Raw genomic sequence first — 100,734 nt, forward strand, 5'->3', positions numbered from 1 at the left:
CTTATAGGTGTTGCAATTGGCAGCAAATTTGGTTCACGCTTCGAGCGCACCGCCACCATAGCCGGAGGCATTATCCTAATACTTATTGGCGTGAAAATACTGCTAGAACACTTAGGTTTGCTTGCGTAAAACCGGCAAGAAGCGCCATCGCAAATATCGCGAATGAACCACCTTGCCGGGTCTTCTTCTTTGGGCTCATCGCGCAAAATTGGGCTTCTGCGCGATGAACGGCATTCTCCTATTTTTCAGTTGTTTTCGCCGTTTTGCGCGACGATGCGACTGTTCTAATTTGACAGCATTCCTAGAGAATGTATATACTGTGCATATAGGGTATATACACTATTCCGCTTTATCCGACGGGGACGCCCCGACGATAAAGCGCCGAAGGACAAGGAGTAGCTTGGAAATTATCATTTCTAATTCGAGCGATCTGCCAATCTATGAGCAAATAGCGCGGCAAATCAAAGATGCAATTCTTGTGGGTACGTTGCGCGAAGGTCAATCGCTGCCATCAATTAGATCGCTTGCGAACGACCTAAGAGTAAGCGTAATAACCACAAAACGTGCATATGCAGAACTGGAGCAACTTGGTTTTATAGACACAGTACAGGGCAAGGGAAGTTTTGTATCCGGCGGAAATATGGAACTGCTGCGCGAAGAGCAATTGCGCAACATAGAGCAGTTACTGGAGAAAGTGTACGCCGAAGCAAAAACCGCCAACCTTAGCATCCAAGACATTCATGAAATGATAGATGTAATAGCCAGCGAAAACTGACAATTTACACAGTTGTCACCTTCACAACCAACTATAGAAACAAACTCGAACAACGCCCGAGAAAAGAAAGGTGCACCCAGATGCACGAAATTGTACATAACATGATTGAAGTAAGAGGGCTTACAAAGCACTACGACAACTTCACTTTAGACGGCGTAAATCTTAGCGTGGAGTCAGGCTGCGTAGTGGGACTAATAGGCGGCAACGGTGCCGGGAAAACCACCACCTTGAAAGCGCTGCTTGGAATTATCGACATAGATGCGGGCACAATTGAAGTGTTGGGGCACAAATTGCCGTTAAAAAGTTCGCAAAACACAAACATCAAAAGTCGCATCGGAGTAGTATTCGACACGTGCGCATTTCCTAAAGAAGGGCGCGTTAGTGACGTAGAGCTAATTGGGCGCATGGCGTACAGTAATTGGGACAGCAACAATTTCTGGGAGCTTTGCTCGCGCTTTCAACTTGATAAAAACAAGAAAGTGGACGATTTGTCGCGCGGTATGGGAATGAAATTAACGCTTGCGTTTGCCATGTCGCATAATCCGTCGCTGCTAATATTGGATGAAGCTACCGCCGGGCTAGACCCGATTGCACGAGCCGACGTGCTAGAAATTCTGCGCAAATACATGGAAAAGGGAGACAAAAGCATACTGCTATCTACTCATATAACTACCGATTTAGACAAAATAGCCGACAGAGTTGTATGCCTAGACAACGGGCGTGTCGTATTCGATGTGGATAAAGATGCAATTTGCGATATAGCAGGAATAGTTCGATGTCGCACCGCAGATTTTGAAGCAATAAAAAGTTCAGACGCGCTAAGCCCCGATGCACAACCAATACGCATAATGCGCAACCAATACGAAATTGACTTACTTGTGCCAGATCGCACAGCTTTCAAGCAAGCCTACCCAAATATAGTGTGCGACAAAGTAGATATAGAAACCTACATGACGCTTTTCTTGAAAGGAGAACGCATATGAAAGCAATGATTTTCTCCGACTTGATAACCATGAAAAATGCCTTCGTGCAAACGATTGTAATGATGCTGATTGTAGGCGTATTTATAATGATATCTACGCAGTCGGCAATTGTCGGCGTTGCTGCTATTTCAATGGGTATGTCGTGCATGTATTTCTACAGTATTGCAGCCTATGATGAAATGAATAATTGGGAACAATTCCGTCTTACGCTTCCAATAACACGCCATCAAGTAGCTTATGGCAGATATGCAAGCATAGCAATAGTGGCTCTGCTTAACTTTTTGCTAGCAATAATTATTGGATTTGCTTTTACGGGTGTGGCAGAAATGTTAGTTGGAAGCATAGAGGTTCCAGAGAAAATGCTTCTTACAAACACAGATCCGCTGTATGTAGTGGCAAGCGGCGGAGTATCTTTACTAATAATGCTGATAGCGGCTGCAATAGGGCTTCCTCTTATTATGCGTTTCGGAATGACAAAAGGGATAAGAATAGTGCCAGTTATTATTATAATGATACTGGCTATAGGAATGGTTTTCGTGGATGGTACGCCAATTATGGAAACGGTTGAAACTGCGCTTTTCAACACGTCTGCAGTAGCAATTTTATGGACGGTGGGAATTGTGGTTTCTGTAACTTTATATATTGCTAGCGCCGCACTTGCAGCAAAGTTGTACGAGGGTCGCAATTTGTAACACAGCTTGAGTCAAAAGCAAGTCCGGCAATTATTGGCAATACATACAGCGCAACATTGTCGTTTATAATTGGCAGCTACGGAAACGTCTGAAACGCTAGAGCGGCTGCTGGCGCAGGCTGTTGGTGCAGCAAGCACACTTCGATAAACCTTACTAAGAAAGTGGCAACCATGGCGTTTGATTTCAAGAAAGAATACAAGGACATATACCAACCATCGAAAAAGCCTTCCATAATTGAAATGCCTAGCATTACCTATGTTGCCGTCAGGGGTCAGGGCGACCCAAATGTCGAAGGGGGACAATATCAAAGGGCTATGCAGATGCTCTATGGAATTTCTTTCACTATAAAAATGTCGCCGAAAGCAGGGCACAATATAGACGGATACTTTCCCTATGTGGTGCCGCCACTGGAAGGTTTTTGGTCGCTAGATGAAAGTAACGGCGAATTCGACCCCGCCCGTAAATCGGAATTCAAATGGATAAGCTGCATAAGACTTCCAGATTTTGTAACGCCCGATGTATTTACGTGGGCAGCAGAAGAAGCCAGCAAAAAGAAAGGTGCCGACTTTTCTGCCGCCGAAATGCTAACCATAAACGAAGGCATGTGTGTGCAATGCATGCACATTGGTCCTTACGACGACGAACCGCCAACCATAGAAAGTATGCATAAATTTGCAGCCGAGCAGGGCTTTTGCGTGAACTTGACGGACGAGCGCCTGCACCATGAAATATATTTGTCCGATCCGCGTCGCTGCGCCCCAGAAAGGCTACGAACCGTAATTCGCCTGCCCATTGCAAGAATGTAAGCTGGGTACATCTCCCGTGCCCGCAGCTTCCAATTCGCGCTCTTTTTCCTCGTTGGCACGTATTTCTTCGCGAGAAAGTCCTTTCCAAGTAGGCTCAATACCACGCGCTTTGTCTTGCATCATTCCCACAACGCCCGGAATAATGTAAGCCAGCCAGCAAATAATAGCGCCCCAGAGATTAACACCTAGGAAATTCGCATACTTGCCAGCGCCTATATTCATAAACGAGAGCGATGCCGCATCAACAACATCCCAAATGCCCAAAACCATGCCAATCCAGAAGGCTAGGAAGAAACCTACTTTAGTCGGCTTCACTACGCCATGCATTAAGAAGATGGGACCTAAGCCCATTATCATGGTGCCGGAAATTGTGGTAGCTAGAATAATGTCGGCGCCCATAATCATAGGCAGGTTGCCCACAATTGCAAAAGCAATCATAAACAAAATGCCCGCACGGCGAACATGATCTAGATTCTTACCCAAAATGCCCGGCAAATCGCGCGCGGTCAGCTTCGAAAGCGCTGTAAAAGTTGAGTCCAGCGTAGAGCCAGCCGTCATTATCATTATGACTGCCATGCAGAAGAACGCCAGTATACCGAACGATTCCGCAACAACCACAGGCGCGTCTGAGCCACTAATGCTCATTCCCTCAAGATAGGCGTACACGCCGATGAACGAAAACAGCACAATAGCTACAAAACCCAGCAAGCCAGCCACGATAAATGCTTTCAGCATTTTCTTGGCTTCACATAGAAAGCCGCGGTCGGTTAGCACCGCATCGTGAAAACCGTAGCTTAAGCATTGCAAGCCAGCACCTATTATGAAGTCAACGCCGCCTTCCAGTGTCCATACGCCGGTTGACATGAATTCACCAACACCATGTGTGGGCACAACAAAGCACAACACTGCAATAAGCAACGCTGCGAATAGTATTGCTTGCACCATGTCGGTAATAAGAGAGCCGCGCATGCCCGAGCGACAACAATATGCCAGCGTAAGTAGAGTGAACAAAATTGCTGCAATAATAAACGGTGCAGTACCCGAATTGCCATAGTAGGCACCTACAACAGATGTGTTCGACCAAATTTCGTTAAACAGACGTACAAGAATAGCTGCCGAAAAACAAAATGCCGCTGCAACCCCATAATGCTCGGTTAGGAAGCTGACAAGCGACGTTGCGCGAAACTTCACGCGAAGCCTATAAAGCGCCCAACCGGTTAGCGGAATACACAGCCAATATACTGCGTATCCAACACCGCCTACAATACCGAAATTGGCGCCCATATTAGCCGCGTTTGTAACCGACTTCGCAAAAATCCATGCAATGAAGACGGACGCCATGACAAGCCAAGGATTGGCATCGCGTCCCTTGCGATCTTCACCTCTAAAGAAGCCGCCTACAGTCACAGTCTTCGGGGCTATGGCAAACATCACAATGCCATATACGATCATAAAGCCCCAGAAGAATATACCGGTGGTCATATCCATCGTCATGCCTTTCAACCTCCTTTTTGCGTGGGCATGATGTTAAACATAGTTTGTCTATGTCTAATATTGGACATTAACCAATATATATAATTTGTCAACTTTAGAATCGGCAGACGCACACATGTGCCACCCAAGCGCCCTATTCTAGCTGGCTTCGCCCTGCACTAATGTGCCACCGCAGCTAGACCCAAACCCAGCGGTACACGCATAACAATGGTTCCCAAACTTAATGCTGCGCTGAAGCGAACGAGCAGCATTGTTAGCGTAATCGGCAATGTTTATAGGTCCGTTTTCATCCTCGGCAGCAAGCCCCAATGCTAAATTGAAGTCGCAGTCATACACCGTGCCATCCCACCCTACGGAAAGCTGATGGCGGCACATCATGTTTTCGCATGTATCAGGGTTGAAACTGTCTATTAGCAAATCCATATAATTCTGGAATGCGCCGGAATCTATAAGACTTGCACCATATTTACCAATAGGGTTATTTGCGACAGCAAATAGATTATTAAAATCAATGCCTACCTGCCCCAAACGTCGCCTATACATCTGTTCAAGTTCATTCTGCTCTGGCGGCATAATTGGCTCTTGCGGGTTAAACACTAAATCTAATACACAAGAAGAATCGCGCCCATAACCTAAGTCGTTCAGCGATTTCAATATCTTTATCGACCTGTCATATGTTTTGTGCCCGCGCTGCATATCGGCCTGCGCACCAAACACATTAGGAAGCGACGCCGCAAGTTCTATACCCAAACGTGCATACACATCCAAAAGATGGGAATACTCAGGCAAATCTAGCACTGTCAAATTTGTACGCACCATTACATTAGACACAGCATTGGCAGCCTCGCGCAAAAACCACTCGAATTCCGGATGCATTTCAGGCGCGCCACCCGTTATGTCTATAGTCTGCATTTGTCTATCGCGCGCCACTTTCAAAATGGCTTCCAACGTTTCATGATTCATATGTTCGTCACGCTTAGGATTACAACCGTGATGGCAATGCGTGCAAGCCATATTGCATTTAGCCGTTAAATTCACTTGCAAAGTATTAGGAAACGGATCGGTTATCGTACACGATTCATCGTCTAACACATCTTCGAAGTACAACAGCTTGGCTAATTCCAAATTCACATCGCGCACTGTAGCCCGAGTGCCGCTTCTTCGAACGCCCGCAGCAGAAGGTCCACAACTAAACCCACCCAGCAAAGAGTCGATCAAATAGTCTTCCGGACCGTTAAGTATGCGGTCCCTGTACGATACAGCCGCAGGACTAGTTTCACTCCACAACGCATCAAACCACTTCACATACGCATTATGATCGTAGCGAACAGGCACAGCCTGAATGAACAAATCATCAAGCTGCGTGCCAAACGACCATTCTTCACTAGAATTGCACGCAATGCGAATGCATAACCCGAAATTCTCGCCCGCAAAATTCGGAAGGCCAGCGGCACCGTTATTTATAATGGCGCCACGCGCCAACGTTAGAGCCACAGGCGCGCACGTATGCGTTGTGACAAAAACATCAATGCTGTTTGCCGCCATGAAACCATCTAATTCGTCTTGCCGCATTATGTCTTGCAGGGTTTCGCGCGAGCAATCCCATCCACCTATCAGCTTCTCGTCGCCATGGGTTATTCCCACCTTAAAGCCAGCTACATCTACAGTAAGCGTAGCTGGACGCCCAACAAGACGCTGCTTTAATTCGGGATGCTTATCTACCGCTATAGACAGCATCTTATGTATTCTGTTCGAACGCGAAACCGCCTCGTCAGTCGTACATTCCGGATAGGCGCAGCCGCACCCCACCCCCACATCGGTCTGACGACGCAGTTCAGCTTCAACATTGCCTACCAGCGGCACATATTTCTGAATACGATCTTCAATAGCGGCGAAATTTTCGGCAGTTTTGTCAAACCAGTGCGCGTCGCCGTTAAATACCACAAGTGTTTTCTTGCTGCTGTCTTCCGCCTGAACCATAGCCTCTATAGCATCGAGCGCGAAAGGATTGCCGTACAAACCACCTACCACATACAAAACATCGCAACTTTCCTGCGGCGTACCGCTGAATGCATCTTTAGCAATCTTGTAGTCAATAGGACAAGCGCGCCCGGCATCTTTGAACAAACGGCGCTTCACGCTATGAGACTGGCAAGTTGACATACACCCCTCCGTTATTTAAGTGCATAAAACACATTGGATTATATCTAATACTAGATGCACGACTAGCGATTTTCGCTAAACAGAATTGCACGCATATCAACTTTTGCAGAAAAAATGGTCAAAACTTCCGGCTTTCCACGGTGGAAGTGCCATATAGCCCGCTTGAAATGTGGAGGACACTAGGCAAACAGTGTTCAATGGTGTCTCGGCGGGTGCTATTAGGTGTGTTTGAGTGTGGAAAGTCGGAAGTTTTGACCATTTTTCCGAATTAAAGTTCCCGCAATCCGTCAGACACCAAACTTGCCGCACCATTTTGCTGCATTATTGGAAATTTACTTTCGTCGGTGGTTATGCGCCCGGTTGTGCGCCGATTGTCGGTGTTGTTCCAGCACTCACACGCAGGCATTCCCGGAATTGACGACACATTAAACACAGGATTTACACCCGCTTTGCGCTGACGCGCGTAATCATCCAGACAACGAATAGCCCACTTCCCCAGCAGCAAAATGCCAACAAGATTAATGATGCACATAATGCCCATCAGAATATCGGCTATGTTCCATGCCAAATCGAAACTGCTTAAACAACCTGCAAAAATTACGACTAAACAAGCAATCCTAAACCAAAAAATGAGGCGTTTCTTTTCGCCGAAAATGAATTTCAAGTTTGACTCTGCGTAAAAGTAGTTGCCGATAAGACTGGTATAAGCAAATAGAAAAACAGCTACCGTAATGAAGGCTATGCCAATATTGCCCGCGAATTGATAGACAGCCATTTGTACCAACGGCATCCCGTTTAAGCCAGACGCAGCTTGAGGGTTTTGCACCATAAACACCAGCACCAACATAGCCGAGCAGGTGCAGATAAACATAGTGTCAATATAAACAGACAGCGTTTGCACCAATCCCTGCTTCACCGGATGCGACACCGATGCCGTTGCGGCGGCATTAGGCGCCGAACCCATGCCAGCCTCGTTAGAGAAAAGACCGCGCTTAATTCCCAGCATAACCGCTGAGCCGGCAAATCCGCCGAATATAGCCTGAAAATCGAAGGCGGAACTAAACATCAGAGAGAAAGCCTGCGGCAGCAGACCAACATTGCTTAAAGTTACCCAAATGCCAAGCGCGATATAAGCCAAAGCCATAATGGGCACAACTACGGAGTTGATAACTGAAATGCGCTTAGCGCCACCAAAAATAACAACCGCCGTTAGTGTAGTAAGTACAACGCCCATAATTACAGCCGCGCCGTTGGTGGAGTAATCAGGAATGTAGTATTCCAGTGCCGAAGCCGCATTATAAGCTTGAAGCTCATTAAAACCTATGGCATAGCAAGCTATAAGCGAGACAGCAAACATTACGCCCATCCATCTCTTGCCTAAACCTTGCTGCATATAGTACGCCGGACCGCCGCGAAATTCTCCATCGCCAACTTTGACTTTCCAGATTTGCGCAAGCGTAGACTCCACAAAAGCCGAAGCGGCACCAATAAGCGCCATTGCCCACATCCAAAACAACGCACCCGGACCACCTATAGCCAAAGCGGTCGCAATACCGGCTATATTGCCCGTGCCTACGCGCGACCCGGTTGATACCATCATAGCTTGAAACGACGAAATAGCTTTGCCGCCCGCGTCAACGCGCTTTTCGGAAAGCTGGGTAAGCATATCTTTAATGTATCGCAGCTGTACGAACCGCGTGCGAATGGTGAAATACACCCCGGTAAACACCAACAGGATTACCAAAATATAGGTGTACATAAAACTATTGATATCGCCCGTTAACGAAACAAGAAAGCTACTTACGCTTGCCGTATCCATTGCGACACTCCCTCTCTGTAAAGCTGCCGCCTTTCTGTCGCCTCCATAAGCGTTTAGTTGAAGATGGCTTCTCCAAAGTAAGAATGAGAATGTAAATTACATTCTCAAGCAGCCCAAATACAGCACAGCCAAGATTTCCTATTTGATAAAAAGCTGTTATTACCTTTTAACCAAGATGTTGGCAAAATTGCCCAAGAACGATAACGATGCCATAATGGCGCTTGCTTTTAATGAAAGTAATGAAAGCGCAAAATTCAGTGCGCCCTTTATTGTGTCATTTGTACTGTAGATGAATGCGAGATATGGAAATGCCGCAAACAAACAGAGTACGACGCGTACTTATTGTTGAAGATGATAAAGATTTAGCCAAGATAATAAAACGTTTCTTAGAAGCAAATGAATTTTGCGTACATGCGGCTGTAAGTGCCGAAGCAGCCTACGAACTGCTAGAAAGCAAAACGTTTGACTGTTTGGTAGTAGACGTGAATTTACCGGGCGACGATGGATTTACCCTATGCAGACAACTGCGCCGCAAAAGCGGTGTACCCTTGCTGTTCGTTTCGGCACGCATTGAAGCAGATGCCCGCATAAAAGCGTTAGAAGAAGGGGGAGATGTATACCTTCCAAAACCATTTAGCCTAAAAGAGTTATTAGCTCAGATAAAAGCGCTTATGAGGCGCAATAGCGGCACCATGACTGGAGGCAGCAGCCGAAATAGGTCTACCGAGCCAGAGGCGCCGATAACAATAGGTCCATTCACGCTTGATATTTCAAGTGGTCGGATACTTAAAAATGGCATTCAAGTTGAACTGTCGCCCAAAGAATTTGCGCTTGCCGCATTTTTGATGGGTAACTGCAATAAAGCCTTTTCAAAAGAAGCCCTGTTAAGCGAGATATGGGGAGCATTCTGCAGCGTAGAGGCACAAACTGTGGCGGTGCATATAAGCTGGCTGCGCGCCAAACTAGAAGACGATCCCGCCAACCCCGTTTTCTTTAAGACTGTCCGCGGAAAGGGCTATCTATTTGACGCACCAAAGGAAACAGATTCGCAATGACAAACGAGAGCAATAGAATACAAAAGCGACTTATTGCGTATACGACAATTGCGATTGCTGCCATAGTTGCAATCGCAATATGCGCTGCAGCGTTTTGTATAGGCGATTCCGGTTCAAATAAATTGCGCGAAGAAATTTTGCATTTGAACGAGGCGCGCACCAGCTTACTAGACACAAATGCCGCAGGAAATGATGCAGGTAAAAGCGAAGCGGGCGAAAGCGCAATAGCAAGTATCGAATTGGCTGACGATGCCCTTGCATCCACGCAAGATATCCTACGCAGCGCTGCCTCTGAACAAGATTTTCGCATACTCGCAGCAATTCTAACCTTATCCGCTGCATCAATTGTCGCCGTGTTAGTCCTGTCTTTATATATGTATTTCAGCGTTATTCGCCCTTTTATACGCTTGGAAGATTTCGCGGGGCAAGTAGCAAATGGAAATTTAGATGCGCCTCTTGCATATGAGCGCTCTAATCCGTTTGGACGCTTCGCGTGGGCGTTCGATCATCTACGTGCAGAATTGAAGCGCTCGCGCGAAAAGGAACAAGCTGCTGCACTTGCCTACAAAACAGCATTAGCATCGCTTTCGCACGATTTGCGCACCCCACTTGCATCGCTTCGTACTTATGCCGAAGCGCTAGAACTTCAGTTAGACCAAACTCCCGAAGAGCGCCTAGCCTACGAACGCATAATAATGTCAAAATGCGATGAAGCTGCAGAGCTTGTAGAAGATTTGTTGGTACACGCGCTAGCCGACATGGATCGCATAGATGTAACATGCACGGCAACACCCGTTGCTCCCATTCTGCACCAGTGCGCAAGCAACTTTGCCGAAGCCGTACACGTTACGTGCGTGCGTGCCGATCAAGCCACACTAAACATAGATTCCAAGCGACTAAAACAAGTAGTAGATAATTTACTAGTAAACGCTGCGAAATACGCCACCGGGTCTGCTGTGGAAATTTCCGGCATGCTTAGCGCTGACGCTTACCGCATAACAGTGCGCGATTTTGGCACCGGTGCTGCCGCTGAAGATATCCCATTCCTTGCGCAGCGTTTCTATCGCGGCGCAAACGCAAAAGACAAAACTGGAGCAGGATTAGGTTTATTCATAGCCAACTACCTTATGAACCGCATGAACGGCACGATGCAGATTCAAAACGCCAATCCCGGACTATGTATAGTTTTGGAACTTCCTCTTCCACACGCCGAATAATCTTGCACGCACTATTGGTAAAGTCGGAAAGGTTACGTTCAGAAGCTGCGCAACCCTCACTCCATCTTTCCGATTTCGCGTATAGGGCGCATACCTTAATGACTTCTTAATATTACATTTCGTAAAGTAGCTTTCAGCACGGTTTAGAGAATGGAAAAATACAATGAAACAAATTGCATTAGAAGCAGTTGACCTAGCCAAAAGCTACGTTGCCGACGGAGTGCAAACCCACGTATTAGGCAATATTAACCTGAAAATATATAAAGGCGATTTCACGTCTGTTATGGGACCAAGCGGCTCGGGAAAATCGACGCTTCTGTACTGTTTATCGGGCATGGATAAGCCTACCGCAGGAGATATGCTGTTTTGCGAAAAAAGTATTGTGCGCATGAAGGAACAAGAGCTTGCTAATTTGCGGGCACAGCACTTCGGGTTCGTTTTTCAGGCAGCAAATTTGGTCAGCAATTTAACGCTTTTTGAAAACATAGCTGTACCCGGATACTTAAAAGAAGGTCGCACACCTAAAAAGACGCTAGAAGCAGTTGAAAACCTTATAGAGCGCATGGGCTTACACGATGTGGCAAACCATCTTCCCAATCAGTCGTCGGGCGGACAGCAACAGCGATGCGCCGTGGCACGAGCGGTGGTAAACCAACCAGACATCGTATTTGCAGACGAACCCACAGGTGCACTGAATCGCGCCAATAGCTTGGAAGTGCTGGCGCTTTTAAGCGAAATAAACGCCACAGGTCAAACAATCGTTATGGTGACGCACGACATACGTAGCGCCATGCGCGGCAATCGCATACTTTACTTAGAAGATGGCGATGTGCGGGGCGAATTCAATCTGCCGCCATGGGATGCACAGCGCAGCAACGATATCTCGTATACGCGCGACCGCGAAGCGCAAGCAAACGCTTGGCTTTCGTCGCTTTCATGGTAAGGGCACAATATGGAACCTCTGCGTACACTGGTATTAGCCGGGCTAAAGCGAGACAAGAAAACATTCATTGGCTTGGGAATTTTAGTAATGCTGGCTTCTTTCGCCCTTACGTTTACATTATGTCTGTCCACCGACCTTACCACGCGGGAAACCGCCGCTCTACAAGAAGCGAATGCAGGAGACGCATTTGCCACAGACTTCCCTACCAACTTAAACAGCCAAGCCATAGACGACATTAAAGCGCTTCCCGAAGTGGAAAGTGTTTTAGAAACGCCTACATTCTCTGTTACGGTGAACTTTGAAAATGCGCAGGGCAAAACTGTAGCCAACACAACGCAATCGTCTGAAATCTTCGAAGCATGGGGCACCGGAATTTCCTACAAAATGCTTGAAGACAATTTCGACACATATAAAACAAACCCTACGCCTCCGCGCGCTGACGAAATTTATATCACCCCCGCCATACACATTCTTCAAAATGTGAATATAGGCGACTTCGCTGTGCTTACCATAGGCGATAAACAGGTGCGCCTTAAAATTGCCGGGTATTTCGAAGATCCGCAAATGGGAACACCGTTTATGGACACCAATCGCTATTTGCTAGCAACGGAAACCTTCAATGCGCTGCACGCAGAAGTCAGCGACATATTCAACAGCGCCACCATCCGTGGCGAAAGCAGTATATTCGCGCGGGCGCACACCGCTTTCCCCTTAACCGAAATAAACGTATATATGACACCCGCCGCACAAGCAAGCGGACTTACTAGTCAAGATTTAACGCGCATCATAGGCGAAAACACCACTTGGGGCGCCAGCGCAACAAACCTGTTCTCTAGCCAGACTTTGGCGGGATACGCGCTTATGGTAGTAAATGTAGCAACAGCCATCCTTGGCGTTTTTGCGTGCCTTTTGTTTGCGATAGCGCTTGTAATATGCGTGCATTCGGTGTCTGCATCTATACGCGAGGGCTATGTGGACTGGGGAATTATTAAGGCGCTAGGCGTGCCGGCAAAAACTCTGCGGCGCACACTTGCGCTTCAATACATGATAGCTGCCTTGGCAGGAATGGTTATAGGGTTCGTAGTAGGAATAGCAATTGAGCCTTTTACATGGTCGGCATTTATGCTGCTAACCGGGGTCCTTACCCAAAACGCCAGCTTCCCTAGCACCATCCTTATTTGTCTAGCAACTCTTATGGTGCTTATGATGGCTACCGTGTTTCTAAAAGCGCGCAAACTTTCGGTCATATCGCCGCTTTCTGCCCTGCGCAGCGGGCATGGAGATGTGCGATTTTCACCACGCGCTAATTGCGCAATTAACGGCTCGTGGCTTGAAGCTTCTTTGGCTTGGCGCGCTATTGTTGCGCAAAAACGCAGCTATATTGGTCTGGCGGCGTGTTCGCTTTTGCTGTGCGCATTCATCGCGCTAATATTTGGAATTGGCGGTGCCCTAAACACACAAGATGCCGTGTATAAAGCCTTTGGATTGTGGGAAAGCGATCTTTCTGTGTCGCTTGAAAACGACAATTTGTCTTTTGAAGATGTTAATTCAGCTATAGAAGAAGTTTGCCCGATAAAGCGTGTATGGGAAGAAGCTGTTACTATGATTAACATAAATGGTGAAAGCCGTACATTTGTAGGGCTAACAGACATGAGCATATTTTCCGATGCTACTGTTGTATCTGGACGCAAACCCACACAAACAAACGAGGCGCTTGTCGGAATGAGTCTTGCCTCAGATATGGGGCTTAGCGTGGGCGACAAACTGATGCTGCCCGACAGCACCGGCGCTGAAAAGGAATATCTAGTTTCGGGTATTCTTTCTGCCATGCTAAATGCAGGATATGGAACTATCCTTACATACGAAGGACTAGAGCAGCTGGTTAGTATCGAAAAAGCCAATCGCGGAGATTCGCGCCAATACCAATTAGTAGACCCAAACAAAACCGATGAAGTGCGCACCGCACTAGAAACGCGCTTTGGCGAAGATATAAGCTTAGAAGACACCGGTATTTTCAGAGGTTCCACAAATATGGTAGCCCTAATCAGAAACTTATTCATAACTATGGGTTATGCCATGGCGGCTTTCGCGGGAGTATTAGCATGCGTAGCCGTAGCGCTAATTAGCAACCGCATGTTTACAAGCGAGAGAGGCGACCTAGGAATTTATCGAGCTTTAGGGTTTCGCGTGCGCGCGCTTCGTATTTCTTTTGCGCTGCGATTCCTAAGCATTGCACTAGCAGGGTCTGCGCTGGGAACAGCTATAACGGCACTCGGAGGCAGCTGGTTAGTTAGTAAACTATTCGGTTTATTCGGCGTTGGGAATTTCGCAATTGCCCTTCCATGGTGGCAAGTCATACTTTTACCGCTTGCGCTTTCTCTGATTTTTACCATAAGTGCTTATGTATCAGGCAACGCCATACGCCAAGTAAACATCCGCAAATTGGTTGTCGAGTAATTTCATGGCACATATCATCGGGGTTGCACCTCTATAAAAGTTGCAACCCCGATGTAGAAGGATTAAATTTTCCTTCTGCATTTAAGTTGCACGCTTGGTAAAGATGCCCATAACGCCAAGAAACACCACAGAACCCAAAAGCGCCACTAAGAACGACCACAGGTTGAATCCGGTAAAGCCCTCGGCTCCTATGAAACTCATAATGAAACCGCCGACTAAAGCGCCAATAATTCCTACAATAATATTGCGCAACAGTCCGCCTTCGCTTTTCATAATAGCGCTTCCAGCCCAACCGGCTAAACCGCCGATGATAATCCAGACGATGATACTCATGATTCACTCCTTTCAATGTTCGCCAACAATACACTCAGCATAGAAGAGCAACGCTAGTTAAAGTTGCGCACAGCCCACCCGTAAACAGTCCGAAAGAAGCCTGTCATAGTTTCGTATTGCGTAGAAAGGCATTGCGCAGAAAGCGCAAAATTATTCCCATATCCAAAAAAGTTGACTCAAATGGTCAAAACTTCCGACTTTCCATGGTAGAAAGCGCTAAATCGCGTTGCGTAAGCCAAGGAATTCCCTGTTTGCCCAGTGTTCTCCACAATTCAGGTCAACCATGGGGCAGTTCAACCGTGGAAAGCTGGAAGTTTTGACCATTTTTCCAAATTTTTATGCCATTTCTTCCAAATAGAAGTGCTAGAACAATCTATACCCATTGGCAAAGTGCTACAGCACATGACTGTTAGAAAATACGCGCAACAATACGCAACAACACTTAAGATATAAGAGCGCAGTTGCAGGAATAAAGGAGGAGTTTTGCCCACTATCGTAGTTACCGATACCGATTTCGGCGATTCAGAATTTGAACGCCAAATGATAGAGGCCGCGGGCATAACTTTCCGCGCATACAATGAACCGGATGGGCGCCACCCTACCCAAATAATCGAGCATCTACGCAAAGCCGATGGAGCCATTACATCATACGGCGAATATTCCGCAGAGGTATTTGCCGCACTTCCGCAGCTGAAAGTTGTTAGCAAAACTGGCACCGGAATAGACAACATAGACGTTATTGCCGCCACTAAAAACGGCACGCGAGTGTGCAATGTTCCATGCTACGGCACCGAAGTGGTATCTGACCACGCAATAGCACTTGCCATGTGCGTGCTGCGTCGCATTAATGAAATAGATGCAGACATGCGCGCTGGCATATGGAATTTTCGTCGCCACCGCCCATTGGGGCAGGCGCATGGGCGCACATTCGGCGTGGTGGGCATGGGAAATATTGGACAAGCTGTAGCCCGCAAAGCACGCGGTCTTGGATTTAGCGTTATAGCGTGGGATAGATCGGGCACGCCCAATTGCACATCGCCCGATGGATTTACCTACACTACGTTTGAAAATTTACTGCGCGAAAGCGATGTAGTTAGCTTCCACACAGCGTTGGCACCGCAAACACGTCACATGCTGAACGCGCAAAACATTGGCATTATGAAACCAGATGCAGTGGTGATAAACACCTCGCGCGGGGCAGTAATAGATACCGATGCGTTGGCAGAGGCGCTCTTTAACGATAAGTTGTGGGGCGCAGGTATAGACGTGTTTGAAGACGAGCCAGTAGACCCCGCATCGCCAATATGTCAAGCGCCGCATACAGTATTAACTTCACATGCCGCTTATTGGTCGGAAGAATCTGCCGTAGAACTGCGGCGCCGCTGCACTCAGAATGCCATCGACGTAGTGCTAGGGCGCACTCCCGAAAACTGCGTGAACTAGGTAGCTAGGTAGCTAGGTAGCTAGCAAACCCTTTCGACGACGGCGATACTCAGCCATAGGCTCTACTAGCACCCCGCGCTTATTCGAACTTATAGCTAAGTTCCCCTGAATATTGGCAACATAGCCACTTTTTGGCTTGCCGTCGGAAAAAGCTGCCAATACTGCATCAACAGACGCAGTATCGATACGCTCGTCGGCACCCAACAACCGCTTCAGCAGCTTCACCACAACTCTGCGCTGAAGTGGCATGCGAACTTCGCCGAATACAGGCAACAACTTAAAAAACGCACCACCTTCAACCATATCTACACGCTCTGCAATAATTTCGTCTGCCATAGCATCTAGCATATCGTCTTCATCGGCAATTAAATCCATCGTGCGCGTAAGAGTTTGCGGCATACTAGCGCTCCACTCCTTGGCTTGCGGCACAATCTTGTGACGCACATATGCCCGAAATCGGTCAGTATGCGCATTGGTGGCATCTTCGCGCCAAAGCGCACCGGCGGCATCTTCCATAACATCAAGCCCAGCATCCTTGCGCGCGCAAATATAGTCGCGCAGCTGTTCGCGCGTGCAATTCAAAAGCGGACGCACAACCGGTCCGTTTTTGCGCTTCATACTTCGAAACCCACCGGGACCAGTGCCAACAATAGAGCGCATATAAAAATTCTCAATGCGATCATCTGCCGTATGCGCTGTTACAATGCGCCCCTCAGAAAGCGGAACGCATTCATGCAAACACATTGACGAAAGCGCCTCATTTGCAGCCGCATATCGCTCGCGCCGCGCCACAGCCTCTACGTTGTCGCCCGACCTAGCAGCCTCACCCGCCACGTCCACTTCGCACACAAATAGCGGAATATCCAAAAGCGCAGCCAGACCAGATACAAATTCCGCATCCTCATCTGAAGCACAACCGCGCAGTTTATGATTTACGTGCAGCATAGCCACAGGCCCTACCTTGCCCGCCGCACGCGCCGCCGCCATCAAATACGCCAGCGCCGTAGAATCGCTGCCGCCAGACACCATCAGCAAAACAGCAGAGTCGGCACAAAACAGCCCGTATTTCTCCGCAGTACCGCACATTGTATGCATCAATTCATTATTCATAATGCCTCCTAGGTGGTATTCTAATATGTAACACAACCAAGCGATCAAATAGAAGGGAATATCGAATGGATGCAAAAGTTTACGAACTAATTAACGACCAAATTAACAAAGAACTGTACTCGGCTTATCTGTACATGTCTTTTGCCGATTATTACGAAGATGCTGGACTGAACGGCTATGCGAACTTTTATATGGTTCAGGCTCAGGAAGAGCGCGACCATGCGCTTATTTTCCGCAAGTATTTGATAGAAAACGACCAAGTGCCGAAGCTGGGAGCCATCGCTCAGCCAGACAAAACTTTCACCGACTACATGGGTCCGCTAAAGGCAGCGCTTGAGCACGAGCAGTATGTCACCAGCCTTATTAATGACATTTATGCTGCAGCTGAAGAAGTAAAAGATTACCGCGCAATGCAGTTCTTGAAGTGGTTTATTGATGAGCAGATGGAAGAAGAAGACACCGCCCGCGATATGATTACCAAAATGGAACTATTCGGCGAAGATAAGCACTCGCTGTTCGAGCTGAACCAAGAGTATGCCGGTCGCGCATATAGCGTTCCCAGCCCTCTGGCTGCCGAGTAAATTATTAAACGTTGAATATATGAAGACCGTCTCTTGGCGGTCTTTTTTAATGCATAAAAGCAGTATTACGGTAGAATTACAACCTAAAAAACGCAATGCAACTGGCGCAACTACTGGTAGCTGAGCTTATTGCAAACCAAAATCGCTAGAATTCGATAGACGATTGATCTAGGCTCTTTCGAATGCAACCACAAACGCCAGCTCGGTACCAAAGTACGAAAGGCTTTTATGCTTCAACTTAAGAATATCCGCAAGTCCTACACCACAGGTGATTTCACACAAGTAGCACTAGATAATGTATCAATCAATTTCCGCGATAATGAATTCGCTGCCATACTTGGACCAAGCGGTTCGGGCAAAACAACTTTACTGAACATAATTGGTGGACTAGACCACTACGACTCTGGCGATCTGATAATAGATGGTATATCCACAAAGAACTATAAAGATCGCGATTGGGACACTTTCCGCAACAACCGCATCGGTTTCGTATTCCAAAGTTACAACCTTATTCCGCACCAAACCGTGCTTGCAAATGTGGAACTGGCACTGACTCTTTCCGGCGTAGGTCGCGAAGAGCGACGCAATCGCGCAATAGATGCACTGAAGCGCGTAGGATTAGGCGACCACGTTCACAAAAAGCCAAGTCAGCTATCCGGCGGTCAAATGCAACGTGTCGCCATAGCGCGCGCACTAATAAACGATCCGGAAATATTGCTAGCCGACGAACCTACCGGTGCGCTAGACAGCAAAACCAGCATCCAGATTATGGATTTGCTAACAGAAATAGCGAATGACCGCCTAGTAATTATGGTTACGCATAATCCGGAATTGGCTGACACATACGCAACGCGCATCGTTAATTTAGCCGACGGGCACATTCTTGCCGATACCGACCCATACGCCCCAACAACAGATGAACTAGCCAGCCTAGCCGCGAAGAAGCCGCGCCGCACATCTATGAGTTTCTTAACGGCACTTTCGCTTTCTTTCAACAACCTTATGACCAAAAAGGGCCGCACAATAATGACGGCTTTCGCGGGAAGCATTGGCATTATTGGAATTGCTGCCATTCTTGCATTGGCGAACGGCGTAAACAACTACATAACCAGCGTAGAGGAAGAAACCTTGTCATCTTATCCGTTGCAAATTACAAGCACCGGTTTCGATATGACATCAATGATGGTATCTAGCATGGGTATGGTCAACGAAGAGACGAATGAAGATTCTAAAAGCACAAATGGCGACGATACGGTGGTGCACGAAGCCAACGTAATGAACAGAATGTTTGAAAGTGTAGGATCGAACGATCTGGCATCGCTAAAAGAATTTCTAGACAGCGGCGAAAGCAACATATATGAATTTGCCAACGATGTGGAATACAAGTACAACGTAACACCACAAATCTATTTGGCAGATACCGAAAATGGCGTACAGCAGGTTAACCCTGACACTACATTCTCTTCAATGGGCATGGGCTCTAGCATGTATACAAATAACATGATGTCAACCATGATGAGCACCGATATGTTTGCTCAAATGATGGGCACTATGGATATGGCTAAAGAAAGCTATGACGTAAAGGCTGGTCATTGGCCCGAAAAATACAATGAATGCGTGCTTGTGCTTACCGAAAACGGCAGCGTAAGCGACTTTTTGCTGTACATACTGGGTCTGCGCGATCATGCCGTGCTAGACGAGATGGTGCGCGCATTCATGAACGAAGAAGAAGTTGTGACCGAGGTAAACGACAATGCCGTATTTACCTATAGCGACTTCCTGAACTTGAAATTAAAGCTAGTTTGCTCAGCCGACTACTATCAGTATGACGAAGAATTTGGTGTCTGGATAGACAAATCAGACGATGACGAATATGTAAAAGGCCTTATAGAAAACGGCGAAAATTTGGTTATATCGGGCATTGTGCAACCTAAAAATGGTGCCACTTCAGCCATGCTAAACTCTGGCGGAATTTACTACACACCAGATTTAACTAAGCATTTGATAGAACAAGCTGGTGAAACGCAGATAGTAAAAGACCAATTGGCAGAGCCAAATACCGATGTGTTTAACGGCAAATTGTTTACGGAAGAAGACGAAAAAAGTTCCGATTTCGATATGAGCAATTTATTCAAGGTGAACACAGGTGCGCTGCAAGCGGCATTCAAGTTTGATGAAAGCAAGATGAAGCTAGATTTGAGCGACCTTGATGTTAATTTTGATTCGTCCAGCTTGCCGCAACCTAATATTGACTTTAGCCAGATGGGTTCGCAGATGCCCGGCGATAGCGGCGGCGACAGCGGTAGCGGCGGCGGCAGCAGTAATGGCGGCAGTAATGGCGAAAACGCTGACATGGATATGTCGGGGATGCAAATTAACCAAGAAGTTGCTGCAAAAATGGTTAGCGATCTTATGGCAGACTTCCAAAACCAACTAACCACACTACCCGGCACCACCATGCCAGAAAAAGTGCAGGCATATATGGCAAGCGACAGCGCTAAAGTCATAATTTCTGACGCGATGGCAAATGGTCTAATTGACACCAGCGCCATGCAGCAGCAACAGCTTGAACAGCAAGCCGCCATGCAAGAGTATCTTAATAATTACATGACACAGTACATGACCGAAGTTATGAGTGCGCTTTCCGCGCAAATGCGTACAGCGATGACCACCGCTATGACCCGAGCAATGAACCAGCTGTCCGAGGGAATGTCGCAGGCTATGAGCATAGATGCTGAAGCTTTCAAAGACGCCTTCGAATTCAACATGACCGACGAAGAACTTACAGAACTAATAACGTCGATGATGAGCGGCACCGAAGCTTCATTCGATAATAATTTGGCAAAATTGAACTACGCACAAATTGATAATCCTTACGAAATAGACATTTTTGCCAAAGATTTCGAAGCTAAGCAGGGCATTATAGACATACTAGATTCTTATAACGATCGCATGAATGAAAGCGGTCAGGAATCGAAAGCAATAACCTATACCGACATTGTGGGCGCATTAATGAGCTCGGTAACTACCATCATAGATATGATTAGCTATGTGCTTATAGCGTTTGTGTCTATCAGTCTTATTGTTAGCTCAATAATGATAGGAGTTATAACCTACATAAGCGTGCTTGAGCGCAAAAAAGAAATTGGTATACTGCGCGCAATTGGCGCAAGCAAAGGCAACATAAGCCAAGTATTCAATGCCGAAACTGTTATAGAGGGGCTTATTGCGGGCGTGCTTGGAGTGGGTATAACTGCGCTTTGTTGTATACCGATAAGCGCCCTTGTGTATACGCTATTTGATGTTCCAAATGTAGCCAGCCTACCATGGCAAGCCGCTTTCATTTTGGTAATAATAAGCGTTGCGCTTACATTTATAGCAGGTCTAATTCCTGCCAGCAGCGCCAGTCGGAAAGACCCGGTAGAGGCGCTGCGTTCGGAATAAAGTTGGCGCGATAGTGGCGCGATAGTGGTGCGATAGTGGTGCGATCAGTGTCGATCGATGACGCGATCGGCATTTGGTGCGATTCTTTGGCACGCTGCTCTTTAGTACGATTGGCTACAGGCTTGGACTACAGGCCTTGGGAAGTTTTTTGCAGAAAAATGGTCAAAACTTCCGACTTTCCACGGTCGGATTGCCATGAAGGCAGCTTGAATTGTGGAGAACACTGGGCAAACAGCATTTGGTAGTGCATCTCTAGGGGCTATTTTGTGCTTTTCACAGTGGAAAGCTGGAAGTTTTGACCATTTTTGTAACTTTTTTGAACTAGGAAGCTTCAACCTACTTTGCATTTGTATTTCTGCGGCGGTAAGGGGGCAGTTACTTTGAGAAGTTGCCAAAATCGGGCGACAAGTAACTTCTCAGTAACTTCTCGACTAACAAAAGCTGCAAAGTTTGTATAGTAGATAACTCCCGACACATTTCTGCAAGATTTGCACTCATTAAAAGTTGCAACTATGGGGATTTGAGATATCAATAGGTGTTGCAAACAGTTGGTTTTGACATGAAATCTGTATGTCACTTGATATCGCATTTTTGATACACAGATATAAGGTTTGCAATCTAGTCTTGATTAGAAGATTTATAAGTCTTCTAGAGAAAGAAAAGACAAACATGGATGAGCAAGCTACTGTTTCTATTACTAATCAATTTATGTTCAATCGCGTAATGATTCAAAAAGATATATGTAAAGACTTTCTAGAGTGTGTATTAGGTAAGCAAATTGATGACCTAATCTATAAAAACGCAGAACAAGCAATAGAACCTAGACTAGATTTTAAGAGTGTTCGACTTGATTTGTTTGCTAAAACAAAAAATGAAGTTTTTGATATAGAACTACAGATTCAACAAAGAGCAGATATCGCTAGGAGATATAGATATTATCAAGCATCTATTGATACTACATCGCTTGATAAAGGAGCAGACTACGATAAGCTACCCACAAGCTATATTATCTTTGTTTGCAATCATGACCCTTTCAAAGCAGGACTTCCTGTATATACGATAGAGAGAGTATGTATTGAGAATAATAGTATTCCTATAAAAGATGATTCTCACTGGATTGCGCTTAACTGTAAGGATTATAAGAAGATAAAAGATAAGCATCTACTTTCTTTTATGGAGTATGTCTTCACTGGTAAAATAGATAAACAAGACAAACTAGTTAAATCTATTGCTAGTGCAGTAGATAGAGCCAATGAAGATAGAGAGTGGGTGAATAAGGTGTTTTCTGTAAGTACAATAGGAGAAGATTGGGAGCGAGAAGTACGTATAGCCCGCAGAGCTGCTCTAAAAGAGGGAGAAGAACGAGGGCTAGAGCGTGGGCTGGAACGCGGAATCTTGCAAGGACGAGTTGAAGGCTTACAACAAGGGCGTGCGGAAGCCGCACGCTACGACTCTCTTATCAAACACCTATTTGCCGCTGGACGCGAAGCTGACGTTCTTAAAGCCTCTAAAGACCCAGCCTATCGCGAGCAGCTTTTTGCTGAGTTCGGCATTTAATATACAACTAAAAGCAATTCGTAAATTCAGGCTTTAGTGCCTATTCTTTTGAAAACTCCATCCCGGATATAGCGTGTCAAAGAGTGTGCCATTAGGTGCAATCCTTTGGCACGCTGCTCTTTAGTACGATTGTCTACAGACTTGGACTACAGACCTTGGGAAGTTTTTTGCAGAAAAATGGTCAAAACTTCCAGCTTTCCATGGTCATAGCGCCACATAGCCAGCTTGAATTGTGGAGAACACTGGGCAAACAGAAAATTCGACACCTTTTTGATGCCTTAGTAGGCACAATCTCGCATTCAGAACCATGGAAAGTCGGAAGTTTTGACCACTTTTCTAACTTTTTTGAACTAGGACGCTTCAACCTACTTTGCATTTGTATTTCTGCGGCGGTAAAGCAAAACTGCAGTAGCGCTTGCAAGTGCAGCTATACCAACTAGACCTGTAGCAATAGGCGCATTTAGATCTCCTGTTTTGGCAAGAGACTGCAGGCGGTGAACCCCTCTTGGTGCTTTAGAGCTTACAGGTCCAAAGGTTATAACTACGTCGTGGTTTTTATCAATGTTAGATATGGTGTATGAACTACCTGTTGTAACAGGTATATTTACTCCGTTGTCTTCAATAGATACAACTCTATATCCTGTCTCTATTGTGTAGTTTACAGAGTAGCTAGCACCCGCTTTTACTTGTACAGATAGCGTTTCATCTGTATTGGACGTACCTGATATCATGCCACCTTTTCCTTTAGCTTTAGCGGTTATAGTGTATGTATCGTTTGTAGGGTGTGCAGGGTTTGGGCTAGCACCCTTAGGAGCAAACTTTACATCCACCTCTATTAGGTCTGTTGCACGAGACTTTAAGTAATCGGATGTAATTACATATACTTTGTCGTCTGCTCCTGCCCGAGATGCAGCATATGCTTTTTCTATACCAAGAAGGCTAGATAAACTACGCTTGCTATTTATAGCTTGCGACCGCATCTTATAAGAAGCATCTCTTTGCTTGGTGTTTCTGTTTTGCACTTCTTCAGCAGCCGCTATATCTGCATCAGTTGCCGCCTTTAACGTACTAATGTCTATTTCTTGCCCGTCAATTTTCAAAGATACAAGTTTACTTCCGCTTTCCGGTTGTATGACTATAGGCAAATCGTTCTTTTGCTTCCATTGGAACTTGCCACTTGGAACAACTGTACCTTTACCCTCTAAGCTTGTTTCTGTATCAATGTCTGTCTCAACTTTGATGTCCATATCTTTTGCGGGAGTAAACTCACCGGATATGGTATGTGTATCTTGCGGACTATGAAAGACAATCGAGCCTGTAATTGGATCTAGCGTAAAGCTATCACCGGGCATGCCTGTGTCTTTGTCTATAAATGCGTACTCCCCTGTAGTTGCATCGTATGTAATGCCTGCTTGCGCCATTGCCGCCGGGTCATCTTTTATCTCGTATTCATCATCTAGAATAACTGTGCCATCAACTACAACTTTATCTAGCACTTCATGTGCGTCCCCCGAATCGAAGTAGCTGTTTTCATCTTTGTTGCTGGGCTTTACAGTAGCTGTCTCATCAGGACCAATTGGCTTTGCGTCATCTGGAGGTGTTGGCTTGCCTGGCTTTTTGAACGCGAAGCTAACGATTGTGTCTTTTTGTACATTTGTAATGGTAAGGGTGTTTTCCTTAGTTACCCAACTAGTTACATCTGTTTGAGGCGTACCGGCACCATAAGAAAGAATGGCGCTATCTAGCACATAGTCGTCCTTAGGCTCTATAACAAGCACTACCTCGTTTCCTTTAGCAACATGTACTGAAGATACCCACTGTGTGTTTGTTTGCCCAAAACCAACACGGGCATGCTCTGTATTGTAGCTAGCAGATACTGTGAAGTATTTTGTAGGCTCGCCTGAACCAAATGCAAAGCTAACCGCTATTGTCATGTCTTTGTTAAAAGAGGGAATAGTGTAGGTGTCACCTTCTACCTTAAACTCTTCATTGTTTATGGTGACACAATCAACCTTACAGCCCTGTGCCGGCGCAAAGTACAGTGTTAGGGGCTTGTTTTCCTCTAAAGTGTATGAACCGTATTGTTTGCCAACCTCAAATACAAGCGTTTTTCCTGCCTCTACCCTAGTTGCAGGAATCTTTTCTCCTACATAAGTATCTCCATGAGGAACATCTCCTAAAGCTGCACCTGACGTAAGTGTTAGCGTGGAAGCCTCTCCTGTATCTGCTTGTTTAAACTCAACACTAAATACAACTCTAGATGCCCTGCCATCCTCGTTGAAGTTGCTTGGGAAAGTATATGAATTGCCACTATATGTGCCATATGGGGCAGGAGCATCTGTATCACTTGCATGCGGAATTACATACTCTGTGCCGCTCACGATTAGCGACACTTTGTCCACTGCATATCCAGAATATGCCTCAAATAAAAACTCTGGACAAGAACCATATGCAAAAGTTGCACCCTCTGTATCAATTTGTCCGCCTGCACTTGCACGCGTCTCTACACTAAATGCACGCTTTTCATCTTCTGGGGGAAGCACTTTGGAAAGTGCGAAAGAGCCTATCTCGCCTGTAGTGTTTGTGCCTGTAAGTTTGAATGTAATTCCCTCTTCTGTAATTGATACATCTGTAATGCCTAGGCTTGCTGCTGTATCTTTGTCAGCTAGAGTTATAACATTCCACTTGCCCTTAGCATCTAGCGCCATCAATCGATAATCAGCAACAGAAGCTGCATCAAAGCCCGCAAGAGATGAAGTGTTTAGCTTAACTAGTATGTCTTGTTTGTAGGCATCGTGTCCCGCATCGATTCCTGTAAGTGCTACCTGCCATACGCCCTCTATGCTAAGTTTTCCGTTTGCTGCACTTTCAAATGCAGCATATACAGGAGATGTTTTATCCATAGTGCTGCTAGCTAGTACAGCTCCCCTATAGATTGCACCTGTAACACCTGTGTCTGTGTCCACCCCATCAATTTCAGCTGTTGGACCACCCGCTACCATCCAAGTGTAGTTTTTGCCTTCAATATCGTCATAGAAAGGACCTACTCTATAGCCTTCCTCGCGCACAACAATAAAGGGCTTATCTTCGTTTTGTTTTGCAATGTTTCCAGAGCTGTCTTTTACCTCTAGCCAATACCAATAGGTTTTGCCTTCCTCTAAGTTGTCGTTTTGAGGAAAGTGTTTGCATGTGGCAGTGTTTGTGTCGCTATTAAATGTGATGGTGTCACTAGATGAAGATACAACTTTGCTTGTCGCATAAGCAGCGCTATAGTCTGCACTTTCTAGTGCTTGCGCCACCCTCCAAGTTGCACTTAAACCACTTGCATCTTCACTACTTATACCCACCACATACATCTCAATTGCACTGCCTGATGTATATTCTTTCTCAAACATAGAAAACTGTGGGTCTGCTATAGAAAAGCCATCTTTTTGCCCTATTAGATAGATACTGCTTTCGAATTGTCCGGAAGTGTCAAAGTCTTTGTCTTCATAGTGTATTTTTGTATCCGCAAAGGCTGATGCAAAAGACAGCGACACAATAAGAGCTACTGCCAAAAGACATGCAATTAGCTTATCTATATATGTGCGAATAGTGCTTCCCATGGCTTAATCCTTTATCCCTTTATGTGCCCTTAATTTAGAACCTTTATGTTTACTTTTGCTCCAGCTTGCCCTATTTCTTCTTCTGTTTCTGGATCAAGTGCGTGGAATAGTGCTGTGCAATCGTAGGTACCTGCAGGAAGGTCGACATCTAAGGTATCGTTTTGAATGTGATGATTTGGCTCTATAATGCCCGATTTGTATATGACTTCCCCTGTATCATCGCGCGTAATATCTACCTGCATTAGATATCTGTTTCCCGGAACATTTTCTATTCGAAGCGGTCCCTCAGATGCGCCGTCTTTAAACTCAGTTTCACTAGCGATAGATATGTTGAACATGCCCTCTTCTACTTTGCGGTCAAGCTCGGCTCGTATCTCTTCTTCCGACTTGCCTTCAATCTGCCCTATGAGTGCATTTGTATCACGCGTACTAGGCTGTTGGTCGCTCCACCAGAAATATCCAAACACACATGCTGCAACAATAGCTAGTACTGCTATAACAATAGCGATATAGAAAGCAGCTCCGCGTTTGCGCTTGTTTTTAGACGCGGAATTGTTTGCAGGATTTGCCTGCGCACTTGTTTGCGGGTTTGTATAAGAGCCATTGTCTATACCGCTATTGATATGCATTTGTGCATTGTTTTGTGTATTTGGGTTATCCTGTGTCATGTCTGTCCTTTTTAGGGTAGATGGGTGGAGCCGCCGCTCCATCAAGGTTTGGCGGCTCCCCGAGGTATAAGACGTTACGTCTTATTAGTTGCTTTTTGGTACCTACGCCCGATTAAGCATTATCGATGATCGATATGGTGTAAGTTAGGGTTACTGCATGTGTTGAGTTGACAGCGTCAAAACCTTTTTTATTAGTGCCGTCATAGAGTTCCTGGCTAGGTACTGCTACGCCAGACATATTAAGATTCAAAGTTTCCCCAGCAGCAATATCGAAAAGACCCTCAGTAAGAGTAACTGTAGGATCTTTCAAAGTGATAGATGTGCTCATAGCATCAGTCTTCATAGCCAGATATATCTGAGAATTAGTCTCGGGGTATTTTGAAGGAGTCGCAGGAACAGTCAGGGTGTTATCAGCTAGCTCAAACTTAGCGGCTGCTACTGGCGCAACAGATTCAATCTTTACCGCCGCTGTTCCGCTATTTGTGATGGCATATTTAGAAGCGCTAGGAGCAATCAAATTGCCACCTTTTTGTGCTACAGAAAGCGGAAGGTCTACAGGAACCGTAACACTAATCTGACCTTCAGTTGTTGGTGCAGCGATACCATTTACAAGAACCTTTGTATTAGCATTATTGATAGTGTTCGTACCTTCATAGTCTGGCGGTGTTACTGCAGCGAACGCAGGCATAGCACAACCCAGCGCCAGCGTGGTAGACAGTGCAACTGCTCCAAATAACTTACTTGTCTTCATGGTCTTTCCTCCTTGTTTTGTTCATGACCATTTCTTAACTTTTTTATATCCAAGGGCTCCCATGCCCTTTGATACCTTGATGTCCGTTAAGGGAGATGCCGGAATGCTCAGTCGCTCTGCAGTCTTCGCTCGGCAGAAATGTTCACAGAACATTTCTATTCGCTGCCAAACTCGCTTTGTGAGCAAACCGATATCTCCCTTAACTACCTTGCCTTTCTTGCTGTTCTTAAAAATGTTTCACGTGAAACATTTTTTGCATGAGTGGTTCCTAGTTCAGTACGTTCAGTGTTACTTTTGCTGCAGCTTGTCCCACTTCTTCTAAAGTGTCTTGATCTATCGCGTGGAAAGTTGCTGTAGCTTGGTAAGTTCCTGCATCTAAATCTTTAGAAAGCGCTATATCTTTGATGTAGGAATCGGGCTTTAGTCCACCTGATTCATAGACTTTCTCGCCAGTGTCATCTAGCGTTATGTCTACCTGCATCACATATGGGTTGCCGGGCACGTTTTCAATGTACGCAGTACCGGGTGCCGCGCCGTCTTCAAACTCAATCACAGAAGCAATGGAAATGTTGAACATGCCCTCTTCTACTTTGCGGTTAAGCTCTTCTTGTATTTCTTCTTCTGTTTTGTATGGGGCTTGACCAATTATGGAATTAGCATCGTAGAAGTTATCTTTGCTGCAAAACGCTAAACAAAGAGCAACTATTATTCCTATTGCAACCACAAGCGCAACCAAAACAATAACAATTGTTTTGCCAGTGTTAGATTTCTTTTGCTGCTGTACTGGCATTTGCATGTTTGGCTTTTTAGCTTGCTGCTTAGGCGGCTTCATATGAACTTTGTTGTCTTGCATCGTTTGCCTTTCTTTTCTCTTGCGTTCCCGATAACTTCTTTATTCAGAAGGTGCCACGCACCAGCGAATTGTTGCTAATGGTTTATCGCCTGTGTTGTAAGTGCCATCTGTTGGTTCGCCAAACTCAGCCTTCCATGCATCAGCGCCCTGCCAGCTAGCTCCGTTAGACATAAGCGACAGCGACCAATACTTCGTAGCGTCTTTTCCAAGAGATCCAACTAATAATTTGTAGTTGGGTGTGGAAGGTTCGTTATACAGAAGCGGCAATGCACTTTTTACTCCAGAGTCGTTAAAGCTGAAATATGCTTTGTCGCGATTAGCTTCATCATTGAACAACCACGAACCCGTTTCCCCAGCTAGAGCATAGGCGCTAAAGTCAATGGGCACTACAGTTTCTGATTTAACCTCTAGCGATACAGGAATCGAATTGCCTGTTTCTATATTGAAGGCAAGAGACTTATCTGTTGGAATTGTGCACTTCAGGCGAAGTGTCCAGACCGCATAAAGGGAAACTTCTGCGCCTTCTTGGTCGGCTAGGGCACCTACTGTGGCTCCTGCACCATATTCTGCTGTGGTAGCGCCTTTAGTCTTAGACCAGCCAGCAAGAATATAGCCTTCCTTTTTGCAGTTTTCGTTCTCTTCGTTATAAAGCGTTACTTGACCTGCGCCACTTGTTACCGTCTGAGTAGTAAGCTGCGTGTCCCCATCAAAGTATTTGATTGTGTATGTGTAGCCATTTGGCTCGTAGTAAAGGTTAAATACGTTTTGTGTCGCATCTACTCCAATAGTTAGTGTTTCAGGAGTACCGCTAACAAAGTTGTATCCATCTATTTCTGCCTTAACACTGTCAAGGGTAATAGTCGTGCCATACTCTGCCGATTCGGTTTTAGATTCTTTGACAGATGTAAGCGGATTGCTGTCTATTAAGTAGTAATTAACCGTGTAGTTATAGCTTGCTTTTGCACAAGTTGCCGTAATGGTAATGTCTTCTGTTGTGCCTGTAGGAATTGTGGCTGTATAAGTATTGTTTTCGCCTTTGGCAATTCTCACGTTATTGTTCGTGCAAGACCAAGTTACTTTAGTAATATCGTATCCCGTGCTAGCCTCAACCGTTAAAGTAACTGATTGCGAATCGTTTTCACTGTAGGTATAGCTAGTAGGGTTAGCTGTAAGTGTTTGTACGCCTTCCCCGGCTTTTATATTAACGGTGTATGTGTTGGCGCGCCATTCAGCTGTAAATGTATTAGTTGAAGAGTCGCACGTCCATTTGGAAAGCGTATATCCAGTGCGTGTAGGTTCGGGAAGCGTAACGTTTGCTCTAACAACCATCGTGTAGTTTTCGCCAGATTTTGTCCAACCCGCGGGGGCGGATGCAAACGATCCGCCAGCAAGAGCCATGGTGATTGTTGTTCCAGTATCAACTGCAACAGTTTGTGTGCCAACATCGCCTGACTTATAAGTTACGTTGAATTGCTGCACCCACTGAGCAGTAAATGTAGTGTTTGATAGTGCCCAACCACCAAACCTGTAACCTATACGAGTAGGTGTTGGCATCTCAATTGAGCCGTCCGTTACATGGCGTGTGTAATTAGAGCCAGATTGAGTCCAGCCAGTAGTTATGGCTGTGCCACCTTCTAGCTTCATGGTTATCTCTGTGTTGTAATCAAATGTGGCAGATGTGGTATTGCCCGACGTGTCAACATACGAAACGCTATATTTATTGATAGTCCAGTGAGCATAGTAGGTTGTATTTGTAGGTGGCAAAGGTTCACTGTTGTTGTTTACCTTATAACCACTAGTGTCTTTAGTAGTCCACCAACCATCAAAAGTGTAGCCAGTCTTTGTTGGGTTCGGCGTTGGGCAGAACACACTAGATGTAGATGAATAAGTTTGCGTTGTATTGCCTACAGTGGTTCCACCTTGAGAATCCCATGTTAAGGTTATGGTGTTGGCTGTCCAGTGAGCATACAGGGTTTGGTTTGAGGTAATAGTTACTTTCGTTGAACTAGTTACTTGCGTGCCACCAGAAGCGTCCGTGTACCAACCTGCAAATGTGTAGCCCGCGCGAGTTGGAGTTGGAAGATCCTCATAAGTTGAATCGTATGTAACAGTTTTCGTTGTAGGGCTAACACTACCGCCATTAGCATTGAATGTAACGGTATATGTGTTGGCATCATATTGGGCATACCAAGTTGTATTTGCACTTACTGCTGTAAGAGGTGGAAGTATACCTGATGCTGCCTTTTGAGTGCCAGCGGTAGCTGCATCATACCAACCCTTAAATGAATATCCTGTAGCAGCAGTTGCCTTCGGGAAAGTTGAGGCGGTGTATTTCGTACCTGTGCAAGCCGCATCAGAATACCAACCTTTTCCACTCCATAGATATACCTTAGTCGGACTAACAGATGAACCACCATTGTCTGCATTGGCATTTAGTGTGACTGTATAGACTACCTTGTCATATTGGGCATACCAAGTTGTATTTGCACTTACTGCTGTAAGAGGTGGAAGTATACCTGATGCTGCCTTTTGAGTGCCAGCGGTAGCTGCATCATACCAACCCTTAAATGAATATCCTGTAGCAGCAGTTGCCTTCGGGAAAGTTGAGGCGGTGTATTTCGTACCTGTGCAAGCCGCATCAGAATACCAACCTTTTCCACTCCATAGATATACCTTAGTCGGACTAACAGATGAACCACCATTGTCTGCATTGGCATTTAGTGTGACTGTATAGACTACCTTTGCCCAAATTGCATAATAAGTAGCATTTGTTGTGCCAACGTTTATAGATGTTGAACCTGAAGTGGCGTTTTTATTCGTGCTCCAGCCTACAAACTTATAACCTGTCTGAGCCGTTGGGACAGTTGAGCCGTTATAACCTGTTACTGCTGCATCCCATGCATGACTAGATGTTTTTGCTGCTTTGTCTGTTGTGGTGCTACCCCAGTAGCCTCCGTTAGGATCCCATGTTACTGTCACTTTTGAGCCATCGGTTACACGGATGCCGAGAGTTGTTGTAGCCGTAGTAGACGTTGTTGCAGAAGGATTGCTAGTGGTGTTATTCATATCCTTCTGACCATCGGTTATGCGAATACCAAGTGTTGTTGAGGCAGTAGTAGACGTTGTAGCAGACGGATTACTAGCAGTATTGTTCATGTCCTTTTGTCCGTCTGTTACGCGAATGCCAAGTATTGTTGTAGCGGTACTGCCCGTAACAGGATTGGCGGCATAGGCGCTCTGCGGCACAACAGCCGATATGGCAGATACAAGAAGCGTGCATGCAAGAGTTATGGCAAGAATCAAAGCAAGCCAAATGCGTGTATGCGTGCTTTTTCTATTTAGCTTATCTTGCATTGTGAAAAACGCTCCTTATATATAACGGCTGTCTAGTTGCCACACAATTTAATTATCTAAAATTCAAATAAATAGCTCGATACGAACAGAAGTACTAGAAATATCAATTAAATGCTGCGCAGAATTAAACGAAGCATTCAGCCCCTCAAAAAAATGGTAGACCCAAAGATCATAAGCAGAAACAAGGAGCTACGCCGTAGAGAGTGCTAGCGCTAAGTTGAGTGCTTGGATTACCATACGTATAAACACCGCTAAAACAATATCCCCCGAACCGACTAACCGAACGGAAATACCACGCACAAGCACTCTCATTAAAGTTTTTTACAAGATACGATTTTTGAAGCTCAGCCCGATCGGTAGTGTCAGAAGAACCCAAATCATAATCAAACAAAAGATTGCTATAATATTCATATTGATAGCCTTCATTGTAAACCCAAAGTCTAGGATTAGAATCAGTATAGTAGTCCGTCGATGATACTTCATTTGAACTAACAAGAAAAAATTTATCTTGAGAAATTGCAACATATGGACTATTGGAACTATAAGTCGGTCCATATTCTTTATTAACAGTAGCAACAACTTTTTTGATATCCGCTGGAGCATAGCCGTATATCGCTCCACTATTCATGCTTGCTCTAAGCGGCATTGCGCCCCAACCATTAGAACAATCACTAGAACTGTTCATTTTAGCTTTTGCAACTAATGCGTCTGATTGGAAAGTCAGACCTGCTTTGCCTGAGCCATCTGATAGGTTGTCATGCAATATACCTATAATGTTAGTCTTGATTGCTTTATTAGTTAGGGCATTAGCACCTGTTTCAGTATTGTTCCAATATGTTTTACATTCATAGCCTCGATATCTATACACAAAACCTGCATACATGCCATAGTAGAGAGAGTTCTTACCATTTTTGGATATGTCTTGTGCATGACCTTTTACATCATCGGCATTGTAAACTTGCCCTGTTACAGAATCCTTGAGATAGAAGCCGTTAGTGGCATTGAGAGTAGGCACAGTTGTGCCATAACTGCCAGCGGGTGCATAAGTGGTAATTGTGTAAGTAACTCTAGATAGAGGATATACAGTCTGACCTTTGTCAGCTTTAGCGGGTTTTACTTTTGCATTGGCATTAGGAACGTCATAGCTATTGGTTAAATTTAAGCGATAGGTGCAATCAAGAGTACTATCGGCACCTATAGTAAAAGTGTCGCCAAAGACTCTATAACTAGCATTAAATAATCCGCCATCATAACTCCCGTCCTTGTATTTCATATTGAGAGCCTTTTCGGGCTGTCCTGTGGGATAGAGACTATAGAGGGTTTGATTCTCAAGAGTAGTATTGTTTCCGGACAAAGAACTGCCTGCTTCTGTTAACACTTCTTTTACTTTGCCTGATGCGTATTCAGCAGTAGTTATCTTAGTTATCATTACAGCACTTTTGCCAGCATTTCTGAAAGATGTAGGAGCTTCTATGCAGGGAAGAGGGTTTGATACATCATAGCCTGATGCGCCACCAAAGGTTACAACAATAGGCACTGTAAGACTGATAGAAGTATTTGCTGCCATCGTTTGTATTCTGTCTTCTGTATCTTCGCCTTCCATTAGGCTTTCACCACATGCAGGACATACGAACTTTACTTCGTATACATTTTCATCATCAGCTGATACTTCATTTCCTTCTTCATCAAGATATTTGCATGCATCATTTATCTGACATGCAAAGAAAGACTCACCGCAGCTTTTGCATGTAGTTAGGTCTTGTTCGCTGTTGCCATCTGTACCATCACAGCTGTCTGTATGATGCGGGTTAGCATTGTTGTTTTCCGCTACATCTACAGTTCCGTTAGCTTTGCTGATTGGAAGCTCTTCTGCAAATGCCATACCCGGACCCATGGTAAGTGCAAGTGCAAACGCAAGAAATATCGATGTGATTTTTGTCCTTTTCCTAATCGTTGTCATGGTCGTGTCCTCTTTCCCCCTGCTAGGTGGTATTGCCTATATATCTATTTGGTTTTGCTTTGCTTGATTGTGTGATTTAGCTAAGGTGTGCTGTTCCGCTTATTACTCCTGCAGCTGCACTTTCATCAATTGGCAGCGTTATAGTTACCTCTACCTTTGATGAGCCGGGTTGTTTACATATAACAGTGTTTGTGGATGTATCTATACTTATGGCTGAGCCATACGAATATGTTGCTTTCGATTTACCGGGAGTAAGCAGGTAGCCATCTTCTCCATATAGGTTGGCTTCATCTCCTACTTGTAGGTTTGCTACATCGGCTGATAGCTTTACACCGTATGGAAGTAGGTGGTTGTTAGCTACAGGTGTTCCTATGTTCCACTTGTAGTTTTCACTTTCGATGTATGGAGTATAGATTTCTGTATTAGTTGTACCAACTAGTGCATCAGGGCTTATGTCTTGTACATCTCCCATTGCTACTATGGTTGTGTTGTTTAGGTTAGCTAGAGCACCTGATGCAATTGCTTGTATGCTTTTTGGAAGCACGAGGATGGTTGATGCTGTGCCTTTAAATGCAGCCTCATCTATTGTTGTTGTGCCTTCACTTATACCTATTGAGTTTAGATTGGTGCAGTTTTCAAAAGCATGCTTGCCTATTGTTGTAACGCTTTCAGGAATGCTTATGGCTACTAGGTTTTCACTGTTTGCAAAGCCTTCATCTGCTATGGCAGATACACTGTATTCTGTGCCATCCAGTGCCGCGCTTGCAGGAATGCTTATAGCTGCTGGCATACCTTCGCCTGTCCACCCAACAGATAGCGTATTGTCGGGCAAAAGGGTGTATGCAAATTCGCCTGTTGGCTGCTGATTGACGCTATCTTGCGGTTTTGCAGGGCTTACCGGGATTGTTGGGCTTACCGGGCTTTCAGTACTAGTAATAACACCCGGCGCTGCTACAATGGTTGTAAGGTCTGCCGTATATATGCAATTGTTCCGCACGGCAAAAGAATCGTTTTCGGTGCTCCCTTGAAAAGAAATGACAGAAAGCTTGGTGCATCGGGAAAGTACGCAAGCAGGGACAGATGTCAAAGATTCAGGGAGCACCATCGATTCCTTACCCTGCGGGACCAAGATAAGGCTAGTTTTGTCGGCGCTGTAAATTGCGCCATCGTAGCTGGCGTAAGTTGCGTTGTTTGGCGCAATGTTTACTGCCTTTGCATTTGGGAAAAGCTGAAAAAATGTTGGATCTATTTGCGCGACCGTTGCCGGAATGGTTATGGTTTCCACATTTGCGGCTAGGTTTTCTTCGCTAAACAGATTTTCTGTATAAGGGTTGCAGTTTTCGGGTTTATTAGGGACGTTAATTTCAGTTACTGTATATAGCTTGCCGCCGTTGGCAACTTGTTCGGGTATTTCAATGCTGAGCGCAGGCTTGTTGGGCACAGGCTTGCTTTCGGGAGTGCCTGTGGCAATGTCTGCGGCAACATTTGTGGCAGCGCCAGTAGCAATGCCTGCAGCGATATCTGCTGTAACACCTATAAGCGACACGGCTGCTTCATCTTCCGCATTAATTGCGTATACAAGCCCATTGCTTTCTATAGTGCCTTCTGTAGGCATAGCCGTGGCACTTTCGTTGCCACCTAACGATGCGGTGCTTTTGTCGGCAGCGCTGCTAGGTGCGTTCAGGCGCACATCTTCGCTGACATGATTAGCACTTGAGGCGTTTTCCGCTAAAGCGGACGACTGATTTTCGCCGTTTTCCGCAGCATAAGCCAGCCCAGCTGACGGGCACATAGCTACAGCCAATGTAAGCGACAAGAAAGCAGACACCGATTTGGTGGGAAATTTTGATAAGCCCACAGCCTTCGGGCTTGCGCCCGGCTTGGTGCGTGTGGCTGTTTCGCACACAAAGTTCTGCAATGCTGTTTGCATCCCTATGCCCCTGTTCGACTTTGGTGCGACAACTTAAGTCGAATGCGGAACACGAATGCAACAACTAAAGAGCGATTCATAATGAAGGGCATCCAACTTCAGTTGTCACACCAAAAGCAGCCACTTATTGTTAAGCTAAATAGTCACAATCAGGGCAAAGGATGCCCTTCACAATAACTATTAAACCTAACAATAATTACTGAGGAAACGTAAGAGACGTGCCCCGGCTGCTTATTGCTTTTGATGTGACGAGGTCACTATAACACGCCGTTTCATTTGCGGAAAGGCTTCCACATAAATTCAACAAACGCAATTTTTTGAGGGGTGAGATACGTCGCAACTCAACGGTTGATTGGTTTGCGGTTGATTGCAAAATCCAAGGAAATGCCCACGTCCCTGAATTGACGAATTGCTTTTAATTGTGCATTAAATGCCAAACTCAGCAAAAAGCTGTTCGCGATAGGTTGGGTCTTCGGATGCCTTGAATAGGTCGTTTTCACGCTTTTTAGAGAGAAGTAACTTTGTGAGTTCTGCATAACGCATTTCAGCTTCAGCTCGCCCACGTTCTAGTCCTCGTTCTTCTCCCTCTTTTAGAGCAGCTTTGCGGGCTATACGTACTTCTCGCTCCCAATCTTCTCCTATTGTACTTACAGAAAACACCTTATTCACCCACTCTCTATCTTTATTGGCTTTATCTACTGCACTAGCAATAGATTTAACTAGTTTGTCTTGTTTATCTATTTTACCAGTGAAGACATACTCCATAAAAGAAAGTAGATGCTTATCTTTTGTCTTTGCATAGTCTTTGCAGTTAAGAGCAATCCAGTGAGAATCATCTTTTATAGGAATACTATTATTCTCAATACATACTCTCTCTATCGTATATACAGGAAGTCCTGCTTTGAAAGGGTCATGATTGCAAACAAAGATAATATAGCTTGTGGGTAGATCTTCGTATTCATCACCCTTGTTAAGAGAAGCTGTATCAATAGATGCTTGATAGTATCTATATCTCCTAGCGATATCTGCTCTTTGTTGAATTTGTAGCTCTATATCAAAAACTTCATGTTTTGTTTTAGCAAATAGATCAAGTCGAACACTCTTAAAATCTAGTCTAGGTTCTATTGCTTGTTCAGCGTTTTTATAGATTAGGTCATCAATTTGTTTACCTAATACACACTCTAGAAAGTCCTTACATATATCTTTTTGAATCATTACGCGATTGAACATAAATTGATTAGTAATAGAAACAGTAGCTTGCTCATCCATGTTTGTCTATTCTTTCTCTAGAAGACTTATAAATCTTCTAATCAAGACTAGATAGCAAACCTTATATCTGTGTATCAAAAATGCGATATCAAGTGACATACAAACCTTGGCACAAAACCAACTGTTTGCAACACCTATTGACATCACAAATCCCCATAGTTGCAACTTTTAATGAGTGTAAATCTTGCAGAAATGTGTCGGGAGTTATCTACTATACAAACTTTGCAGTGTTGCGAGTTGGGAAGTTGCGTGTCGTCCGGTTTTGGTAACTTCTCGACTTAACTGCAACCCTTACCGCCGCAGAAATACAAATGCAAAGTAGGTTGAAGCTTCCTAGTTCAAAAAAGTTACAAAAATGGTCAAAACTTCCAGCTTTCCACTGTGAAAAGCACAAAATAGCCCCTAGAGATGCACTACCAAATGCTGTTTGCCCAGTGTTCTCCACAATTCAAGCCAGCCATACGACAATCCGACCATGGAAAGCTGGAAGTTTTGACCATTTTTGTAAGTTTATTTCTCTCGCCACGTATTTGAAACTCTGCAACTTAACGAGATTGATTGCAGTCGCAATATGGACATACACAGTCTTAATATGGGCGGGTGTTCAGGGGGTATGAAAGGATGAAAGGCACCTCGGTATGACATACACAATCTTAATCTGAACGGGTGCTCAGGGTCAGTGTTGCTGGTTTTATTTCTTTGTAGGACATACACAATCTTGGTCTGGACGAATGTTCAGGGGTGTTCAGATTAAGAATTCAATTAACATACTGAAGAGCGGAGTGAAGGCTGCGCAGTTTCCAAACGTAGCTCTTCAGTATTGGCGAAATCGGAATAAAGGCTGCACAGCTGCAAAATCGCGAAATCAGAATAAAAACTACACAGCTGCAAAATCGGGAAAGCGGAGTGAGGGCTGCGAAGCTCCCGAACGTAGCTTTCCCGATTTTGAACGAACTCTACTCAATAGGGCTAGTGGCGTTTTTGCTGCCTTCTACGCGACCCTCTAAATATGCCCAGTACGCATCTACATCGGCTTTCATTTCTTCCAAAATGTGAGCATTCTCGGGCTTGAATAAATGCTTAAAGCGACCCTGAGGCTTCAAGAAATCTTCCAGAGGCTTTACGTTCTTCTCCTTTACAGGAGTCAGCTTCCACACGCCATTCTCAACCTCAAATAAGGGCCAGAATTTCGTATCAACAGCCAAGCGGCAAATTATAGCCGTCTGATCGCTGCCAATACGCCATCCGCGCGGACACGGCGAAAGAATATTCAAAAATGCCGGTCCATCAACCGAAAACGCCTTCTCTGCCTTCGCCACCAAGTCTTTCCAGTGACCTACAGTTGACTGTCCAACATAAGGTACACCATGTGCGGCTATTACAGAAGTAAGGTCTTTGCGAACCTGCGGCTTGCCCTGCCCTACTTTGCCAACCTCAGATGTGGTTGCCCAAGCACCTTTCGGCGTAGCAGAGCTGCGCTGAATACCGGTATTCATATATGCGCCATTGTCGTAGCAAACATATACCATGTCATGACCGCGCTCCATAGCACCCGACAGGCTTTGTAAACCGATATCGTAAGTGCCACCGTCGCCGCCAAACGCTACAAACTTAAACTTCTTATCAGCAGGTATCTTTCCGGCGCGCTGCATACCCTTAAACGCAGCCTCTACGCCAGAAACGGTAGCGGCAGCATTTTCAAAAGCGTTGTGCACAAACGGCACTTCCCACGCATCGTAAGGATAAATTGTTGTAGAAACTTCCAAACAACCGGTAGCACAGCCTACAACCGGCTGGCAATCGTCCGGCACACCCATAAGTACCTGACGCACAGCCATCGAAGCACCGCAACCGCCGCACAAACGATGACCCGGAGCCAAGCTTTCTGGCTTATGCGTTAATTCCTTTATGCTAGCCATTAGTTCTGCGCTCCTTCCGCATTCTGCATGCCTAAGTAGCTAAGACCACCTGTCGCAAGCGTGCCCGCAGCCAGTTTTTCCAGATCGGCGAATACTTCGCCAACCAGTTCGTTGGTTAAGTCGTTTCCGCCCAAACCGAAGATGTAATTGTGCATAGCCACGTTGCAGCCAGCCGTATAAAGAGCACTCATAACATCAACTGCAAGCGGTCCATACTGTCCGCCAATAGAATCTGAACGGTCCATTATTGCTACAGCCTTAGCGCCCTTGCACGCTTCTACTATCTGCTTCGCCGGGAACGGACGATAAACGCGCGGGCGAACAACGCCCACTTTTTTGCCTTCGGCGCGAAGTTGGCGCGCTATGTGGCGCACATTGCCAGCAGCACTACCGAGAACAACAACAACATACTCGGCATCTTCGCATTCCCAAGCGTCTACCAAATCGAACGGGCGACCGCACTTGTCAGCCCATGCCTTGCCCACGCGCTCGATAATAGGCAGCGAAGCCTGATTTGCACGACGCAGCATTAAGCGGCTTTTCATGTACGAATCGCCATTGGCAAACATGCCAGCACCAATTGGATCGACGCTTGTAAGAAGCCCGTTTGCAGGCTGATAATTCCCCACAAATTCCGCCACAGTTTCATCGTCTTCCATAACGCAACGCTCCATAGCGTGACTGGTTATGAAGCCGTCTAGCGTAGTCATAACTGGCAGCTGCACATCTGGATTTTCCGCAATGGGGAAACTTATAACTGTGTTGTCGTAAGCTTCCTGAGCAGTTTCGGCGAAAAGAAGAATCCAGCCTGTGTCGCGCGCGCCCATAACGTCGGAATGATCGCCGTGAATGTTGATGGGAGCAGAAAGCGCGCGGTTCGCATTTGCCATAACGATAGGCAAGCGCATGCCCGCAGCAATGAACAGTTCTTCCCACATAAGCGCTAAGCCTTGGCTGGCAGTAGCGGTAGCTACACGCGCACCAGCGGCAGCCGCGCCTACGCAAGCGCTCATAGCGGAGTGTTCGCTTTCCACAGTAACAAACTCGGTATTAACCATTCCGTTTGCTACGTACTTCGCGTAATTTTCCACTATGGTTGTCTGTGGAGTGATGGGATATGCCGCCATTACATCCGGGTCAGCCTGACGCATAGCCTCAGCAACCATCTGATTGCCAGTGGCTGAAAACGGCTTAGTAGTAGTCATTTATGCCACCTCCGCTTCGTCTTCGCGTATAAATTCCAGCGCACCGAAGCGGCATTCATGCACGCAAACACCGCATCCCTTGCAATGGTCGTAATCGATGCCGGTCATTTTCTCATCTTTCACCACAATAGATGAATCGGGGCAAACCACCCAACACATCATGCAGTTAGTACACGCATTTTCATCCCACACGGGGCGCATTGAACGCCAACCGCCCGTGATGTATTCCTTCGATGTTCCGGCTTGGCAGATATAGCCCTTGGGGAAATCCTCGGGTGCCCAGTCTTCAAACGTTGCTAAATCTGGCATTTTCATGCGGAGTGCACCTCCTCATATGCACGATCAACCGATGACAGATTCGCATCGATCATTTCCTGCGAGAATTTCTTGCCAAAAGTTTCCTTCAGGCGCTCTTTGACTAAATCAACTGGAACAACGCCTGTAACCTTCGACAATGCACCCACGATGGGTGTATTCGGAATATCACGCTTTATTGTGTCTATAGCAATACCGGAGGCATCTACTACCGCCACGCTTACGCTTGGAGCTACACCCAACTTTGCACGCGCATCCGCAGCGCTCATTTCGGTATTTAGAATAACCGAACCGTTTTCCTTGATGCCTTCCACAACATCCACCGCATCAAGCAGGGTGTCGTCAAGCACCACTACTATATCGGGGTTAACTATTGTGTTGTGTACTTCAATAGGCGCATCGCTTACACGTGTGTACGCCTTCAGTGGAGCACCTGTACGCTCGGGACCATATTCCGGCATTGCCTGAATGTAGGCTCCCTGCAGCAATGCCGTGTCAGCCACCAGCTTCGCAGCCGTTACCGCACCTTGACCGGCTCGCGCATGCCACCGAATTTCAGTAAGTTCTGACATTCCACTCCTCTCAGTCGGGATGTCCTAATAATGAGTCGATAATAGCAAGCAGCCAGCCACCCGTAGCTTAGCTGCTGTGCAGGCGATTTGGAAAATTGGTAAGCGGAAAGCAACAAGCCACTCCCCGCCCGTGAACGGCTTTTAGTGCGACGAATGATTATGAAAATACATGTGCTGTTTTTTATTGGATTAAGTCTATTAGTTGCGGAATGTTTATTCTGAAAATAGATTGTTTGGTACCAAATTGAAACCTATTTATCAACATTTTGGTCGCATTTTCACCGATAATACTTGTTAATTGCGGTTACATTCGGAATTGTGCCGCAGTCGGGGAATCTTTTCCCTGCAGACCAAAAGGAGCAAACCTATGGAACAGCCCAAACTGACACGCCGTGGATTCCTTGCTGGCACCGCCGCTACGGGCGCAGTTGCCGCACTTGCAATGAGCGGCTGCAGCAGCCCAAGCAGTTCATCCAGCGCAGGATCGGCATCTAGTACCGCAGCTTCAACAATTTACGCTGCACCTGCATACACGTCTACAAACGTGAACCCTATCGGCAATAGCTCGGCTTTAATGCTTGCTGCCACTTGGCATGTTTTTGAAGGTCTTTACGATCTAGACCTGCATGACTACACCACACACGCCGCCTTGGCTGATGGCGATCCCGTAAAGGTTTCTGATACGGAATACGAAGTAACACTTCGCGCCGGTGCTAAGTACTCTGACGGCACCGATGTAGTTGCAGCCGACGTTGTAAATGCTTTTGAGCAGAACATGGCAAACGACACATATGGCGCCTTCCTTTCATTTATTGACGGCGTTGCCGCTAAGGATGACAAAACCGTCACCTTTACTTTGAAGTACCCCTTCGAAACTCTGTTGAAGGGCCGTCTCGCAGTAGTTAAGGTCTTCCCGGCAAGCCTGACCGAGAACGATTTGAAGACTATGCCTATCGGCTCTGGTCCTTGGAAGTATGAAAGTGTTGACGGCAACGAGGGTGGTCATATCATCTTCAAGCCCAACGAAAACTACAATGGTCAATATCCTGCCACCTGCGAAGAGATGGACTGGAACGTATTGGTAGACAATACCTCTCGTACCACCGCTCTGACCGACGGAAGCGTTCAGGTTATTGAAAGCGTACCGGCTGCCAATGCTGACCAAGTTGTAGGCGCTGGCGCTACTGTTGATGATGTTCCCGGCTTTGCGCTGGCATTCCTCATGTTCAATACCAAGAAGGCACCGTTCAACGACAAGCGCGTTCGTCAGGCTTTCTTCTATGCAATCGATATGGACAAGCTAATCGCCAACCAGTTAGCAGGTCATGCTGCACCGGCTACCAGCTTCCTACCCGAAAGCTATGCTAACTACCATCGCGCAAGCACCGTATTTACATACGACACCAACAAGGCAAAGAGCCTGTTGGCAGAAGCTGGCGCTGAGGGCCTAAGCGTAGAGCTGCTAACGAACACCAACTGGGTGTATGACTTAGCTCCGCAAATCAAGGAAGACTTGGAAGCCGCTGGTGTAAGCGTAACCATCAAAGACTTCACTAACGACTGGGCAAGCCTTGCTCCGTCCGCATCAGAGCTTCCTTACGACGTAATGCTAACTCCGGGCGATCCGTCTTGCTTCGGCAACGACCCCGACCTACTAATGACTTGGTGGTATGGCGACAACGTATGGACCGAAGGTCGCAGCTGCTGGAAAGGCACCGAAGGCTGGACACAGCTTCAAGATCTTATGCAGCAGGCTCGCGAAGAGGCTGACGCAACCAAGCAGCAAGAGATTTGGAACCAATGCTTCGATCTTATCGCTGACGAAGCTCCAATCTACCCGCTGTTCCACAAAGAGGTTAGCACCGGTTACTATGCTGAAAAGCTGGAGGACTTTGCTCCTATCAGCACCACCGGTTTGGTGTTCTTGGGCACCACCCCGCTTCAGTAAGCAAACCTTACACAGCAAAAAAGAAAGCTCGCTTCGGCGGGCTTTCTTTTTATTTCATCACATTAATAAGTTATCGAATAATGAAGTCGGAAAGGCTACGTTCAGAAGCTGCGCAGCCTTCACTCCGCCTTTCCGACTTCATGTTATCAAGAGGCTTCATTGATGCCACAGGTCGTTCGTAAAGCTGTGACAGCCGTGAAGGCTGCCGCAACAAACTAATCCCAAGCTTGGCGCATTAAAGAGTTTTTAGGTATTACCCCGTTTGCGCGCAGTACACGCACAATAGCGCGCACATCGTCTCCTTGAAGTGCAGCTACCGGTTCGCGCATCTGATTCGTTTCAAAAACACCCATCTGCCAAAGTGCAGTCTTAAAAGCGCCCACACCAGCGCCAAAACCAACCGTAGCCTTAACCTTGCGCGTCATCATCATAAGGCGCGCCAAATGGTCTTGCAGTTCGGAAACGCGGTTCCAATCTCCCGCTTTAGCCGCATTCCACATTTCTACATAACCTGAAGGATCTATATTCGCCAGTCCGGGCACACTTCCATCGGCACCGCCCAAAAGAGCACCATCAACACACACCTCGTGCCCAGTAAGCAACTGCAACGGATGCCCAGCGTCTTCATTTTCTATCATCAGCCAACGGAATTGCACATCGTTGCCAGAAGAATCTTTTACGCCCTGTATAACCCCATCGTTTCCAAGACGCATCAGCATATCGGGGTCAAGTTTCGTATGTACACTTACCGGCAAGTCGTAAGCAAACAAAGGTAGGTCTGTGTGCTCGCGTATAGCGCGGAAGTGGCGCTCAGTTTCAATAGGACCACCCAGCGCATAGAACGGTGCTGTAGCTACCAGCGCATCCACACCTTTATGTTGAGACACATGCTTCGCCTGATCGATAACGCGCATGGTTTCCATGTCAATTATGCCAACCAATACCGGCACGCGACCATCTACAATAGACAAAGCCACTTGCAAAACATGGTCGCGCTCTTCATTTGTCAAAAACGCAACCTCGCCGCTAGAGCCCAAGAAGAATAAACCGTGAACCCCAGCATCTATCATGCGGTTTATGCTTTTCTCAAACGAGACTACATCAACCGTTCGGTCGCCTTTCAGCGGAATTATGACTGGAGGTATAACACCACTGAATTTCGAGAGATCTTCCATCATTGCCCTTTCATGTTAGATAGCACAAATAATGCGTGAAGCATTATAAGCATATTCAGGAAAGCCCCCTAAAGGGGGCTTCCTAATTTAATTATTTTCCTAAGTCTGGATGCAAAAGTGAGGGTGCGGCTCCCAAAAGCAATCGCGTGTAATCGTCTTGCGGATTATTAAATACCTGCTCTGCCGTTCCTTCTTCTACCGCACGTCCGGCATTCATAACTATTATTCTGTCGGATATATAGCGAACTGTTTGAATGTCGTGGCTAATGAAAACCATAGCCAAATTCAGTTCCTTTTTCAAATCCATCAACAGATTCAAAATTTGCGCACGAACCGACACGTCAAGCGCACTAGTGGGTTCATCAGCAATAATGGCGTCCGGCTTCAAAGATAGAGCACGCGCAATAGCCACACGCTGGCGCTGACCACCAGACAATTGCCCGGGCAGCGCATCAAGTGCACTTTCCGGCAGACCCACCATGCCGATAAGTTCATGCACACGGCGCTCACGCTCTTCCGTCGTGCCAACCTTATGAACAATCATGGGATCCATAAGTTGGTCGTGAACACTCATGCGGGCATTCAACGCAGTAGCAGGGTCTTGGAATACAACAGATATAACTCGCCCGATAATACGACGATCAGCTGCGGTGCGGTGCGTTACATCCTTGCCTTTGAAATAAACTTTGCCAGATGTGGGCGATTGTAAACCACACATAACATTCGCAGTTGTAGATTTCCCGCAACCAGATTCGCCTACAATACCTATGGTTTCACCGGGCCATAGCTTCAGTGTAAGACCGCGCACAGCCTGCACCATATTCGGATGCAACAAACTACCAGTGCGCGTCTTAAAAGTTACCTTGATATCGTCTAGGAAAATAATCGGATCTGTACCCGCGAATTTTTTCTCTAGCGCTTCTTCAGCCGCCAAACTTTCAGGCGTTTCACATGTAGAGTCGCTATCTACGCCACATGCTTCAGCTTCTTCAGCTAAAGCCGTCTCAACATGCTCAACATCTTTACGCACAACAGCTTTCTCAAATGCCAGTGCACCCGAGCCCGACTCTACTCTTACATCTACCGGAGTTTTCTGATCGCTCATACTATCGGCCCTCCTGGAACATACGGTTCTATGCCAAGCCTATTAAGTTCGCTGTCGGGCAGCTCAGCGTAGTAATGATCGGTATCTTTGTATCTCTTAAGCATCGGACGTATAGGCGATACTTTGTCCGGATGGCTAGAGCGCGGCGTGAAGCGGTCGCCAACAGGGAAGTCTTTCGGACTAGGCACGCTGCCGGGCACTTGATGCAGCCTGTCTCCACCGGCTTCAATTGAAAGAACACTACCAAGCAAACCACGAGTGTATTCATGGATTGGGTTGGTAAGAATGTCAACAACCGGACCCTGCTCTACAACTTGACCTGCGTACATAACAGTAATGGAGTTTGCAACCTCTGCAACAAGCGCTAAATCGTGGCTTACAAACACCATAGCAAAGCCAAGTTCTTTCTGAAGTCTGTTCAGAAGATCGACTACCTGTTTTTGCACTGTAACGTCTAGTGCAGTAGTTGGCTCGTCGGCAATAATTACTTTCGGATCGCGCGTTAGCGCCATAGCAATTAGAACGCGCTGGCGCTGACCACCGGAAAGTTCGTGCGGATACGAATCGAGTGTACGTTTCGGATCTAAACCTACAAGTTCTAACAAATCTTCAGCGGTTCTGGTGCCACCGCGCTTGGTTAGCTGCTTCATTTGCGACTTAATAAGCATGCTAGGATTCAGAGATGACAATGCATCCTGATAAATCATGGCAATTTCACGACCGCGCAACTGATTCATCTCGCGGTCATTAAGCGCAAGCAAATTCTGACCGTTATACAAAATCTCGCCTGTAATTTGAGCGCGCGTATCAAGCAATCCCATAATTGCCAGACTGGTAATAGATTTGCCGCAACCAGATTCACCCACAAGACCCATGGTCTGACGCGGACGAACAACAAAACTAATGTTGTCTACAACATTCACATCACCATGGCGTGGGAATCGAATACAAAGATTCTTAACCTCAAGAATAGGCGGAACATCGGTCTTTGCTGTAAAGCGATCGGTGCGCTTGCCTTCAATTGCACGCAACTCGGAAAGTCTAGCCTCCAGCATTTCAGCCTGAGCAGCGTAAGCCAGTTTAGGATCGGCAACCATGCGGTCAGCTTCGCGGTTAGCGCTAAGCTTGTCATCGCCAGCAGCCACAGGCGCCTTCGCAGGCGCAGCCATAGCATCGGTAATACCTTCGCTGAATATATTCAAGCAAAGTACGGTAATCATAATTGCCAAGCCCGGGAACAACGCTTGCCACCAGCGCCCAGCCAAAACACCATCGCGCGCATCAGCCAAAATGTTACCCCACGTAGGAGTAGGTTCAGGAATGCCCGCACTGATAAACGACAGCGATGCCTCAAACACAATGGCATCTGCCACCAAAACAATTGTAAATACCAAAACCGGTGCAATACAGTTACGTATAACGTGCTTTACTAAAATCCAATTGGCACGTGCACCCGACACTATTACCGCACGTACATAATCTTGATTGTATTCACTCATCACATTCGCACGCACAATTCTGGCAATTTGTGGAATGTAGAGAAAACCTATAGCGAATATAAGCGATGGCACCGAATTACCGAACACGATAACAAAAGTAGCTGCCAATGCGATACCCGGAAAGCTCATAACGATATCGAGAATACGCATGATAAGATTCGAAAGCCAGCCGCGCACAACAGCTGCAAGCGAACCAATTATGCTGCCGAATATCAGCGCAAATGCCGTAGCGCCAAGACCGATAACCAATGAATAGCGTCCGCCATACATCATACGAGACAAAACGTCGCGCCCTTTATCATCGGTGCCGAACAAGTGCGCGGCATCGGGTGCCTGACGTGCAACTGTTATCTCGTATGGACTATACGGAGCTAAGAAATTAGCGAACACGGCAATTAGAACAATAAGAATAAGTATTACAAGAGCGATACGCGAAGATACAGGCATATTCTTCCAGCGGCGGAAGCGCACCTTACCTTCCAATTTCTCTGTAGTTTTTTCGCGAAGCTTAGGTGGCTTCACATCTAAAGCAGGACTGCTACCTGTTGGCGTTATGCCGGTCATATCGGTCCCGCTACCGGGGGTTTTCAGATTTTTTTCATCAGTCATGATCTACACCGTCCTTATGCGCGGGTCAATCAGGATGTAGAGCATGTCAACAATAATGTTGATTATGATGAAGGCCACAGCAACCGTAAGCACAACACCCTGTACTAAATATAGATAATTCGACTGAATACCGGACACAATAGCCATACCCATGCCCGGCAGGTTAAAAATAACCTCGATGATAACTGCGCCACCGATAAGATAACCAATGCGCAAACCTAGAACCGTAACAGGTGTTATAAGTGCGTTGCGAAGCACGTTGCGCGCCACAACAACACTCTTAGGTATGCCAGCGCCAAGAGCTGTACGCACATAGTCTTTATCAAGTTCTTCAACCATAGATGTTCTTACAACGCGCGTAAGTTGACCTGCAACAGGCACGCCAAGAGAAATGGCTGGCAAAAGCATTCGCGTGAACCACCCACTTGGGTCGGTAAATAAATCTGGCAGACGACCGGATGCAGGAAGTATGCCTTGGAATGCCAAAATAAGCAGTACGGCTAACCAGAAAGACGGCGTAGCAATACATGCAATAGATAAAACACGGATGATTTGATCGGGCCATTTGTCGCGATATAGCGCCGAAACAACGCCTAGGATAACGGCAACAACAACGCCAAAAATCAAGCCCATAAAAGTAAGCTGCAACGTAACAGGCAAAGCTTCCATTACACGGTCGGTGACTGACATGCGCGATGCACCATAAGTTCCAAGATCGCCATGCAAAAGACCTATCAGGAAATTGCCATATTGCACAATGATTGGATCGTTCAGACCCATTTCCTCGCGATAAGCTTCTGCTTGCGCCACCGTGGCATTCTCGCCTAGAACCGAATAAGCTGGATCAATGGGTGACAGCGACATAATGAAAAACACGAGGATAGTAACGCCCAAGATCATAATAGGTAACCAAAGAAGGCGATTTCCTATTAAACGAAGAAGGTTGTTCACATCAGTCCCCTAACCTTCGATTTGCCTATAGAGTTAAGTGTAACCTATTTGAAACATTCACAGGACGCTAACCTGATTCAAAGCTATGCATTTTTCTGAGAAATGCTCAAATAGGCAAGCATAATTACATCAATTGCAATTTTGCTTGCCCATGCATAACTACAGCGCAGAAGCGGCAGCTTTATCTAGCACTATCGTGCAATTAGGATGCAGTTGCAGCACAGAAGCTGGAACCTGCGGACGAACAGGACCGCTGAATGCAAGCGCCACAGTTTCCGCCTTATCTTCGCCACTTACCACCACAAGCACCTCGCGCGCACCCATTATGGTGCCAATACCCATTGTGTATGCTTGGCGCGGAACTTGATCGGCATTGTCAAACAGACGGCTGTTAGCTTGAATGGTTGTTTCTGTTAAATCTACTATATGCGTACCTACGGGAAATTCATCGGCGGGCTCGTTAAAACCAATGTGACCGTTATGACCAAGCCCCAACAATTGCAGTTCTATTCCGCCAGCGCTTGCAATGGCTTCATCGTAAGGCTTGCATACCGCCGCAGCATCCGGATTCGAACCGTCGGGAACGTGGGTACGCGCTTTGTCAATATTCACATGGTCAAATAAATTTGTATTCATAAAGTAACGATAGCTTTGATCGTTTTCGGGCTGAAGCCCAACATATTCATCTAAGTTAAAAGTGGTTACATCTGAGAAATCTACTTTGCCTGCCTTGCAGTCGGCTACAAGGTTTTCATAGGTGCCAATAGGAGTAGAACCAGTAGCCAGTCCAAGTACGCATTTTGGCTGCTTGCGCACTTTCTCGGCGATAATGTCCGCAGCTATACGGCTCATCTTTTCGTAATCGTCTGCAATAATAATGTTCATTTGGCACCTCCGATGTGCTGATCTATAAGACGCCCGCCAACCCGCCGACTCGCTAAATGTTAGGTCCAGAACAAAAACGTCTCTAATAATTCTTGGTACGCCCAAGGATACACATCAGAATACCATCCGGTTTCGGGCACAAAGCACAGCAGTAAGCTATATGTGACACTAATAGCCGCCAACGCCAACAAAACGCACGTTATAATGCTGCGCATTTTAACGCCACCAATAGGAGCTGTGGGCAGTTGCTCGGCGCCTATAGATTTCGGATATAAACGGCTAGGCAGCGGATTGTCGGTAATATTCTCATTCACGATAAAGACCAGCAGCACTACAGCAGCTAAAAGCATGAAACTAAAATCGGCATAATAGCGCTGCAGAATACCAGCCATTTGCGCATCGACCAGCGCTATAACTACAGCCGACACTAGCAAAGTTATTATGACCCCTGTAATGGTGTTGGTAGAGCGCTGGGCATTTCGCAGGCGCACAATTGGCGCGGCAAAAAACAGCATCCACAGCACAGGCAGGCAGGCAAACACGCCGCCAAATGTAACTTCTTTAATGGTTTGCCCCATGTAAGTGGTGGCGAATTCTGCCGGCTGAATAAAGGGGAATACACCGCAAACATTCGGCGGTTGTAAGAAATAGCTGAAGAACGCCGGAGCAAAACGACCAAGTACCCAACCGCGTTTCGTCATATCGTTCATGGTTAGGTTGTAGTTCGCACCAAAATCGGTGAAGCTGCCGAAGCGTGCGTAGTTGTACCACATAATTCCAGCTGCCACCACAACATAGGGAAGCAGCAAGCACGCCACTTCGCGCATTCCATCGCGCGTAAGAATGCGACGCTGGCGAATATAGATGCGCCAAAACAGCGGAATAGCCAAAAGCGACAGCAATAAAAATTGCGGACGGCATCCGGCTACAAGTGCCATACATAAAGACCCAATTGCGAAATTCAAACAGCGCCGGCTGGATTCGCGCGCACGAATCCAGAAGTATAGGCCCCACACTGAAAACGCCATAGCGCATGCTATTGGCAGCGAATAGAAAGTGGGGAATTTCACCAAATAAAGTATTCCGCAACAAAATACAAGCGGTATTTGTACAAGCAGGTAAATGCCTAAACTTACGCGCTTGAAGTGGTAGCGCGCGAAGCGATCTAACATGGCAGAGCAACCCAGCACAAACGCCACAACAGCAATTAGTACACCAATTGCTGTTGGAAAACTTTGCCCAGTTAAAACATAGAACGGCAAGTAGAAAAGCAGCGCCGGCACCACGCCGAAATACACGTAGTAATGCCCCTCGTAATAAGCCACGTCAAACAGATACGGATCGCCCGTTTCCTTCTGCGCTTCGTCGCGTGCGCCTTTATCATACGGGTCTTCCATATCTTGCAACCACTGAGGCGGCTCTTCCTCTAAGTAGAGTTTGCCCTGCGTAAAGCTTTTCGCCAGCTCTGAATATTGCTGGGCGTTATCGCCGCCCACCTCGTATGTGTTTACAATTGAATGACCATCCCATTCACCTTGGTTGTAATTCGCAGTAGCAATACCCACTAAATTAGAACCATAGAATAAAAGGGCAGTAATTATTGCTGCCTCTATCACATTGGCCGCAATGATGCCTGCCTTCGAGCGCCTCGGATGCTCAACTATTCGCAGCCGATATATAGCGCTTTTCGGTCTGAACATAAATGCAAGTAGAAGAACCCCTAAAACGATGATGAAGCGTACACCATTAAATATAAACGGATGATGCGCGTTCAGCACAACAGTGTTCAAGCGCAGCGGATACTGCACGTCTTCGCCAACAATTTCTATTTTTAAGTTGTCTACAAGACCATTCGTGCTTAGGTTTATATATTTGCTTTGCAGCGAATTTGTAGCCACATTAACCACAGGCACACCCACCGTGTATTCCGTGCTGTCAAAATACGTTATGTGCGCTGTGTCGGTAAATTGAATTTTCAACGGCACATTTTGAGCAGGCTGCCAACTTGCAAAGTCGATAAAAATGTTATGTATCTCGGTGTTGAGGTTTGTAAATTCCAGCTGATTGTTGGCGGCAGTAATGCGGAAAGTTTCGTCGGCAGTTTCGGTTAACTGTATGCGCGACTTTAGGTTAATCGGCGAATAGCCCGCCGACGCAAAGTAGTTGAAATTGAAGACGAAAACTTCCAGCGCTAAGGCTATGCATACTAATATGCCAACCCACTTGGCAATATGGGTAATAACACGTTTATTCGGCGTAATTGTACGCCGGAAGAAATACGCGATATTCTCCCAAATTGACGGCATGCAATGATTATATAAGAGAAAAGCTGACTAGAGCATTGCGGTCGGCGTATGAAGATACAAGTTGCCCCTCTAGTGTCTTGAGTGCAGCCGCAATAAACATATTTGGGAAGCAATCAAGCAACTAGAGGGGCTATGTGTACTCTAATTTACGCTAACAATGCCAGCAGAATTTACTTCAAAACAGATTTCACGTCGACGAACACCACTTCAGGATCGCGATCGCCATCTATTGTCACCAGTAAATCGCAGCCACGATAGTAATCGATCAGAGGGCTTGTAGATTTCTCGTAAACTTCCAAGCGGTTACGTACTGTGGTTTCGTTATCGTCGTCACGCTGGTACATTTCGCCACCGCACTTCTTGCAAGTGTCGCCATCGGCAGCGGTGCCAATAGCGCCGCATTCGCGACACATACGGCGGCTAGTAAGCCGACCAACTATAATTTCCGGGTCAACATCTATAAGCAGCGCAGCATCAAGCGGACGACCCAGTTCTGAAAGCATGGTATCAAGCGCAACGGCTTGCGTAGTAGTGCGGGGGAAACCGTCTAGGATAACTCCCTTTGCAGTATCGGGCTGCTGAATGCGTTCGCGCATCAGGTCGATTATTAGTTCATCGGGAACCAGATCGCCTGCATCCATGAACGCCTTGGCCTTCATGCCGAGTTCAGTTTGGTCCTTCACGGCTTGACGCAAAATATCGCCGGTAGAGATATGGCAAAGCCCTTCTTCAGATACAAGCTTAGCCGCCTGAGTTCCCTTTCCAGCCCCCGGCGCCCCCAGAAGCACTATATTCATCTTACAAGTCCTTTCACATACGGAAAACGTACCTAATCATTCTAACAAAGCCACATGCTTATAAACCGTATTCGTTACATGAAAACCAAATGCAGCCCATCGTTGGCAAATTTTGGCGAAGTTTGGCATTGGCATTTAGCGAAGGTCTACAGATGTTTGTTTGAAATTCTGTAAGTTATGAAAGTGTCCAACGCAATTCAACCGACACGCTGCGCTTCAACCGATTAAAATATAAATTAGCTAGTAAAAATCTTTATAGACCCGGCGCTCAAGGAGAAATATTGGGACACGCTCCTACACCTTCGCATCCCCTACCGCGCACAAGCGGAATAACGCTGCAAATGATTTTAGACGGTCTGAAACGGTGCGGTTATCAGATAGAATTTTCCCCGGCACAAAACCGCAGAGGAATAACACGCATTGCGGCATATGCTGGTCCGTCGCACGAAGTGCACTTCGTGCCGCCTTTTGCCACCGAAGCAAATTCGGTGCTGCGAATATTTACGCTTGAAGAAGCAATGTCGCATAAAGATTTATGTGAGGCGCCTTCTATCGTATTTTTGGAAAACGACGAATGCGTGCCTTCCGGTTCGCTAGCTAATGCAGCCTTTGTGAAAAGCGTCAACCGCGCAGGCGCATCATTCAACACACTAGTTGTAGATATTTCAAATTACCTGTTCTCTATTGGCGAGTTTATATCAAGTATGTCAGAAGTGGTTCGCGCCGCCGGATCGTTCCAAGAGTTAGTAGATATAGCTGAAAACTTTTTTGGATATTTCGCAAATGTAACCGACGCAAACAACGTATTGATAGCCCACACAAAAAATATTGCCCCTAACGATTTATGGAAAGAATCGTATCAACTGGAGGATTGCTAGCCCGCTGTAAGAAATGTTCGAATTATCGCACCCTAACTGTCATTTCCGACAGTAGACCCGAAAGGAAAAAGCGAAGCGATGCCCGCATAGCCAGCAAGGCTACAAAACGCCTCTTTCTGATATTACATCACGCAATAAAGTTACCAAGTCCATCATCACATCCGATTCCGCACGGCGCTTCCAAACCGCCACAACATCGAAATGTTTTGGCGCTTCCTCTAATCTCAAAAAGGCAAAACGCTGATCAAAATCGGAATAATTACGCACATGGTCAAATAAGACAGTAACGTAACGCCCGCTGCTTATAAGCATAAACAAACTCCAAATATCATTGGCGGACTGCACCAACGTTATTTTGTCGCGAATAGGCGCTATTAAGTTTTCTATTATGGGTGCTTCGCGAATCATAAACGACGGTGACGAAAAGATAATTTTCTCGCCTATCAAATCTTTCAAATGTACGCTTTCGCGCGAAGCCAACCTGTGATCTTTCGGCACTATTACAGCAATATGGTCGCGGTAGAGTTTTTCCACATGATATATCGTAGTGGGAAATTTGATGTATTCAGTTGTAATAACCATGTCTAGGCTATCGTCTTCCAGCCCAGAAAATGTACCGTCTATTTCTTGCGTATGGAACTCCAAATTAATGCAGCTATGAGATTCCATAAAACGGCTAACTACTTCAGGCAAAAATGCCGACACAGCACCCGCTAGATACCCTACTGTAATATTGCGATTTATGCCAGCATTGAATCGATTTAGAGCTACTATACCCTCGTTATAGTCGTTTACTACACGTTGAGCATACTCTATGAATATAGAACCTGCATCGGTTAGTTCCACATTGTTTCTATCGCGCAGAAACAACGCCACACCAAGATCTTGTTCCAGCGCTGATATATGCTTACTGATAGCAGATTGAGTCGTGTATAGCTGAATCGCAGTTTGTGTAAAACTGTGATTTTGCGCCAACACTATCATTTCTCTAAGATGGGAAATCTGCATGGATAGATTATATATCTATTTTAAAGGGCTGACTGCTTATCCGAACTAGAAACTTGAATAGGCTTAGGTAATTCAAGACCGCATTGTGAACATTTATCAGCACCTTCTTCATTTTGAAAGCCACAGCGGAAGCATACCGGTGTTATTTCTAACTTGCGGGGCTCTCCGCGGCATTTTCCACACCCAACACAAGCGTACCCACACGACATAGCACATCCTTTCTTGTATTTGCGTCCATGCTCGCAAGTTGCCGCCTTCAGGAAAGGGCTAGGGAATGCACACCTACAAGCTAGATGCAATAAGGTGGTCAGCAGCTATACCGCTGACCACCTTAGCCCGCATGGCGCTGCAATCTCAAAAACAGCAACACCCATAGAAGCTCGGGTTAACCTTGATTATGGAATAGCACCTGCTTCTTTTTAGCAGACAGCTTCGATTGCAACTCCTCAATAGGACCCACTTCCAAACAACGCGCTTGGCAGTGATGCATGCATGTAGGCAATTTCCCCTGCGCTATGCGCTCTACGCAAAAGTTGCATTGATCGGTAGGAATTGGCATGTTTATAAGCACCCATTTCCTATCGCCATATTGATAAGGCCCCACTTCTGTAACTTTTATTCCAAACTGGTCGGGCGGCAAATTGTGCTCCATCTGGCATGCAGTTTCGCATGTATGGCAGCCGGTACACCAGTCATAATCTATCAACATTCCGTAATCAGCCATGGCTAGTTTTCCTCCTGCACCTTGTATACCTTACACAGCATCGATTTATAGTTTGCGCCGAATCCAGATTTGCCGGGAAGGTAGGAATTGAGCAGTTTGTTCACATTTAGGTCAAGCATGCCGAATAAACCATCTTTTTCCTCGCCCGGGGCTTCAGGGAACCACCAGCCATGGTCTGACATCAGCACTCTTTCATCTATTATGTTTGTAGTTTCAACTACACGCTTACACCTGCCGCGATCGTTCTCTAACCAAACCCATTCGCCATTTTTGATGCCCAATTTATCGGCAGCTTTGGGGTTCATCTGCACGATAGGCCATGGACGCTTAGCACGCAGATGCGGCACTTGCCTGTGCTCAGAGTGGAACATGAACCAATTGCGTGCGCCGGTAGTAAGCACAAACGGATACTTCTCATAAAGATCTGGTGTAGAAACGGGGCTTTCAGTTGGCTCTTCAAAATAAGGTACAGGACTTAAACCAGCTTTGTTATAGAAAGTGGACCATAATTCCAAACGCCCTGTAGTGGTATTGAAACCGACCTGCCCGTCTGAACGAAGCATACCTTTTTCATAGCGCTTGTACTCGAATGGAATGTAGGCTGGCGCAACTTCCTGCAATTCTTCAAATGTATAGCCTGTGCACTCTATAACATAAGAGAACATTTCATCCACATCAGCCCACGGCCATGCCTCTGGATTAAAACGCTTGCCCAACTCTAGGTTAATCTGCATGTCAGATTTTGCCTCGCCCACTTGGCAAACTTTATTGATAGTTTCACCGCGCTGAGCACCGTCGCCCACGCGAATGCCATCGCGTTCAGCATAAGTACAAGCCGGTAGGAATACATCGGCTAGCGCCATAGCAGTAGGCGTCATAAACATATCAACCACTACAATGAAATCTAGTGTGCGCCATGCTTTTATTGAACGCTCGGGGTCGGGTGCGGTACAAGTTAGGAAATTAGTGGTTTGCAACCATGCGCCATGTAACTTATACGGCTGCCCAGTTTCTAGCGTTTTCATAACCTCGTCGGAAGAAGCCACTTGGAAGCCAAAACGCAGTAGCGCATACTTATCCAAACCGATGCGGTGCTCATTCATTTCATCAGTTACCAGCTCGCCTCCGAAACCACCAGAGTACGCGAGTATTTCAGGGGGAACTATCATGCAGCCGGGCTTATCGCAGTAGCCACATATTTGCCACAATGCGCCGATTGCCTGCGCGGCAGGTAGCGATTCTTTGGTGGTATCAACGGCAAGACCCCACTGCATTATGCCGCTGTTAGCGTTAGCCCACGCACGAGCAGCATCGCGAATTATGTCAGATGCAATCCATGTTATTTCAGATGCACGATCGAGCGGATATTCGGCAGCGGCAGCAGCCAATTCATCAAAGCCATAACACCAGCGCTCAACAAATTCGTGGTCGTACAAATCTTCACTAATAATTACATTTAGCATACCTAGCGCCAGCGCCGCATCGGTGCCGGGGCGTATCTGCAGCCAATATTCAGCCTTGTACGCAAGCCATGTAAGGCGCGGATCAACCACAATTAGCTTGGCGCCGCGCTTCATAACGTCAACCATCCAATGTCCGTAAAAACCATCAGAATTCGCTATCAGAGGATTATTGCCCCATACCATTATGTAGTCAGGGCACTCCCAATTAGGATTATCGTAGCGATCGGGGAATTGCTGAGCGAAATCGCCCACCCAGAAGTTACCAGTGGTAGCAGCGCACCCTGCTACGCGCGGCAAATAGCACGCCATACCCGACATGTTAAACATGTAGTTCGGAGAACCAAACGACCACGCCAAGCGCGTTATCCATGCAGCAATGTCGCGTCCAGTTCCCTGCACGAACGGTATAGCCCATGGACCGTACTTTTCCTTAATTTCAGTAAACTTTTCATATATCAGATCGTAAGCTTCATCCCAGCTTATTTCTGTCCAAGCATCCTTACCACGATCTTCGGGATTGCGTTTCATGGGCTTCAAAATACGGCTAGGGTTATAAACCACTTCGGTTAGCGCCAAGCAGCGATTACATAAACGCCCTTGGTTATACGGATTCTCTGGGTCGCCTTCTACCTTCACTAGTTTGCCTTCGTCATCGGTATACAGCAGTACGCCGCAACCGATATGACAACCCGGTCCAGACCACGCACTACCACGTGTTACATGCAGACCGTTTTCGTCATACCGATAAGGCTTTTCATGAGGTACCAGATGATACTTAGGTTTATCCATCCTATTCTCTCCCTCTCTCTTTGCTTGCCTTTTGATACTTCAAAATACAGAGACGCTTGCTTGTCTCTGCAAACACCGCAGTTAGATGCCCGCCAAGAGATGCAATGCCTCGTCAGATGCTGGTGCCGCACTCCAACAACTAAATAAACTAATTATCAGTTCAGGAAATGGATGTAGCTTTTGCATTAAGAGCATGAAAGATGATGAAAAAATTAATGCAAGATTCCAAATTAGAATAATGCCTTTTCGGCATATAGGCAGAAAAGGGTGTAAAAATTCATGCTGTTTTCCCTGTTCAGATACCAAATAGATGCCTCTGAAGTCGATGCCACTCGACTTTCATATAGGCAAAAAGTGCGCCTAATTCTCACTTGATATGCCTGTCCATAACTGACTTTTTCCAAGAAAAAGTCAGTTATGGACAGGGGTGAGCTGTGTTTACTAGAAAATGTGCAATCTGTGGCGGCAAGATGAAGAAAAAAGGATTTACAAGCCGGAAGGCAGAGGTGGAGATGTAGCTTATGCGGAGGCTCTAGTGTTAGGAAAAACGACACCTCCGCAAGATGGCTTAAAGTGTTTGTTGGATGGCTTTTGGGTAAACTCTCAACACCCCGGACGCTAGATTACGATTCAACTCATCCGTATACTAGTTCAAAAAAGTTAGAAAAATGGTCAAAACTTCCAGCTTTCCATGGTCATAGTGCCACATAGCTAACTTGAATTGTGGAGGACACTGGGCAAACAGGGTTCTTCAATTCTATTTTGATTCGTAATTGGCGTAATTTGGCATTATAGACTGTGGAAAGTCGGAAGTTTTGACCATTTTTCGCCTAAAAAGTGACGAAGGCAACACACGGTCTGGTTTGGTCAGAGTTCCACAACAGCACTTCTTCCCCCCTTTGCGATGGATTGAGCATTACACACTTTTCTGCCTATATGCCTGAATTTGGCTATGCACTTCCCGCTATCGGGCGTACTAGGGACTTTCACCCATTAGAAACGTGCGCATGCTCGGCACACCAAGAAAAAGGCACCCTTTGCGGGGTGCCCTTCAAAAAACCGCTATTTAACTTCGGATTAGCTAGCGAAAATTGATATCTCATCGCCTTCAGCAAGTGTAACCATAGCCTTCTTCCATGTGCGAGTTAAACCCGTCTGATAGCGCACGCGCTTCGGCTTTGGCTTCACATTCAAAGTATTTACCTTTGTCACCTTAACATCAAAGATAGCCTCTACAGCATTGCGAATCTCTATCTTGTTAGCATCTTTCGCCACTTCGAACGTATAAACGTTATTTTCTATAACGTCATAGCTGTGCTCCGAGATGATAGGACGAATGATGATCTCTCTAGGATCACGTTGCATTATGCAAGCACCTCCTCGATGTATTTCAGGCAGCTGTCCACGATAACCAGCTTCTTGTTATCTAGGATTTCATACGTATTAATGTCGTTTACCGGCAGAATGTCTACCGAAGAAATGTTGCGGAAAGACAGGAACGTTTCCACATCTTCATTTTCAATAACAAGCGTAATGCGCTGATTATCAATACCTAGCGCTTTCAGAGCCGCTATGGCATCTTTTGTGCGCGGCTTTTCAAAATCGAAAGGCTTAACAAGAATTATCTCGCCGTCTGCCAACTTCGCAGAAAGTGCACTACGCATTGCTAGCTTGATTTCTTTCTTGTTCACCTTCTGATGATAGCTACGGCTGTGCGGACCAAAGACCACGCCGCCACCGCGCCATTGAGGTGCGCGAATAGTACCTTGACGCGCGCGACCAGTACCCTTTTGGCGCCACGGCTTCTTGCCGCCACCGCTAACATATCTACGAGTCTTAGTGTTAGCCGTACCCTGTCGCCAATCGGCTTGTTGCGCCTTTACGGTGCGATGCATAACGTGCATGTTGGGCTGAATGCCGAATATGGCATCGCTAAGATCGGCTTTGCCAGCCGCCTTGCCCTGTGCATCCTTTATCTCAAGTGTTGCCATTTTTGCTCCTTACAGATTTAGCGACTTGGCGACGCGCACGCGTACAATGCCGTTTTTGCCGCCGGGAACCGCGCCCTTCACCAAAATCAGATTCTGGTCCTCATCGATACGCATAACGTCTAGGTTTAATACAGTAACCGTGTCGCAACCCATGTGTCCCGGAAGACGCACGCCTTTAAACACACGCGAAGGCGTTGCGCACTGACCAACAGAACCGGGAGCGCGATGGAAGTGTGCACCGTGACCGCCCGGGCCGCCGCCAAAACCGTAACGCTTAATAACGCCCGCGAAACCTTTACCCTTGCTAGTGCCGGTAACATCAACTTTCTCAATTTCATTGAAAGCTGCTACTGTCTGCTCGTCTCCTACCTTGTAGTCGGCAGCATTTTCTACGCGAATTTCACGCAGATAGCGCTTAGGCTCGGCACCTTGCTTTTCAAAGTGACCCTTCATGGGCTTGTTCACCTTCTGCGGCTTTATATAGCCAAAGCCCACCTGTACGGCGTTATAACCGTCAGTTTCAGGGGTCTTCACCTGACATACCGTGTTAGGCTCAGCTTTAATAACTGTAACGGGCACCAGCACGTCGTCTTCGGTGTAAATCTGGGTCATACCCAGCTTCTTGCCGTAAATTTCTTTCATAGTCATGCTGCGCCTCCTACAGCTTTATCTCGATGTCGACGCCAGCCGGAAGATCGAGACGCATCAGCGAGTCCACAGTGTTCGGGGTGGGCTCCAAGATGTCGATCAGACGCTTATGAGTGCGCATTTCGAACTGCTCACGCGAATCCTTATCCACATGAGGCGAGCGAATAACGCAATACATATTACGCTCAGTCGGCAGCGGAATTGGTCCGGAAATCTTTGCACCGGTCTTCTGGGCCGTATCCACGATTAGTTTCGTGGACTGGTCTACGATTTCATGATCGTAGCCCTTCAGGCGGATGCGAATCTTTTGATTAGCCACTTGATATTCTCCTTCCAGCTGCCTTAGGCGTTGCCGCCGGCCTTGCTGATTATTTCTGTTGCAACGTTCTTTGGAACCGGCTCGTAAGAGTCGAATTGCATGGTGTAAACCGCGCGACCCTGTGTACCGGAGCGCAAGTCGGTCGCATAGCCAAACATCTGCGACAGCGGAACTTTCGCGCTGATAACAGTTGCGTTTCCGCGCTGTTCTTGACCCTGAATGATGCCACGACGGCTAGGAATATCGCCCATAACGAAGCCGGTGTATTCCTCGGGCGTTTCGACTTCTACAGCCATGACAGGCTCTAGAATTACAGGGTCAGATTTCTTCAAAGCATCTTTGATAGCCATACTACCTGCTACCTTAAATGCCGCTTCAGACGAGTCAACTTCATGGAAGCTGCCGTCAATAAGCTCAACCTTTATATCTTCCACAGGATATCCAGCTAAAACGCCAGAATTCAGCGCCTCTTGAATACCCTTGTCAACCGCAGGAATGAATTCTTTCGGAATAACGCCGCCAACAATCTTGTTCTCGAATTCATAGCCCTTGCCAGCCTCTTGCGGATACATGTTGATAATCGCATGACCGTACTGACCATGACCACCAGACTGACGAACAAACTTGCCTTCTGCGTTCATTACCTCGTGTCCCGGGCGCTCGCGATAAGCAACCTGAGGCTTGCCAACATTTGCCTCTACCTTGAATTCGCGCAGCAGGCGGTCGATGATGATTTCCAAATGCAACTCGCCCATGCCGGCAATAATGGTCTGCCCAGTTTCGTGGTTAGTAGACACGCGGAATGTCGGGTCTTCCTCAGCCAGCTTCTGAAGCGCAATAGCCATCTTGTCTTGCTCGGCTTTTGTCTTCGGCTCAACCGCAATATCAATTACCGGATCGGCAAATTCCATGCTCTCAAGAATAATCGGATGAGCTTCATCGCAAAGGGTGTCGCCCGTAGAAGTATCCTTCAAACCAACTACAGCCACAATGTCGCCCGCAGAGCACTTATCAACATCAATCTGCTGGTTGGAGTGCATTTGAAGCAAACGACCGATGCGCTCTTTCTTGTCTTTGACGGCATTGAGCACATAGCTGCCCTTGTCAAGCGAACCAGAATAGCAGCGCAGATAAGTTAGTTTGCCCACATAGGGGTCGGTCATAATCTTAAACGCTAAGCTGCTAAACGGTGCTTTCGGATCAGCCGGACGATCTTCCTCGGCATCGGTCTTCGGATTTACACCGGTAATAGCAGGAATATCAACAGGGCTAGGCAGGTAATCAACTACAGCGTCGAGCATTTCCTGAACGCCCTTGTTCTTATAAGCGCTACCCACAAATACGGGGTTCAACTTACAAGCAATAACGCCCTTACGAATTGCCGCCTTGAATTCCTCGACCGTGATCTCTTCTTCCATCAGAACTTTTTCCATCAGGTCGTCGTCGCAATCGGCGGCAGCCTCAAGAAGTTCTTGGCGATACAGCTCGGCATCTTCCTTGAATTCAGCGGGAATTTCGTCCATTGCCTCAGGATATGTCATGCCTTTATCGTCTGCCTTGAAGTCCCAAGCAGTCATGGTAACTAAGTCCACAACGCCCCAGAACTGGTCTTCAGCACCCATAGGCAGCTGAGCTGCATATGCCGGCGCATCTAAACGATCGCGCATTGTCTGAATGGCGTGGAAATAATCGGCACCAACGCGGTCATACTTGTTGATGAAAGCGATGCGAGGCACACCATAACGCTCAGCCTGTCGCCAAACAGTTTCAGACTGCGGTTGTACACCAGCCACAGCGTCAAACACAGCAACAGTTCCGTCAAGCACGCGCAGCGAACGCTCTACTTCGGCAGTAAAGTCAACGTGGCCTGGCGTGTCTATAATTTGGAAACGATATTCCTTGCCATCCTCTTCACCGCGAGGATATTTCCAATAGCAAGTAGTTGCAGCAGAAGTAATGGTAACGCCGCGCTCCTGCTCTTGAACCATCCAGTCCATAGTGGCGGCACCATCGTGCACTTCGCCAATCTTGTGGGTTTTACCCGTGTAATAAAGAATACGCTCGGTAGTGGTAGTCTTGCCCGCATCAATGTGAGCCATAATACCGAAGTTGCGCGTATCTTTTAGTTCCAATTTAGCCATATGAGTTCCCCTGACTAGAATCGGTAATGCGAGAAGGCGCGGTTCGCCTCAGCCATCTTATACATGTCTTCGCGCTTCTTCACGGCAGCGCCGGTGTTGTTAGAAGCGTCAATAATCTCGCTTGCTAGGCGCTCTTTCATGGTGTGCTCTTTACGAGAGCGCGAGTAATCTACAATCCAGCGAATGGCTAGCGTAGTAGCACGCCTAGAGTTCACTTCCATTGGCACCTGATAGGTTGCGCCACCAACACGCTTCGGCTTGCACTCAAGTGTTGGACGTACATTGTCCATAGCTTTCTTGAAGACAGACAGCGGATCTTCGCCAGTCTTTTCCTCTACCAAATCGAAAGCACCATAAACAATGCGCTCAGCAAGAGACTTCTTGCCGTCAAGCATTATTTTGTTGGTAAGTTGCGTAACCAAACGATTGTTAAATTTTGGATCCGGCTGAATTTCGCGCCGGGATGCTGCTGCACGACGTGGCATGCGTTTCTCCTTTTCTTCTGCGCGCTTCGGGCGAGTTATCTTGTCCTCGCCATTAGGCTTGTAAGCCCGCGCGACTTAACGACTTGTTATTTGGGGCGCTTAGCGCCATAGCGGCTGCGAGCCTGCATACGGTTGTCCACCGGAGCGCAGTCGAGCGCGGCACGAATGACCTTGTAACGCACACCGGGCAGGTCTTTAACACGACCGCCGCGGATAAGTACCATTGAGTGCTCTTGCAGGTTATGACCAATACCGGGAATATAGGCCGTCACCTCCATGCCGTTAACTAGACGCACACGGCAAACCTTACGCAACGCAGAATTCGGCTTTTTGGGGGTAGTGGTGAACACACGGGTGCACACCCCACGCTTCTGCGGATTGCTCTGGAGAGCAGGGGTCTTCTTCTTGTCTACCTGCTTTTTGCGGCCCTTACGGACTAGCTGATTAATTGTTGGCAATTTTATCTTCCTTTTCTGCCTTAAAGGTTTTACTAATTTATTTCCGCATTGATATGCGAAAAATATGCGCCTTATTCAGGCGCGACGTTGCATATTAGACATATATTCCCAGTGTGTCAAACGCCACGGAGCCGGGAGTGTCTATGTTCTCAATCAGGTATCATTTGAATGCGGAAGATGATAGCGAAACTTCTACTCAACTGCCTCTTTAATAAGCGCTTCCACTAAACGAGCCGAGTCTTCCAAATCTTGAACGTAAATGTATTCATCCACAGAATGAAAGTTTGTCATACCTATACCAAGCGTTATGGCGCAAGCGCCGCATCGCCCAAGTATATTCGCATCAGCGCCACCACCTGTACGATGCATATTAGGCTGCAAGCCGCACGAATGCATGGCGCGCTTCAGCATATCTATAATAGGATCAGTTTCCGCAAAAACTATTTCGGGATAATCTAGTGTCCAGTCAACTTCTGCGCTGCCGCCGTGACGCGCAGCAGCTTCCATCAAAGCGGCTTCCATAGCGTTGCGCAAAGTTTCGGCACGCTCTGGGAAAATAGAGCGACATTCGCCCTCTACAATACATGTATCGGGAACTATATTCACAGCTACGCCACCCTTAACAACGCCGACGTTTGCTGTAGTAGCGTCATCTAACCGTCCAAGCGGCATCTGCGCTATAGCTTCAGCTGCTATGCGAATAGCCGACACTCCTGCCTCAGGCTCTACGCCAGCATGCGCCGCCTTACCGCTTATGCGAGCACGCATTGTGTAATGGTTCGGCGCTTCGGCAATTATTGTGCCCGGAGCACCGTCGGCATCTAACACAAAGCATGGCACATTGTTGCTAAATACATCTGTTGCTAAAGCAGATGCGCCCACCAAGCTCTGCTCTTCGCAAGTGGTAAGCAATATTGTTATGTCAGGTCTGGGATCAGCCGCTTCTATAGATGAACGCACACCTTCCAAAATGGCTGCCACGCCCGCCTTGTCATCGGCTGACAAAATAGTTTCACCAGCCGATCTGTAAATGTCGCCCTTTTCGTCTGATTCTCGCACAACTTCTATACCAGCGCAGGGCAGCACGGTATCCATGTGGGCGCAAAATGCCACATGCCCGCGCGCCGTACCCGGCAAATGTGCAATTAAATTGCCTGTATCAGACCCGGTTTGCTCAGCAGAACCATCAATTTCCACCTGAAAACCGCAGTCGCGCAGCTTGCTTGCACATAATGCCGCCATTTTCGCCTCATGGTATGACGGGCTTTCCACCCCAACCAACTCTAAAAACGTACTATGCAGTCTATCTACGTTCATCGTCTGCCTTCGAATTGATAGATCTGAGCTTAGTTCAAAATGCGCGCAGCAACCTGCTTTTTACGCGAAAGAATACCCGGCATCCAATTGCCGCCTTCACTTTCACATTCTATACCGAAGGCACGCTCGGCAATACGAGTGTTGCCCTCAACAAGGAACTGACTACCTTCTGCCATTATGTCAGTCACCATTAACAGCACCATCGTATACGCACGATCGTCAATTAATTTGCGCATGTATTCGCGCATTTCAGCTTCGCGCTCCATAACTCCCGACAAATTCACCGTTTCATGCTGCGCGATTAGTAACGTATCGTCGCCCATTTGGAACTCTTTGCTATCGGTGCAAACCAAGTCTTCCACCGGCATATCATCTTCGCCACCGCGCTGACGGAACACCTCTAACCCAAATTCCACAGGGTCGCACCCAATTATGTTGGCTAAGAAATCTACCTGTTCGCGATCAATATCGGTTGCTGTGGGCGACTTCAATATTACAGTGTCGGTCATTATTGCCGACAAAAGCACTTCAGCTATGGCGGGCGGAATTGCAATACCATGCTGGCGGAATTGCATAGTAACTATTGTTGCGGTGCTGCCAAGTGGTAAGTTGATGAACTGAATTGGATTCGCCGTAGATACATCTGCTATACGATGATGATCCACTACCTCCATCACGTCGGCATCTTCAATACCGGGTGCCGCTTGCAGCGTTTCGTTGTGATCTACCAAAATAACGCGACGCTTCGCTGCGCCAGCCACATCGCTGCGCGTCATTATGCCAATTGCGCTGCCGGCATCATCTAAAATTATGCCTTCGCGAAGTTCGCTTGCCATCAAGTCTTCCGTGGCTTCTTTCAAAAGCCCCTCTTCATCAAGCTCTAATACATTTGTTGCCATCAATTCGCCCACGCGCTGATTCAAAGAATCGATTAGCGACGAGGCAACAGCCATACTGGATGAGGGGTCATCATCTTGCAAAGCATCGGTAGCCGAAATATAACGCTCGGCAATAGCGCGAGTAGAAATAAGCCCCATGAATTTACCCGCGTCGTCCGTTACGGCAAGCGATCGTATATTGTACTTTTTCAGCAAGCGCCCTGCTTCTAGCATAGGCGCATCAACCGATATGGTTATAGGATCGCGCGTCATAACATCGCTCACACGCAGATACACATGCGTTATTACGCGCGGCGCTTCCAAGCCATTCTTTGCCAGTACCCACTCGCTTTCGGGCGGCATTTGCCCCAACCGTGCCGGAATATATTCCACATCGGTTTGCCCATTGCGTTTTGCCAGTTCATTTTTTAGGTAAGCATACGCTACAGCAGAGCTTATTGAATCGTTATCGGGGTTGCGATGCCCTACTACGATGATAGATTTCACCATTGTTCCTCCAAACATACACAGCAGCCATTATATAAACTATCAAACATCATGAATGCATCCATCGGCTGAGCGGCAAACACTTATAAGTAGCGAATACCTACATTTCATATGAAGTGCATACTACAAGGGCTAATTGATGCGCGATAATAGGGACGCTTTAAGAAACGTTGAAAGGAAGCACTAAAATGACAGCGCCTATTCTTTACTATTGGGCTCCGTGTTCCACATGTTCGGTAGTAACCGCTTTTGCCGACGAACATCAAATAGAACTAGATAAGCGCGATGTAGAGCAAGAAATTCCCTACCAAGAATTATTGGCTTTGGGTGGAGATGCAAACCTGATTCCTTATTTATACGACAACGAACAGCTTATCCAAGGAAACGACGCAGTAATAGATTATTTAACTCAGAATTACCTGAATAAATAGGCGCACCGACACCAAGTGTGATTATTTAAAATAATCGAATATCTTTCAGGCGTAACTAATCAATACCCAGATACACACACTTCTAATTTATACACAACTGTGCATAAATTAGAAGTGCCCGCGGCTAGATTCCTTTAATACAGCTGTCGCGAGCGCACTTACTTATCTTTGCGAACACACCCAGGAGCCGCAGGCAGATCAAACCCACACTTTATACACGCCGAAGCATCTTTGGCATTTTTAGTCTTACAGTTAGGGCATATACCCTCTTCAAGAAACGGCTTCGACTTCCCAATACACTTGCCGCACTTTACGCAAAACATACACATTTTCAAGCCTTTTCAACTCATGCCAAGTATTTTGGAACCTTTTTTTACAGCATCTACACGCTTATGAACACCCATTTTTCTATATATAGAATTCACATGGCTTTTTGCTGTACTAAGAGATATTCCTAATTTATTAGCAATATCTGGGGTCGACATTGACTCGCACAACATTTTCAATACTTCCATTTCACGCAAACTTAACGAATTGTCGACGCAAGCATCTGGCTGACACCAATATGGGATTTCCTCAACGTCATCCCATACCTTATGACCCAAAACTACTAAATTCTTCACATATCCACTTAGTTCATCCGGCAACAAATCGGTTGATTCTTCAACAAGAGCAAGCAACCACGGACCCCAGTCAATGACACTTCTAGCAAATCCCGCCCTCTCAGCCTTAACAAGCGCATTCAACATATTGATATAGGCTTGCTTGCTATCTCCAATACGCGCATAAGCCCACGCCTTCAATAAAAAGAAATCTATCCTAAAAACAGGAAGATTTAAGACCCTGTCATCAGGCAAATATTTATATAAATAATCCAATAGCTGACGAGGTTTATCATGCGCTAAAAACACAAAAGTTTTCGGAATTAACATAAGCTTATCAGACAGAAGGTTTCCGCGACTGCTTTTAAGAGCTTGCGCTTCCGACCAAGCATCTAGCATATCTATCTGACCAATAAAAAGCCAATGCTTTGCCCGAGAATACGACACTTGCTCTGACAAGAACGGAACCTCTAAATGACTGCGCAATAAATCTTTCGTTATCTTGTAACAAATAGATGCCATATCGTTGCAGCCTTCAGCTTTATAGCAATTAGATAATTCTAGAAAAAAGTCAGGTGCCTGAAGCCATCCCGTAAAATTCTCCATTTGCTGTGCTATAAAATTTTGGCGATCATCAAATACATTGTCGCTGCCTTCCAAAATACCCCACTCGCGACGTAAAAACATCAGGGAGAATTCCAGAAATATAACCCCATCCCCCGGCGAATGAACACTGTCGGCATATCTTAAGCCGTCTAACAAAACCCTCTCCGCCTCGTATATACAGCCAATATTCGCCAAAGTTCTAGCTAATTCATTCGTAGAAGCAAGCCTTTCTTCAACCATATGAAATCTTTGCGCCTTATTCAGCGACTCACGAAGCCAAAATATGGCCTCATCACTGCGACCTAAAGCCATATTGCAGCGTGCAGACAATATCATCAAGAACCCATCTATATCATTGCGTGATCCCTCTCCTATGCTGATGGCGCTCTCGAATTCAAAAATAGCAATTTCGTATTCCTTATTATCGTAAGCAAAAAGACACCGAATTATATGTTCGTATTTTTCATCCCAATCAGATAGCACATCTTGACTAGAAAAGAACTGTTCAACATCGCCAATATCTTTAATTAGCCTATCGAGCTCATCGCTTCCACCTAAATGAAACAAAATAATTATAAGAAGAGTGAGCGCTTTAGGATGCTTGTATAGATGCAGACGAGGAATGCTGATTAAAGGATCAACTAATTCAGACGAAAAAGAAGCCCTTATGTCACTTATACAATATTTTTCCTCGACAATATCAAGATATTTATCGTACATCTCCGCTGCAAATAAATGTGGAAGTGCCAAAGCGCCATATCCGTTACTTTCAAACCAATCGGCAGCCCTAGCATGAATGCGCTGCGATTTCTCACGTGAGTGATTTGTGTCAGCGAATCTTTTGCGCAGATAATCTCGGAAAAGGGGATGTATCCTAAACCATCCGCCAACTGTATTTATGCTATATACAAATAGTTCCTTATTCTCCAATTTGTATAGAATATCTGCACTGTCACTACGTTCTAACACGTAATCACAAAGCTCTGCTCTTATCTCGGTTAAAAGCGAAATTTCTGTAAGAAATTCCCACATCGGAGTTTCCATTTCACCCATGACTTCATCTTCGAGAAATTGAAATATTGAAGAATTGTCAATCATAGTTACATCTATAGATCTGGCTATATTGCCTATGCTGTCTTCACTCGACATTCCCAATACCTTGACAGCAGTAACCCATCCATGAGTGATCTGTTGAATACTCCATACTTTTCCAGTTAAAATCTCTGGTCCGCTTTGTACCTTCAGTAATTCGCTAGTTTCCGCATAGTTAAAAGCAAGATCGTCTTTATCGATAACCAGCGCTTCGCCGCGCATAAGCATATGAGAAATTGAAAAGGGGATTCTCTCTCTAGTTGCTATAACAAGGCGCATTCCAGCAGGCATGTAGTCAAATAGCTGTCTAAGCATTGAGTGTATCGTATGGTTTTTTATCACATGTAAGTTATCTAGAAATATAGTAAACGGATCTTTTATGAATGCCATCTGATTTATAAGAGGAACTAACCAACCAAATTGAGAGCTTTCATCAAATTCTTCATCTTTCCAATGCGGCTTATCTAGCCATGAAAAATCTTGTGTTGGGTCTATACGCTTCAGCGCTTCAACAAAGCAGAACCAGAAATTGAATCCGTTATCATATTCATCAAGATGTATCCAGACTGTCTTATGACTCATTTCCTGTAATGTTAAATATGCTTCTGTCATTAAAACTGTTTTGCCATATCCAGCAGGAGCTACAATTGAAACAACGCGAATGTCTAGGTCTACAACCTTTTTTATTAGCCTTGTTCTTTCTACAATATTAGATGATGCCTTAGGAGGAAACAGTTTGAGAGATACTATGGGGCGGCTCTCGCTAGAATCAAAACCAGAAAAGTTATCCGTCTCTTGCATATGACCTCGAATCAGTTAAAAATGATATAAACCGCGATTCTTTTAGGGATGCTATGGACAATACACAACGATACGATAGCTATATGTTACCTTCAACAAAAGTGCAAAAACAACCAAAAACTGCTTTTTCACTTACACGTAATGCACAGATATCTTCAGTTGTGTCTGCACTAAAAAGTAAATCACATTTCGTACTGATACAAGCATGTATCGGATCTGGCAAAAGCACTCTTTTAAATCAGATAGATGAAACCTTAACACGTAAGAATCTCAACATATCTTGGCTTCGTCTCGATCCGTACGATTCTTCTAACTCGTTGCGTATGTATCTGAATTCTTTACCCGCAAAAACCATACTTATTATTGACGACATACATTCCTTAAGCTCAAAGTCATTTGAAACATGCATTGAGCCATTCATGAATAGTCCAATGCGTCCTGCACTAGTTGTAACAGCTCAAACCAATTGCCAATTTACGCAAGCATATGCTAATCGTTGTTCAATGCACCTAGACGATAGTGACCTATTTTTCTCAAAAGACGAGATTCGTAAACTAGAAGCTAAATATCTAAAATATCCAAGACAAGACATTTCCGATATTCTTTTCGATTTATTCTACGGTTGGCCGCTTCCTACATGCATGATTTTCAGAACAATAGCAAATTCCACTCATCCATCTAAACTTGCACACGACTTAGCAAACACATTCATTGCTCTTAATAACTTTTTACTCAAAGATAGCATGCAAACATCCAATTATCTTCACCCTTATGCAGCTTCAGCTTTACGCTCTATAAACAGCATTGCCACTAAAGTAAAATATGGAGCTATACCATGCCCCATAGCACTTTTAACTATGTCCTCTTTCTCTACACAACCCTTAGAAGAGCTTATTTCACCATCTAGCAACCATACTTTCAAAACCACCGAAGTTGTATTAAGCCAAAAAGAATTGGAAGTACTACGCCACGCATCAAATGCAATGAGTGTTAAACAAATAGCCTCCGTCATGTTCGTATCCGAACAAACAGTTCGCACTCATCTTAAAAACAGCTATCACAAACTTAATGCACATAGCAAAAAAGAAGCTATAGAGCAGGCTATAATACGTAACCTGCTCTAAGGCATTTAACTTTCATTACAAAACAATCAATGCAAATCAAGAGTCTTTATCTAAGAAATACAGACTTCATTAATTAACTTCAGTGTCATTAGCGGCAGATATAGTTTTGTCGCTATTTTTTGGCTTCAAGAAACATGCGAGCACTATAGCTATCACACACATCGGAATAAGCAAGAAGTAGTTCGCATTAACCCAACCAACACTATCAAGCACTGCACCATATACAGGAGATCCAACAGCAGATCCCAAGTTTTGCATAAACTGCAATAATGCCATCGCCATCGTAGCGCCTAACGCTGTATTAGGGACAAGAGACGGAGCATATGGTCTTAACGATCCTGCGCCAAAACCATTAGCTATACCCATAACTATAATGAAAATCCACACTCCTACCATCATATCGTTGCCCGATCCAAAGGCAAACAGAAGTGCGATAATCCATAGCACATAGGTGAGTATCATCAGCTTATTCTTATGTTTATACGGAACGCGATCGAATATAACTCCACCCAAAGGAAGCGAAATAATACCTATAGCTGTCATGACACTAGTTATACCGTTTGCAGCTTGAGGATCAAGCCCGCCCACCGATGAAAGAAATTGGTTATAAAACGAATTAACAACGCCCAACTGAATAAAGTTATAGATGAAAAATACAACAGCCAATATCCATAGCTTACTATTCTTCAAATACTTCCAACCATCTTTCAAGCTAGCTTCTTCAGGGGGCGTATCGCTAGAGTATTCAGGCATCTTAAATACAAGCAGAAACAAAATCAGTGCAACAATATCGCAAACTATGCAGAACCAGTAAACACCTTGCCAGTCAGCTACAGTAGCTATCATTGGAGCAATATTGAACATAACAGTTATGCCAAGCGGAAACCATGATGCCCATATTCCCAACGCTGTCCCCCGTGTTTTTTCTGGAAACCATATAGAGACGCATGCCGGAGCAACCACACCAACTAATCCAATACCCACGCCCTCTATCATGCGCCCAACAAGAACCATCCAATAATTATCACCAACAACACACACCAGCGTTCCAAGCATTAATGCTGCAACAGATATAACCATTGAAGCCTTCATACCAAATTTGCGAGTTATTATCGCTGCTGGAAAAGCTAAAATTACGCCGATTATAGCCAACGCACTCATCATTATGCCAAAGTAAAGACTGATATTTTCCGGTCCAAACTGCGGAATAATCAATTCGGGTATTATCCAGTTTTCAAGTGCAGGAACTTTGAATTGTGCCATGGGAGCCATAAAACTGGCTATGTATACAACAACCAAAACCGCCCACGCACGTGCAGGTGTTTTCTGATTGGCGGATACAACTGCATCATTAGTCATAATATATCCTTATATCGAGACGAATATATTTTTCGGCGAGATCATTTCCTTTAATGATCTCGCCTTCAATTCAGACAAGATTTATCACCCTATACACGCTAAAGTTATTCAATCGTGTAGCAGACAACTTTCGTTTTTTCTTGCATGCTAGCTGCCAGTTCATCTATGTCGCCAAATTTCATAACATTAGCCTGACAGCTTTGTACGCAAATAGGCAATTTACCCATTTCGCGCCTTTCCGCACATCCACAACACTGGTCGGTTGGAATGGGAACATATGAATATTGCCAATGATTATCGCCGGGAACTATTTCCCAAGGACCTACTTCGCTTACAACAATTCCAAATTGGTCTTGCGGAAGATTATGTTCCATCCTACACGCCACAACACAGGTTTTACATCCAGTGCAATATTCATAGTCAATGAATAGTCCTTTTCTTCCCATGCTATTCACCATCCTTTACCTTATATATCTTGCAGAACTGCGATTTGAAGTTGGTGCCGAACCCAGACTTGCCAGGTATGTTGGGTAGCAGATTATTGACATTGATACGCCAGATACCGTAGTTGTTCGGGCTTTCGCCATCTTCTTCTGGGAACCACCAACCATGGTCTGCCATAACCATATGCTCAGCAACAACAGGTGTTACTTTCGCTTTGTGCTGGCATTTACCATATTGATTTTCTAGCCATACCCAGTCGCCGTTTTCTATTCCATATTTCTCGGCAGTCTTCGGATTGATTTCAACTTCAGGATCCTTTTTCAGATTGCGTAGTGTTGGAATCTGCCTGTGTTCTGAATGGAATGACATGTAATCACGAGCGCCAGTTCCAAGAATAAGTGGATATTTTTCAAACAGTTCTGGATCGTTAATTGGACTAGGCACCGGCTCTTCGTAGTAAGGCAAAGGATCTAGACCACATGCTTGCAATGCAAGGCTATAAAGTTCTATACGACCCGTTTGTGTATTGAAACCGGGCTGACCATCGGAACGAATTAAACCCTTTTCATACTTCTTATAGGTTTGCTTCTTGAAAATAGGTGCTTCTTGTCTTAGCTCATCTACAGTTATATTTCCCATAAAAGAGTCGGCTAACAGCGCATTGTGCATTTCGTCAACTGTCTCCCACGGCCATGCCTCCGGATTCCAACGATGACCAAACATTAACTCAATTTCCGGATCGCCCTTCGCTTCGCCTATCTGTGTCACCTTGTTAATAGTGGCACCATATTGGCACCCATCGCATGTACGTAAACCATCGCGCTCTGCAAATGTAGATGCCGGAAGAACATAGTCGGCAACAGCCATAGCTGTTGGAGTCATAAACAAATCAACCACTACATTGCATTCCATATTCAAGAAACTCTTGAGTTGATTTTCTGGTTCACCAGTTGTGCAAGCAAGAGGATTGGACGTCTGTATCCATGTTGCACGTACCGGATAAGGATCGTCGGTGCGCATAGCTTCGAGAACCATATCGGGCTGCGAGAAATTGTAGCCATTAGCAACAAACGGATACTTCTCAACACCAATACGCTGTGCATGCTCTTCAGGAGTCAGCAGGTCGTATCCCCAACCAAAGCCTGTATTTAGAATGTAATAAGGCATAAGCATGCCACCCGGCACGTCATAATTGCCCGTTATAGCTATCATATTTACTATGGCTTGAATTGCAGGTATTGCCTCTGCATTAGACATATCTAGAGCAAGACCCATTTGTACAGCAGTATTGTTGCCAGCTGCAAATTTTCTAGCTGCCTCAACAAGCTGCTCTTCGGGAATCCAGCAAACCTCTGCCATTTTATCTGGCGGATATTCCTGAACACGCTCTTTTAGCTGATCGAATCCATAGCACCACTTATCCACAAAGTCATGATCGTACAGATCCTCATTAATAATTACATTCAGCATACCTAATGCCAATGCACCGTCGGTGCCGCTACGCAACCGTATATGTAAATCAGATCTGGAAGCAAGCCATGTCATACGGGGATCAATAGTAATTAGCTTTGTTCCGCGACGCATTAAATCGACAACCCAGTGTCCAAAAAAGCCATCAGCATTTGCCTGCAGTGGATTATTGCCCCAAATAAACATGTATTCTGGAATTTGATAGTTAGGATCGTCATAGCGCTCGGGCGTAGCTTGTCCGCAGTCGGCTATCCAAAAAGAGCCCGTCTCGCTATATAAAGACGCGATACGAGGTAGATAGCAAGAAGATCCTGCCAATAAGTAACCCGGATTAGGCGATCCAAACGACCATGCCAAACGCAGAATATAGGTGGAAATATCACGCCCAGTGCCCTGCAAAAATTGCACCGACTTCGCGCCCCACTTTTCTTTTATTTCGTTGAATTTCTCCGTTATCTCATCTAAAGCTTCATCCCATGTTATACGCTGCCACTTGTCTTTGCCTCTATCTTCCTTAGCGCGCTTCATAGGATACATAAGCCTATCCGGATGATTCACGACTTCAGGCAAAGCAAGACATCTGGCACATATACGCCCCTCGTTATAGGGGCTTTCAGGGTCGCCTTCAACCTTAACAAGTTTGCCATTCTCGTCTGTATAAAGCAGTACGAAGCATCCGTTATGACATCCAGGACCAGTTCTTGCAGTAGTTCTTGTTACTGTCAGGTTCCCCTCTTTCCAAGAGACAGGGCGATCAGTACCAAGAGCGGTCCACTCAGTATCACCATTGATAACGTCACGTGCTAACTCCATGGTCTACTCCTTCCTCTTATTGCAATTTTTCTATCGCAATACAGATAGAAATCCTCTGCATATAAGAGTGAGATTAAGTAGACCATCAAACAATCGAGCAAAGTATTGAAAAAATGGGGTAATTTCGCTTGTCACACAAGATAAGCGCTACTTCGTAGAACGATATTTTATTGTGTAGCCAAGACTACCCTATTTTCACTATGGGTGCATAATCTTTCAATAGCTTTTTGGTCTGACCTGTTTTTGCGAACTTTATGTGCAAGGTGTCGCCATCTACCTTCATAACTTTTCCGCGCCCAAATGTCTTATGGTCAACCGTATCGCCAACAGCAAACGTCATTTTAGCGGCAGCTTTTTTGCCTGCATTTGGGTTGATGCCGGCACCAAACGAACGACTGCGCCCACCTGCACCCGATGCGCTAGACTGCCCGAACACACGCCCCTCGCCCGCCTCTGACCCGCTGCCAGAAATACCGCGGCGGCTTCCACGTTTTTCCCAACCAGTACCGCTGAATCCCGATGAACCTAGCCCAGTTGTATGGCGCAATTCTGACGGTATTTCGTGAATGAAGCGCGACGTAGGATTAGCGCTAGTTTGCCCGAATAGCTGACGGCTTTGAGCGCACGTCAGCCAAAGCCGTTTGCGTGCTCTGGTAATGGCTACATACGCAAGCCTGCGCTCTTCCTCAACCGACATGGGATCGCCAACAGAATTCATATGCGGAAACACGAACTCTTCCATGCCCGCCACAAAAACACAATCGAATTCCAAGCCTTTTGCGGAATGAACTGTCATAAGCGTTACTGCACGCCCGTCTTCACTAACAGTGTCTAAGTCGGTACGCAAGCGCACCCATTCAATAAAATCAGCCAACGAATCTCCGCGCAACACACGCGGCGGCGCTTCGCCTTCTGGCGCATCTTCTGTTGGAGGCGCAAATTCCGCATCGTCTTCCTCGTGGGTTTCGCTAAATTCCTGCACTACGCCCATGAATTCTTGAATATTCTCTATACGGCCCTGCGCTTCATCGCTGCCTTCAGCCCGCAAAGCCTCAATTAGACCGGTGCGATCAATTATCGCCTCCACAACTTTACGCAAATCTCCCGAGTACGACTGCGCATCTTTCATAACTTGAATAAACTCACCAAGCGCACTGCGTGTAGATGCGCGCACATCGGTATCTATCAGAAGCATTTCGGCGGCTGTAAGCATAGGCACACCCAGCTCGCGCGCGTGCTGCGCTATGCGATCCATGCTGGTCTTGCCCACACCGCGCTTCGGCACATTTACAATGCGCGTAAATGCCATATCGTCCGCCGGATTTACCACAAGCGTCAGATACGCCATAACATCGCGTATTTCTTTGCGGTCAAAAAACTTCGTGCCACCCACTATGCGATACGGCACACCAGCGCGCAATAACATATCTTCAAGCACACGGCTTTGTGCGTTTGTGCGATAGAACAAAGCTATCTCGTCGTAGTTCACGTTGTCGGCATGCAGTTTCTCAATTTCGCCAGCTATCCAGCGCCCTTCGTCGCGTTCGTCGGTAGCCATGAACACATTTATCTTCTCGCCAGCGCCCGCAGCAGTAAACAATCGCTTCGATTTACGATGCTCGTTGTTGCTTATAACCGCATTAGCTGCATCCAAAATATTGCCCATACTGCGATAATTCTGCTCTAGCTTTACCACAGTGGCGTTCGGATAATCCTCTTCAAAATCTAGAATGTTGCGAATGTCGGCACCACGCCAAGAATAAATAGACTGATCGTCGTCACCCACCACCATAATGTTTTTATGCGCAGCCGCCAGCAATTTAGTTATGGCGTACTGCGCATGGTTTGTGTCCTGATACTCGTCCACCATTATGTAGCGAAAGCGATCTTGATAGGCGGCTAACACCTGCTCGTGATTCTTCAACAAAAGCCACGTATACATCAGCAAGTCGTCAAAATCCATCGAATTCGCCTGCCGAAGTCGTTCTTGATAAGCAGCATACACACGCGCCGCCATTTTTTGCACAGGATCAGCCGCTTCATCAGCCATCTGACCGGGCACTTTTAGTTCGTTTTTCGCCTGCGATACGCGCGCCATCAGCGCATTCACGGGAAAGCGACGCGGATCTATATCCATTTCCATCATTATGGTTTTGAACAGGCGCTTCTGATCGTCGGCATCGTATATGGTGAAATTTTTTCCAAAACCCAGCAAATCGGCATCGGCGCGAAGAATGCGCACGCACATGCTATGGAAAGTTGAAACCCACATGCCGCGCGCCGCAGGTCCGACCAGTCTGCCCAAACGTTCGCGCATTTCCGCAGCGGCCTTATTTGTAAACGTAATTGCCAACACACGCCAAGGTGCCACCCCGCAGTCTTCCAAAAGATGCGCTATACGATACGTAAGCACACGTGTTTTTCCAGACCCAGCGCCCGCAAGCACCAACAGCGGTCCTTCTGTACAAAGCACCGCTTGTGCTTGCGGTTCATTTAGTGTGTCTATATCTATAGGCATGCCAAGCCCTTCAGTCAGTTGTTTTGAACAGAAAAGCTATATTCTACCGCGAAACCATCAATCCAAGCTGGCAACCAGCGAACCGCCGCAGCTAGATCCAAAACCTGCCGAGCAGCTATAGCAAACTGGGTGCGTGCATATATTGCGCGCACGTAATGTGCCTGAAGCCAAATCAGCCAGCGTAGCGTCGCGCATAGAATCATCTTCGCCGATACGAATAGGTAAACCTAGCACATGATTAACTTCGCAGTCATACAAACGTCCATCAACATCCACGTTTACCTGATCGCGGCACATCATACGCTGTACGGCAAGTGCATTAAAATTATCAACGAGCAGTTTTAGATATTCATCGAACATATTTGCATCTAACAAATCTTGCCCGAAACGCCCCAACGGATAATTATTAAAAGCGAACAAATTGTCGAACACAATTCCTTCGCGCCGCTCTAATTCATCGTGGTAAAGATCGGCTAGCATATCTTGCGGTGGCGGAAGAAATGGTCCCGACACGTTATAAACCAAATCTAGCTGCAGCTCGCCTTCAAATGTACGATTTCCGCCCTTCAATTCCGCAACGCCATATCCAAGCTTGTTAAGCTTGCGTATTGCCTGCATAGCAGATTCAAAAGCACCACGACCGCGCTGAGAATCCATTGTCTCTGGATCAAAATATGGTATCGATGCTGTAACATGCGCACCAGCATCAGCAAATTCTTGCATAAAATGCGCGTATTCCGGTTTATTCAAAAGCGTCAAATTACTGCGCACAATAACATATCCACCAACCCGCTTAGCCCGCTTCGCGCCTTCTGCCAAAAACCAACTAAAATCGGGGTGAAGTTCAGGGCTTCCACCTGTAATATCAAGTACTTTGAAGTTGCCAGAATCAAATGAATCCAGCACAAGTTGCATATCTTGCCGGCTCATGTACTCCTGCGACTTAGGCGAACATTCCAAATAGCAATGCCTACATGCTAGGTTACACGCATAGGTTATGTTTACCTGCAGTATAGACAACTGACCCTCTTCTGGTGCAGTTAACACCAAAGGCGCATTAACACGCTTAGAAAATGATGGTTCACCAATGCGATCAAGAGCTGCATTCAGATAACCGAGATCTACCGTTTTTCTACCGCGTCGCGCTGCTACCGCATCTTGCGCCCGTTTAAAATCAAACGCGCCTCTGTGCTGCCCGCGAGGCTGTATTGCAAAATGCTTTCCATAACGCGACTGCTCAAGCATTGCTGCCATGTTCCCGCTTACAGCCACATCGCGCCCTTTTATTAAGCGAATCTGATCAGTAAGATCAAAATAGCGCGGAGTTTCAGGGATGGTACCCAAATATCGCACCGTCTGTCCAAAGTTTTCGTGTGCATCTTCAAGACCGAGCGCCTTTATTGCACGCACTGTACGTGACGTAAAGCCAGTAAAACCAATTTTGGTTTCCATAGCCAAATCGCTTATATGTATATCGTCTATCGACGTATAGAGAAAGCTAGACCAACCAACACGATGCATCATTCGCCGAAAATCATCTATATATATGGCACCACCAAGACATTCACCTCGCAATACCGGATCGCTGCGCAACTCCTCCGGCATGCGCCTATCGCAAAACACATCGCTGAAATACAATTCCCCGCCGGGTTTAAGCACGCGATACACTTCGCGAAGGACTTGCTCTTTGAACGGTGTTAGGTTTATTACACAATTCGATATAACCAAATCTACCGATTCATCTTCTATGCCTAATTCGACAAGGTCTTCTATGTAGCCGCATCGAAACTCAACGTTTGGTTTGGAATATCCAAAACGGCGCGTATGCTCATCTAAATACTTACTCGCCACATCTAACTGAGCCTGTGTCATATCAACGCCAATTACGCGCCCAGTTTGACCAACTAATTTAGACAAAGCATATACATCGCGACCCGACCCGCAACCAAGATCGACCACTGTACAACCCTCAAGTGCGGGCGGAATCGGACTACCACAGCCATAAAACTGCGCGATTACATCATCTGACACCTCGCGCAATGCATCAATTACGTACTTTGGCGGTGCTTCCTCAGTACAGCAACATGCATTCGTTTTAAGGTCGTCCGACCCCGCTAAAATGCTACCGTAGTATTCCCGTATTTGGTCATGTATTGAGGCGTTCGCATTAGGAATCTGCGACGCGTCCAACGAGGGTTGCAGTTGTGCCCGCGCTTTATCTCCGCTTATAGCCATTAGCGACCCTCATCAGCCATGCCAAAGCATTCAGTGAAGAACACTTGACAATCAAGTTCATACTTATCGCATACTGCGTCTACAGCATCATCTACAATGCGCGCCATAGGACGGCTTTCGCATACAGCTCTAGCATTAACAATCATGCGCATATTTTTGTGAGGACGCAGAAATTCTTGCTCGTATTCCACATCGTAATCGACACCTATTAGCGATGCTTTGTTGAAATCGCCGTTTCCAGAAGTGGCAAATGTCTTTAAATGCGGAACGTTGCGCTTGCGCTCTATCAGACCCATTCGTATTTCTTCAATCAGATCATCTACAACTGCGTTCATGTCAATTTTATCGCCAGATAGCGTCTTGAAAAACATACGGCGGTTATACCATGTTAGTTTCGCTTCGGCTTGCTCAAATTCATGATTGTTGCGAACGCTGAAATTTTTCAGCTGTGTAGTGTTCTTTGTAACATATTGAGCCAATTCTTCTATACCTGTACGTTCGCGTGCAGATATGCAAAGCACGGGAATATCGGGCACCGCTGTTTTCAGAAAGTCTACGTAGCGCTGAATGTCAGCTTCGCTAAGCAGATCGCATTTATTTAGAACCACTAAGTCGGCTTCTTCCAGCTGTAACTGCAACAAATACACCAACTCTTCGGGCAAATTGATATCTGCCTTCTCGGGCATAATCATACGAAGCCGTTCGGGGTCAACAATAACAGTAAATGGTGAAAGCAAGAATTCGTCTGAATAATCATTAGCCAACGTATGGTATACATGATCAAGCGCCCCAACCCCGCATCCCGGGATATCGCTCATCACGAATACTGCGCCGTCTTTGTCGCGCAGACGACGCAGCTGATCCACTACGTTGTCCATCTGATAGCAAATGCAGCCATTAGCTATTTCAGCCACCACGCAGCCGCTGGTCTGGGTAAGATTGGTATCCACTAAATTGGCGCCCAAATCGTTTGCGATTATGGCGGTTTCGCCATAATGCTCTTTCAGGTATTCACCAAGCGCAATCATTGTTGTAGTTTTGCCAGCACCCAAAAAACCGCTGACTACCATAAAACGTATCTGGCCCATCCTTCGTCCCTAACAACAAGAAGCCTGAATAGGCTGGTCATCTTCATCGTGCACACCCTCAAAGTTGGGTGCGGTTTTAATTATATGATCTCCGTGGATATCGCCAAAATGACGGCTGCGATCGCCCTTAACTGAAATTACCTTCTTGTAGCGCGTACCCAACCCCAGAACTGATACGTTGTCGCAAACATGCATAGACTGATTGGCTGGGAACTTGATATCTTTATCGAACAGGAAGAATTCAGGATAATCAGGCAAAGAACCGTCGTATATTATCTCTTCGCCATAATCCTCGCAGTGGTCGCTGGTTAATTCCGAGTTAATAAGACGACTGGTAATAGTCGCGAAAGCTATTTCAGGATAATTGGCAGCCTCTTCTTCAGTAAGCGGCGTTTGCCATGTAAGTAGATAACGCGGATCGTGGAATCCGGCATTTTGAGCCATACGGCGGAAATCCTCAATGAACATCGCTCCGCCTAGGCGCTCTGCCACACGCTGCACTTGCTCGGCGGTTTCCTGCGGAATGCGGCGATCGGTAAATACATCGGTAAAATACCATTCGCCACCATCCTTCAACACGCGCTTTACCTCGGCAATATAAGCGCCTTTATCGGGTGACATATTGAATGTGCAGTTGCTTATAACTACATCGACCGAATCGCTAGAAATTGCGCTTAAATCTTCGGGTACACCATGAATGAGTTCTACATTGCAGCTTTCGTAACCAAATTGCTTTATCTCTTTATCCAGATATTTTTGAGCAATTGCCAAGCGCGCGGCATTCGGCTCTACACCTATCACCTTGCCATTAGGTCCAACCAACTGAGCGGCAAGATATGTATCTCGCCCGCTGCCACAGCACAGATCCAGCACAGTGCATCCTTCTAGCAAAGGCGGCAGCGCGGCACCGAATTCATGGAAGGTATTCTTTATTTCAGCCGACACATTGAATAATTTGTCTCGCGCTTCATCAGGCATCGTACCCTCCGCATCGCGCGTGCGCGCCGTCAACTGCGGGTCGGCTGCTTGCGCGAGCGCTAGCGCATCATAATATGCCTGATAGTCATCATTAGCCCTGCGATAATATTCCTCGTAATTCATGCTTTTCCTTCCTATTCCTAGACACAATGCATACGACAACTAGGTTTTGATGACATAAATCTGCCTCTTTCAGAGATAATGTCATCCCCTTTGTCAAAATTATATATAAGTGTATCTCTATATATAGATATAATCTAATAATGGACTTGTTTTAATATATGAAAGGAAGCAAAAATGGAAACTTACTATGACCCTGCTGGACTTTCCGACTTCTCTCCTGCTGGCGTAGGATCGCTATCGCCGGAACTCTGGGATAAATACATGGCATATTACGGATCCGTTTTTCAAGACGGCGCACTAACGTCCCGCGAAAAGTCGCTAATCGCACTAGCTGTTGCCGCGGCTGTACAGTGCCCGTACTGCATCGATTCCTACACCAACACCTGCCTGCAAAAAGGTTGCAGCGAAGAGGAAATCGGAGAAGTTTTCCACGTAACAAATGCTATTAGAGGCGGTGCAGCACTGGCTCATGGCGTACAGGCACTAAAGATAATCAAAGACCAAGCAATATAAAGCTACGAGTCTCTAAAAGACGCAATAGTAGCAAGCGAAAGAGAAGACAATGGATAAAACTGTTGAAAATGTAATGGAGGAATTTCCTTCTTTTATTGACATGGTGCCGGAATGTGACCGAAGCACAAACGAGCAGTTAACCACAATGCAAGTAAACGTGGGGTACAAATGCAACTTAGCATGTCGCCATTGTCATTTAGCATGCGGTCCGCAGCGCACAGAATGTATGGATCGCAGCGTTATGCAAGCATGCCTAGACGCATATGAAAAAGGTGGGTTTTCTGCTGTTGATATAACCGGCGGTGCGCCAGAAATGCATCCCGATCTAGAATGGTTTTTGCGGCAATGGCAAGCCCGCGGTGTTCGCCCTATCGTGCGCACAAATTTGTGCATATTAACAGATCCTGAATATTCGCATTTTGCGCAGCTGTACGCCGATGTAGATGCAACACTTTTCGCATCTCTTCCGTATTACAGCGCTAGAAATGTAGACAAGATTCGCGGTGATGGCACATTTGTAGCCAGCATAGAAGGTCTGCGCAAGTTAAATGAAGTTGGGTATGGCGAAGGCGGGCGCCCGATCACATTAGTGTATAACCCACCTACAGCTACGTTGCCTCCCGATCAGGCATCTATGGAGGCAGAATACCGCCGCAGACTAACAGCCGACTTTGGAGTAAGCTTCACCAACCTTGTAGCTATAACCAATAACCCTTCAGGGCGCTTCGCCGAAGCTCTTAATAAGAAGGGAAACTTGGAATCGTATATGAAACGGCTTATTGGCGCATTTAACCCTGCCACAACCGCATCAATGATGTGCAGAGATCAGATTAGCGTAGACTGGCAGGGCAACCTATACGATTGCGACTTCAATCAAGCATTAGGCATAAAGACAGCAGATGGCAAAACTATTTTCGACTTAGCAAAAGAGCGCCCAAGCACACGACCGATACAATTTGCAAACCATTGTTATGGCTGCACAGCAGGTGCCGGGTCAAGTTGCGGAGGAGAAACTGCTTAGCGCTTAATAGCTTAATAGCTTTCGTAAGTAAAAGGTCGAGCGCGCGTTCGACCTTTTACTTGTTGCCATTTTGTGTATCGACATTCAAACGCTGTTACACAATCTTCTTTCCCAAAGCTGCCGCCACTACACGTAACTCGACTACCAGCTGCTCGAATTGCGCTGGGGTTAGCTGCTGCGGACCATCGCTTAGTGCAGCTGGCGGGTTCGGATGCACTTCTATCATTATGCTATCGGCACCAGCCGCGACGGCTGCCAATGCAAGCGCAGGCACCAAGTCGCGCTGCCCTGCAGGATGCGACACATCTATGCATACCGGATAAAGCGACTGCTTATGAATTACCGGCACAGCCGCAATATCAAGCGTAAAGCGCGTAGCTGTTTCAAACGTGCGAATACCGCGTTCGCACAGCACTACGTTAGTGTTGCCTTTGTCGGTTATATAGTCGGTCGCCGCCATCCATTCGGCAATAGTGCCCGCAAAACCGCGCTTGTACAGCACCATTTGATGCGTATTGGCAGTAACTTCGCCTATTTTCTTCAGAAGACTAAAGTTTTGGAAATTGCGCGCACCCACCTGCAAACCATCAACATAGTCACTAACCATTTGACAATGCGCGCTATCCATAACTTCTGTAAGCGTAAGCAGACCATACTTTTCGCCCGCCGCTTTCATAATCTTTAGCGCTTCTTCACCTAGCCCCTGAAAGCTATGCGGATTTGTTCTGGGCTTAAACGCGCCTCCGCGAATCCACTTTAGCCCCAAGCCTTTTATACACTGCGCCACTTCATCGAACTGCTCAGCCGATTCCACCGAACACGGACCTGCATATATAGTTACCTCGTCCGTGCGCTGACCCAAGTACGGTATGCCCTCTATCTTCGACTCTCTCATACCGACGGCGTCTCCTTGCTCACCTTCAAAATGGTGGCATAGATTTCGCGCAGATACTCGTTGTACAGCGGTCCTTCGTTATAGCTTGCCACTTTTTCGAAGATTTCTTCCTCGCGCTTCGCATCGTAGAGCCCCATTTGCGCTTCTGGTTTAAGACCCCGAATAACCAGCGAATGTCCCGCACGTTTATTCAGAAGCGCCACTAATTCGCGATCAATTTCATCAATCTGTTCGCGATGCTTCTGAATTTCGGCTAAGGCTGCATTGTCCTCAGTCACAACTATTCCTTTCATAAATCTATAACGGGGAAGTTGCCCGTGTGCGAACATGATAACAATAAATCAACCTGCCCTATGTTAATCTTGCGCACATAAACATAAGGAAAGGCGAAAAGACAGAGCGGACAGCGCGAAGATTGCAAAATTCCGGCGATACGAAAGAGCTACAAAAACAGCTTCACACCAAAGTAGGCTAGCACCACTATGCCAACGATTATGCGATAAATTCCAAATGCTGTGAAATCGTTTTTCTTAATATAGCCCATAAGGAATTTTATCGAGATAACCGACACAACAAACGCAGTTACTATGCCCACTACAAGAACGACAATTTCAGTGACCGACATGGCAATACCTGCTGCTAAAAACTTTACCGCCTTCACAAGCCCCCAGCCAAACATTACAGGTATCGCAAGGAAAAATGTGAATTCAGCCGCAGCCGTGCGAGAACAGCCGCAAAGCATGCCGCCGATTATTGTGGCACCGCTGCGCGAAGTGCCGGGTATTATGGCTAACACTTGGAACAGACCAATTTTTAGCGCTGTTTTCCAATCGATCTGATCGACCGTGCTTACCTTAAATAACGCCTGTTCTACTTGTTGCGCCGCATCAACGCTAGGTGCGCTTGATGCAACTTGCGGCATGCGGGCATGTTTGCCACGAGGCTTAGCAGAATCTTTGCTTGCGTAATCCGCCGCAGACACATCGCTTAAATAGGCAGCTTCGCGCTTGCGATTGCGCCGCTCCATCACAATAAAAATAACGCCATAAAGTATTAGCATGGCTGCCACAGTCCACGCATTATAGAAATGTTCGTTTACCCAATCATCCAAAGCAAAGCCGATTACGGCTGCCGGTATACACCCTATAACCACCATGCCCCAAAGCCGCCATGTACCGCGACGCTGTTCGGAAGTTTTTTTGGGCGAAAATGGATTTAGCTTATGGAAATACAGAATGATAACCGCCAATATGGCACCAATCTGTATGACCACTAAAAACAGACTTAAGAACTCGGGCGACACATTCAGCTTTACGAATTCGTCAACCAATATCATGTGACCAGTAGAAGATATGGGCAACCATTCAGTAATGCCTTCTACAATGCCAATGATAAGCGCTTTTATTGCTTCGATTAAAGTATCCATGGCTTCATTATAAAAGACAATATAGTTAACGCGCGCAAAACAAGTTGGAATAGATGCCAACATACTGAAAATAGGTGCTATTGTTACAGATGACAAAGTTGAGCGGAGGTGCAAATGACATTGCTCTTCGATATGCATTGCCATCTAGATTTCGCAAGCAACGCGAAAAGCATAGCAGCCGAACTGGAAAACATCAGCTTAACCGCGCTATGCGCTACCGTAGTTCCCTCAAGCTATGTAGCAGCTGTTGAAGAATTCAAACCTTGGCGCAACATCTTTGTTGCCTTAGGGATGCATCCATGGTGGATAGCCAACGAACGCATAAGCAAAGTAGATTTAACCCGATTTGAAAATTTGCTACCCACTACGCCATTCATCGGCGAAATTGGGCTAGATTTCTACGGGAAACGCAAAGCTACAAAAATACAGCAGCAAAAAATTCTCGACCAACTGCTGGGTTTGCTAAGCAAAACTTCCGACCGAAAAATTATCTTTCTACACAGCGTGCATTCAAATAGCGAACTCTTGAGCGCCTTGGAAAGCCACAAAACCCCCGAGCAACACATATGCGTGTTTCACTGGTTTCAAGGTACGCCGGAAGATTTTGCCCGCGCTCTGGAAAAAGATTGCTGGTTTTCGGTGGGCAAGCGCATGTTAGCAACCGAGTCTGGACGCAAGTTCGCAAAAGCTGTACCGCAAATGCGTCTACTCGTCGAAACTGACAGCCCACCGCATGAAGGGATGGAATGGTCAACTAAGCTTTGGACTGACGAGCTAAACGACACCATAGCCACTTTGGCGAAAGTACGCGAGCAAAACATAGACGAGTTGCAGACTTCCCTGCGCAAAAATAGCGAGTTGCTACTAAGCGCACAACAGCCATCCTAACGCACTGTGCGGTGCTAGTTTGCGCCAAAGTTCATTTGGGAGATATGCGATATATATTAACTTGAACAAACCGAGTCAGAAGAAACCGAGTGATGGAGTTCGCTAAAAGTACCATGCAATGTAACCCTTTGGCACCGAGCATTACACTCAAAAAGCTTTTCGTAGAACTCACGCTTGAAAAGCAGAGTAATCGCCTTTGAAGTGATAGTTTCATGTTTTAGGTTCAGCGCAACAGCATGATTACCACAAAATTACAGACTTGTGGAAAGCTGTTTACGCAAAAATGGTCAAAACTTCCGACTTTCCATGGTCAGATTGTCACATAGTTGGCTTGAATTGTGGAGGACACTGGGCAAACGGTGGTTGTGTGCCGAAACCTCAGACTCGGTGTCCATCACGAAATGGACAAGTTCTATCAGAACAAAACGAAAATCGGAGATTATGGAGAAAAAAGCACTATACAGTCTCTCGATAAAATGAAATTATGTAAATACATCTGCGAACTAGATGATAAGGAACTCGAACGCAGCATAAAAGCCGTTTATTCGACAAGCAAGAAATCCTCAAAATCAGACCAAGTGCGCCATGTATAGTGGCAAAAAGACACGATCGCCCTCCACGCTTAAGGTCTTGGGATGCAGCACAAATTGGGTGCCCACCCGCTTTCCGAATTTCGTCTTAAACTTGTCGAGCGACGACAAGCCATAGCGGTTCGAGCTCTTCACCTCAATAGGACTTACACGTGCCTTCCCCCCGGCATCACTGTATTCGCGCGCTACTAAGAAGTCGATCTCCATGCGGTCGGATGCCACGGATGCATAGCTGCTGTAGAAGCGCAACCGATGCCCCGATGCGACAAGCTGCTGAGCAACAACGTTCTCCGTAATCATACCCTCGTTGATCGACAGTTTCCCCGTAAGTACATCCTCGTATATTTTGTTGCTTGTTGTTGCACGATCGGCGAGAGCATGAGTCACAAGCAGCCCCGTATCCACCATGTAGCACTTAAAGGCGCCATCGTCTTCATAGAGAGCCAATCCGACACATGGATCAGTCACCGACCAACACATATTCGTCACACAAGCCTCCGACATCCACTCGAATGCAACTTGGTAGTCACGAATGCGCGCATGATGCCCCATAGCCGACACAGTGAACTTCTTTTCGTGTTTGGATAACTGACTAGGAATAGCATCGAAAGCCCTACGAACCTTACCCTCGTAACCCGCGGCAAAGCGAGTGATGTCTTTACGATATAAATCCAGAATCGCACGCTTGACGTCGTCTGCCTCTTGGAATGAATTCCTAGCAAGAAACGCCTCAACAGATTGCGGCATCCCTCCGACAAGCAGGTACTCCCGAAAAGTGCGCATCAGATCACGATGTGACCCATCCGGCAAAGGCTCCTTGGTCGCAAAAGACTCTCGGATAAATTGCGTCGCAACATCGTTGCCACACGCCCAGAGGAACTCTTCAAAATCAAGAGGGCAGAGCCGAGCGGAAACCTCCTCAGAGGGAATAGGCGCACCTGACACATTCTGTTTTATAGAAAGTAGCGACCCAGTCTCGATGTAATGATAGCGCCCATCGGCTACAAGCTGCTTAACAGCACTTCGTGCAGTAGGATGCAACTGCACCTCGTCAAGCACAATAAGAGAATCATGCTCGTAAAGACGCGTGGCGTAGTGAAGTTGAAGAAAGCGAAACAGAGCATCTAGGTTATTAAGATTCTGAGAAAACGCATCCTTCACCTCCTGAGACGCTTCCCAAAAGTCGACAACAATATAGGAGCGATACTCGTTAGCTCCAAAGGCTTTAGCAAGAGTACTCTTCCCGACACGACGCGCGCCCTCAATAAGTAGAGCAGTCTTGTCGGCTTGATTCGCTTTCCATACAAGAAGCTTGTCGTAGAGCTTACGCTTGAAAATCATAACAATGACCTCTGAAGTAGTAGTTTCACGTTTTTAGGGTCACATTGTACTCCATTTTTCACGTTTTTAAGGTCGAGTGATACTCTATTCTTCACGTTTTTAAGGTATTAGTGAAATTTTTGCCCCTCATTTTGCATTTGAAACCATGCGATATAAATTAACTCGTATAAAACCGAGTCAGAAGAAACCGAGTGATGGAGTTCGCTAAAAGTACCATGCAATGTAACCCTTTGGCACCGAGCCTTCCACTCAAAAAGCTTTTCGTAGAACTCACGCTTGAAAAGCAAAGTAATCGCCCTTGAAGTGATAGTTTCACGTTTTAGGGTTTCGGCACAACGGCATGATTGACACAAAATTACAGAGTTGCGGAAAGTTGTTTACGCAAAAATGGTCAAAACTTCCGACTTTCCATGGTTGTAATAGGCAAACAGCACTCATTAATGGGTCGTCAAGTACTGTTTGCCCAGTGTCCTCCACAATTCAAGCCAACTATGTGTCAGTCCGACCGTGGAAAGTCGGAAGTTTTGACCATTTTTGCGTAATTATTTCACCCGAACGTGGAATCCTTGATACCGAGCTCTTCGAACAGATTCTTCACGACGATATTGCCGGATAGCACCTTCTTCGCTGCCGCGGTTTGGAGCTGCTTGTCATTCTATTTCTTCTTTGAATTCGCGCCCCCATAACCCCAGACACAGCCACACAACATGGCTTGCCCCGATGCATCGCCGCTACTCACTATCTTCTACAAACTCCATAAAAGTATCCTGCAGTTCTGACTCTGTATCAACACCATCAATTTGGATGCTGCATTCCATGTTGCCGCCGGTTAAAGCAGTGGAACCGTCAAAAACGCCAAATACGCCTGAAATCGTATCAATTATTGTCTGCCTGAGAATGTCATAGAAGATATCCTTTTGCGAATCATCAAAACCCTGAAAGAGACAGATTGCTCTTTTCCAGTATTCAATTGTTTGATCTGTTATTGCCGTCTTTTCAAATAGCGTTTTATATTCCTCACAGCCTTCTGACACCAGCGTGTCATAAATTCTACGTACAAATTCTTCGTTCATGATTATTTACTAATCTCCTTATACATGCGCTTATTTGTACCAATCAGTTCTTTCAGTGCTGAAATAGCTCTTTCTTTCACCAGTTCTCTTTTCGACGTCTTGAAGAACGATCCAAACTCCGGCACGCGAACTACCTTTTCTCTCTATAGCACCCTCATCTTTCAGTTCTGCAACAATGCGCTCTGCGCTCCTTTTTGAACATCCAAGATGTTCTGCCAACTGAGTAATGTTTCCATTTGGGTGTTCAACAAAGAACGCAAGTGTTCGAGCTTTTGTCAGACTCCGTTCGCTTCCCGGTTTTGCAAATGGAAGCGCCGCATCCCTAATTGCCTCGAGGATAAATTCAACGAACGGTTCACTAGATCCAATCGCTTCAGATTTGGCTAACATCGTATAGTATTCGGATTGACGCTGCCTAATAACCCTTTCAACAGGAAGCCAAGCAAGCACAGGTCGCCATCTGGAAAGAAGCAACGTGTGCCAAAGCCGACCCGTCCTACCGTTTCCATCCGCGAAAGGATGGCAGAATTCGAACTCGAAGTGGAAAATGCAGGAGGCGAGAAGCGGATGCAGACTTGTGGTCTTTAACCATTCAAAAATATCGCACATAACATCGGGAACATATGTAGCTGGTGTTCCCGCATGAATAAGCACATCACCGTCAAAGACACCAACATTGCTCGAACGAAAACGCCCTGCCTCAGAAACAAGACCCTCCATCATCGTTCGGTGAGCTTTGAGAAGATCGTCTATAGAATAGGGATCGAGAATTGGAATGAGATCGTATGCTCGTCTAGCGTTTTCTACCTCAAGAATATCGCGGCTGTCACCCAATACATGCTTGCCATCAATAATTGCAGTGACGGCGTTTTCGTCGAGTTTATTTCCCTCAATAAGCAGCGAAGAGTGAATGGTTTTTATTCTAAGCTCACGATGAAGCTTTGGGCTCTTCGCCAAAGGGGTTTCCGGAGAGAGCATGCCAACCAACTCTGCGATCTCCATACAAAGAGCGTCAATTTTGGCGGTACGCACAAATGGCGGTTCATAAGACATGATTCAGCCTTTCTTTACCGCCAATATTATACCGCCAATGGCGGTATAATATCACGACCTTAGTTTCCGGAGATGCAATCTACTCATCCAAAATCGACTTCGGTTTGGTTTCGCGAAACCTTACGGAGTAAGCAAAAAGATTAAAACTATGATCAAAATTATTATTACCGGAATGGCAATTTTTACAAACAACGGAATTCCTGTATTGCTGGCGGCAGCGAAGTTACGCTTGTTGCCCATAGAGCCGCCCTGTAAACCTATTTGGTTCGGTCGTGCGTTGCGTCTCTTGCCACCCGACACGGGCATGCGATCGTAGCCCCCAAAATTCCCATCGTGCGAACGCCAACGCGATTTAGAATCGTTAATATCAACCATAGGGTCGTGCCTATCGCGTTCGTCTATCGTGTAACCAACTAATTCATTTTTCTCATTAAGCGCGCGCGAATCTATACTGCCGCGCCCATCTATGATTTCTCGATTTGTATTCCTGCCATGCTGCGCATTGCGTATGGCGCGCTGCGCTTCCCAATCGAGACGGCGACTGTCTTGATCTATATCATTGCTTGCACGAACTTGCATGCGCATTCGGGCATTTCGTGCACGAGCTGCATCTTTAGCAGCATAGGATTGCACGATCCGATCAACGGATCCATTACCAGAATTTACATTCCGAAATTCAGGATAATCTTCGTTGAAAGTGCTCATTAAATCGGCCTCTTCCAGCACAGCGCATTCGTATACACACCTACATAAAATTATACAGCTCTTCCCAGTATAAACCACAGACCCTACGCATAAAGGCGATGCGCCCAGCGAACCGGGCGCATCAACAAAAGGAGAGGGGTTATTTGCAACTAAAAAGCATCGTTGCCTTGTGGAGTATACATGCCACCAGAATTACTGTTAGAAGAGTTTGAATTATTGGAATTTGCACTTTCGCTCATTCCTAAAGTTACCTGCACTTCTTTCTCTTCGCTACCGCGCATGAATTTCAAAGTAACCTTATCGCCGGGATTCTTGGTACGAACGTCCAGCATAAGATCGCTTGCGCTTTCTACATCCTGTCCGTCAAATTTGGTAATAATGTCACCAATCTGAATGCCAGCCTGCTCAGCACCACTACCGGGCACTACAGCCGAAACATATGCGCCCTCATCAACCGAGAAGCCATAACGCTTAGCAATAGTTTCATTCACCGTGGTAAGACTTACGCCTAGCTGCGCATGCGTAGGCTCCTTGCCGTCGATAATATCTTTCGCCAAACTAATGGCGTAGTTCGCAGGAATAGCAAATCCAACGCCGGAGTAATTCCCAGAGTACGAAGTGATTAGCGTGTTAATTCCGATTAGTTTGCCCTGCGCGTCAACCAAAGCGCCGCCCGAGTTGCCCGGATTAATAGCAGCATCTGTCTGAATCATGTTGGGATAAATTGTGGCTTCACCAGTGCTGTTGCCAAACATATCGCCCGATGCTTCCATTATCTGGGAACGGCTTGTTGCCGACACAATGCCAGTAGCGACCGACTGCTCTAGACCAAACGGGCTGCCTATAGACATAACCCATTCGCCTATTTTAATGTCGTCAGAGTCGCCCAATTCAATAGGCGAAAAACCATTGCCGTCAAGTTTCAACACAGCAACATCAGAAGATGCATCGTCACCAACTAATTCGGCATTGTAAGTTTCGCCATCAACCGTAACTTCGAATTTACTTCCACCTTGAACCACATGATAATTCGTTACTGCATAGCCATCTTCGGACAACATTACGCACGAACCCATACCGCTTTGGGTAAGCGAATCTTCGCGATCTTGTGTATAGCCATAACCATACAGATAGTCATATATGCTTCCCGACTGCGCAGACTGTGCGGAATATACCGTGACCGACCCGACCGACGGCATGCATTTTGAAGCCACAGCTTCAGCAAGTGAAGCCTCTTCCGATGCCGCTTCAACCGATGTGGAGTCAACCGCTCCAAGCTGAATACGGCTGCCGCCCATGCCGAACATATTGGTAACAGCGCCTATGCCAAACATTAGCACGCACGCCACAAGCGCGCCCGCGAAAGCTAGCAAAAACGTCTTAGCGCCGGAGCTCTTCTTTGTTGCCGCAGGCACCGATGCAGCAGACGCATAGTGATTATTGCCTGCCGTATTCTGCGCATGCACTCCATGACCATCAGCAGAATAGGCAGCCCAATAAGCTGATTGCGCTTCGTGCTGACCTACATGCGTCTGCTGACCTTGCGGAATTTGATTATTGCCATTGTTTTCCATTGGAACCTCCTTTGTTGTTTGCAATTTATCATCTGTTAGAAAAATTCAAGCCCTAATTCACGCATCTTTGCCTATTTGTCACTTAAATACACCAAATGGTGTACTGCCCGTGGTATACTCCATCTGCTTTATTACAGTAGAGTGATAATGTAATGTAGTCGAAAGTGCATTATCGAAAGCGCACTTTCAGCAAGGAGGAAGAATGAAGAAAAAGATAGTGGCTGTAGCTGCCGCATGCGCCTTAGCTATTAGCGCATTTGCACTGGCAGGCTGCTCTAACTCGGGCGGTTCTAGCAGCTCATCCGCTTCGTCAAGCGCAGCCGAAAGCACCCTAGATTTGGGCGAGGGCTTCAAACTTACCGTAGGCTTTGATAACAGCTATCCGCCGTATGGCTTCATTGGCGAACAGGGCGAATACACCGGTCTTGACCTTGATTTAGCTGCCGCTGTAGCAGAAATGAATGGTTGGGAATTTGTAGCCGAGCCAATCGATTGGGATGCAAAAGATGCTCTGCTAGAGCAGGGAAACATCAACTGCATATGGAACGGCTTTACCATGGAAGGTCGCGAAGATAAATACACCTTCAGCGATCCGTATATGCTCAACGAGCAGGTTATAGTTGTAAAAGCCGATTCTGGCATAAACAACTTTGAGAGCCTAGCCGGTAAAGTAGTTATAACGCAAATTGACTCCGCCGCACTTGATGTGCTGGAAGGCGATCAGGCTAGCTTGGCAGGCACTTTCAATCGCCTAGACACAATTAGCGACTACAACAATGCATTCATGCAACTGCAAGCAGGCAATGTAGATGCAGTTGCTTGCGATCTTTCTATAGCCGCCTATCAGATAGCTGCAAACCCAGACGCATACGTGCAGCTTGACGAACCGCTAAGCAGCGAACACTACGCCGTGGGCTTTAGCAAGTCTGCCGACGGAGAGCAGTTAGCCAAAAAAGTTAACGAATCGCTAGCAGCTCTTGTAGCATCAGGTCAAGCTAGGGAAATCTGTGAAAAATACGCAGAGTACGGTGTTGACTACGACGCGAATTGGGTGCTGAAGTAAATGGAATTTAGTGTGATGATAGGGCTTCTGGCCGACGGCCTTGCGCTAACGGCGCAGATCTTTGTAGTCACGCTTATTGGAGCGCTACCTCTTGGCATAGTGGTAGCGCTCTGCCGCATGAGCAGATTCAAAGTAATTTCCACCATTGCGCGCTTCTACATATCCATTTTGCGCGGCACACCATTGATGCTGCAATTAATGGCTATCATGTTTGGACCTTACGCCCTATTCGGTCTACAGATGGGCAGCGATTGGAAGTTCTGGGCATGCGACATAGGTTTCATATTGAATTACGCAGCCTACTTTGGAGAAATATATCGCAGCGGCATTCAGTCTATTCCGCGCGGGCAATATGAGGCTGCAAGCGTGCTTGGATACTCGCGGACGCAAACCTTTATGAAGATAGTGCTTCCGCAAGTGATCAAACACATTTTACCCGCTATGGGCAACGAAATAATAACGCTAGTGAAAGATACATCGTTGGCATTCGTGCTTGGCATAGCCGAAATGTTTAGCCAAGCTAAAGCGTTAGCGGCGCGCGAGGTTTCTATGATCCCCTACGCATTAGCCGCACTTATATACTGGGTTTTCTGCCTACTTATAGAGTTCATCTTAAATCGTGTGGAGAAGAAGCTTGACTACTACCATAACTAACAAAGTTGTATCGTTAACAGGCGCTAAAAAAAGCTTCGGCGAAGTTGAAGTTTTGAAAGACATATCGCTTGAAGTAGAAAAAGGCGATGTGCTTGCAATTATAGGTCCGTCTGGCGGGGGAAAATCTACTCTACTTCGCTGCTTAACTATGCTAGAAACGCTAGATTCCGGTCGCTTGGCATACGGAGACTTAATTGTTGCAGAAAATGGACCCAGCGGACACGCCGTATACGGGTCGAAAAATGTGCTCGCCGAAGCCAAAACCCGTTATGGATTGGTATTCCAAAACTTCAACCTTTTTCCGCATTTTACAGTCTTGAAAAACATAATAGACCCGCTGATTTGCGTGCAGAAAATTCCACGCGAAGAAGCCGAGCAACGCGGTCGTGAGCTGCTTGCAAAAATGGGACTTTCGGGCAAAGAAAATATGGTTCCGTGCGAACTTTCGGGCGGACAGCAACAACGCGTAGCAATTGCGCGAGCGTTGGCAATGAACCCGGATGTGCTGTACTTCGATGAACCTACAAGTGCACTAGACCCTGAACTTACGCGCGAAGTGCTGCGTGTTATCCGTGAGTTGGCACTAGAACACACCACAATGGTCATAGTTACTCATGAAATGTCGTTTGCGCGCGACGTAGCCGACAAGCTAATTTTCATGGACGGCGGAACCGTAGTTGAACGCGGACGCGCCACAGATGTAATTAACAACCCACAACACGAACGCACGCGCCTGTTCCTAGCAAATTACCAAGAGAACTAAATAGAGCCACAACCAATATAGTCGGGGAAGCGGAGTGAGAGCTGCGAAGCTTCTGAACGTAGCTTCCCCGACTATATCTTGACCGGCTGTCAATTACGACATTGGGAATCTCGGGAAGGCGGAGTGAAGGCTGCGCAGCTTCTGAACGTAGCCTTCCCGAGATTATATAGTTCCCTACAATATTGCATAACTTCCTACGAAGGCTTAATTTCTCCGCGTTCGCAGCGATTACCCCACGCATCTATTAAATCGCGATCGCGATATACGCAGATTATTTCACAGTGATTAGCGCACTTCTGACACTCTACCTCGCGCGTTGTAAACGAGAAATCTTCCACCGCATCAAAATCTAAACAACCAGAAACGAAAGGTCCTGTTGCCGCGGGCGCAGCATATGCCCCATCAATGCTAACAGGTCCCGCATCAGCCGCTAATAGAGCCGCACCAAATGCGCCCATAAGATGCCCATCGGGATCAACCGCAACAGGCATTCCCAGCTGTTCTTCAAAAGCGTGCACAACGCCCACATTCTTCGACACACCACCCTGAAACACAACTGGTGCCTCTATCTTCTTACCCTTGCCCACATTGTTTAGATAATTGCTAGCCACGGCACTACAAAGACCTGCAATTATATCTTCGCGCGCATAACCAACTTGTATTTTGTGAACCAAGTCGCTTTCCGCAAAAACAGTGCAGCGCGCAGCAATGTTAGCCGGCTTCTTGCTTGTTAGCGCTATGGGACCAAACTCTTCCACTTCCACGCCTAAACGATGTGCTTGGCTGGAAAGAAAGGAACCTGTACCGGCGGCACATAGCGTGTTCATTGCGTAATCGACAGCTATGCCACCATCCACGCAAATAATTTTGCTGTCCTGACCGCCTATTTCAAGAATGGTACGCACGTCTGGATGCAAACACGTAGTACCCACAGCGTGCGCGGTTATTTCATTTTTCACCACACTGGCACCTATCATGGCACCCACAAGACGCCTAGCGCTGCCGGTAGTTCCCGCGCCCACTACTCGCGCATTGTCTGGCAGCTGCTCAGATAGCTCAGACATCACACGTTTTGCAGCTTGAGTAGGATTTCCTTCAGTCCACAAATACGACCTAGCAACTATATTATGTTCGTCGTCTATAACGACCCCTTTGGTAGAAATAGAACCGATATCTATGCCAAGATAGTAATTCACAAGAACCTCTCTCCTGATTTAGCGCCGTAATGAGCCAGAAGATCGCACAGTTACGCCTCCAGCGTCTGACACGTTTTTCATATACAGCATGTCGTAAAACGCTTCAAGTCGCGTCATTAATCCAGTATCGCTGGTTTCCGTATCGTAAGTTAGATATAAAACGGGAATATGAAAGTCTTCCGAAATGCGACGCAATACCGGTATGCAATCTATTTCGGGTGTGCAGCCTGCACATTTTGCATGAATTAGCCCGTCGAAACCAAGTTGCGCATATTTCTTTGCAGCAGCCAACGTCATTGTCGATGTAGGTCCCATATCATATTGCGCATACTCAGATATGGTGCGCCGCAAATTCGCCTCGTTGTAGTGCGTGTAACGGTTGCTGAAATTCAATGTGCGATACACTTCCACACCCATATCCATCAGCTTTTCATCAAGACCTAAATTTGAGTTTTCATCTATTGCTGTATACAATTCGCCAATTATCCCAATGCGTACAGGATTAGCCGGCTTATTCAAAGGAATTGCCCGCATTTCTTCCATTGAGCGCGCATAAGCGCTATCAATTTCAGCTTTATCGGTAGCCGCACGCATGGCATCCAAGAAATCTTCCCACGCATGGCGAAAAGCGCCGCGCTCACATTCGAAACCACCATTTGCCATATAGAAATCGCGCGCCTGATCTAATAGCGACAGCATATGCCCAGTTGCAAGCAGCTGCTTAACTCCGTATGGAATATCTATATCGGGGTTCACCATTTTCAAAACTTCTTTACCCCAGCCAAAATAACCCTGCTCAATTCCGTGACTAAAATTCAGCATTGTGAATTCGTATCCCATATCGCGCAGTATTTGCTCTTGCATCTCGCCATAGTAGCCAAGCCGGCACGGACCGCCCACTTGCACCAAAATATCAGCCCCAAGCTCAAGTGCTTCTATCCAGTCGCCCATCATGTGCTTAAACGGAGTGCAAACATAATCGCTGGAATTTTGAATACCTAAATCCATTGTGCGCTTTGTGGCTTTTGGTAATTGCAAATAGTCACAATCTAGCACCTGTTCTACAAAAAATTTGAACGCCGGATCGTAATAGGCGTATCGAAATACAGATACCTTTGTGCGCTTATGCCTGTCGCGCTTCAACTTCTTTTTTAGCCGCGGAAACGGAATGGCTCGGCGCGGCTCTTCCGGCTCGTAGACAACCTGCGTGCGCGCATCGTCGCTAACTTTTACTTGAACAGTTGTGTCTTCAACGCGAGGCTGCGCTAGGCTCTCCAACATGTTTTTTGCTTTCTGCAAACTAGGCATTCAAATACCTGCCTTTTCCTTGGAATCGCAGAATATCTATGAAACTTTCTATGCGTGTTTCCATACCCGCGCTGCCGCTTTGCGCATCTATCATCAAGTTCAAAATAGGAACACCATGCATGTTGCGCATTACCGCGTCATCAAACATAGAGTCGGGTCCGCACGGAAATGCAGATAACAAGACTATGCCGTCTATTTTGTCATACGTTTGCAAAATGGCACCCACCAGCTCGCGGTTTATCATCCACGGCAGCGTGTCCGAAAAATCGAAGCTGCGCTTAAAAGCGGTGGCATGGTCGGTTTCGTCAGCGAATATAACCGTAGCGCCCATACCCTCAATAGCTGCCACAATATCGCCAGCTATATAAGGGTCGTGCGCAATATAAGGATGCGCCACAAGCAAAATAACTAGTGGAGCCTGTTCAGTCCCCGTAGGGTCGCTTGCAGCCACTTTGCGATACTTAGTCAACAATCGCAATGTTTCCTGCTGAGATGATACGCGCGAAGAATTTGCAGCCTCTTGAGCGCGCATCGCCTGTTTGTATGCGCGCAATGCCTGCTTAGGCGACGCATTCAAACGGTGTGCCAATTCGATAAAATCTAGGCGCGCGCTTTTATGATCGTTCGCTTTCTGCACACGCATAGTTATAAATTTTGCTGCCCTTTCGTGAAATGTAGCCTCTACCAAATCGGGCAGACTTTGATATTTCGTACAAAAACCAGCTCGCACATCGCCGCTGTTATACGACGGAACAAATATGGCATCGCATTCGCCGCCTTCTAATAGCGCAACCACATGCCCCATATATACCTTTGATGCTAGGCATACTTCATCTACACTAGCAGCCTCTCCCGCCTCAAACACAGCGCGATCGGTTTTAGGGCTTAAAACGACCTTAAAACCCAATTCTTCAAAAAAGGTTTGCCACATTACGCCGTATTTATAAAAAAGCAAGCCGCGCGGAATGCCGATTACACGCACTTCATCTGCCACAAGCAAATCCACTTCTCAATAGAGTTGTTAATCCGGCTAATTATAATAGAAGCCAGCAAAAGGACTAGCAAAGGTTACGCCATGCGAAAAAATGTGTTGCTGCTGTTCAGCAAACTGCCAGAAGCCGGACTTGTAAAAACCCGCCTTACCACACTTAAAGATGGTATTTTTGAACCCGAAGTAGCCAGCGCACTTTATCATTGCATGCTTTTCGATGTATGCGAGATATGTATGGCAGCTTTCGACAAACTGGAAGCCAAGAATACAGGCAATGCCGCCGATGAATACGAGCTGGTTATATCTACTGCACCTGCCGAAAATGCCGAACGCATGCAAAAACTATTCTCAGATGCAGGAAGATGGCCGCGCCCTATTACATTTATTGCCGACAAGGGTGCCAGTTTTGACGAACACTATAACGATGCCTTTCAAAAATGCTGGGACATGGAAGCTGATTGCATCTTATCTATGGGTGCCGATATGCCGGCGCTAACAACAAACGATGTAATTGCCGGTTTTGAAGCGCTTCATAAGCTAGAAGACGTTCCACGTGGCGGAATTGTACTTGCCCCCGACCAAGAAATGGGAGTATCTATTATAGGGTGGACTCGCGAAACTGCATTCAACCATTCGGGTGTGTTCTATAACAAGGACGGACTAACTGTTTTGCCCGCATACATACAGAAAGCACGCGAAGCCGAATTGCCTGCAATATATCTGCCTCCCGTGCCCGATGTGGACACCATGGCAGATTTAATGCACAACATAACCCTAGTTGAAGCGCTGAACTACTGTGCAGCATTCGACGGAAATACACCCCCATGGCGCACCGCTAACGCTTTGCGCGAAATGAGCTGGGATGAAGTGCGCGTTCCGCCAAACACCCTACACGACCCCCGAGAACATATTGATAAATAGAGGTACGGCACAACAAGGCAGCAAAGCGTAATTTCTATACGACAGCCTTTAGACGACAAGACAGAACATTAAAATATAAATATCCGCAACTCGATATAAATATGCGTAAAATTGCGGAAGTAAGCTACTATTTTTCTTCGAAAGTAAGTAGTTCTCTTACGTCAATCTCAAATACATTGGCTAAAGCAAGAAGCGTAAACAAGCGTGGATTCATGGGTGTGCCAGGTTTCGATTCGCCTTTTTCAAATTTCTGATATGTATAAGCTGAAATTCCTGCCTGATGGGCAACATTTTCCTGACTGATCCCCTTAGCATCTCGAAGCATGCGAAGTTTATTCGCAAGTTCGCGAGAAAAGTGTTCAGGTGTCGTTTGCGGTATTAACTCATATTATGGTCTTAAACATACACAAGTTGAAAATAAAGACAGCTTTAAAGAATTAGAGCTTCCCTTGCGAAAAGAAACTATGTATTTCGATATTTTCGGAGAAAATGACAAATTTCTCATAGTTTTGAAGTAAATATAAGTAATATGGTCAGCGTATTTCATTTTGAATTAAGCTGACCATAAATCAATTTTACTCAATCTATATACCGAATTCTCGAAACAGCCTTTCGCGATAGACTTCATCCTCAGAGGCTTTCAATACATCAGCTTGTCGATTTTCTGAGAATAATTTTTCTACAAGTGCAGCGAATTTATTAGTACCTTTTTGTATTCCTTGTTCCAGCCCTTGTTCCAGCCCTTGTTCCAGCCCTTGCTGTAAACCTTCTTGTAATCCTTCTTCCATTGCTTTTTTGCGAGCATCTTTTACAGCTTCTGCAAGAACTTCTTGCATTTCTGCTCTGACAGCATCTTCTGCAGCCCATTTAGCTTCTCGCCTTATATCTTCTTCTATAGTGCTTACAGAAAACACTTTATCC

The 100,734-nt window shown here is 46.3% G+C and carries 80 protein-coding genes and 1 pseudogene (1 of these 81 cut by a window edge); 24 read left to right on the top strand and 57 right to left on the bottom strand.

What is annotated here, in order from left to right; all coding sequences use genetic code 11:
• The 5 genes from G7Y46_RS03830 to G7Y46_RS03850 form a co-directional block, all read left to right on the top strand.
• Positions 1–129, top strand: partial view of a manganese efflux pump MntP family protein gene (locus G7Y46_RS03830; RefSeq protein WP_241157040.1) — the 3' end only. 369 nt of this gene lie to the left of the window's left edge; 129 of the gene's 498 nt are visible here — the last part of the coding sequence; the start codon falls outside the window, past its left edge; its stop codon occupies positions 127–129.
• Between the two features lie 271 nt (positions 130–400).
• Positions 401–775 carry a GntR family transcriptional regulator gene (locus G7Y46_RS03835; RefSeq protein ID WP_165062820.1) on the top strand — a complete coding sequence of 125 codons (375 nt, stop codon included), beginning with the start codon at positions 401–403 and terminating at the stop codon, positions 773–775.
• A gap of 80 nt (positions 776–855) precedes the next feature.
• On the top strand, positions 856–1,758 hold the full coding sequence (locus G7Y46_RS03840; RefSeq protein WP_165252603.1) for an ABC transporter ATP-binding protein: 903 nt from the start codon (positions 856–858) through the stop codon (positions 1,756–1,758).
• Positions 1,755–2,450: an ABC-2 transporter permease gene (locus G7Y46_RS03845; protein ID WP_165252605.1), complete on the top strand. Its 696-nt coding sequence runs from the start codon at positions 1,755–1,757 to the stop codon at positions 2,448–2,450. Before G7Y46_RS03840 ends, G7Y46_RS03845 begins: the two co-directional genes overlap by 4 nt.
• 170 nt (positions 2,451–2,620) lie before the next feature.
• Positions 2,621–3,256 (top strand): GyrI-like domain-containing protein, encoded by a 636-nt coding sequence (locus G7Y46_RS03850; RefSeq protein ID WP_165252607.1) that lies wholly within the window; start codon positions 2,621–2,623, stop codon positions 3,254–3,256.
• Here G7Y46_RS03850 and G7Y46_RS03855 read toward each other — a convergent pair.
• The 3 genes from G7Y46_RS03855 to G7Y46_RS03865 all read right to left on the bottom strand — a co-directional run bounded on the left by G7Y46_RS03855 (position 3,218) and on the right by G7Y46_RS03865 (position 8,732).
• Positions 3,218–4,750, bottom strand: a complete 1,533-nt coding sequence (locus G7Y46_RS03855; protein WP_206214167.1) for a hypothetical protein — start codon at positions 4,748–4,750, stop codon at positions 3,218–3,220. The two genes, G7Y46_RS03850 and G7Y46_RS03855, sit on opposite strands and share 39 nt — an antisense overlap.
• A gap of 138 nt (positions 4,751–4,888) precedes the next feature.
• Positions 4,889–6,913 carry an arsenosugar biosynthesis radical SAM (seleno)protein ArsS gene (gene arsS, locus G7Y46_RS03860; RefSeq protein WP_165252609.1) on the bottom strand — a complete coding sequence of 675 codons (2,025 nt, stop codon included), beginning with the start codon at positions 6,911–6,913 and terminating at the stop codon, positions 4,889–4,891.
• A gap of 268 nt (positions 6,914–7,181) precedes the next feature.
• Positions 7,182–8,732, bottom strand: coding sequence for an alanine/glycine:cation symporter family protein (locus tag G7Y46_RS03865; RefSeq protein ID WP_165252611.1), 1,551 nt, complete (start codon positions 8,730–8,732; stop codon positions 7,182–7,184).
• A gap of 302 nt (positions 8,733–9,034) precedes the next feature.
• Here G7Y46_RS03865 and G7Y46_RS03870 point away from each other — a divergent pair, with 302 nt between their 5' ends.
• From G7Y46_RS03870 to G7Y46_RS03885, 4 genes are all read left to right on the top strand, one after another.
• Complete coding sequence (locus tag G7Y46_RS03870) at positions 9,035–9,787, top strand: response regulator transcription factor (RefSeq protein ID WP_241157041.1); 753 nt, start codon at positions 9,035–9,037, stop codon at positions 9,785–9,787.
• Complete coding sequence (locus G7Y46_RS03875) at positions 9,784–11,004, top strand: HAMP domain-containing sensor histidine kinase (protein WP_165252613.1); 1,221 nt, start codon at positions 9,784–9,786, stop codon at positions 11,002–11,004. The genes G7Y46_RS03870 and G7Y46_RS03875 overlap by 4 nt, the downstream gene beginning before the upstream one ends.
• Before the next feature lie 163 nt (positions 11,005–11,167).
• The gene (locus G7Y46_RS03880) at positions 11,168–11,947 is read left to right on the top strand and encodes an ABC transporter ATP-binding protein (protein WP_165252615.1); all 780 of its coding nucleotides are present in this window, start codon (positions 11,168–11,170) and stop codon (positions 11,945–11,947) included.
• A 9-nt stretch (positions 11,948–11,956) separates the two neighbouring features.
• Complete coding sequence (locus G7Y46_RS03885) at positions 11,957–14,404, top strand: FtsX-like permease family protein (RefSeq protein WP_165252617.1); 2,448 nt, start codon at positions 11,957–11,959, stop codon at positions 14,402–14,404.
• Positions 14,405–14,485: 81 nt separating this feature from the next.
• On the opposite strand, the gene G7Y46_RS03890 is transcribed toward G7Y46_RS03885, so the two are convergent.
• Positions 14,486–14,737: a GlsB/YeaQ/YmgE family stress response membrane protein gene (locus tag G7Y46_RS03890; protein ID WP_165062812.1), complete on the bottom strand. Its 252-nt coding sequence runs from the start codon at positions 14,735–14,737 to the stop codon at positions 14,486–14,488.
• A 483-nt stretch (positions 14,738–15,220) separates the two neighbouring features.
• Here G7Y46_RS03890 and G7Y46_RS03895 point away from each other — a divergent pair, with 483 nt between their 5' ends.
• On the top strand, positions 15,221–16,180 hold the full coding sequence (locus G7Y46_RS03895; RefSeq protein WP_165252619.1) for a C-terminal binding protein: 960 nt from the start codon (positions 15,221–15,223) through the stop codon (positions 16,178–16,180).
• A gap of 12 nt (positions 16,181–16,192) precedes the next feature.
• Here the strand turns inward: G7Y46_RS03895 and tilS are convergent, their stop codons facing one another.
• Positions 16,193–17,290 (bottom strand): tRNA lysidine(34) synthetase TilS, encoded by a 1,098-nt coding sequence (gene tilS, locus G7Y46_RS03900; RefSeq protein ID WP_165252621.1) that lies wholly within the window; start codon positions 17,288–17,290, stop codon positions 16,193–16,195.
• A 65-nt stretch (positions 17,291–17,355) separates the two neighbouring features.
• Here tilS and G7Y46_RS03905 point away from each other — a divergent pair, with 65 nt between their 5' ends.
• From G7Y46_RS03905 to G7Y46_RS03915, 3 genes are all read left to right on the top strand, one after another.
• The gene (locus tag G7Y46_RS03905) at positions 17,356–17,871 is read left to right on the top strand and encodes a ferritin (RefSeq protein WP_165062809.1); all 516 of its coding nucleotides are present in this window, start codon (positions 17,356–17,358) and stop codon (positions 17,869–17,871) included.
• 228 nt (positions 17,872–18,099) lie between these two features.
• Positions 18,100–21,315, top strand: a complete 3,216-nt coding sequence (locus G7Y46_RS03910) for an ABC transporter ATP-binding protein/permease (protein WP_165252623.1) — start codon at positions 18,100–18,102, stop codon at positions 21,313–21,315.
• 669 nt (positions 21,316–21,984) lie between these two features.
• On the top strand, positions 21,985–22,872 hold the full coding sequence (locus tag G7Y46_RS03915; RefSeq protein ID WP_165252625.1) for an Rpn family recombination-promoting nuclease/putative transposase: 888 nt from the start codon (positions 21,985–21,987) through the stop codon (positions 22,870–22,872).
• 365 nt (positions 22,873–23,237) lie between these two features.
• On the opposite strand, the gene G7Y46_RS03920 is transcribed toward G7Y46_RS03915, so the two are convergent.
• The 12 genes from G7Y46_RS03920 to G7Y46_RS03975 all read right to left on the bottom strand — a co-directional run bounded on the left by G7Y46_RS03920 (position 23,238) and on the right by G7Y46_RS03975 (position 41,273).
• Complete coding sequence (locus tag G7Y46_RS03920) at positions 23,238–26,477, bottom strand: hypothetical protein (protein ID WP_165252627.1); 3,240 nt, start codon at positions 26,475–26,477, stop codon at positions 23,238–23,240.
• A 29-nt stretch (positions 26,478–26,506) separates the two neighbouring features.
• Entirely contained in the window at positions 26,507–27,145 is a 639-nt protein-coding gene (locus G7Y46_RS03925) for a hypothetical protein (protein WP_165252629.1), read from the bottom strand.
• Between the two features lie 112 nt (positions 27,146–27,257).
• Positions 27,258–27,896, bottom strand: coding sequence for a hypothetical protein (locus tag G7Y46_RS03930; protein WP_165252631.1), 639 nt, complete (start codon positions 27,894–27,896; stop codon positions 27,258–27,260).
• A 268-nt stretch (positions 27,897–28,164) separates the two neighbouring features.
• Positions 28,165–28,749 (bottom strand): hypothetical protein, encoded by a 585-nt coding sequence (locus G7Y46_RS03935; RefSeq protein WP_165252633.1) that lies wholly within the window; start codon positions 28,747–28,749, stop codon positions 28,165–28,167.
• Between the two features lie 39 nt (positions 28,750–28,788).
• Entirely contained in the window at positions 28,789–32,103 is a 3,315-nt protein-coding gene (locus G7Y46_RS03940) for an InlB B-repeat-containing protein (RefSeq protein WP_165252635.1), read from the bottom strand.
• A gap of 169 nt (positions 32,104–32,272) precedes the next feature.
• Positions 32,273–34,063 (bottom strand): DUF6273 domain-containing protein, encoded by a 1,791-nt coding sequence (locus G7Y46_RS03945; RefSeq protein WP_165252637.1) that lies wholly within the window; start codon positions 34,061–34,063, stop codon positions 32,273–32,275.
• Positions 34,064–34,139: 76 nt separating this feature from the next.
• Positions 34,140–35,993 (bottom strand): leucine-rich repeat domain-containing protein, encoded by a 1,854-nt coding sequence (locus G7Y46_RS03950; RefSeq protein WP_165252639.1) that lies wholly within the window; start codon positions 35,991–35,993, stop codon positions 34,140–34,142.
• Positions 35,994–36,419: 426 nt separating this feature from the next.
• Positions 36,420–37,262: an Rpn family recombination-promoting nuclease/putative transposase gene (locus G7Y46_RS03955; RefSeq protein WP_165252641.1), complete on the bottom strand. Its 843-nt coding sequence runs from the start codon at positions 37,260–37,262 to the stop codon at positions 36,420–36,422.
• A 956-nt stretch (positions 37,263–38,218) separates the two neighbouring features.
• A complete protein-coding gene (locus G7Y46_RS03960) occupies positions 38,219–39,181 on the bottom strand; it encodes a thiamine pyrophosphate-dependent enzyme (RefSeq protein WP_165061192.1) in 963 nt (320 codons plus the stop codon).
• Positions 39,181–40,386, bottom strand: coding sequence for a pyruvate ferredoxin oxidoreductase (gene porA, locus G7Y46_RS03965; protein ID WP_165061190.1), 1,206 nt, complete (start codon positions 40,384–40,386; stop codon positions 39,181–39,183). The genes G7Y46_RS03960 and porA overlap by 1 nt, the downstream gene beginning before the upstream one ends.
• Positions 40,387–40,701, bottom strand: a complete 315-nt coding sequence (locus G7Y46_RS03970) for a 4Fe-4S binding protein (protein ID WP_165061188.1) — start codon at positions 40,699–40,701, stop codon at positions 40,387–40,389. It lies immediately after the preceding gene.
• On the bottom strand, positions 40,698–41,273 hold the full coding sequence (locus G7Y46_RS03975) for a 2-oxoacid:acceptor oxidoreductase family protein (RefSeq protein WP_165252643.1): 576 nt from the start codon (positions 41,271–41,273) through the stop codon (positions 40,698–40,700). Before G7Y46_RS03975 ends, G7Y46_RS03970 begins: the two co-directional genes overlap by 4 nt.
• Before the next feature lie 367 nt (positions 41,274–41,640).
• Here G7Y46_RS03975 and G7Y46_RS03980 point away from each other — a divergent pair, with 367 nt between their 5' ends.
• A complete protein-coding gene (locus tag G7Y46_RS03980) occupies positions 41,641–43,221 on the top strand; it encodes an ABC transporter substrate-binding protein (protein WP_165061182.1) in 1,581 nt (526 codons plus the stop codon).
• Between the two features lie 215 nt (positions 43,222–43,436).
• Here G7Y46_RS03980 and G7Y46_RS03985 read toward each other — a convergent pair whose 3' ends face one another.
• The 7 genes from G7Y46_RS03985 to G7Y46_RS04015 all read right to left on the bottom strand — a co-directional run bounded on the left by G7Y46_RS03985 (position 43,437) and on the right by G7Y46_RS04015 (position 52,548).
• Positions 43,437–44,396, bottom strand: coding sequence for a dihydrodipicolinate synthase family protein (locus G7Y46_RS03985; RefSeq protein WP_165061179.1), 960 nt, complete (start codon positions 44,394–44,396; stop codon positions 43,437–43,439).
• A 91-nt stretch (positions 44,397–44,487) separates the two neighbouring features.
• Entirely contained in the window at positions 44,488–45,501 is a 1,014-nt protein-coding gene (locus tag G7Y46_RS03990; protein WP_241157042.1) for an ABC transporter ATP-binding protein, read from the bottom strand.
• Positions 45,498–47,564 carry a dipeptide/oligopeptide/nickel ABC transporter permease/ATP-binding protein gene (locus G7Y46_RS03995; RefSeq protein ID WP_165061420.1) on the bottom strand — a complete coding sequence of 689 codons (2,067 nt, stop codon included), beginning with the start codon at positions 47,562–47,564 and terminating at the stop codon, positions 45,498–45,500. The genes G7Y46_RS03990 and G7Y46_RS03995 overlap by 4 nt, the downstream gene beginning before the upstream one ends.
• 48 nt (positions 47,565–47,612) lie before the next feature.
• On the bottom strand, positions 47,613–48,560 hold the full coding sequence (locus G7Y46_RS04000; protein ID WP_165061176.1) for an ABC transporter permease: 948 nt from the start codon (positions 48,558–48,560) through the stop codon (positions 47,613–47,615).
• A gap of 159 nt (positions 48,561–48,719) precedes the next feature.
• Entirely contained in the window at positions 48,720–49,445 is a 726-nt protein-coding gene (gene nagB / locus G7Y46_RS04005) for a glucosamine-6-phosphate deaminase (RefSeq protein WP_165252645.1), read from the bottom strand.
• A gap of 59 nt (positions 49,446–49,504) precedes the next feature.
• Entirely contained in the window at positions 49,505–51,751 is a 2,247-nt protein-coding gene (locus tag G7Y46_RS04010; protein ID WP_165252647.1) for a cytochrome C oxidase Cbb3, read from the bottom strand.
• 170 nt (positions 51,752–51,921) lie between these two features.
• On the bottom strand, positions 51,922–52,548 hold the full coding sequence (locus G7Y46_RS04015; RefSeq protein WP_165252649.1) for an adenylate kinase: 627 nt from the start codon (positions 52,546–52,548) through the stop codon (positions 51,922–51,924).
• 281 nt (positions 52,549–52,829) lie between these two features.
• Between G7Y46_RS04015 and G7Y46_RS04020 the strand changes: the two genes are divergently transcribed.
• Positions 52,830–53,426: a hypothetical protein gene (locus tag G7Y46_RS04020; protein ID WP_165252651.1), complete on the top strand. Its 597-nt coding sequence runs from the start codon at positions 52,830–52,832 to the stop codon at positions 53,424–53,426.
• A 99-nt stretch (positions 53,427–53,525) separates the two neighbouring features.
• Here G7Y46_RS04020 and G7Y46_RS04025 read toward each other — a convergent pair whose 3' ends face one another.
• From G7Y46_RS04025 to G7Y46_RS04080, 12 genes are all read right to left on the bottom strand, one after another.
• Positions 53,526–54,434, bottom strand: a complete 909-nt coding sequence (locus tag G7Y46_RS04025; protein ID WP_165252653.1) for a LysR family transcriptional regulator — start codon at positions 54,432–54,434, stop codon at positions 53,526–53,528.
• A gap of 385 nt (positions 54,435–54,819) precedes the next feature.
• Positions 54,820–55,158, bottom strand: a complete 339-nt coding sequence (locus G7Y46_RS04030; RefSeq protein ID WP_165252655.1) for a 4Fe-4S binding protein — start codon at positions 55,156–55,158, stop codon at positions 54,820–54,822.
• A 2-nt stretch (positions 55,159–55,160) separates the two neighbouring features.
• Positions 55,161–57,410 carry a molybdopterin-dependent oxidoreductase gene (locus G7Y46_RS04035; protein WP_165252657.1) on the bottom strand — a complete coding sequence of 750 codons (2,250 nt, stop codon included), beginning with the start codon at positions 57,408–57,410 and terminating at the stop codon, positions 55,161–55,163.
• A 1,077-nt stretch (positions 57,411–58,487) separates the two neighbouring features.
• Positions 58,488–58,775 carry a 50S ribosomal protein L23 gene (gene rplW, locus G7Y46_RS04040; RefSeq protein ID WP_165061118.1) on the bottom strand — a complete coding sequence of 96 codons (288 nt, stop codon included), beginning with the start codon at positions 58,773–58,775 and terminating at the stop codon, positions 58,488–58,490.
• Entirely contained in the window at positions 58,775–59,401 is a 627-nt protein-coding gene (gene rplD, locus G7Y46_RS04045) for a 50S ribosomal protein L4 (RefSeq protein WP_165061114.1), read from the bottom strand. Before rplD ends, rplW begins: the two co-directional genes overlap by 1 nt.
• Positions 59,402–59,410: 9 nt before the next feature.
• A complete protein-coding gene (rplC, locus tag G7Y46_RS04050; RefSeq protein ID WP_241155977.1) occupies positions 59,411–60,043 on the bottom strand; it encodes a 50S ribosomal protein L3 in 633 nt (210 codons plus the stop codon).
• Between the two features lie 16 nt (positions 60,044–60,059).
• On the bottom strand, positions 60,060–60,368 hold the full coding sequence (gene rpsJ, locus G7Y46_RS04055) for a 30S ribosomal protein S10 (protein ID WP_165061108.1): 309 nt from the start codon (positions 60,366–60,368) through the stop codon (positions 60,060–60,062).
• A gap of 23 nt (positions 60,369–60,391) precedes the next feature.
• Entirely contained in the window at positions 60,392–62,509 is a 2,118-nt protein-coding gene (gene fusA / locus G7Y46_RS04060) for an elongation factor G (RefSeq protein ID WP_165061105.1), read from the bottom strand.
• A gap of 14 nt (positions 62,510–62,523) precedes the next feature.
• The gene (rpsG, locus tag G7Y46_RS04065) at positions 62,524–62,994 is read right to left on the bottom strand and encodes a 30S ribosomal protein S7 (RefSeq protein ID WP_165061102.1); all 471 of its coding nucleotides are present in this window, start codon (positions 62,992–62,994) and stop codon (positions 62,524–62,526) included.
• Between the two features lie 86 nt (positions 62,995–63,080).
• A complete protein-coding gene (gene rpsL / locus G7Y46_RS04070) occupies positions 63,081–63,452 on the bottom strand; it encodes a 30S ribosomal protein S12 (protein ID WP_165061099.1) in 372 nt (123 codons plus the stop codon).
• A 192-nt stretch (positions 63,453–63,644) separates the two neighbouring features.
• Positions 63,645–64,769: a M20/M25/M40 family metallo-hydrolase gene (locus tag G7Y46_RS04075; protein ID WP_165252659.1), complete on the bottom strand. Its 1,125-nt coding sequence runs from the start codon at positions 64,767–64,769 to the stop codon at positions 63,645–63,647.
• A 29-nt stretch (positions 64,770–64,798) separates the two neighbouring features.
• On the bottom strand, positions 64,799–66,157 hold the full coding sequence (locus G7Y46_RS04080; RefSeq protein WP_165252661.1) for a putative manganese-dependent inorganic diphosphatase: 1,359 nt from the start codon (positions 66,155–66,157) through the stop codon (positions 64,799–64,801).
• Positions 66,158–66,342: 185 nt separating this feature from the next.
• Here G7Y46_RS04080 and G7Y46_RS04085 point away from each other — a divergent pair, with 185 nt between their 5' ends.
• Positions 66,343–66,585 (top strand): glutathione S-transferase N-terminal domain-containing protein, encoded by a 243-nt coding sequence (locus tag G7Y46_RS04085; protein WP_165061090.1) that lies wholly within the window; start codon positions 66,343–66,345, stop codon positions 66,583–66,585.
• Positions 66,586–66,926: 341 nt separating this feature from the next.
• On the opposite strand, the gene G7Y46_RS04090 is transcribed toward G7Y46_RS04085, so the two are convergent.
• Positions 66,927–69,686, bottom strand: coding sequence for a LuxR C-terminal-related transcriptional regulator (locus G7Y46_RS04090; protein WP_165252662.1), 2,760 nt, complete (start codon positions 69,684–69,686; stop codon positions 66,927–66,929).
• A gap of 53 nt (positions 69,687–69,739) precedes the next feature.
• Here G7Y46_RS04090 and G7Y46_RS04095 point away from each other — a divergent pair, with 53 nt between their 5' ends.
• A complete protein-coding gene (locus tag G7Y46_RS04095; protein WP_165252664.1) occupies positions 69,740–70,810 on the top strand; it encodes a LuxR C-terminal-related transcriptional regulator in 1,071 nt (356 codons plus the stop codon).
• 69 nt (positions 70,811–70,879) lie between these two features.
• Here the strand turns inward: G7Y46_RS04095 and G7Y46_RS04100 are convergent, their stop codons facing one another.
• The 7 genes from G7Y46_RS04100 to G7Y46_RS04130 form a co-directional block, all read right to left on the bottom strand.
• Positions 70,880–72,169, bottom strand: a complete 1,290-nt coding sequence (locus G7Y46_RS04100; protein WP_165252666.1) for an MFS transporter — start codon at positions 72,167–72,169, stop codon at positions 70,880–70,882.
• 104 nt (positions 72,170–72,273) lie between these two features.
• Positions 72,274–72,627 (bottom strand): 4Fe-4S binding protein, encoded by a 354-nt coding sequence (locus G7Y46_RS04105; protein WP_346773614.1) that lies wholly within the window; start codon positions 72,625–72,627, stop codon positions 72,274–72,276.
• The gene (locus G7Y46_RS04110) at positions 72,617–74,896 is read right to left on the bottom strand and encodes a molybdopterin-dependent oxidoreductase (protein WP_165252669.1); all 2,280 of its coding nucleotides are present in this window, start codon (positions 74,894–74,896) and stop codon (positions 72,617–72,619) included. Before G7Y46_RS04110 ends, G7Y46_RS04105 begins: the two co-directional genes overlap by 11 nt.
• Before the next feature lie 184 nt (positions 74,897–75,080).
• Complete coding sequence (locus tag G7Y46_RS04115) at positions 75,081–77,414, bottom strand: UvrD-helicase domain-containing protein (protein WP_165252671.1); 2,334 nt, start codon at positions 77,412–77,414, stop codon at positions 75,081–75,083.
• Between the two features lie 57 nt (positions 77,415–77,471).
• Positions 77,472–79,649, bottom strand: coding sequence for an arsenosugar biosynthesis radical SAM (seleno)protein ArsS (gene arsS / locus G7Y46_RS04120; protein WP_165252673.1), 2,178 nt, complete (start codon positions 79,647–79,649; stop codon positions 77,472–77,474).
• Positions 79,649–80,737 (bottom strand): GTP-binding protein, encoded by a 1,089-nt coding sequence (locus tag G7Y46_RS04125; RefSeq protein ID WP_165252675.1) that lies wholly within the window; start codon positions 80,735–80,737, stop codon positions 79,649–79,651. Before G7Y46_RS04125 ends, arsS (G7Y46_RS04120) begins: the two co-directional genes overlap by 1 nt.
• Positions 80,738–80,746: 9 nt before the next feature.
• Positions 80,747–81,838: a methyltransferase domain-containing protein gene (locus G7Y46_RS04130; RefSeq protein WP_165252677.1), complete on the bottom strand. Its 1,092-nt coding sequence runs from the start codon at positions 81,836–81,838 to the stop codon at positions 80,747–80,749.
• 174 nt (positions 81,839–82,012) lie between these two features.
• Here G7Y46_RS04130 and G7Y46_RS04135 point away from each other — a divergent pair, with 174 nt between their 5' ends.
• Together G7Y46_RS04135 and arsS (G7Y46_RS04140) are read left to right on the top strand one after the other, a co-directional pair.
• Positions 82,013–82,351, top strand: a complete 339-nt coding sequence (locus tag G7Y46_RS04135; protein ID WP_165061075.1) for an arsenosugar biosynthesis-associated peroxidase-like protein — start codon at positions 82,013–82,015, stop codon at positions 82,349–82,351.
• A 49-nt stretch (positions 82,352–82,400) separates the two neighbouring features.
• Complete coding sequence (gene arsS, locus G7Y46_RS04140) at positions 82,401–83,372, top strand: arsenosugar biosynthesis radical SAM (seleno)protein ArsS (RefSeq protein WP_165252679.1); 972 nt, start codon at positions 82,401–82,403, stop codon at positions 83,370–83,372.
• 94 nt (positions 83,373–83,466) lie between these two features.
• Here the strand turns inward: arsS (G7Y46_RS04140) and aroF are convergent, their stop codons facing one another.
• The 3 genes from aroF to G7Y46_RS04155 form a co-directional block, all read right to left on the bottom strand.
• Positions 83,467–84,267 carry a 3-deoxy-7-phosphoheptulonate synthase gene (gene aroF / locus G7Y46_RS04145; RefSeq protein ID WP_165252681.1) on the bottom strand — a complete coding sequence of 267 codons (801 nt, stop codon included), beginning with the start codon at positions 84,265–84,267 and terminating at the stop codon, positions 83,467–83,469.
• Positions 84,264–84,545 (bottom strand): chorismate mutase, encoded by a 282-nt coding sequence (locus G7Y46_RS04150; protein WP_165061069.1) that lies wholly within the window; start codon positions 84,543–84,545, stop codon positions 84,264–84,266. Before G7Y46_RS04150 ends, aroF begins: the two co-directional genes overlap by 4 nt.
• A 164-nt stretch (positions 84,546–84,709) precedes the next feature.
• The gene (locus G7Y46_RS04155) at positions 84,710–85,693 is read right to left on the bottom strand and encodes an undecaprenyl-diphosphate phosphatase (RefSeq protein WP_165252683.1); all 984 of its coding nucleotides are present in this window, start codon (positions 85,691–85,693) and stop codon (positions 84,710–84,712) included.
• Between the two features lie 114 nt (positions 85,694–85,807).
• On the opposite strand from G7Y46_RS04155, the gene G7Y46_RS04160 reads away from it, so the two are divergent.
• A complete protein-coding gene (locus G7Y46_RS04160; RefSeq protein ID WP_165061065.1) occupies positions 85,808–86,581 on the top strand; it encodes a TatD family hydrolase in 774 nt (257 codons plus the stop codon).
• Positions 86,582–87,150: 569 nt separating this feature from the next.
• Here the strand turns inward: G7Y46_RS04160 and G7Y46_RS04165 are convergent.
• The 5 genes from G7Y46_RS04165 to G7Y46_RS04185 form a co-directional block, all read right to left on the bottom strand.
• Positions 87,151–88,512: an ATP-binding protein gene (locus tag G7Y46_RS04165; RefSeq protein WP_165252684.1), complete on the bottom strand. Its 1,362-nt coding sequence runs from the start codon at positions 88,510–88,512 to the stop codon at positions 87,151–87,153.
• 731 nt (positions 88,513–89,243) lie between these two features.
• The gene (locus tag G7Y46_RS04170) at positions 89,244–89,585 is read right to left on the bottom strand and encodes a transposase (RefSeq protein WP_165252686.1); all 342 of its coding nucleotides are present in this window, start codon (positions 89,583–89,585) and stop codon (positions 89,244–89,246) included.
• Between the two features lie 30 nt (positions 89,586–89,615).
• Positions 89,616–90,638 (bottom strand): Fic family protein, encoded by a 1,023-nt coding sequence (locus G7Y46_RS04175; RefSeq protein ID WP_165252688.1) that lies wholly within the window; start codon positions 90,636–90,638, stop codon positions 89,616–89,618.
• Between the two features lie 120 nt (positions 90,639–90,758).
• Complete coding sequence (locus G7Y46_RS04180; RefSeq protein ID WP_165061055.1) at positions 90,759–91,343, bottom strand: hypothetical protein; 585 nt, start codon at positions 91,341–91,343, stop codon at positions 90,759–90,761.
• Positions 91,344–91,492: 149 nt separating this feature from the next.
• On the bottom strand, positions 91,493–92,917 hold the full coding sequence (locus G7Y46_RS04185) for a trypsin-like peptidase domain-containing protein (protein WP_165252690.1): 1,425 nt from the start codon (positions 92,915–92,917) through the stop codon (positions 91,493–91,495).
• A gap of 202 nt (positions 92,918–93,119) precedes the next feature.
• Here G7Y46_RS04185 and G7Y46_RS04190 point away from each other — a divergent pair, with 202 nt between their 5' ends.
• From G7Y46_RS04190 to G7Y46_RS04200, 3 genes are read left to right on the top strand one after another with little or no spacing between them, the layout of a single operon-like run.
• Positions 93,120–93,980, top strand: a complete 861-nt coding sequence (locus G7Y46_RS04190) for a transporter substrate-binding domain-containing protein (RefSeq protein ID WP_165061049.1) — start codon at positions 93,120–93,122, stop codon at positions 93,978–93,980.
• A complete protein-coding gene (locus G7Y46_RS04195) occupies positions 93,981–94,634 on the top strand; it encodes an amino acid ABC transporter permease (protein WP_165061046.1) in 654 nt (217 codons plus the stop codon).
• On the top strand, positions 94,627–95,397 hold the full coding sequence (locus G7Y46_RS04200) for an amino acid ABC transporter ATP-binding protein (protein WP_165252712.1): 771 nt from the start codon (positions 94,627–94,629) through the stop codon (positions 95,395–95,397). Before G7Y46_RS04195 ends, G7Y46_RS04200 begins: the two co-directional genes overlap by 8 nt.
• Before the next feature lie 194 nt (positions 95,398–95,591).
• On the opposite strand, the gene G7Y46_RS04205 is transcribed toward G7Y46_RS04200, so the two are convergent.
• The 3 genes from G7Y46_RS04205 to G7Y46_RS04215 are packed head-to-tail and all read right to left on the bottom strand — an operon-like array spanning position 95,592 to position 98,895.
• Positions 95,592–96,593 (bottom strand): acyl-CoA dehydratase activase, encoded by a 1,002-nt coding sequence (locus tag G7Y46_RS04205; RefSeq protein WP_165061042.1) that lies wholly within the window; start codon positions 96,591–96,593, stop codon positions 95,592–95,594.
• A gap of 18 nt (positions 96,594–96,611) precedes the next feature.
• Positions 96,612–97,874 (bottom strand): hypothetical protein, encoded by a 1,263-nt coding sequence (locus G7Y46_RS04210; protein ID WP_241157043.1) that lies wholly within the window; start codon positions 97,872–97,874, stop codon positions 96,612–96,614.
• Between the two features lie 19 nt (positions 97,875–97,893).
• Positions 97,894–98,895, bottom strand: a complete 1,002-nt coding sequence (locus G7Y46_RS04215) for an acyl-CoA dehydratase activase-related protein (protein WP_241157044.1) — start codon at positions 98,893–98,895, stop codon at positions 97,894–97,896.
• Positions 98,896–98,976: 81 nt separating this feature from the next.
• On the opposite strand from G7Y46_RS04215, the gene G7Y46_RS04220 reads away from it, so the two are divergent.
• The gene (locus G7Y46_RS04220; RefSeq protein ID WP_165252692.1) at positions 98,977–99,813 is read left to right on the top strand and encodes a DUF2064 domain-containing protein; all 837 of its coding nucleotides are present in this window, start codon (positions 98,977–98,979) and stop codon (positions 99,811–99,813) included.
• 127 nt (positions 99,814–99,940) lie between these two features.
• On the opposite strand, the gene G7Y46_RS04225 is transcribed toward G7Y46_RS04220, so the two are convergent.
• Together G7Y46_RS04225 and G7Y46_RS04230 are read right to left on the bottom strand one after the other, a co-directional pair.
• Positions 99,941–100,192 (bottom strand): helix-turn-helix transcriptional regulator, encoded by a 252-nt coding sequence (locus G7Y46_RS04225; protein ID WP_277424164.1) that lies wholly within the window; start codon positions 100,190–100,192, stop codon positions 99,941–99,943.
• A gap of 205 nt (positions 100,193–100,397) precedes the next feature.
• Positions 100,398–100,734 (bottom strand): annotated as a pseudogene (locus tag G7Y46_RS04230) (hypothetical protein); the annotation flags it as partial.

It is taken from the genome of Adlercreutzia sp. ZJ304 (assembly GCF_011039075.1).
Lineage (GTDB): Bacteria > Actinomycetota > Coriobacteriia > Coriobacteriales > Eggerthellaceae > Adlercreutzia_A.

Bases quoted from the DNA above. Each gene is read 5' to 3' on its own strand.
- G7Y46_RS03840 (WP_165252603.1), top strand. From the start codon at position 856: ATGCACGAAATTGTACATAACATGATTGAAGTAAGAGGGCTTACAAAG.
- G7Y46_RS03845 (WP_165252605.1), top strand. From the start codon at position 1,755: ATGAAAGCAATGATTTTCTCCGACTTGATAACCATGAAAAATGCCTTC.
- G7Y46_RS03850 (WP_165252607.1), top strand. From the start codon at position 2,621: ATGGCGTTTGATTTCAAGAAAGAATACAAGGACATATACCAACCATCG.
- G7Y46_RS03855 (WP_206214167.1), bottom strand. From the start codon at position 4,750: ATGACGATGGATATGACCACCGGTATATTCTTCTGGGGCTTTATGATC.
- arsS (WP_165252609.1), bottom strand. From the start codon at position 6,913: ATGTCAACTTGCCAGTCTCATAGCGTGAAGCGCCGTTTGTTCAAAGAT.
- G7Y46_RS03865 (WP_165252611.1), bottom strand. From the start codon at position 8,732: ATGGATACGGCAAGCGTAAGTAGCTTTCTTGTTTCGTTAACGGGCGAT.
- G7Y46_RS03870 (WP_241157041.1), top strand. From the start codon at position 9,035: ATGGAAATGCCGCAAACAAACAGAGTACGACGCGTACTTATTGTTGAA.
- G7Y46_RS03875 (WP_165252613.1), top strand. From the start codon at position 9,784: ATGACAAACGAGAGCAATAGAATACAAAAGCGACTTATTGCGTATACG.
- G7Y46_RS03880 (WP_165252615.1), top strand. From the start codon at position 11,168: ATGAAACAAATTGCATTAGAAGCAGTTGACCTAGCCAAAAGCTACGTT.
- G7Y46_RS03885 (WP_165252617.1), top strand. From the start codon at position 11,957: ATGGAACCTCTGCGTACACTGGTATTAGCCGGGCTAAAGCGAGACAAG.
- G7Y46_RS03890 (WP_165062812.1), bottom strand. From the start codon at position 14,737: ATGAGTATCATCGTCTGGATTATCATCGGCGGTTTAGCCGGTTGGGCT.
- tilS (WP_165252621.1), bottom strand. From the start codon at position 17,290: ATGAATAATGAATTGATGCATACAATGTGCGGTACTGCGGAGAAATAC.
- G7Y46_RS03905 (WP_165062809.1), top strand. From the start codon at position 17,356: ATGGATGCAAAAGTTTACGAACTAATTAACGACCAAATTAACAAAGAA.
- G7Y46_RS03910 (WP_165252623.1), top strand. From the start codon at position 18,100: ATGCTTCAACTTAAGAATATCCGCAAGTCCTACACCACAGGTGATTTC.
- G7Y46_RS03915 (WP_165252625.1), top strand. From the start codon at position 21,985: ATGGATGAGCAAGCTACTGTTTCTATTACTAATCAATTTATGTTCAAT.
- G7Y46_RS03920 (WP_165252627.1), bottom strand. From the start codon at position 26,477: ATGGGAAGCACTATTCGCACATATATAGATAAGCTAATTGCATGTCTT.
- G7Y46_RS03925 (WP_165252629.1), bottom strand. From the start codon at position 27,145: ATGACACAGGATAACCCAAATACACAAAACAATGCACAAATGCATATC.
- G7Y46_RS03930 (WP_165252631.1), bottom strand. From the start codon at position 27,896: ATGAAGACAAGTAAGTTATTTGGAGCAGTTGCACTGTCTACCACGCTG.
- G7Y46_RS03935 (WP_165252633.1), bottom strand. From the start codon at position 28,749: ATGCAAGACAACAAAGTTCATATGAAGCCGCCTAAGCAGCAAGCTAAA.
- G7Y46_RS03940 (WP_165252635.1), bottom strand. From the start codon at position 32,103: ATGCAAGATAAGCTAAATAGAAAAAGCACGCATACACGCATTTGGCTT.
- G7Y46_RS03945 (WP_165252637.1), bottom strand. From the start codon at position 34,063: ATGACAACGATTAGGAAAAGGACAAAAATCACATCGATATTTCTTGCG.
- G7Y46_RS03950 (WP_165252639.1), bottom strand. From the start codon at position 35,993: ATGCAAACAGCATTGCAGAACTTTGTGTGCGAAACAGCCACACGCACC.
- G7Y46_RS03955 (WP_165252641.1), bottom strand. From the start codon at position 37,262: ATGGATGAGCAAGCTACTGTTTCTATTACTAATCAATTTATGTTCAAT.
- G7Y46_RS03960 (WP_165061192.1), bottom strand. From the start codon at position 39,181: ATGGCTAGCATAAAGGAATTAACGCATAAGCCAGAAAGCTTGGCTCCG.
- porA (WP_165061190.1), bottom strand. From the start codon at position 40,386: ATGACTACTACTAAGCCGTTTTCAGCCACTGGCAATCAGATGGTTGCT.
- G7Y46_RS03970 (WP_165061188.1), bottom strand. From the start codon at position 40,701: ATGAAAATGCCAGATTTAGCAACGTTTGAAGACTGGGCACCCGAGGAT.
- G7Y46_RS03975 (WP_165252643.1), bottom strand. From the start codon at position 41,273: ATGTCAGAACTTACTGAAATTCGGTGGCATGCGCGAGCCGGTCAAGGT.
- G7Y46_RS03980 (WP_165061182.1), top strand. From the start codon at position 41,641: ATGGAACAGCCCAAACTGACACGCCGTGGATTCCTTGCTGGCACCGCC.
- G7Y46_RS03985 (WP_165061179.1), bottom strand. From the start codon at position 44,396: ATGGAAGATCTCTCGAAATTCAGTGGTGTTATACCTCCAGTCATAATT.
- G7Y46_RS03990 (WP_241157042.1), bottom strand. From the start codon at position 45,501: ATGAGCGATCAGAAAACTCCGGTAGATGTAAGAGTAGAGTCGGGCTCG.
- G7Y46_RS03995 (WP_165061420.1), bottom strand. From the start codon at position 47,564: ATGACCGGCATAACGCCAACAGGTAGCAGTCCTGCTTTAGATGTGAAG.
- nagB (WP_165252645.1), bottom strand. From the start codon at position 49,445: ATGAACATTATTATTGCAGACGATTACGAAAAGATGAGCCGTATAGCT.
- G7Y46_RS04010 (WP_165252647.1), bottom strand. From the start codon at position 51,751: ATGCCGTCAATTTGGGAGAATATCGCGTATTTCTTCCGGCGTACAATT.
- G7Y46_RS04015 (WP_165252649.1), bottom strand. From the start codon at position 52,548: ATGAATATAGTGCTTCTGGGGGCGCCGGGGGCTGGAAAGGGAACTCAG.
- G7Y46_RS04025 (WP_165252653.1), bottom strand. From the start codon at position 54,434: ATGCAGATTTCCCATCTTAGAGAAATGATAGTGTTGGCGCAAAATCAC.
- G7Y46_RS04030 (WP_165252655.1), bottom strand. From the start codon at position 55,158: ATGGCTGATTACGGAATGTTGATAGATTATGACTGGTGTACCGGCTGC.
- G7Y46_RS04035 (WP_165252657.1), bottom strand. From the start codon at position 57,410: ATGGATAAACCTAAGTATCATCTGGTACCTCATGAAAAGCCTTATCGG.
- rplW (WP_165061118.1), bottom strand. From the start codon at position 58,775: ATGCAACGTGATCCTAGAGAGATCATCATTCGTCCTATCATCTCGGAG.
- rplD (WP_165061114.1), bottom strand. From the start codon at position 59,401: ATGGCAACACTTGAGATAAAGGATGCACAGGGCAAGGCGGCTGGCAAA.
- rplC (WP_241155977.1), bottom strand. From the start codon at position 60,043: ATGAAAGAAATTTACGGCAAGAAGCTGGGTATGACCCAGATTTACACC.
- fusA (WP_165061105.1), bottom strand. From the start codon at position 62,509: ATGGCTAAATTGGAACTAAAAGATACGCGCAACTTCGGTATTATGGCT.
- rpsG (WP_165061102.1), bottom strand. From the start codon at position 62,994: ATGCCACGTCGTGCAGCAGCATCCCGGCGCGAAATTCAGCCGGATCCA.
- G7Y46_RS04075 (WP_165252659.1), bottom strand. From the start codon at position 64,769: ATGAACGTAGATAGACTGCATAGTACGTTTTTAGAGTTGGTTGGGGTG.
- G7Y46_RS04080 (WP_165252661.1), bottom strand. From the start codon at position 66,157: ATGGTGAAATCTATCATCGTAGTAGGGCATCGCAACCCCGATAACGAT.
- G7Y46_RS04085 (WP_165061090.1), top strand. From the start codon at position 66,343: ATGACAGCGCCTATTCTTTACTATTGGGCTCCGTGTTCCACATGTTCG.
- G7Y46_RS04090 (WP_165252662.1), bottom strand. From the start codon at position 69,686: ATGCAAGAGACGGATAACTTTTCTGGTTTTGATTCTAGCGAGAGCCGC.
- G7Y46_RS04095 (WP_165252664.1), top strand. From the start codon at position 69,740: ATGGACAATACACAACGATACGATAGCTATATGTTACCTTCAACAAAA.
- G7Y46_RS04100 (WP_165252666.1), bottom strand. From the start codon at position 72,169: ATGACTAATGATGCAGTTGTATCCGCCAATCAGAAAACACCTGCACGT.
- G7Y46_RS04105 (WP_346773614.1), bottom strand. From the start codon at position 72,627: ATGGTGAATAGCATGGGAAGAAAAGGACTATTCATTGACTATGAATAT.
- G7Y46_RS04110 (WP_165252669.1), bottom strand. From the start codon at position 74,896: ATGGAGTTAGCACGTGACGTTATCAATGGTGATACTGAGTGGACCGCT.
- G7Y46_RS04115 (WP_165252671.1), bottom strand. From the start codon at position 77,414: ATGCCTATAGATATAGACACACTAAATGAACCGCAAGCACAAGCGGTG.
- arsS (WP_165252673.1), bottom strand. From the start codon at position 79,649: ATGGCTATAAGCGGAGATAAAGCGCGGGCACAACTGCAACCCTCGTTG.
- G7Y46_RS04125 (WP_165252675.1), bottom strand. From the start codon at position 80,737: ATGGGCCAGATACGTTTTATGGTAGTCAGCGGTTTTTTGGGTGCTGGC.
- G7Y46_RS04130 (WP_165252677.1), bottom strand. From the start codon at position 81,838: ATGAATTACGAGGAATATTATCGCAGGGCTAATGATGACTATCAGGCA.
- G7Y46_RS04135 (WP_165061075.1), top strand. From the start codon at position 82,013: ATGGAAACTTACTATGACCCTGCTGGACTTTCCGACTTCTCTCCTGCT.
- arsS (WP_165252679.1), top strand. From the start codon at position 82,401: ATGGATAAAACTGTTGAAAATGTAATGGAGGAATTTCCTTCTTTTATT.
- aroF (WP_165252681.1), bottom strand. From the start codon at position 84,267: ATGAGAGAGTCGAAGATAGAGGGCATACCGTACTTGGGTCAGCGCACG.
- G7Y46_RS04155 (WP_165252683.1), bottom strand. From the start codon at position 85,693: ATGGATACTTTAATCGAAGCAATAAAAGCGCTTATCATTGGCATTGTA.
- G7Y46_RS04160 (WP_165061065.1), top strand. From the start codon at position 85,808: ATGACATTGCTCTTCGATATGCATTGCCATCTAGATTTCGCAAGCAAC.
- G7Y46_RS04165 (WP_165252684.1), bottom strand. From the start codon at position 88,512: ATGATTTTCAAGCGTAAGCTCTACGACAAGCTTCTTGTATGGAAAGCG.
- G7Y46_RS04170 (WP_165252686.1), bottom strand. From the start codon at position 89,585: ATGAACGAAGAATTTGTACGTAGAATTTATGACACGCTGGTGTCAGAA.
- G7Y46_RS04175 (WP_165252688.1), bottom strand. From the start codon at position 90,638: ATGTCTTATGAACCGCCATTTGTGCGTACCGCCAAAATTGACGCTCTT.
- G7Y46_RS04180 (WP_165061055.1), bottom strand. From the start codon at position 91,343: ATGAGCACTTTCAACGAAGATTATCCTGAATTTCGGAATGTAAATTCT.
- G7Y46_RS04185 (WP_165252690.1), bottom strand. From the start codon at position 92,917: ATGGAAAACAATGGCAATAATCAAATTCCGCAAGGTCAGCAGACGCAT.
- G7Y46_RS04190 (WP_165061049.1), top strand. From the start codon at position 93,120: ATGAAGAAAAAGATAGTGGCTGTAGCTGCCGCATGCGCCTTAGCTATT.
- G7Y46_RS04195 (WP_165061046.1), top strand. From the start codon at position 93,981: ATGGAATTTAGTGTGATGATAGGGCTTCTGGCCGACGGCCTTGCGCTA.
- G7Y46_RS04210 (WP_241157043.1), bottom strand. From the start codon at position 97,874: ATGTTGGAGAGCCTAGCGCAGCCTCGCGTTGAAGACACAACTGTTCAA.
- G7Y46_RS04220 (WP_165252692.1), top strand. From the start codon at position 98,977: ATGCGAAAAAATGTGTTGCTGCTGTTCAGCAAACTGCCAGAAGCCGGA.